The following is a 92,922-nucleotide window of genomic DNA, read 5'->3' as shown; positions in this document are numbered from 1 at the left end:
GGATCAGCGCGAAGTGACGCCATGGGCGGTCAACAAGGCTGTGCCATTCACCCCCAGGATCAGCGCGAAGTGACGCCATGGGCGGTCAACAAGGCTGTGCCATTCACCCCCAGGATCAGCGCGAAGTGACGCCGGTGTGGGCGCTCAGAGCAGCTTGCGCTGCAGCGCCCACGCGGTCAGCTCGTGCCGGTTCGACAGCTGCAGCTTCCGCAGGACCTTCGACACGTGGGTCTCGACGGTCTTCACCGAGATGAACAGCTCCGTCGCGACCTCCTTGTAGGCGTACCCGCGGGCGATGAGCCGCATGACCTCCTGCTCGCGGGCGGACAGGCGGTCCAGCTCGGTGTCGTGCTGCGCCGTCTCGCCGCTGACCGCCCCGAACGCGTCGAGCACGAAGCCGGCCAGGCGCGGCGAGAACACCGCGTCGCCGTCCGCCACACGGGTCACGGCCTCGGCGACCTCGGCACTCGACGAGCTCTTCGTGATGTACCCGCGGGCGCCGGCCCGGATGACCCGGACGACGTCATCGGCGGCGTCCGACACGCTCAGCGCGAGGAACCGGGTGTCCGGGTTCCCCGGTGCGGACCGCGTGATCACCTCGGCACCACCACCCCCGCCGCCACCCGGCAGGTGCACGTCGAGCAGGACGACGCGCGGGCGCGTGGCTGCGACGAGCGTCACGGCCTCGTCGACGGTCGCCGCCTCACCAACGACCTGGAGGCCCGGTGGCAGCCCGGCGCGCACGCCGGCTCGGAAGATGGAGTGGTCGTCGACGATCGCGACCGTCAACGGGGCGGGTTCGGTCATGCGTGCTCCTCGTCGTGACTCGCGGGTGCGAGCGGCAGGGTCAGTCGGACCTCGGTGCCCGTGTGCCCCGGCCCGGGCGCGATCGTCGCGAGGCCGCCGAGGCGCTGCATGCGGCCGATGATCGACTCGCGGACGCCGTACCGGCCCGCCGGCACCTGCTCGACGTCGAAGCCCGGTCCGCGGTCGCGGATGCTGATCTCGACCCGGCCGCGGGCGGTCTCGGCGTACACGCTGACGGTCCCGCCGGCGTGCCGGGCAGCGTTGAGCACCGCTTCGCGAGCGGCGGCGACGAGCCCGTCGGGCAGGTCGGTGCGGGCAGGGCCCACCGCGATGACGTCGATGCGGGCGGGGTACTCGGACTCGATCTCGACGGCGGCGTCGCGCAGCTGCGTGCCGAGGTCGCGCGCCGGTTCCGCCTGCTCCGCGAAGAGCCAGGACCGCAGCTCGCGTTCCTGCGCCCGCGCCAGCCGGGCCGCGTCGGAGCCGGGCTCGGCCTTCTGCTGGATGAGGGCGAGCGTCTGCAACACCGAGTCGTGCAGGTGCGCGGCGAACTCGGCCCGCTCGAGGTCACGGACGCGGGCGGCGCGTTCCTCGGCGAGGTCGCGGACGAGCCGGACCACCCACGGGGCGACCACGACGGCGACCCCGACCAGGACGGCGACCGCGGCGGTGAGGACCGTCCAGACGTTCGGGCGGCTGCTCGTCGTGAAGAACAGCAGGATGCCGAGCACGACGAGCACCAGGGCCCCGAGCGCCCGCACGACCAGGGCGGAGGACCGGGCCGTGCGGACGTTGCGGAGCGCGTCGAACTGTCGCCAGGCGAGTGCGGCGCCGGTGACGACGACGACGCCGGGCACGACGAACTCGAGGGGGACCGCCATGCCCATCCGCGCTGCCACCACCGCGCCGGCGGCGGCGAGCAAGGCCACGCCGAGCAGGATCTCGACGACCGGGGCGCGGAGGGCGGACACGGGGTCGTCGTCTCCGGCCACGCCGACGGCAGGCGTCAGGAAGGACTTGAGTGGTGCGCGGCCCGAGGCGGAACCGGCTGGCGCACTCGGGACGGTCGCCCAGAGCCAGGCGTAGAGCAGCAGGCCGGCGCCACCGCAGACCACCAGGACCGCGGTGACGAGCCGGACGGCCCCGACCGGCAGCCCGGTGTGCGCCGCGAACCCGCTGCAGACGCCGCCGACGACCCTCGGGGTCGGGCGCGTCATCGTCGCGGTGGCCATGGGCCAATCCTGGCACCCGGACGGCGCCCGCAGCAGGGTCCGGGGCCGGGATCAGGGACCGGTCAGGGGGAACCCCGATGGTGCCGACGCACGCCTGCCGGGATGCTGGTGGTCATGACCGATCACCAGCACGACTCCGCTCCCGGCACCGCTGCCGGCAGCGCCGACTCGACGACCCGGTTCTTCGACTGGGTCCGCGGCCTCGGCATCACGCGCACCGACGACCGCTGGCTCGCCGGCGTGTGCGGCGCCGTCGCCCGCCGCACCGGGCTCGACCCGCTCGTGGTCCGCGGCGTGGCGATCGTCGTCGCACTGCTGGGCGGGCCGGTCTTCCTGGCGTACGCCGTCGGCTGGGCGCTGCTGCCCGACTCCGCCGGACGCATCCACGTCGACCGGATGATGCGCGGGGTGCTCGACCCCGCACTCATCGCGATCGGCGCCTTCGTGGCACTGACCTTCGTGCCCGCCGCCCGGGGGCTGTGGTGGCAGGGTGTGCCCGATGCCTGGGGGATGCCCAGCTGGCTCGAGGCGACCCTGGCCACCGCGTGGAGCATCGTGCTGGTCGGCGGGATCGTCTGGCTCATCGTGGTCCTGGCCCGACGCGGAGTGGAGGGCGACCGGACCGCGCACACCGAAGCCGACCCGTCGGCCGCGCCGCGGGGCGACTTCTGGACCAGCCCCGAGGAGCCGCGCCCGGCCCGGACCGCGTGGACCACCGAGGCGACCGGCGCGCCGGAGCCGGGTCGGGCCTCCTGGCAGTGGGACGTGCCGGTGAGCCCCGAGGACCGGCGACTGCAGCACGAGGAGCGGTTGCGCGCGGAACGCGAGCGGGCCGGCGAACGGCGGGCCGAGCGGGAGCAGCGGCGCCCCGGAGCGGCGTACGTCGCCGTGTCCCTCGGACTCGCACTCGTCGCCGGAGCCGGGGTCGCGTTCTGGGCGCAGCAGGCCGGGTGGTCCGTCCCGGTCCTCGGGATCGCCGCCGCGCTCGCGGTGCTGGCGATCGCCACGATCGTCGCCGGGGTCCGCGGCCGCGACGACGACGTGCTCGGACTGTTCTCGACGGTCGCCGCGGTGGCCCTCGTGGTCACCGGGGTCCTGCCCGCCGGCACACAGGTCTCGCTGATCGGCGGCACCACGTGGCAGGTGGAACGGGCCGCGCCGGGGACCGAGCGGAACTTCGCGATGCTGGCCGGTGGGCCCACCCTGGACCTCCGCGGCCTCGAACCGTCGGCCAGCGGGGGCGACGTGACCCTCTGGCTGGGCGCCGGCGGAGCCGACGTGCTGCTGCCGACCGACCTGCCGGTCCGGGTCGAGGTCAGCGGCGTCGGGTACGGCGTGGACACCGGCGGAGGCGACGACGGAGCGGACACCGGCGGGGTGCTCCGGACCACGACGCTGGAGAACCGCGCGGCGCGCACGGCCGATGCGGACGAGACCACGACCGTGCACCTGTGGATCCTCGGCGGCGGCGTCGACGTGCCGCGGGCGATCACGGTCGGCGAGTGAGGAACGGGACCATGACGAACGACGACACCACGAACGACGAGACGACAGCGCCGACGGTTCCGCCGGAGGTTCCCGACGGGCGCGGCCACCGGCCTGCACGCCGCGGTGCACGGTTCGGCACGATCCTGTGGGGCGTGCTGATGCTCGTGTTCGCCGGGGCGATGGCCGTGAGTGCGCTGCCGATGTTCTCAGTGGACACCACGACCCTGCTGCTGGCCGCCTGCATCGCCGCCGGCGTCCTGCTGGTCGTCGCCGGGATCGTGGCGACCCTGTCCCGCACACGGCGGTAGTGGGAGCGCCCCGTGCACAGGGTCGTCCGGGTGTGCGCGGGGGCCACCCGGACGGCTTAGCATCATCCTCGTGACCGCGACAGACGCCGAGCGGGCCGCCCAGCGCGACGCCACCGAGCAGCCCCTCGACCGCAGCACCCGCCTGCGCCGGTGGATGCTGCACGGGGCCGACCAGGGAGCCTCCCACCAGGGCCCGCACCAGGTCGAGGTCGAGAAGACCCACCCGTGGTGGCGGGTCATGTGCCTGACCGGCGTGGACTACTTCTCCACCCTCGGGTACCAGCCCGCCATCGCCGCGCTCGCCGCGGGGCTGCTGTCGCCGATCGCGACGATCGTCCTCGTGCTCGTCACGTTGTTCGGCGCGCTGCCGGTGTACCGCCGGATCGCCCACGACAGCTTCCGGGGCGCCGGGTCGATCATGATGCTCGAGAAGCTCCTGCCATGGTGGGCCGGCAAGCTGCTCGTGCTGGTGCTGCTCGGGTTCGCCGTGACGGACTTCATGATCACGATGACCCTGTCGGCGGCCGACGCCACGGCGCACATCGCCGAGAACCCGTACACGCCGCACTGGTTCACCGAGATCCCGGTGCCGCTCACCCTGGCGCTGCTGCTCCTGCTCGGCATCGTGTTCCTGCGCGGATTCAAGGAAGCCATCGGCATCGCGGTCGGGCTCGTCGCCGTGTTCCTCGCCCTGAACGCCGTCGTCATCATCGTCGCGCTCTGGCACGTGTTCGAGAACCCGATGGTCGCCAGCGACTGGTGGTCCGGGCTGACGGCGCAGCACGGCAACCCGCTCGTCATGGTCGGCATCGCCCTGATCGTGTTCCCGAAGCTCGCGCTCGGGCTCTCCGGCTTCGAGACCGGCGTCGCGGTGATGCCGCAGGTCCGTGGCGACGCCACCGACGGCACCAGCGACCGACCCGAAGGCCGGATCCGTGGCACGAAGCGGCTGCTGACGGTCGCGGCGCTGATCATGAGCTCGTTCCTCATCACCTCGTCGATCGTGACGACGTTCCTCATCCCGCAGCGCGAGTTCCAGCCGGGCGGTGGTGCGAACGGTCGTGCGCTGGCGTACCTGGCGCACGAATACATGGGCGGCGTGTTCGGGTCGATCTACGACTTCTCCACCGTCGCCATCCTGTGGTTCGCCGGCGCGAGCGCGATGGCCGGGCTCCTGAACCTCGTGCCGCGGTTCCTGCCCCGCTACGGCATGGCACCCCAGTGGGCTCGCGCCGTGCGTCCCCTCGTGATCATCTTCACGCTCATCGCGTTCGTGATCACGATCATCTTCCAGGCCGACGTCGACGCCCAGGGCGGCGCCTACGCCACCGGCGTCCTCGTGCTCATCACGAGTGCCGCGGTCGCCGTGACGCTGTCCGCGCGCCGCAAGCAGCAGCGCAAGCGCACTATCGCGTTCGGCGTGATCTCGGTCGTGTTCGTCTACACCACGGTCGCCAACGTGATCGAGCGGCCCGACGGCGTGCGGATCGCGGCGATCTTCATCATCGCGATCGTCGTGGTCTCGCTCATCTCGCGCGTGCGCCGCTCGTTCGAACTCCGGGCGTCGTCGATCGAGCTGGACGCGACGGCCCGCCAGTTCGTCGAGGCCGATGCCGACCAGTTCAGCTCGATCTGCATCATCGCCAACGAGCCCGGTGCCGGCACGGCCGAGGCGTACCGGGCGAAGGGGCGCGAGGAACGTCGTGATTCCGGCATCCCGGCGCGCGTGCCGACGATGTTCCTCGAGGTCCTGCCCGCCGACTCGTCCGACTTCGAAGAGGACCTGGTGGTCGAAGGGCACGTCATCCACGGGTTCCGCGTGCTCAAGGTCCGCTCCGGCAACGTCCCGAACACCATCGCGTCGACCCTCCTCGCCATCCGCGACCTCGCCGGTGTGGTGCCGAGCATCTACTTCGAGTGGAACGAGGGCAGCCCGATCCGGAACGCCCTGCGCTTCGTGTTCACCGGTGCCGGCGACGTCGCCCCCGTGACGCGCGAGGTCCTGCGCGAAGCGGAACCCGAGGTCAACCGACGGCCCAACGTCCACGTCGCGTGAGCCGCGGACCGGGCGCAGGACGTGCCTCCAGGCCCGTCGGCGGCCTGGCGGCGATCGTGGTCGCCGCGGCGGTGTGGGGCACCACCGGGACCGCGACGCACTTCGCGCCCGGTGTGCCGGCGTTCGTGTTCGGCGCGGTGACCTTCGGCCTGGGCGGGCTCGTGCTCGCGGCGACCGCGGGCCGGGGCACCCTGCGAGCCGTGGGCCAGCGCCGGACCCGGGGCTGGGCCCTGCTCGGTGCCGTGTCGCTCGTGGTCTACGCGATCGCGTTCTACGCGGCCCTCGCCGACGCCGGCGTCGCGCTCGGCACGACCCTGGCCATCGGCTCGTCGCCCGTCTTCGCCGGCCTGGTCGAGTGGGTCGTCGACCGCAGGCCCGTCACGCGCCGCTGGCTCGTGGCCACCCTGGTGAGCGTGGTCGGCATGGTCGTCGTCACCCTCGCCCGCTCCGGGCACGGCGACGGCGGGCGATCGCTCGCGGTCGGCGTCGGCAGCGCCCTGGTCGCCGGTCTGACGTACGCGCTGTACTCGTGGGCGGTGGCGCGGGGGATGCACGCGGCGACGAGCCGGATGCCGATCGCCGTCGGTCGCGCCGAGGCCGACACCATGCGGGTCGGCGGCGACGTCGGGGTCGCTGCGGCACGGGCAGCCCGCGGGCCGAACGAGCGCGGACTCGTCGGAGCGGTGTTCGGCATGGCCGCGGTGCCGCTCGTCGTGCTCGCCGTGGTGGCGGGCGGGCCGTTCCTGGCCGAGGCCGACGACTGGCCGGTGTTCCTGTACCTGGCGCTGGTGCCGACGGTCATCGGCCACTCGCTGTACGCGGTCGGACTCCGGTCGGTGACGGCATCGGTCGCGACGCTGCTTTCACTGCTCGAGCCCGTCGTGGCCGCGGTGCTGGCGGTGCTCGTGGTGGGGGAGCACCTGGGACTCGGCGGCTGGACCGGCATCGTGCTCGTGGTGGTCGGGCTGTCCGTGCTTGCGCTGCCCGCGCGACGCCCCAGCTGACGAGCAGCAGCGTCTGCGCGCCGCCGCGCGTCAGCCGTCCAGGATCTGGTCGCGCACCTTCCGCCGCAGCACCTTGCCGATCATCGAGCGCGGCAGGTCCTCGACCACGACGACCCGGCGCGGCACCTTGTACGCCGCCAGGTGTTCGCGTGACCAGGCCCGCAGCGCCGCGGGGTCGAACGTCGACGGGTCCTTCGGCACGACCGCGGCGACGACCTGCTCGTTGCCACCCTGCGTGATGCCGACGACCGCGACCTCTTTGACGCTGGGGTGCTTGAGCAGGGTGTCCTCGACCTCGGACGGCGACACGTTGAAGCCGCCGGTGATGATGAGTTCCTTCAAGCGGTCGACGATCCGGACGTACCCGTCGGCACCGATGGCCACGATGTCGCCGGTGCGGAACCAGCCGTCGGGCGTGAAGACCTCATCGGTGGCCTCCGCCTTGCCCCAGTAGCCGCGGAACACCTGCGGGCCACGGACCTGCAGCTCGCCGGGTTCGTCGACGCCGAGCACCTTGGTGTCGTCGTCCGGGTCGACCACGCGTGCCTCGGTGGAGGACAACGGCAGGCCGATCGACCCGAGGCGGCGCTCCGGGGAGACCGGGTTGGCCATCAGGACGGGGGAGCACTCGGACAGGCCGTAGCCCTCGACCAGGTAGCCGTCGGTCCGGGCCTCCCACGGTTCGACGATGTCCTGCGACAGTGGCATGGCGCCGGAGATGCCGATCTCGATGCCCTTGAGCGACACCTTCGCCGAGTCGGCGGCGTGCTGCAGCCGGGCGTAGATCGGCGGCACGGCCGGCAGGAACGTCGGCGGGTGACGCTTGATGGCGCTCAGGACCAGAGCGGGGTCGAACGCGGGGAAGAGCACGAGCCGCGAGGCCATGCTCATCGCGAAGGTCAGGCAGAGCGTCAGACCGTACGCGTGGAACATCGGCAGCACCGCGTACACGACGTTGTCGCCGCGGCGGATCTGCGGCACCCACGCCCGGGCCTGGGCAGCGTTCGCCAGCAGGTTCCGGTGACTCAGGACCGCACCCTTCGGAGTCCCGGTGGTGCCGGAGGTGTACTGGATCAGCGCGACGTCGTCGTTGGCCGGGCGCGGGTGCCGCTTCGACAGCTTGCGGGTGTCGGCGACGTCGTCCCACTTCACCGTGCCACGGACCTTCGTCGTCAGTTTCGCGCGGGACTCGCGGGCCTTCGCGACCGGCAGTGCCAGGGCGAGCCGGGTGCTCCGGGGCATCGCACGGGTGATGTCGACCGAGACGATCGCGTCGAGGTGCACGTCGGCCGGGAAGTCCTGCAGCGTCGCGACGGACTTGTCCCAGGCGATGGCGACCTTGGCGCCGTGGTCCTCGAACTGGTGGCGGAGCTCCCGCGGCGTGTACAGCGGGTTGTGCTCGACCACGATCGCGCCGAGCCGCAGCACCGCGTAGAACGCCACGATGTGCTGGGGGCAGTTCGGCAGCACGATGGCGACGCGGTCACCCGCCCCCACGCCGAGCTTCCGCAGGCCGTTCGCCGCGCGGAGGATCTGCTCCTCGAGGTCGGCGTAGCTCGTGGTGCGCTTGAAGAACTCGAGGGCGACCTGCCTGGGGAACTTCCGGGCCGACTGCTCGACCAGGTCGTACAGGGAACCGCTCTGTTCCTCGATGTCGTGCGGGACCCCCGGGGCGTACGAGGCAAGCCAGGGACGAGGCGTGTCGATGCTCACTCGACCAACGTAGCGGGCGACCCCCGTGCACCCTGGGAACGGTCGGCCCGCGCGAAGCCGAGTGCGTTCCCAGGGGGCGGACGGACGATGACGCCATGCCCTCCGTCTCCGACGCCCTCCGGTCCCGCCTCAACGACACGTTCACCGGGGGCGCGACGAGCAAGCCGGAGTGGATCGACGAGCTCGAGCAGGGCACCGACGCCGGGTTCTTCGGCCCGGGCTCCGCGACGTGGTCCGTGCACGGCGGCAAGCAGACGATCGTCGCCGGGGTCCGGGCGCTGCTCGTCCAGGCCCTCCACCCCGGGGTCCTCGCCGGCGTGGCCGACCACTCCCGCTACCGCGAGGACCCGTTCGGCCGCCTCGCCGGCACCATCCGCTGGATCTTCACCGTCTCGCACGGTGACACCGCCACCGCCCGCGGGGCCAGCGAGTGGGTGCTGCGCCTGCACGAGCGGGTCCGCGGCGAGTACGTCGACGGACACGGCACCACGCGGGACTACTCCGCCAACGACCCGCTCATGGCGCGCTGGGTCCACCTGGCCTTCACGGACGCGTTCCTCCGCGCCGCGCAGCGGTGGGGCGATCCGATCCCGGGAGGAGCCGACGCCTACGTGCGCGAGTGGGCGACCGCCGGCCGGCTCATGCGCGTCGAGGACCCGCCGGAATCCGAGGCGGAGCTCCGCGCCCAGATGAACGGGTACCTCGACCGTGGCGAACTGGCGGTGACGGCCCGCACCCGTGACGTCGTCAAGTTCATCCGGAACCCACCGCTCGCGCTGATGCTTCGGCCCGGCTACCAGGCCCTGTTCCAGGGCGCCGTGTCGACGCTGGACCCCCGCCACCGCTCGATGCTCGGCCTGCGGGCCCCGATGATCGGTCCTGTCGAGCTGCCCGTCAGCCGCACGGCCGGCCTGGTGCTCGACGGCATCGGGGGCGTGCTCGGCAACCAGACCGGCACGGAGCGCGCAGCGCTCGTGCGCATCGCACGACTCGAGCGCGGCGCGTAGCCGCTTCCAGGGATCGCCCGCGCAGGACGCCGTCGTCTTGTCGAGACGCCGCCCTGTCCGGCGGCGTTGCGCGAGGACGCAGGCGTGGTACCGACACGACGGCGTGTCGCGGGCCGTGGGGGTGACGACGGACGGACGGGAGGAACGGGGCCAAGCCGATCCGCGCCTCCCGTCCGTCTGGTGGTGCGTCAGAAACCCGACGGCACCCGGGGCGTGTACGCGGACTCGAGTCGCGTGACCTCGTCGTCGGTGAGCGTCAGCGACGCTGCGGCCACCGCGTCGTCGATGTGGTGCTCCTTCGTCGCGCCGACGATCGGCGCGGAGACCGCGGGCTTGCCGGCGACCCAGGCCAGGGCGACCTGCGCCATCGGGACGCCGCGCTCGGCGGCGACGGCCTCGACCGTGTCGACGATCGCGCGGTTGGCGTCCTCGTCCTGCTTGTAGAGGGTCTTGCCGAACTCGTCGGTCTGCGCGCGCGAACCCGACCCGGAGGCGTCCCATGGGCGCGTGACGCGGCCGCGGGCCAGGGGGCTCCACGGGATCACGCCGACGCCGGTGTGCTCGCAGAAGGGGAGCATCTCGCGCTCCTCCTCGCGCTCGAGCAGGTTGTACTGGTCCTGCATGCTGACGAACTTCGTCCATCCGTGGCGTTCGGCGGTGTGCTGCATCTCGGCGAACTGCCACGCCCACATGCTGCTCGCGCCGATGTAGCGCGCCTTGCCGGCCTTGACGACGTCGTGCAGGGCCTCCATCGTCTCCTCGACCGGGGTCTCCGGGTCGAAGCGGTGGATCTGGTACAGGTCGACGTAGTCCGTACCCAGGCGGGTCAGGGACGCGTCGATCTCGTGCATGATCGCCGCGCGGGACAGTCCGGCGCCGTTCCGACCAGGGCGCATCCGGTTGAAGACCTTCGTGAAGACCTGGACGTCCTCGCGCGGAGCCAGCTCGGCCAGGAGCGTGCCGGTGATCTCCTCGCTACTGCCGTCGGAGTACACGTTCGCGGTGTCGAAGGTCGTGATGCCGGCCTCGAACGCACGGCGGACGAACGGGCGGGCCTCGTCGATGCCGACGCTCCAGGCGTGCGAGCCCCGGTCCGGGTCGCCGTAGGACATCATGCCGAGGACGACGCTGCTGATCTCGAGCCCCGAGTTGCCGAGGCGCTTCGTGTCGGTGGTCATGCTGCTCGTCTCCGTGGTGGTGCCGCTCGTGTCGGTGGTCATGCCGACACTCTGGCATCGCGGCCTGTGACGGCCAGCAGGCGGACCTGCAGCGGGGTGTCCTCGGTGACGTCGACCGGGGGCGCGTAGAGGCCAGTCGCCGCCAGGTCTTCGATCTGCGGCTCGAAGTACTCCCACACGGCACGGACGAGCTCGTCGGGCAGGGACTCCTCGGTGCCGGTCGCCCGGGCGAGGTCCCACGTGTGGATCGTGATGTCGCTCGTCTGCTCGGTCAGGTACTGCGCGGCGGGCACGACGTCGGTGCTGAGGTGCACGGGGGTGTCCTGCGGGGCGTTCCGCCAGGCGTCGGTGGCTGCGGTGGCGAACCGGTGCCACTCGGCGACCAGGTCATCGCCGATGGGTTCGAGGTCGGCCTGCGCCTGGGCGTAGTCGCACCCGGTCAGGAGCTTCGGGATCCACCGTTGCTCGTCGACGACGTGGGCGACGAGGTCGCGGGTGGACCACTCGGAGTCGGGGGTGGGGGCGTCCCAGTCGGTGACGGCGGCGACGCGGCGGCCGAACTCGGCTGCCGCGAGGGCCTGCATCGCGATCCAGTCGGTGGCCATGGTGGTGCTCCTGTTCGTCGTGCGGGCGGTGCGGGTGGTGGTGGTGGTGCTCGTGGTGCCTTTCGTGCAACTCGGGGTTCGGCGTGCGGATTCCCCGGCGGCCCCTGCGCGCCCCACGGTACGCGGGCTCGCGGCCGCGGCGCGTGCCCCCGCCGGTCTCGCTCCCGCTCGTCCCGCTCCCGCTCGCGGTCCCGCGAGCGGGCGAAATGTCAGGAGCGCCACGGGGATCGGCAGGGTGTTTCGCCCGCTCGTTGGTGGCGCGGCGTGGCGTGGGTGCGCAGGCCGACTAGCGGGCGAAATGTCAGGCTCATGAGGGCGATGGTCCGGGCATTTCGCCCGCTCGTGGTCGGCAAAGAAGCGCGGGAACGACGAACGCCCCGACTCCGTCGGGAGTCGGGGCGTTCGTCTCGGGTTCGGGTGGTGCCGTTCGGTGCCCTCAGTGGGGCGACGAGTACGAGGAGGCTCAGGCCGCCTGGAGGACGAACTGGACGTCGAGGTTGATCGTGACGTCGTTGCCGAGCGTGAATCCACCGGCCTCGAGCGCCGCGTTCCAGTTCACACCGAACTCGGTGCGGTCGATCTTGGTGGTCGCCTCGGCGCCGAACTTGACCTGTCCGTAACCGTCGGTGGTGAATCCGCCGAGCTCAGCCTTGAGGACGACGGGCTTGGTGACGCCGCGCAGGGTCAGGTCGCCCGAGATGTGCAGGTCGTCGCCCTTCGCCTCGATGCTCGTGGAACGGAAGGTGAGCTGCGGGTGCTCCTCAGTGAGGAAGAAGTCGCTCGTCTTGAGGTGCTGGTCGCGCTGCTCCTGACCGGTGTTGATCGACGCGACGTCGATGCTGGCCTCGACGGTCGACTCGAGCGGGTTCTCGGCGGTGACGACGGTGGCGTCGAACGTCTCGAACTTGCCCTTGACCTTGCTGATGGCGAGGTGGCGGACCGAGAAGGTGACCTCCGAGTGGGTCGGGTCGATCTTCCAGGTGCCGGTCTGGTAGCCGGGAACGGTGTCAGCGGTGAGCGTCATGGTGGTCCTTCTTCCGAACGAGAGTCTGCGGTGCGACGCGTTCCATGCGCCTGCATCGAGTTGATACTACGACAGTGTGCACCGTTTTGGTTGAAGCGTCAACCATTGTTCACCCAAGTGTCGCAAACCGCGTGTCGTGGGCTCCTCGGGCACCGACGTCGAGCAGCCGACGGATGCGGTTGACGAAGCGCTCGACTCCGTGCGCAAGGTCGTCCGCCGTCACCCTGACGAGCCACCAATCGACGTCCTTGAGGTGCTCACCGCGCGTGAGGTCCTTGCGGAAGCTGGCTGGATCGGTGCGGTGCAGATCGCTCTCGTACTCGATCGCCACCCTGGCCTCGGGGTACGCGAGATCCACGCACGCGATCCACTCCCCGTCGACGACGACATCGTGGTTGAGCGCGGGTTCCGGGAGTCCGCGGCGGAGCAGCGCCAGTCGTGTCCTGGTCTCTCCCGGCGACCGAGAACCCTGCCGGATCTCTTCGAGCGCGAGGCGGAGCTTCACGATCCCGCGGATGCCACGTCGCCGACGGACAGCCAGAGCGAGTTCGTCGAGCGTTGCCCAGCCGAGCCACCCGACGAGCGCGTCCCCGGCGACGATGAGTTCGTCGAGCGTCAACATCGAGCCGAGCGCGACGAAGGTGTCGGCAGGTGTGGTGAGCGGCACACCTCGGGCGATCGTCGCCCGGACCGACCCGTACCGCGCTCGATGGCCGACCGTGCCACGAACCCGGAGCGCTTGGTCGGTGCCGATCGTCGTGACGTGCAACCGCTGATCACGTTCGAGGCGACGGGGGAGGGGGACGCCGATGACCGCTGCGGCGGTGACGTGACTGAACACCTGATCGGGGCGGAGTCGAGGAGCGAGTGCCCGAGCACGTTCGTCCACGGATTCCGGGGGGAACGCGGACCGGATGCCGTGGAACGGTCGGACGAGGTCGCGTGCGTCGAGGCGACCACGCGAGACCCCGCGGTGCAGCGCGTCCCGCACCCGGAAGGAAGCGTCACGGAGTGCCATCGGGAGCCGGCGTCTGGCGGTCATCTCCACATCGTGGCCGCGAGCTGACGGTGCGGACGGGAGTAGCGCCTCCATTGTGGATCGTGACCGCGCTCGTGCGGTTGTGGAGGGATGGCGACACCGTCGAACGGGCGAAACACCGGGCGCATCCCGCCGTCGCACGCCGGTGTTTCGCCCGTTCGCGGGGTTCGCGGGGCTCGCGGGGTTCGCGGGGCTCGTCGGCGGGGCCGTTGGACGGTTCGGGAACTGGCTCCCGAGGGATCGCCCGAAGCGCTCTCACGGCGAGCGGGCGAGATGTCCCGGTGCGTCGTCGAGGACACCTGGGCATTTCGCCCGCTCGCCGATCCTGCTCGCCGATCCCACCGCCCGGCCGCGCCGCCGCGCCGCACCCGCACCCCCGCCCCGCCCCCGCCCGACAGGCACTCGCGGGACCCCTCACGTGCGCGCTCACTCCAGTAGCGTCGGGACCATGGAATTCAGGTACCTGGGCAACTCCGGACTCAAGATCTCCGAGATCACCTACGGCAACTGGCTGACGCACGGCTCGCAGGTCGAGAACGACGTCGCCACCCAGTGCGTTCGGGCAGCGCTCGACGCCGGCATCACCACGTTCGACACTGCGGACACGTACGCCAACACCGCCGCCGAGACCGTCCTCGGCGAGGCGCTCAAGGGCGAGCGGCGCCAGTCCCTCGAGGTCTTCACGAAGGTCTACTGGCCGACGGGCCCGAAGGGGCACAACGACGTCGGCCTCAGCCGCAAGCACATCATGGAGTCGATCGACGGCTCGCTCGAGCGGCTGCAGACCGACTACGTCGACCTCTACCAGGCGCACCGCTACGACTACGAGACCCCCCTCGAGGAGACGATGCAGGCCTTCGCCGACGTCGTCCGTCAGGGCAAGGCGCTCTACATCGGCGTCAGCGAGTGGACCGCCGAGCAGATCCGCGCCGGCGCCGCACTCGCCAAGGAGCTCGGCTTCCAGCTCATCTCGAACCAGCCGCAGTACTCGATGCTGTGGCGGGTCATCGAGGGCGAGGTCGTCCCGGCCTCGAAGCAGCTCGGCCTGTCGCAGATCGTCTGGTCGCCCATCGCGCAGGGCGTCCTGACCGGCAAGTACAAGCCCGGTCAGCCCCTGCCCGAGGGCTCGCGTGCCACGGACGAGAAGGGCGGCGCCGACATGATCAAGCGGTTCATGCGCGACGAGGTCCTCGAAGCCGTGCAGCGCCTGCAGCCCGTCGCGGACCAGGCCGGCCTCACGCTCGCGCAGCTCGCGATCGCGTGGACCCTGCAGAACGAGAACGTCGCCTCGGCGATCGTCGGCGCCTCGCGTCCGCAGCAGGTCACCGACAACGTCAAGGCCGCCGGCGTCAAGCTCGACGCGGACGCCCTCGCGGCGATCGACGAGGCACTCGGCGACATCCCGGAGCGCGACGCGTCCAAGAACGTGTCCCCGTCGTCGCGCCCCGCGTAGACGCGACCGACCGACGGACGGGAGGCCCGGTGCCAGCTGGCACCGGGCCTCCCGTCCGTCCCGGTGCGGGTGCACCCCGCCGTCACCCAGACGAGGACCGGTCTCGCTGATCAGGTTCGCAGCGCGCTCTTCGGAGGACCGCAGCCGCCGTTCGGTACATTCGGGTGGAGCACGAGGAGCACCATGAGCGAGACCCTGGTCATCATCCCGACCTACGACGAAGCCGAGAACGTCCGGCCCATCGTCGAACGCACGCTGGCCGCGACGGACGACACGGTGCACGTGCTCGTCGTCGACGACAACTCACCCGACGGCACCGGCGACATCGCGGACGCCATCGCGACCGAGACCGACCGTGTGCACGTGCTGCACCGCACCGTCAAGGACGGCCTGGGCGGGGCGTACCTGTCCGGCTTCGCGTGGGGCCTGGAACACGGCTACGCCAAGCTCGTCGAGATGGACGCCGACGGCTCCCACCACCCCGAGTACCTGCCGTGGATGCTCGAGCTCGCGGACTCCAACGACCTGGTGCTCGGCTCCCGCTGGGTCAAGGGCGGCAAGGTCGAGAACTGGCCCTGGTACCGGCTCCTGCTGTCCCGCGGCGGCAACCTGTACACCCGCCTCGCACTCGGCATCGCGGTGCGCGACGCCACCGGCGGCTTCCGGGTGTTCACCTCGAAGGCGTTCGAGCGGATCGACCTCGCCGGCGTCGCGTCGAAGGGGTACTGCTTCCAGGTGGACCTCTGTTGGCGCGCCCTCGAGGCAGGCCTGCGGGTCGTGGAGACCCCGATCACGTTCACCGAGCGGGAGTTCGGTGTCTCGAAGATGAGCGGCAACATCGTCCGCGAGAGCCTCGCGCTCGTGACGAAGTGGGGCATCGACCGTCGCATCCGTGAGACCCGCTCCCTGGTCAAGGACCACCGCAAGCTGCCCTCCGTGCGGAAGAACGCGCACGCGGTGGCCGACCACGCGGCCTGAGGCCACGAACACACGAACACACCAACGCACGAACGGCGACGAAACCAGGGGGTTCGTCGCCGTTCGTGTGTGCGGGACTGCGGCTCGCGCAGCACGCGCACGCGCGTCTAGCGCAGCACGCGCACGCGCACGCGCGTCTAGCGCAGCACGCGCACGCGCGTCTAGCGCAGCACGACCACGCCTCGGCCGCGGAACCGGACGACGCCGGCATCGACCTCGGTCGCCCCGAAGCCGTAGAGCTCCTCGCCCTCGGCCTCAGGGACGGGGACCTCGGCAGCGTCATCGGCGAAGTTCACGACGACGTGCACCGGCGTGACGTCGGGGCCGAGCAGTCCGCGTGTGAGCACGAGCCAGCGATGGTCCTCGCTGAAGCGGACGGCGTTCGCCTCGTACCGGTGGTCGACGAACGCCTGGTCGGTGCGACGCAGGGCGATCAGCACCCGGTACGCGCGCAGGATCGCCGCACCGCGCTCCGAGCTCACGTCGGCCCAGTCGAGCTTCGAGTTCGTGAACGTCGTCGGGTCCTGCGGGTCCGGCACGGCGGACTCGTCCCAGCCGTGCTCGGCGAACTCGGCGATGCGCCCCTCGGCGGTGGCCGTGCCGAGCTCGGGCTCCGGGTGCGAGGTGAAGAACTGCCACGGTGTCGAGGCCGCGAACTCCTCGCCCATGAACAGCATCGGCGTGAACGGCCCGAGGAGCGTCAGGGCTGCGGCGATCACGAGCCCCTCGTCGTCGAGGGTCGCGGCCAGCCGGTCGCCGGCGGCCCGGTTGCCGATCTGGTCGTGGTTCTGGTTCGCGACGACCAGGGCCGTCGCGGGGGAGGTCCCACGGTCGATCGGTCGGCCGTGCCGCTTACCGCGGAACGACGACCAGGTGCCGTCGTGGAAGAAGCCGTCCTGGAGTACCTTCGCCAGCGCCGAGAGCGGAGCGAAGTCGGCGTAGTAGCCGTTCGTCTCACCGGTGAGCGCCACGTGCACGGCGTGGTGGAAGTCGTCGGACCACTGTCCGGCGAGGCCGTACCCGGCGGCCTCGCGCGGCCGGAACATCACCGGGTCGTTGAGGTCGGACTCCGCGATGAGCGACAGCGGACGCCCGATGAACGACGAGTAGGCGTCGGTCTCGTCGGCCATCGACGCCAGCACGTGCGGGCGGGTGGTGTCGCGGATCGCGTGCACGGCGTCGAGCCGGAGCCCGTCGACGTGGTGGTCGCGGAACCACATGCGCACGTTGTCGAGGACGTACCGACGGACCTCGGGGTGCTCGACGTTCACCGAGTCGCCCCAGGTGTTGCCGAGCCCGGCGAGCAGGTAGGGGCCGTACAGCGGCAGGTAGTTCCCGCTCGGGCCGAGGTGGTTGTAGACGACGTCCTGGATGACACCGAGCCCCAGCGCGTGCGCCGTGTCGACGAACCGGTCGTAGGCGTCCGGGCCGCCGTACGGCGCGTGCACCGAGAACCAGCCGACCCCGTCGTAGCCCCAGTTCCACTCGCCGTTCACCGCGTTGACGGGGAGCAGTTCGACGAACTCGACCCCGAGCTCGACCAGGTGGTCCAGCTTCTGGGCGGCGGCGTCGAGGGTGCCCTCGGGCGTGTAGGTGCCGATGTGCATCTCGTAGATCACGGCGCCGCGGGCCGGGCGTCCGGTCCACGACTCGTCGGTCCACGCGAACCGAGCGGGGTCGACGACCTCGGACGGGCCGTGCACGCCCTCGGGCTGGTACCGGCTCCGGGGGTCCGGTCGGACCGCGTCGTCGTCGCCGATGCGGAACCCGTACCGGGCACCGACCACCGGCATCACGGAGTCGGTGGACCACCAGTCGTCGGTGCCCTTGGTGAGCGGGTACTCGACGTCGTCGACGACGAGCCGGACCCGTTCCGGCTCGGGCGCCCAGACGGCGTAACGGTCGGGTGCGGTCATGCGTGACCCTCCAGGATGTCGATCTCGGCCTGCGCGTCGGACTCGGTGGCGTCCGTCGTGCCGGCGGCGGGCCGGGAGGCACCGCTCGCGTCGTACACGGCGGTCACCGCGTCGGCGTGGCCGGCTGCACCGACCGCGTCGGCGGGCACGAGCAGCGCGACCGGGTAGGTGGTGAGCAGGTCGGCCAGCGCGATCCCGCGGTCAGCGGGGACGTGTCGGCCGGTGAGCAGGTCGATGCGCTCGACCGGGACGGCGTGCACCAGGGTGTCGCCCCAGCCGCCGACGCGGTCGAGGCCGATCGGCAGGCGCGTTGCGATCGTCACGGCGCCGCCGCGGTCGAACGCGATGACGTGGTCGGCCGCGCTGCCGGTGGCCTCGAGCTCCAGGTATCGGGTGAACAGCTCCGGGTGGTCCCGTCGGATCCGCAGTGCGCGGTTCGTGACCAGGAGCTTCGCGGCTCCGTCGATGCCGATGGCCGGCAGGTCCTCGGGGCCGTCGTCGTCGGGGCCGTCGAGCTCCGCGAGCACGTGACGCCGCTCGGCGTAGTCGACCGGGCGTCGGTTGTCGGGGTCGACCAGCGAGCGGTCCCAGAACTCGGTGCCCTGGTAGACGTCGGGGACGCCGGGGGCGGTGAGCTGGACGAGCTTCTGGGCGAGACCGTTCGACCACCCGGCAGCGTCGATCTGCTCGTCGAGGGCATCGAGCACCCCGACCACGTCCGGGTTGTCGAACGCGGCGTCGACGATCGCGTGCATCTGCTGCTCGAACGCCTCGTCGGGCTCGGTCCACGTGGTGCTGTCCCCGGCTTCGCGGGAGGCCTTCTCGGCGTAGGCGTGCAGACGTTCGCGGCTGGCGGGCCGCGCGCCGACGATCGCCTGCCAGAGCAGGTCGGCGAACACGCGGTCCCGCAGCGGCACGAGCGACTGCAGCCGTTCGAGCGTGGCGGCCCACTCGTCGCCGAGCTCGGCCAGCACGGCGATGCGGGCGCGGGTGTCCTCGCTGCGCTTCGTGTCGTGCGTGGTGAGCGTCGTCATGGTGTGCGGCCAGCTGCCCAGCCGTTCGCGCTGTGCCTGGTGGAAGTCCGCCACCGAGACCGCGAAGACGCTCGGGTCGCCGCCGACCTCGCTCAGGGACGACAGGCGCGAGGTGCGGTAGAACGCGGTGTCCTCGACGCCCTTCGCCATCACCATGCCGCTGGTCTGCTGCAGTCGGAGGGCCGCGGCGTTCGTCGGGTCGACGAGGGCCGGTGCGATCCGGTCGATGACGTCGTCGAGGTCCGGGCGGGCCGCGGCGGCGCGCTCGAGCGCGGTGATCAGGTGGTGGGCGCCCTCGGGCAGGTACGTGCGGTACACGTCGAACGAGGCAACGACCTCGGCGACCGCGTCGACGATCCGCTCGTGCGTGATCGTCGCCGTGACGGCACTCGGTGCGAGCAGACGAGCGAGCCGCTCGACCTCGCTGCCGAGGATGCCGTCCGCGATGCCCCGTCGGGTGTCGTGCGTGAGCTGCTGCCAGTCGGTCGGTTCGGCGCCCGACGCCGCGGTCAGGGACTGTTCGCCCGCCGGGTCGACGAACACGCGGTCGAGCACCCCGAGGGCGTCGTACCCGGTGGTGCCGTCGACCGGCCACGAGCTCGGCAGCTGCTCGCCGGGCTCGAGGATCTTCTCGACGAGGGTGTAGGCCCCGCCGGTCAGCTCCGCCAGGTCCTGCAGGTAGCCCGCCGGGTCGTACAGCCCGTCCGGGTGGTCGATGCGCAGGCCGTCGACGAGCCCGTCGCGGAACCAGCCGCCGATGACCGCGTGCGACGCCGCGAAGACCTCGGGCTCCTCCACGCGGATCGCCGCGAGGGTGTTCACCGCGAAGAACCGGCGGTAGTTCAGGTCGTGGTCGGCACGCTTCCAGTGCACGAACGCGTAGTGCTGGCGTTCGTGGACGGTCTCGACGGTGTCGCCGTCGTGCACCGTGCCCGGCGCCGTGGGGTAGGCGGTCTCGCCGACGCGGAGCACCGGACGCTCGGCGTCGGACGTGTCCAGCGTGATCGCGTCGAGCAGCCGGTCGTCCAGCACGGGGACCCGGAGCTTGCCGTCGCCGGCTTCCCAGTCCACGTCGAACGCCCAGGCCACGGGCGAGCCCTGGCCGAGTTCGAGCAGGGACCACCACCACGGGTTCGACTCGGGGGTCGCGACACCGACGTGGTTCGGCACCACGTCGACGATGACCCCGAGGCCGACGGCGTGCGCGGCCTCGGCCAGCGCCCGCATCGCCTGGTCGCCACCGCGGTCGGTGTCGACGCGGGTGTGGTCGACCACGTCGTAGCCGTGGTTCGACCCGGACTCGGCCTGCAGCACGGGCGACAGGTACAGCCAGTCGGCGCCGAGGTCGTGCACGTAGCCGACCAGGTCGCGCGCGGCGTCGAGGTCGAAGTCGGCGGAGACCTGCAGGCGGTACGTCGACGCGGGCACGCGGTTCGCGGCGCCGGGCGTTCCGGCGGTCATCGGGCGGTTCCGCTCGGTGCGGTGGACCCGGCCGGGTTGACCGGGGTGACGGCGTCCTGCGGTGCTGCCGGTTCGGTGGCACCGTCCTGTTCGGCGTCGACCGGGGTGCTCGTGACCTCGTGGTCGGGCTCGGCGCGGAGCACGATCATCGACCGTGCGGGGACGTCGAGCGGGGTGCCCGCGTCGAGCACCTCGTCACGGGCGCCGGGGTCCGCGGTGTCGATCCGGACGGTCCAGCCGGGGGAGTACTCCTCGGGCGGCAGCGTGAAGGTCACGACGTCGTCGTGGGCGTTGAAGTACGTGATGAAGCCGACGTCGGTGACGCGCTCACCGCGGGCATCGCGGCCGCGGATGCCCTCGCCGTTCAGGTACATGCCGACGCTCTTGCCGAAGCCGGAGTCCCAGTCCTCGGGGTCCATCGCGTCGCCCGAGGGGGTCAGCCACACCACGTCGGGCAGCGGCTCGCCCTCGCCACGACGGACCGGACGGCCGTTGAAGTACCGGGTCCGGCGGAACGTCGGGTGGTCGTGCCGCAGCTTCACCACGTCGGCGGTGAACTGGATGAGGTCTTCGTCCGCGCTGTCCCAGTCGATCCAGCTGAGCTCGGAGTCCTGCGCGTAGACGTTGTTGTTGCCCGACTGCGACCGACCGAGTTCGTCGCCGTGCGCGAGCATCGGCACACCCTGGCTCAGGAGCAGGGTCGCCAGGAAGTTCCGGCGGCGCTGCAGCCGCAGGGCGTTCACGGCCTCGTCGTCGGTCGGGCCCTCGGCACCGGAGTTCCACGACCGGTTGTGGCTCTCGCCGTCGTTGTTGTCCTCGCCGTTGGCCTCGTTGTGCTTCTCGTTGTAGGCCACCAGGTCGTACAGCGTGAAGCCGTCGTGTGCGGTGATGAAGTTGATGCTCGCCTTGGGCGTGCGACCGTCGTGCTCGTACAGGTCGGCCGAGCCCGAGATCCGAGACGCGAACTCGCCGAGCGTCGACGACTCACCCCGCCAGAAGTCACGGACGGTGTCGCGGTACTTGCCGTTCCACTCGGACCACTGGGGCGGGAAGTTGCCGACCTGGTAACCACCGGGGCCGACGTCCCACGGCTCGGCGATGAGCTTGACCTGCGACACGATCGGGTCCTGCTGGACCAGTTCGAAGAAGGCCGACAGGCGGTCGACCTCGTAGAACTCGCGCGCCAGCGCCGACGCCAGGTCGAAGCGGAACCCGTCGACGTGCATCTCGGTCACCCAGTAGCGGAGCGAGTCGAGGATGAGCTGCAGCGAGTGCGGGTGCCCGACGTTGAGCGAGTTCCCCGTGCCCGTGTAGTCCATGTAGAACTTCTTGTCGTCGTCGACCAGGCGGTAGTAGGCCGCGTTGTCGATGCCGCGGAACGACAGCGTCGGGCCGAGGTGGTTGCCCTCGGCGGTGTGGTTGTAGACGACGTCGAGGACGACCTCGATGCCGGCGCGGTGCAGCTCGCGCACCATCGTCTTGAACTCCTGGACCTGCTGGCCCTGGTCGCCCGACGACGAGTACGCCGAGTGCGGCGCGAAGAAACCGATCGTGTTGTAGCCCCAGTAGTTCGACAGCCCCTTGTCCTGCAGGGTGGAGTCGTTCACGAACTGGTGCACCGGCATGAGCTCGAGCGTGGTGATGCCGAGGCGCTGCAGGTGCTCGATCACCGCAGGGTGGGCGACGCCGGCGTAGGTGCCGCGCTGCTCTTCCGGCACGTCCGGGTGGGTCTCGGTGAGGCCCTTGACGTGTGCTTCGTAGATGACGGTCTCGCCGTACGGCGTGCGTGGCGGACGGTCCCCCTGCCAGTCGAAGAAGGGGTTGATCACGACGCCCTTCATCATGTGCGACGCGGAGTCCTCGTCGTTGGTCGAGTCCGGGTCGCCGAACGTGTACGAGAAGAGCGACTGGTCCCAGTCGATCTCACCGCTGGTCGCCTTGGCGTACGGGTCGAGCAGGAGCTTCGACGGGTTGCAGCGCGCGCCGGAGTCCGGGTCGTACGGGCCGTGCACGCGGAAGCCGTACTCCTGCCCGGGACCGATGTTGGGGAGGTACGCGTGCCAGACGTAGGCGTCCACCTCGAGCAGGCGGACGCATTCTTCGTTGCCGTCGGAATCGAACAGACAGAGTTCGACGCGCTCGGCGACCTCGGAGAACAGCGCGAAGTTCGTGCCGCTCCCGTCGTAGGTCGCCCCGAGCGGGTACGGGTTTCCGGGCCAGGTGTGCAAACGGTCCTCCAGGTGTGGGTGCGGCCAACATATCGGCGGCACTCGTCCGCGTCCGCAGACAAGCCCCAGCTGTGGATGCGTGAGGCGCCCCGCGGCCTGTTGAGGAACGGACGAGTAGCGTCGCGCGCATGGCCAACATCGTCTCGAAGATCGCAGACCAGGTCCGCCCGCTCGGGGTCTCCACGAACTACGGAGAACCCGTCGAGGTCGGCGACCAGACCCTCATCCCCGTGTCCGTCAGCTGGTTCGGCTTCGGTGGCGGCGGGGACGACGAGAACGGTGGCGGCGGTGGCGGCGGCCTGTCGGCCCCCGTCGGCGCCTACGTCCGTCGCCCGGGCAAGGACCTGGTGTTCGAGCCGAACCCGATCTCACTGATCGTCGTGGGCATCCCCTTCGTGTGGGTGGCCGGGCGTGTCCTGCGCAAGCTGGTGCGCGCGCTCAAGAAGTGACCACCTGACGCAACTGGAGGCCCGTGGCGACGCCGCCACGGGCCTCCCGTCCTTCACGCGGTCGCGACCGCGTCTAGACTGCTGGCACACACACGGGAGTCCGGGACCGCCGGGCTGAGAGGGAGCGATCGGCGCTCCGACCGTCGAACCTGATCCGGATCATGCCGGCGCAGGGAGGAGTCAGCAGCATGCCTTCAGGCACGTCAACAACCGTCACCACCGCTCCGCGGCGATCGCTGCGCTGGCGGGTCGTCGACATCGTCGTCGCGAGTGTGCTCGCGGTGGCACTCGGAGTCGTCTTCCGGCTCTGGGAGTTCGGCTACGAACCCATCAGCGCCGTGATGGACCTCGTGCTCCCCGGCACGAAGGCCCTGTTCGGCGGGGTCTGGCTGCTCGCCGGCCCGATCGTCGCGATCGTCGTCCGGAAGCCCGGCGCCGCGCTCTACGGCGAGATGGTGGCCGCGTCGGTCGAGGCGTTGTTCGGCACGCAGTGGGGATGGCTCACCCTCGAGGCCGGGCTGGTCCAGGGCCTCGGCGCCGAGATCGTCCTCGCGCTGTTCCTGTACCGCGTCTACCGCCTGCCGGTCGTCGTCCTCGCCGGTGCCGCTGCCGGGCTCGCGCTCGGCATCAACGACACCGTCCTCTGGTACCCGGGACTCGACGTCGCCTTCAAGGTCGTCTACGTGATCTGTGCCGTCGTCTCCGGTGCCGTGATCGCGGGAGCGGGCTCCTGGCTGATCGTGCGGGCACTCGCCCGCACGGGGGTGCTGTCGTCCTTCGCCGCCGGCCGCGAGCACAGCCGTCGCGAACCCCGCGCCCTGGTGTGACCGTGCCCGCTCCGTCGGTGACGCCCACCTCCGCCGGTGGCGATGCCGGCGTCGGCGTCCGCGGGGCGCGCATCGTGTTCCGTGGCTGGGGCTGGCGGTACGCGGAACGGGACGCCTGGGCCGTCCGCGGAGTCGACCTGGTCGTCGGGCCCGGGGAGCGCGTGGCCGTCGTCGGACCGTCCGGGGCCGGCAAGTCGACGCTCCTGCGAGCCGTCGCCGGCGTGCTGCCCGACGAACCCGACGCCACCGACGACACCGCGGCGTCGGTGCAAGGGACACTCCTGGTCGACGAGTCCGACCCCCGCGCGGTCCGCGGGCGTGTCGGCCTCGTCATGCAGGACCCCGAGGCGCACACCGTGATGTCCCGCGTCGGCGACGACGTGGCCTTCGGCTGCGAGAACGCCGGCGTCCCCCGCGACGAGACCTGGGACCGGGTGCGGTCCGCGCTCGACGTCGTCGGCCTCGACCTGCCGCTCGACCGCTCCACCGCGCAGTTGTCCGGCGGCCAGCGGCAGCGGTTGGCGCTCGCCGGCGTGCTCGCGATGCGGCCCGGTGCGCTCGTGCTCGACGAGCCCTGCGCCAACCTCGACCCCGAGGGTGTGGCGCAGGTGCACGACGCCGTCCGGGCACTGCTCGACGACACCGGGGCGACGCTGCTCGTGGTGGAGCACCGGATCGGCACCTGGCTCGACCTGGTCGACCGGCTCGTGCTGCTCGAACCGGCGGGCGGCGTCGTCGCGGACGGTCCGCCGGCGCAGGTGCTGGCGACCCACGGCGAGGCGCTCACCGCGGCCGGGGTCTGGGTGCCCGGTGCCGAGCCGGAGCGCGGTTCTGCGCGAGGGCAGCGTGCGGCGGGACGAGCGGGCGAAATACCCGGGTCGCCCGGTGGGGTGACTGCGGCATTCCGCCCGCTCGGCGAAGGGGCGCTCGGCGCGGGCGAGGGGGCGCGCGGGGCGGGGACCACGGTGCTGCTCGAGACGCGGGGGCTCGGCACGGCACGGGGGAAGCAGCCGGTCGGGAACGGCATCGACCTCGGGCTCCGAGCCGGGCAGGTCCTCGCGGTCACCGGACCGAACGGTGTCGGCAAGTCGACGCTCGGTCTGACCCTCGCGGGCTTGCTCCCACCGGCAGCCGGTGAGCTCCACGCCACGGACCTCCTGGCCGACGGCATCGGCACGACGCCCCACACCTGGACGAGCCGCGAACTCGCGGCCCGGATCGGCGCGGTGTTCCAGGATCCGGAGCACCAGTTCGTCGCCCGTTCCGTGCGCGAGGAGGTCGAAGCCGGCCCCCGCGTGCTCGGTGCGCCCGATGCCGCCGAACGAGCCTCCGCGCTGCTCGACGAGTTCGGGCTCGCACACCTGGCCGACGCCAACCCGTTCACCCTGTCCGGCGGCGAGCAGCGACGACTCGCGATCGCCTCGGCCATCGCGGCCCGTCCGCCGGTCGTCGTGCTCGACGAACCGACCTCCGGGCAGGACCGTGCCACGTGGCAGGCCGTCGTGGGGCGCCTCGGAGCACTCGCGGACGCCGGTACCGCGGTGGTGGCGGTCACCCACGACCGCGACCTCGTCCGGGCACTCGACGCCGACGAGGTCGTCCTCGGGCCGGACGGCGCGCGGTCCGTCGGGCGCGACCAGGGGTCGGCGGGCGCGGCCATCCCGGAGACGGGACCGACAGCCGGGAACCGCCCCGGGCCTCCAGACCGGACCGCCGGGACGCACCGGACCACCGACACGGACCGGACCGCCGCGACCGACGCGTCGGACCCCACGCGACGACCGCTGGCCGCGCGCGCGACCGGCATCCCCGGCGTCCAGCCCGTTGCCTCCCTGATCGGCGTGCTCGCACTCGGTGTCTGCCTGGTGCTGAGCCTCGACGTCGTCTCGGCCGCCGTCGCCCTGGCGCTCGAACTCGCGCTCCTGCCGCTCCTGCGCCTGCCGGTCCGGACACTGCTCTTCCGACTCGCACCGGTGCTGGTCGCGGTGCCGCTGACGGCGGTGAGCATCGCGCTGTACGGCAGACCCTCGGGTCGGGAGTGGTTCGACCTCGGGTTCGCGCACGTCACCGACGGATCGCTGACGCTCGCGCTGGCGACCGCGCTCCGGGTCCTCGCGGTGGGGGTGCCAGCCATCGCGCTTTTCGTGCGGGTCGACCCGACCGACCTGGCGGACGGGCTCGCGCAGGTGCTGCGGCTGCCCGCGCGTTTCGTGCTCGGGGCCCTCGCCGCCGTCCGGATGATGACGCTGCTCGTCGACGACTGGCGACAGCTCGCGATGGCCCGGCGTGCCCGGGGACTGGCGGACTCCGGGAGGCTGCGCCGCGGAGCGACCATGGCGTTCGCGCTGCTCGTGCTCGCGCTGCGCCGGGCGACGACCCTGGCGGTGGCGATGGAGTCACGCGGGTTCGGCGCTCCCGGACGGCGGACCTGGGCGCGGGTCGCGCGGTTCGCCGGGCCGGAGTGGGCGACGGTGGCGGTGCTGGTCGGCATCGGCGTGGTGTCGATCGCCGTCGCGGTGAGCACGGGGACCTGGCGTGCCTGACGCGGAACGTGCCACGGGCACGACGGGCAGAGCCGGCACGACCGGCACGACCGGCGGGACCGCGGGGACCGGCACGACCGCGGGGGACCTCGCCCCGGGCCTCGCTGCTGCTGCCGCCGGTGTCGCCGCCGCCACGGGCCACCGTGCCATCGTGCTCATCGATGGCCGGTCCGGCACGGGCAAGACGACCCTCGGCGCGCAGGTCGCGGAACAGCTCGGAGCGCAGCTCGTGCACCTGGACGACCTCTACCCGGGCTGGGACGGCCTGCGAGCGGCTTCGGACGCCCTGGTGACCGACGTGCTCGGAGCGCCGAGCGGCTACCGACGATGGGACTGGGACGCCGACGGACCCGCGGAGTGGACGTCGGTGGACCCCGACCTGCCGATCGTGGTGGAGGGCTGCGGGGCGTTGTCGCGGGCGTCGGCACCGCTGGCGTCGCTGCGTGTGTGGCTCGAGGCCGACGACGCCGTGCGCTGGGACCGGGCGATCGGACGCGACGGCGAGGTCTTCGCACGCGAGTGGGACCGCTGGGCCGCGCAGGAGCAGGCCTTCATCGCCGCCGAGGACCCGGCCGCCCTGGCCGACGTGGTCCTGCGGACGTAGCGCCCTGCGGCGGCCGCGAGTCACGCGTCCTCGGACAGTTCTCGGGCTACGGAAGGCGAGAACTGTCCGTCAAGCCGAGACTCGGCCCGCGCCCGCGCCCGCGCCGGCCCCCGCCCGCGCCCGCGTCCGCGCCCGCGCCGCCCTCCCGCCGCGCCCCGCGCGCGGATCCACCGCGAACACCGCCGCCACGATCGTCAGCACCGCGTACACCCCGAGGTACCCGCACAGGATCCACGGCGAGCCACCGCCCAACTGCACGAACACCGCGGCCAGCAGCGGCGTCAGCCCCACCGAGAAGATCGACCCGATCTGGTAGCCGAGCGACATCCCCGAGTACCGCCGCCCGGTCGGGAACTGCTCCGCGAACCACGCCGCCTGCGGGCCGTAGATGCTGTCGTGGAACACGCACATCCCGATCAGCGCCACGAGCGGCAGCAGCACGAGGGGCCCGGCGTCGAGGAACGCGAAGAACGGCCAGATGAGCACCGCGATGCCCACAGCCGACCAGATCGTGAGCACCCGCCGCCCGACCCGGTCGGACAGCCACCCCCAGAACGGCGTCGACACGAGCGACACCGCCGAGATCACGAGCACGGCCTGCAGCCCCGCGTCCGAGCCCGACGGCCCCCGCACGTTGCCGAGGTAGGTCAGTGCGTACGTCGTCAGGATCGAGTACAGCGCCGGTTGTACGAGTCGCAGGCCCGCCGTCACCAGGATCGACCGCGGGTGCTGCCGGATCGCCTGCCACACCGGGAACCGTTCGACCCCACCCGAGGCACGCAGCTCCTGGAACACCGGGGCGTCCTGCACGCCGAGCCGGATGACGAGCCCGACCGCGACGATCACGGCGGAGAACAGGAACGGCAGCCGCCAGCCCCAGGCCAGGAACGCCTCGGTGCCGAGCAGCGACCGCACGAGCGTGAAGACCCCGGTCGCCAGGAGCATCCCACCGGCCGAGCCCATCTGCGTGAACGCCCCGAACAGCCCGCGGTGCCGTTCGGGCGCGTGCTCGACGGACAGCAGCGCCGAGCCGCCCCACTCGGCTCCGGCAGCGACACCCTGCAGCAGCCGCAGGAACACGAGCGCCACGACGGCGCCGACCCCGATGGTCGCGGCGGACGGGATCACCCCGATCAGCGTGGACGCGATGCCCATCAGCACCAGCGATGCGACGAGCAGCTTCTTCCGCCCGATCCGGTCGCCCAGGTGCCCGGCGACCACCCCGCCGAGCGGCCGCGCCACGAACCCGACGCCGTAGGTCGCGAACGACGCGATCACCCCGACCGCGGGTGTGACGGACGGGAAGAACGTCGGTGCGAACACCAGCGCCGAGGCCGTCGCGTAGAGGTAGAAGTCGTAGTACTCGACGGTCGTCCCGATGAACGACGCGAGCGCGACCCGACGACGGGTCGCGCTGGTCGACGGTGCGGCGGGACGGCCGGGAGGCGCGGTGACGGTGGTCTGGCTCGGCATGCCTCAGGAGCATGGTCGCGTCCACTGCGCCGGGGAACACCACGCGTAACGTGAGGTCACGTCGCTGTCGGCGGGCGGTGCCCGCCGACCACGATGGGTCGCATGAGCGATGCACCGAACCGCCCGCTGCGCTTCGCGGCCTTCGTCATGAACACGACGTCGCACATCCAGCACGGCCTGTGGCGGCACCCCGACGCTCGGCAGGCCGACTTCGACGACGTGACGCTCTGGACCGACCTGGCGAGGACCCTCGAGCGCGGCAAGTTCGACGCGATGTTCTTCGCCGACGTCGTCGGCACCTACGGCCCCGGTCGCGGCGACTACTCGACCAACCTGCGCGAGGGGCTGCAGATCCCCTCGAACGACCCCTCGGTGCTGCTCTCCGCGCTCGCCGTGTCGACCGAGCACCTCGGGTTGGCGTTCACCTCGAGCGTCATCCAGGCGCATCCGTTCGACTTCGCCCGCAAGGTCTCCACGCTCGACCACATCACCCGGGGTCGCATCGGCTGGAACGTCGTCACGAGCGCCCTCGACAGCGCCGCCCGGAACTTCGGCGCCGACCGGCTCGAGGAGCACGACGAGCGCTACGTCTGGGCCGAGGAGTACCTCGAGGTCTGCGCGAAGCTCTGGGAGGGATCCTGGGACGACGGCGCCGTCCTGAAGGACCCCGTCCGCGGCTACGCCGACCCCGACAGGGTGCACCGCATCGACCACCACGGCGCCCGCTACGACGTGCAGGGTCCGCACCTGTCGGCACCGTCACCGCAGCGGACGCCGGTGCTGTTCCAGGCGGGGTCCTCGCCCGCCGGCCGAGCCTTCGCGGCCCGGAACGCCGAGGCCCAGTTCATCCTGACCTCGAACCGTGACGCCACCGAACAGCTCATCCGGGAGACCCGCGACCTGGCCGCGGCCGCCGGCCGGCGGCGCGACGACATCGCGTTCTTCCTCGGCCTGACCTTCGTCACCGGCTCGACCGAGGCCGAGGCGAAGGCCAAGGAAGCGGAGATCGACGAGTACCTGGCCGCCGACGGGTTCCTGGTGCACTCGAACCTCGGCTTCGACGCGGACACCGGCGAGCCCCTCGACCCCGACACCCCGCTGTCCGAGGTCCGCACCCACGCCGGGCAGTCGCACCTGCAGTGGCTCCGCGAGGCCGCCGGGGACCGCGAGCCGACCATCGCCGACCTGGCCCGCCTGTCCGCCAAGCTCCGCGCCCGGGTCGTCGGTACGCCGGAGCAGATCGCCGACGAGCTCGCCGACTGGCAGCGGGTGGGCGTCGACGGCGTGAACGTCATCAACTGGACGCTGCCCGGCTCGTACGAAGAGTTCGTCGACCACATCGCACCGACCCTGCAGGAGCGCGGGTTGATGCAGTCCGAGTACCGCGAGGGCACCCTGCGCGAGAAGCTCTTCGACCACGCGCAGCTACCGGACTCGCACCCGGCCCGGCAGTGGCGCGGGGCGTTCTCCGGTGGCGCGAGCGGCGTCGCGGACGCAGCCCGTGCGGTGGAGGTGCCCGCATGACGGACGCGACGACGACCGACGGGCGCACGCCGGGCCTCCCGGCCGACCGTCTGTCGACCCTGCGCGACCGCTTCGCTCCCGTGTTCGCGATGATCCGCGACGGCGCGGTCGAGCGTGAGCTGGCGTCCGGGAAGCCGGGCGACCGGCCGCTGCCGCACGCCGAGGTCCGGGCGCTCGCCGACGCGGGGTTCGGGCGGTTGCGCGTGCCGGAGGACCGCGGTGGCTTCGGCGTGACGCTGGTGGAACTCGCGCACCTGGTGGCGGACCTGGCGGCGGCGGACTCGAACATCGCGCACCTGTGGCGGGGACACTTCGGGTACACCGAACTGGTGCTGTTGCGGCCGCACTCCGCGTCGCGCGACGAGTGGCTCCAGCGCATCGTCGGCGGCGCGATCATCGGGAACGCGACCTCGGAGCGGACCGGGACGACGCTGGCCGACATCTCGACCACGGTGACGCCGGCTGGTGATCTCCTCCGCCTCGAAGGGCGGAAGTTCTACTCGACCGGCACGCTCTACGCGGACTGGATATACCTGGCGGCGGACCGCGACGGGGAGCGCGTGACGTTCGCCGTGGACGCCTCCGCGCCGGGCGTGAAGAGCATCGACGACTGGGACGGGTTCGGGCAGCGGCTGACAGCGTCCGGCACGACCGTGTTCGACGGGGTGTCGGTCGACCCGTCGGTGGTGTCGGCGTACCGGGACGCTCCGCTGTCGCACATCCAGGCCTTCTACCAGCTGTACCTGCTGGCGGTCCTCGCCGGGATCGGGCAGGCGGTGTCCGACGACGCCGTGGCCTTCGTGCGACCACGGACCCGCACGTACATCCACGCCAACGCGGCCGTGCCGGGCCAGGACCCGCAGGTGCTCGCGGTGCTCGGGCGACTGTCGGCCGGCGCGTTCACCGCCCGGTCGCTCGTCGCCGCCGCCGCGGAGCTGCTCGACGGGGTCGTCGCGACGAACGAACCCGGGGTCGGCGTCGACCGCGTGCTGCTCGACGCGGCCGAGAACGCCGTGTACCAGGCGCAGGTCGAGATCGGGCCGCGGGTGCTGCGGTCGGCGTCCGAGCTGTTCGAGGTCGGCGGGGCGTCGGCGGCCGACCGGACGCGTGCGCTCGACCGGCACTGGCGGAACGCGCGGGTGGTGGCGTCGCACAACCCGGCGGCCTACAAGGAGCGGCTCGTGGGGGAGTACGCGCTGCACGGGCGGGGGCCGGTGGGGGCGTGGGAGAAGTACCACGAGGTGGGGCCGACGCGGTTCTGAGGTGCGGGTGCAGGTGCGCGGGTGCGTCCCTGGCCGCTACGCCCAGCCGAGCTCGTGCAGCCGCTCGTCGTCGATGCCGTAGAAGTGCCCGATCTCGTGCACGAGGGTGGTGTGCACCTCGTCCTTGAGCTCCTCGACGGTGTCGCACTCGGCCAGGTGCTGCTTCCGGAACACCACGATGCGGTCGGGCAGCTCGCCGAAGCCGTACTGCCCGCGCTCGGTGGCTGCGATGCCGTCGTAGACACCGAAGAGCTCTTCGCCGTTCTCCGGTTCGTCCTCGACCACGAACACCACGTTGTCGAGCCCGTCGACCATCTCGTCGGGGAGCAGGTCGAGTTCGTCGGTCACGAGTCGCTCGAAGGCCTCGGCGGACATCTCCATCACGGGGTCGATGGTCGCACACCCGGCAGGATGTCCTCCTTCCGGAGCAGGTCGAGCAGCGCCGGCGCCGATGCCTGTGAAGCCTCCGGTGTGACGTGGACCGGATCGAAGCGGGTGAGGACGTTCCCGATGAGCAGCGGGCAGGTGCCGAACGAGCACCAGAGGGGGGTCGTGTCGAGCACCGTGGTCTCGTCGACGTCGTCGAGCAGGGTGGTCAGGGAACGCATCTGGGCGCGGGCTGTCGCATCGCCTTCTCGGCAGTCCTGTGGCCCCCGGGTGCCGGCGACACAGCCGGTCGGCGCGTACCCCGGCGGGGTGGCGGGTACGACGACGACGCGGCCGACGTGCGGTCGGGCAGCCTCGATGATCCCCTTGACGCCGGATTCGTAGGACTCTCGCGTGATCCCTTCGAGGCTCGGGTCTTCCTTGTCCCAGAACCGGTTCGTCACGACCAGGACGTCCGGGGTCGTCCGTTCGAGCTCGGCGAGCACCTCCGCGTTGTGGGCGGCGCAGGTGTCGACGTCCGAGGTGAGCGCCGCCGTGGAGAAGGGGCAGCCGATCTGTGCGCCGTTCCGGACCTGCACATCGGCGTCGGGGTCTTCTGCGAGCGCTCTCCACCCCGGCGCCGAGAACGCACCGGTGGAGTCGCCAGTGAGCATCACGGACGTCCCCGGAGCGGCGCCCCACGTGCACGAGTCCGCGCGCCAATCGGCACCGATCACCGAGCACCCGAGGGTGGGCGCCCAACTCGAGGTCTTCGTCAGGGAGTCTGCGTAGCCAGGGGCACTGATCGCCTCGGCACTCGGCGTCAGGTCGTCTGGCCACGATCGCGCGCCCAGCCCTGCTGCGATGGCGTCGGCGCGGGCTTGCAGCGCCGGGAACGAGTCGTCTGCGGCGAGGTCGGTGTCGTCCCCGGCGGCGGGCGCGGCAGCGGGAACCGGTGGGAGCGGCCGGAGCCGCTCGGCGGTTCCCGAGACGGTGACGAGGGTGAGCACGGTCAGCGCGGCCAGCGCGCCGACCTGCAGCCGCAGACGGTGTTCCTGCAGCGTGGCGCGGAGGCCGCGGTGCCGGAAGGCGGTCTCCACCGTTGCGTAGCTCGCGATCGACGTCAGCAGTGCGAGGACGACCGCGATGCCGACGGGGAGCGATGTGAAGAGGGGCAGCAGGACGATGAACGGCCAGTGCCAGAGGTAGAGCGAGTAGCTCACCGTCCCGAGTCCGACGAGGGGACGCCAGCGCAGCGGTGCCGCTGCCCAGGCCGTGCGGGTGGGTGCGGTACCAGAGCTGGAGCGGGAGCTGGCGCCGGTTCCGGCTTCGGCTCCGGTTCCGGCTCCGGCTCCGGCGACCAGGATGAGCGCGGTACCGAGCGTCGGGACGAGTGCGAGCGGTGCCGGCATGCCGAAGGTCTCCCGCCCGAGCAGGACGGACGCGGCGATCGCGCCGAGTCCGATGACGACCATGCACTCCGCGACCCACGGGCGGACCGACCGGGCACGGTGCACAGCGATCGCGGCGAGGACACCCACGCCGAGCTCCCATGCACGCGTCGCCGTCGAGAAGTACGCGGAGGCAGGGTCGACCGCAGCAGCGACGAAGGCCCAAGCGAGAGAGCACACCGTGAGGCCGCCGATCACGACGGTTGCACGTGCCGAGCGCCCGACGGTTCGATCGTCTCGGCGTGCGCGACGCCCGAGCAGGAGCAGCAGGAGGACCGGGAGCACCAGGTAGAACTGTTCCTCGACCGCGAGGGACCAGAAGTGCTGGAACGGTGAGGCGGCTGCCGTCGCCGCGAAGTAGTCGGTGCCCGCTGCTGCCAACCGCCAGTTCTGCACGGCGAGCACGGAGGCGACGGCATCGGCGGCGACCGAAGCGAACCTGCTCGTCGGCAGGAGGACCCAGGCCGCAGCCGTGGTCACGAGGATCACGAGGAGGGATGCCGGCGCGAGCCTGCGGACGCGTCGGGCGGCGAAGGCCCGGAGGCGGATCCGTCCGGTCCGCCCGTGTTCACGCAGCAGCCCTGCGGTGATGACGAACCCGGAGATCACGAAGAAGACGTCGACGCCGAGGAACCCACCGCTCGGCCAACGGAACGCATGGTCGAGGACGACCACGGCGACGGCGATCCCACGGAGGCCCTGGATGTCTGGTCGGAAGGATCGGGTCTGCACTGATCTACAATATACAGAAGTACATATTTTACACAAGACCCGAACATGTTCGTGGAACGACGAAGGCCCCGGTCCAACGGACCGGGGCCTTCGTCTGTTCTTCAGTACTGGGGTGAATAACGGGTCTCGAACCCGCGACCTCCTAGACCACAACCAGGCGCTCTACCAACTGAGCTATATCCACCATGTTCGAACCGGCGGACCGGCGCGACCACTCAATAGTAGTACATGCGGGACGGGGTGCGGACCACCCGTGTCGCTACTCGGCCGTGGGCTGCGCCAGCCGCGACTCCCACTTCGCCACGACGTCGGCCTGCACGGCGCGCACGTCGTCGGTGCTCGGGCCGGGCTCGGCGACGAAGCTGGCGCGGCGGTAGTACTCGAGCTCGCGGATCGACTCGAGGATGTCCGCGAGGGCACGGTGCCCACCGTGCTTCTCCGGCGCGTTGAAGTACACGCGCGGGAACCAGCGGCGGCAGAGTTCCTTGATGCTGGACACGTCGACGCTGCGGTAGTGCAGGTGTCCGTCGACGCGCGGCATGTACTTCGACAGGAACGCCCGGTCGGTGCCGATCGTGTTGCCGGCCAGGGGCGCGGAGCCCTCGGCGGGGACGTGCTCGAGGATGTACTCGAGCACCTGGTACTCGGCGTCCGCCAGGCTCACGCCGTTCGGGATCTCCTCGATGAGGCCCGAGGTGACGTGCATGTTCGTCACGAACTCGTTCATGTTGTCGAGCGCCGACTGGTCCGGCTTGATGACGATGTCGAACCCGGGGTGCACGGGCTCGAGGTCGAAGTCGGTGATGACCACGGCCACCTCGACGAGTTCGTCGACCTCGAGGTCGAGGCCGGTCATCTCGCAGTCGATCCAGACGAGGCGGTCATTCGCGGTTGCCATGTCCTCGATCCTATTCCCGCCCTGCGTGCCTCCCGTACGGGCCGCGGGCGGGGGGGCGGCCGTGCGTGCCCGCGCGTTCCGCGGGTGCGATCCCCGAGCGGGAGAAATGCCCGGGCGCCCTCCGGACGCACCCGGGTGTTCCGCCCGCTCGTCCGGGACACGAAGCGCAGGCGGTACACGCGACCGGCTGGAGGACCGTCACGACCCCGGCAGGCCGCCCCGCGCCTCCAGTCAGCTCGTTCCACCCGCCTGCCGCGGCGCACGCGCTCGGACTTGCGTCCCCACCGCGAGCGGGCGAAATGCCGGGCCCACTGGGCGGACGCACCCGGATGTTCCGCCCGCTCGGCCGCGGCGTGAGCCGACAGCACTGCCGGCGACCGCCTGGAGGCCCGTGGCGACCCCGACGGGCTGCGTCGCGCCTCCAGGCGGTTCGTTCCACCCCGCCTGCCGCGGCGTTCCCGCCGGCCGCTCGGGGGAAGGAGAAGGAGGAACGGGTACGCGGGTGCACGGGCGAGCGGGCGCGCAGATGCACGAACGGACGAAAGGCCGGAGTGCCCACGGGGGACACTCGGGCATTTCGCCCGTTCGCGGGAGAATCGGGGCGAGCGGGGAGCGTCCGCGTGGCGGTGGACCCGCCCCGCCCCTAGACCATCTCGCCGGCGGTGATTGCCTCGGCCTCGACGCGCTCGGGCTCGGCACCGTCGTCGACGCGGCGCAGGACCTTGGTGGTGCAGAGGATCACGACGAAGGCGACCGCGACGGACGCACCCGCGAAGACGTACGCCGCCGAGGGGGAGTACTCGTCGGCGAGCAGGGTCGCGACGGGCGGGGCGATGGCGCCGCCGATGAAGCGGACGGCGGAGTAGGCGCTCGAGGCGACCGAGCGGGGGAGGTCGGTGGCCTCCATGACGCACTCGGTGAGCACGGTGTTCAGGACACCGAGCACGAGGCCGCCGATGACGACGCAGACGATCAGGCCCACCTGCGACCGGACGACGAGCGCGGCGGCGAACAGGTCGAGTGCGAGCAAGGGCAGCGCGATCTTCAGCACGGTCGTCCTGCGGAGCCGGGCGGTGAGCATCGGGGCGACCCACACCGACGTGATGGCGAGACCGACACCCCAGCCGAAGAACGTGAACCCGATGCCGAGCGCGCCGAAGCCAAGCGGGAACGGCGTGTACGCCAGCAGGACGAAGAAGCCGATGTTGTAGAACAGTGCGGTCGCGGCGAGTGCGGCGAGCGCGGGACGACCGAGAGCGCGGAACGGTGCGGAGAGCTTGGTGGGTGTGGGCTTCTCGAGACTGCCGGTCTTGAGCAGGGCGACGATGGCGATGAACGCGACGGCCATCAAGGTGGTCACGCCGAAGAACGGGCCGCGCCAGCTCACCGAGCCGAGCAGGCCTCCGACGAGAGGGCCGACGGCGATGCCGAGGCCGAGCGCTGCCTCGTACAGGATGATCGCCGAGGCGGTGCCGCCCGACGCTGCCCCGACGATGGTCGCGAGCGCGGTGGAGATGAAGAGCGCGTTGCCGAGACCCCACCCGGCGCGGAAGTCGATGATGCTCCACACGCTGTTCGACGTCGCGGCGAGGACCGAGAAGACCACGATCAGGGCGAGTCCGATGAGCAGGGTGCGCTTCGCGCCGATGCGGCTCGAGACCCAGCTCGTGAAGAACATCGCGACACCGGTGACGGCGAGGTAGCTCGTGAAGAGCAGCTCGGTCTGCGCCGGGGTCGCCTTCAGGGACGCGGCGATCGCGGGGAGGATCGGGTCGACGAGGCCGATGCCCATGAACGCGACGACGCAGGCGAAGGCGATCGCCCAGACCGCTGACGACTGCTTGAGGATGGAGCCGGACCGGCCGGCGGGTGCGTGGGCGTTCACGCGGGGATCTCCGTTCCGTTGGGGGTTGTCCGGGTGCGCTGGGCGATCAGGTCCGCCGCGTGGTGCAGGACGTCCCAGTCGTCGTCGGTCAGGTCGGCGAACAACGGGCCGACCGTACTGGTGAGGGTGGAACGCCAGGCCGCGAGCCGGTCGCGCCCGGCGTCGGTGAGTTCGACGAGCTGCCCGCGGGAGTCGCCGGGGTCGACGCTGCGGCTGACCAGACCGTCGGCGAGCATGCCAGCGACGAGCCGGGTCATCGTGGGCTGCGCCACGCGCGACGCGGTGGCCAGCTCGCCGAGCCGCAGGGGCTCGTCGGTCTCGAGGATGCCGAGTGTGCGCCAGACGGCGGTGGAGGACGTGTTGCCCGTCGACTGGACGGCGCGGCGGATCAGGCGGTTGACGGAGACGAGGAGGGTCTCGATCGTCTGCTCACGCGGTGTTTCCATAGCGGAACTATATAGCGATGCTATGCATCCCGCAACGGCGGCGACCGGAGCGCAACGGGCGAGGACCGCCGTGCAACGTGCGAGGGCCGCCGCGCAACGGGCGAGGACCGCCGCGCAAGGACGGGCTGAACAGACTGCCCCAGCCGCCGCCTGGTAGAAGGGACGCATGAGCGACATCACCATCCACGAAGGCGACGAGTACACCGCGATCTTCCACGGCGGTCCCTTCGACGGCACGACCGACACCCGCACCGCCACGAGCGACGCGCTGGACGACGAGGTCACGGTGTTCGCCGACGTCGAGGGCCTGCAGACGGCCTTCACCTACCGCGCCGCCAAGTCCCGCCAGGTGCTCGACCAGATCTCGGTCGAGTTCACCTACGAGCCGAGCGAGTCCGACCCCGTGGACGACCTGCAGGACCGCGGCGACCGCAGCGGTGAGTTCGACCGGGAGTAGAACCCCCACCCGCCGCGTTGCAGGACCACATGCAGCTCGATCTCTGGACGTCCGCCTTCTGTGCGCCGTGCGCCGCCGCCCGCAGGGTGTCGGCCGAGGCCTCGGCGCTCGTCCCCGGGCTCACCGTGACCGAACACGACGTGGCGGCGCACCCCGACGACGCGGAAGACCTCGGTGTCCGGTCCACGCCCACGATCATCGTGCGGCAGGACGACGGCACCGAGGTCTTCCGTTCACCCGGCGTCCCGACCCGGGACCAGCTCCTGCTCGCGGTGGCCAAGGCGCTCTGACCGAGCCGCCGCCGCGGCGGCCCCCGACGCGGGCGCAGCGGCGCGCCCTCCTGCGCGCTGCGACGTCGGCGCCGACACCACGACGGGCTCCGGCGGATCGATCAGTGCCCGCATGCGCCGCGCCAGGCGCTTCGCACTCCGGATCGGCGCCCCGATGCCCAGAGCGACCAGCCCGAGCGGGCTTCGATCGGCCCCACCGAGGGCGTTCTTCCGCTCCCACGCACGTCGCAGCGCCCCACCACGGCTCCGCCGAGCCGGTGCCCGGTCCACCAGCCTCCCGGCGTCCCGTCGGGCCATGAGGTCCACCAGTCGGCGCTGCCAGTCGTCCTCGGCGGCCGGGTGGAAGTAGTTGTCCCGCATCCACTCCGGCCGGACGGCCCCGAACCGGCCGTCGACCAGGTCGACGGCGTCCCCCTCGAGGCCACTCCCCACGAACACCTCGTTGATCAGGTGCCGCCCGATCCCGAAGTCGGTGAGCGTGAGCGCGGGGACACCCCGGGCCGCAGCCTCGAGGACGGCCGTCGAACTGATCGTCACGAGTGCCACCGCGCGGTCGAGGTGGTCGGCCATCGGGCCGCTCTCCACCACCAGGTTGGCCGGGGCGTCCGCCGGCACCAGGTCCGGGTACGGGTGCTCCTCGCGGTGCGTCTGGTGCTCGCCGGCCGCGGCGCGGGTCTTGATGACGACGCGCCACTCCGGGTGCGCGCGGGCCGTGTCGACGAGCCAGCGCACGACGAGGGCTCGGTCGGCCCGCTCGAGCGGCACACTCGGCTGCGCCGCGAAGACGACGGAGTCGCGGACGGGCGCGCCCGTCGCGCCGGTACCGCCGGTCGCGCCGGCACCCCGGGCGAACGGCAGTGTGGCGAGTGCGAAGTGCGGCTCGACCCCGCCCTCGCGCGCCAGTTCCTCGTACGCGCGCACCTCGCGGTGGCTGTGCAGCACGAACAGGTCGGCCCGGGCGCGGAAGAAGATGCCCTTCCACTTCGCGGGGAACGAGATCCCCGGCAGCCCGGACACCAGCACCGGCCGGTCCGGGATCCGCCGGTGCACCTCGTCGATCACGAGTTCGGCCACGGGCCCGATCAAGGACACCAGGACGGCGTCCGGCGGGTCCTGTCGGAGCTCCTCGACGGCGGCGTCGACGTCCTTCGGTGCGGGCGGTTCGCGGTGCAGGTGGGCGAGTCGTCGGTCCAACCCGCGGAACGCCGAGCGCAGCTGCTTCGGACTGGCCGACCGCGGGGTCGCCACGGTGCGCAGCTCCAGGTCCCAGTCGGCGGGCGCGGTCGCCAGCAGGTGGGCGCCCCACTTCGCGAACGAGTCGGTGTCGACCAGGCCGACCACGCGTCGGACGCGTGGTGACGCGGCGGACGGGAGGCGCGCCTCCCGTCCGCCGGTCGACCCACCGCCGTCAGCCGGCACGTCCAGGGCGCGGGTCCCGTCGACCGGGCCGGTCACGTGCGCGGTGCTCACGTGCGCTCCGCTCACGCGCCGACGCGACGCAGCTTCGCGAGCGGTGCCTGCTCGCCGGCGCCCGGATGGGGACTGCATGCGCTCACGCGCCGACGCGACGCAGCTTCGCGAGCGGTGCCTGCTCGCCGGCGCCCGGATGGCGACTGCATGCGCTCACGCGCCGACACGACGCAGCTTCGCGAGCGGTGCCTGCTCGCCGGGGAAGATGCGCTTGACGCCGTCGCCGAGGGCGGTCTCGATGATGCGGATGTCACGGGCGAGCGTCTTCAGACCGTGCGGCTCGAGGGACGCGGCGTGGTCGGAGCCCCACATCGTGCGGTCCAGCGTGATGTGCCGTTCGACGGCCGTGGCACCGAGGGCGACCGCGGCGATGGAGATCTGCAGGCCGGGCTCGTGGCCGGAGTAGCCGACGGGGACGCCCGCGTACCGGTGGGCGAGCGTGTCGATCATGCGGAGGTTCGCCTCCTCGGCCGGCAGCGGGTAGGTCGACGTCGCGTGCATGAGGACGAGGCGGTCGGTGCCGAGGGTCTCGACGGCGGCGTCGATCTGCTCGAGCGTGGACATGCCGGTCGACAGGATGACGGGCTTGCCGGTCGCGGCGACCGCGGCGAGCATCCCGAGGTCCGTCACCGACGCCGACGCGATCTTGTAGGCGACGACGTTGAGGTCCTCGAGGAAGTCCACCGACGGCTCGTCCCACGGCGACGCGAACCAGTCGAGACCGCGGAGGGTCGCGTGGTCACCGATCTCGATGTACTGGTCGCGGTCGAACTCGACGCGGTAGCGGTACTCCAGGTAGGTCATGTCGCCCCACGGGGTGCTGCGCGGGGTGTTCTTCATGTGCTCCGGCGTCGAGATCGCGGGGGTGCGCTTCTGGAACTTGACGGCCTGCAGGCCGGCGTCGGCAGCGACGTCGATGAGCTGCTTCGCGATGTCGACGTCGCCGTTGTGGTTGAGGCCGATCTCGCCGATGAGGTAGGCGGGGTGGCCCGCGCCGATCGTGGACGTACCGATGGTGACGGTCATGGTGCTCCGTTCGGTGCGGGGGTGGCCCGCGTCGGGGATGGGTCTCGGGTCGTGGTGGGTGCGGGCACTTCGGCGAGTGGTTCGGCGAGGGCTTCGGCGAGGGCTTCGGCGAGGGCCAGGTCGGCTTCGTCGTCGATGTCGATCGCGCGGGCACCGTCGACGACTGCCAGCTCGACGCGGCCGTGGAACCGGTGCCGGTGCTCGAGGAACCCCGACGTCCGCATCACGTAGAACGCGCCGGTCTCGCGGAACTCCGGCTCACGGTCCTGGCGGCGCGGTCTGGTCGCAGCGTCGTGGTTGACCGCGACCGCGGTGCCGTCCGGCGCGGTCCGCCACAGGAACGCGTGCGACGCTGCGGCCGCGAACACCGCGTCGGCGTGCCCGTCGACCACGCGCGCGACGGCGGCGTCGAGGTCGGCCGGGTCGATGAACGGCGAGGTCGCCTGCAGGAAGACGAGGACCTCGGGCAGTGGCGTGCTGATCGCGTCGAGGACGTGCAGCAGCGCGGACTCGGACGATGCCTCGTCACCGGCGAGCTCGGCCGGACGGCGGACCACGGCGGCACCGGAGGCGACCGCCTCAGCGGCGATCGCGTCGCCGTCGGTCGTGACGACCACCTCGTCGATACTCGCGGCCAGCCGAGCCGACTCGACCGCACGACGGACCAGCGAACGACCCCCGACGGTGCGGAGGTTCTTGCCGGGGATCCCCTTCGACCCGGCACGCGCGGGCACGACGGCGAGGACGGAACCGGTGGTGCGCATGCTCCGGACGCTACGAAGCGCGGGTGTCCCGGAGGGGAACGGAGAGCAGACGGCGGCCGACCGTTGGGCAACCGCCGGATCTGGTCACGGCGCTACAATCGACGCTGCTTGCCTCCGTAGCTCAGTGGATAGAGCAGGTGGTTTCTACCCACCGTGCCGCGGGTTCGATTCCTGCCGGGGGCACCGAAGACGAACAGGGCCGCCATCCTGTGCGGATGGCGGCCCTGTTCTCGTCGCTGTGGCGTCGTGGCGGCTGTTACTCGTCGTCGTCCGCGGCGCGGCGCCGGAGTTCGGCGGCGCTGATCGGCTGCGTGTACGGCGCTTCCGATGTCTCGTTCGCGTCGGTCGGTTCGGCGGGGGCCTGGCCCAGACGCGTCGGGACGGACGTGGTGTTCGTCGTTCCGGGGGTCTCGACCCGGGGAGCCGACGCCGGCGGGACGTCGTTCGCCGGTGTGCGGTTGACGTGCGCCTCGGCTGCCGTGGGCGTCGCGACGGCGCGGTCGGCAGAGGACGGGCGGTCGTTCCGCGGTGCGCGGTCGGTGTCGCCGAACGCACGGGTGGCGCTCGCGCCGCCGAAGGCACGGGTGGCGCTGGCGTCGTCCACGGCCTCGGTGTCGTCCGTGCTGCGACCCGGGGTGGAGCGTGCGGGTGAGGTCGGGGTGCCGAGCGCCGGGCGCACCGGCGGCGCAGCCTCGTCGTCGCCGTAGACGCGGGTGGTGTTCTCGCCGAAGGAGCGTGTGGCGTTCGGGTCGGTGCTCCCGCGGTTCTGGTTCGTGCCGGCACCGCGGTTCACCGAGAACGACGGGGTCGTCCCACCGGTGGATCCGGCGGCTGCGGTTCCGGGCGCAGCCGCACCGGCAGCGGGCGAACCAGCAGCGGGTGCGGTGGCTGCCGGGACCGAAGGCGCTGATGCGGGGCGCTGCGCCGGACGCAGCGAGGTCGTCGTCGGGGTGGCGCGCTCGACCGGAGCAGCCGGGGCCGGGCCCTGCGCCTGGGTGCGCGGGGCCTCGCCCTGGTCGGCGTTCCAGTCCTGCTGGCGCTTGATCAGGTCGGCGTCGGGGTCCGGAGACTCGAACTTCCAGCGCTCGAGGTCGGCCTTGAAGAGCTTGCGCGCACGGCTCGGACGTGCCTGCCAGTCGAGCAGGCGGTCACGGAACTCGGCGAGGGACTGGTCCGCCTGGAAGCTGAACGTCGACGAGTTCTTCTTGATGTCGGCGATCTCGTGCTGGGCCCAGTTGGCGGCCAGCGGTGCACCCTGCACGGCGAGCAGGCGCAGCCGGATGTCGGCGTCCTCGGCCAGGTGGTCGGCGTAGGCGCGCTCGTCGTGTCCGAGCGATCCCCACGCGGCAGCCTTGCGCGCAGCCGTCAGGATCGCGGCCACGGCCGCGTTCTTCGATTCCCGCTCCTGCAGCGCCACGACCCGCTTGGTCGCGCTGCGCCCGATGAGCGCCGCGATGACACCAGCCACGACGATCGCGACGAAGGGGATCACAGCGCCCGAGAGCACCCGCCACCCCGTGTCGGACGAAGTCCAGTCGGTCAGGTCGTTCCACCAGTCCATGTGCGCACCATACCCACGGGACGATCAGGCGTCGGGGAGGTCGGACGGCGTTCCGCGCATCCCAGCGCAGATGATTCCAATGTGGAACATCATGACCAGCGCAGGGTGTCCACGGCGTCGTCGGCGGACCAGACGCTCGGCAGCTCGACGAACCGGCGCTCGGTCGCGACGTACCGGCGCGCACGGTAGGCGGTGTCGCCGGCGACGTCGATGCGGTCGACGTAGCCGACGATCTCACCGTTGGCCCGGGTCACGCGGCTCAGGTCGTCGCGGACGTCGAGGATGCGGTAGTCGCCCCGGGCGCGGGCCAGCGGGACGGTGCGGATCCGCAGTGCGGGTTCGGTGATGGTCTGCATCGCTGGCCTCCTGGTCGGTGTGGTGCCGACGCTACGGGGGACCACCGACACGCCGAGGGGTGCCGTCCGATCTGGGGAACAGGGTCTCCGCGCACACTGTTGTGGAGGAACGAGTGGGCCGCACGCGTGGCCCGGAGAGAGGGTGTCGTCATGACCACGTTCGTGCTCGCAGGTGGATGTTTTTGGTGTCTCGACGCCGTGTACCGCACGCTCCAGGGTGTGCAGGACGTGGTGTCGGGCTACATCGGCGGACAGGTCGACGACCCGTCCTACGAACTGGTGTGCACCGGGACGACGGGGCACGCCGAGGCGGTCGCGGTGACGTTCGACGAGTCGGTGATCCCAGCCGAGGTGGTCCTCGACGTCTTCTTCACGCTGCACGACCCCCGTCAGCTGAACCGGCAGGGCGCCGACGTCGGCACGCAGTACCGCTCGGCGATGTTCCCGGCCGACGACGCGCAGCGCGAGCTGTTCGAGCGCGCGATCGAGCGGGCGTCGGACATCTGGGACGGCGGGGTCGTCACCACCATCGAGCCGCTCTCGACGTTCTTCACGGCAGAGGAGTACCACCAGGACTTCTTCGCGAAGAACCCCGGGCAGGGTTACTGCCTCGCGGTCGCGCTGCCCAAGGTGAACAAGGTCCGGAAGGCCTACAGTCAGTACATCCTGGCGTCCTGACCCCGGGGCGGCAGGGCCACGAGGAGGTGGTTCGAACATGACGGACAACACGGGAACCTGGGTCGCCATCGGTCCGGCCGGAGCAGTGGGCAGCATCCACCGCGCGGCGGACGGCTTCGAGGTCGAGCTCTACGGACGCCGACGGGCGGGCGGGCCCTACCCGTCCCTCGAGTCCGCGAAGGGCGCGGTCCACGCCGCGCTCGGACCGTTGGCCGCCCGGCCCGAGTTCCGAGCGCACTGAGCGGGTCCGGACAGGAGGCCCGGGGGACTCGTCCTCCACAGGTCGTCTGATCGGGTCCACACGCCACAGATCCAGCCCGGGGCTGCTGAGGCAGCCCCGGGCTCCGTGACGATCGACCCATGAACGACATCATCACCGTCTGCGGAATCGTCGCCACCGAGCCCCGGCACCTCGTCACCGAGACCGGCATCGCCATCACGAGTCTCCGGCTCGCGTCACCCTCGCGTCGTTGGGACCGGGCCACCTCGGCCTGGGTCAACGGTGCGACCAACTGGTACACCGTCACCGCGTTCCGGTCGCTCGCGTCGAACGTGTTCAAGTCCCTGAAGAAGGGCGACCGGATCGTCGTCGCCGGCCGGGTTCGCATCCGCACGTGGGAACGCGACGGTCGTGGCGGGACCTCGGTCGAGATCGACGCCGACGGCATCGGCCACGACCTGGCGTGGGGGATCAGCAACTGGCTGCGGGTTCCGCGGCAGGTCGGCGACGCCGCATCGGGTCACGGTGGGCTGCGTGGGGTGGACCCCCGCACCGGCGAGGTCCGTGACCCCGCTGTGGGTCACGGCGCCGCGGACGGACCCGACCGCGGGGAGCACACCGCAGAGCCCCACGAACACGCACCGTCGACCGACCCGGGGTCGGACGACGACGCCGATGCGCTGCACGGCGCACCGACCCTCGGGGACGGCACCGAGCCAGCGGGTCCGTCCGAACACGTCCTCGAGCAGGACGCCGCGCCCTGGGACCCTGCGCCGCCCCTCGACGACCACGCCGACCACGCCGACCGCACCGACCACGACGAAGCGGCCTGACCCGGCAGCCGATCGGAGTCGGTGCGCCGGGTCAGGCCGCTTGTTCCGCGTGCGGTTCACCGCCTCGCGTCGGTCACCACTTCTGGGCGATCATCCCGATGCCGGAGACCTGGTCGGTGTCCCAGTTGCCGCCGCGGGGCAGCCCGGTCACACGGCCGTCGATCTTGAAGCTCGCACCCTGCACCCGCGGGCTGTTGGTCTGCGTGGCCTTCAGGCCGTGGAACGAGAAGCCCGTGTTCCACTTGCCGTTCAGCCCGGTGTTCGACTTGCGGTCGCCGACCGTGATGCGGGTGTTCTGCACCGTCGAGTGCACGACGTCACCGTTCAGACGGGCGTTGGCCTCGGCGTTGAAGAACAGCCGTCCGTCCAGGTTGAGCTTCAGGTTGGCGACGGTCTTGTGGTTCACGATCATCGTCGCGACGTCGTTCTTGTACCAGCGCATGCCGATCGGGGTGAGCTTGTTCGTCGCCGGGCCGAGGTAGCCGTACGTGAACTTGCCGTTCTGCACGCGCTCCCAGATGTACCGCGGCTTGCCCTTGCTCACGGTGGAGCCCTTGTCCGACTGGATCCCGAAGGCGTAGGCGTTGTTGTGGGCGTCGTGCACGTTGATGTACGACGAGTAGCCGGTCCCCGAGCCGTTCGCGCTGATGCTCGCGGTGTACAGCAGGTACGGGGCGCCCTTCGGCAGGGCCACGGCGGATGCCGGCGACACCGGTGCGATGAGTCCGACGGTGAGTGCGATCGCTCCGACGAAGGGGAGCGCGAGGCGGCGGAGCCGCGACGGGGTCGTTGTCGTGTGCGTGGTCATGGTCCTCGTCCTGTCCGTGGTCCTGATCCTGGTCCTCGTCGTGGTGGGCGACGGGCCCCAGGTTGCTGGGTGAGGCAAAGCTACGTCGTCCGTGACGCGAACAACAGGCCGGTTCGTACAGGTGCGGGAAGCGGCGATCCGGCGTCGGGCGAGCGCTGCTCCGACGGTGTCACTACACTTGGGGCCGATATGGCTGAGTACATCTACCAGATGGTCCGCGCCCGCAAGGCGGTCGGCGACAAGCTGATCCTCGACGACGTCACGATGTCGTTCCTCCCCGGTGCCAAGATCGGCGTCGTCGGACCGAACGGTGCTGGCAAGTCGACGATCCTGAAGATCATGGCGGGTCTCGACCAGCCGTCCAACGGTGAAGCGAAGCTCACGCCCGGCTTCACGGTCGGCATCCTCATGCAGGAGCCGGAGCTCGACGAGACGAAGACCGTGCTCGAGAACGTGCAGGAGGGCGTGGGCGAGATCCACGGCAAGCTCGCGCGCTTCAACGAGATCTCGGCGCTCATGGCCGAGCCGGACGCCGACTTCGACGCGCTCCTGGCCGAGATGGGCACGCTGCAGGAAGACATCGACGCCGCCGACGCGTGGGACCTCGACTCCCAGCTCGACCAGGCGATGGCCGCGCTGCAGTGCCCCCCGGGGGACGAGCTCGTCACGCACCTGTCCGGTGGTGAGAAGCGCCGCGTCGCGCTCTGCAAGCTCCTGCTCCAGAAGCCCGACCTGCTCCTGCTCGACGAGCCCACCAACCACCTCGACGCCGAGAGCGTGCTCTGGCTCGAGCAGCACCTGCAGCAGTACCACGGTGCCGTCCTCGCCGTGACCCACGACCGGTACTTCCTCGACCACGTCGCCGAGTGGATCGCCGAGGTCGACCGCGGTCGCCTGTACCCGTACGAGGGCAACTACTCGACCTACCTCGAGAAGAAGCGCGCCCGCCTCGAGGTCCAGGGCAAGAAGGACGCCAAGCTCGCGAAGCGCCTGTCCTCGGAACTCGACTGGGTCCGGAGCAACACCAAGGGCCGCCAGGCGAAGTCCAAGGCCCGTCTCGCCCGCTACGAAGAGATGGTCACCGAGGCCGAGCGCACCCGCAAGCTCGACTTCGAGGAGATCGTGATCCCGGTCGGCCCGCGTCTGGGCTCGCAGGTCATCGACGCCGAGCACCTGCGCAAGCAGTTCGGTGAGCGCGTCATCATCGGCGACCTGTCGTTCACGCTGCCCCGCAACGGCATCGTCGGCGTCATCGGCCCGAACGGTGTCGGCAAGACCACGCTCTTCAAGACGATCGTCGGCCTCGAACCGCTCGACGGCGGCACGCTGAAGATCGGCGACACGGTCGACATCTCGTACGTCGACCAGAGCCGTGGTGGCATCGACCCGAACAAGAACCTGTGGGAGGTCGTGTCCGACGGACTCGACTACATCCAGGTCGGCAAGACCGAGATCCCGTCCCGCGCCTACGTGTCGCAGTTCGGCTTCAAGGGGCCGGACCAGCAGAAGCGCGCCGGCATCCTGTCCGGTGGTGAGCGCAACCGTCTGAACCTCGCGCTGACGCTCAAGCAGGGCGGCAACCTGCTTCTGCTCGACGAACCGACCAACGACCTGGACGTCGAGACGCTCGGCAGCCTCGAGAACGCCCTGCTCGAGTACCCCGGTTGCGCCGTGGTCATCACGCACGACCGGTGGTTCCTCGACCGCATCGCCACGCACATCCTGGCGTGGGAAGGCCTGAACGAGGACGGCACGCCGAACTGGTACTGGTTCGAAGGCAACTTCGAGGCGTACGAGGAGAACAAGATCGAGCGCCTCGGCGCCGATGCCGCGAAGCCCGGGCGCGCGACGTACCGCAAGCTCACCCGCGACTGACCCGCGTGGCGAGACTGCACGCTCCCATCCGCATGCGGTGGAGCGACATCGACGCCTACGGCCACGTCAACAACTCCGCGATGCTGCGCCTCCTCGAAGAGGCGCGCATCGTGGGGTTCTGGGGTGCCGACCCCGGTGAGGACCCCGACGGCGCCCTGCCCGAGCCGATCATCGACGGTCGGCCCGGTTCGGGCACCATGACGATCATCGCCGGGCAACGCCTCGAGTACCTGGCATCGATCCCGTACCTCCGTCAGCCGCTCGACATCCAGATGTGGATCGGGCGGGTGGGCGGTGCGAGCATCGACGTCTCGTACGAGGTCTGGTCGCCCGTGGGACAGTCCCCCGCGGTCCTGTACACCCGGGCCACGACCGCACTCGTGATGGTCGACGCGGCGACGAACCGTCCGCGTCGGCTGACCGACCTCGAGCGTGCCGCGTGTGAGCGGTACCTCGAAGACCCGGTGCAGTTCAGCCGCCCGTAGGCACCCGCATCATGCCCTCCTGGGCGACGGTGGCCAGCAGCTGACCGTCGCGGGAGAACATCCGCCCCAACGCGAGTCCCCGTCCGCCCTGCGCGCTCGGGGACTCCTGCGTGTACAGGATCCACTCGTCCGCGCGACCGTCGCGGTGCCACCACATCGCGTGGTCGAGGCTGGCGCTCTTCACACCGGGGGTGCCCCAGGCGACGCCGTGCCGCCGCATGATCGGCTCGAGGATGGACATGTCGCTGGCGTAGCCGAGCACCGCACGGTGCAGCGCCGGGTCCTCGGGCAGGTCGCCCTGCACCCGGAACCAGACCGCCTGGTGCGGCACGTGCTCGCCCTGCACGTCGACGAACACCGGACCCTCGACGTGCCGCAGGTCGATGGACCGTGCGGCCCACGCCCGTGCGACGGGGTGGTCGATGGCGGACAGGATCGACGCGGCCGACGGCAGGGACTCCGGGTCCGGGGTGTCCACCGGGTACGGGTCCTGGTGTTCGAGACCGGTGTCCGGCACCTGGAACGACGCGATCATCGAGAAGATCGGGACGCCGCGCTGGTACGCCTGCACGCGGCGGGTCGCGAACGAGCGACCGTCGTGGATGCGCTCGACGGCGAAGGTGATCGGCACGTCGACGTCGCCCGGCCGCAGGAAGTACCCGTGCATCGAGTGGACGTCGCGACCGTCGATCGTGGTCTGCGCGGCGACGATGCACTGGGCCAGGACCTGCCCGCCGAACACCCGTCCGCCGGGGGACCAGTGGCTGGCGCCGGTCAGGATCGTCTCGCCCGTGCTCGCGCCGGTGTCCTCGAGTCGCAGGGTCCGCAGGAAGTCGGGTTCGCCGTTCACGCTGTGCAGTCTACGAACGGCTGCCCGGCCTCGATGCAGGGTCACCACGCCCAGGCGGTGCGACGTCGACGGCCGGTAGGATCGTGGACGACATGGGCAACTCGTTCACGCTTCCCGACGCCGCCTCACTCGGTGACCTCCGCACGTACCTCGGCCGTGCCGCTCGCATCGAGGACGGCTCGGTCCGGCTCATCGCCGACTCGGGCGTCCTGGCCGTGTACACGGCGATCCTCTACCCGCTCGGGTTGCTCGACGAACTGCCGACGGTGCTCGGTCTCCGCACGTTCTCGCTCACCGAGCCCGCCTCGATCGACACCGTGGTGCCGCTGCAGTCGCTGCTCGAGCGTCTCCGCCTGCTGGCAGAGACGCAGGACGCCGAGCACGCCGAGGGCGCGGACCCGACGCGGGCCACCCCGATCGAGGTCGAGCTGCCGCACGAGGTCCACACGGTCACGTGGGCGGCCATCTCGCCGCCCCGCGGTGGCTGGGTCCCGCTGCCGGACGTCTCGCCCGAACTCCTCCGCCGGGCCACCCGTGACGGCATCGCCGAGGTCGCGGACGCCGTGCCGTCCAACTCGGGCGAGGCCATCGTCCGGCGGATCCGTGCCGAGGTCTGGGGCAGACCGGTCCCCGGCGTCGAGCACCTGCCGGCTGGTGCGGGGTTCGCCGGCGAGAGCCTCGGCTTCCTCGGGCACGACCCGGTGCGCCTGTTCGAGACCGGTCCGTGGAGCCGTCTCACGACCTCGCGCGGCCACGTGCTCGTGAAGCGGCGCGCCTGGACCCTGAGCTCGTAACGACGACGACGAAGAAGACGGCGAGGACGGTGACCGCCGCGGACCACGCCGCCCGGCCGCCGTGGTTGGCTGGCCGCATGCACGTCTCCCTCACCGGTGCGTCCGGCTACATCGGCTCCTCCGTCCTCCGCTCCCTGGTCGCCCACGGCGACGAGGTCACCGCACTCGTCCGGTCCGACGAGAAGGCCCAGCACGTCCGTGACGCCGGTGGCCGAGCCCTGGTCGGTGACGTCACCGACACCGAGGTCGTCGAACGGCTGCTGCACGAGAGCGACGGCGTGGTCCACACGGCATCGGCCCCGGACGTCGACCCGGACTTCATCCGCACCGCGATCGCCGCACTGGCCGGCACCCCCAAGCCGTTCGTGCACACCGGCGGGATCTTCACCTTCGGCGACTCGACGGACATCTCGGAGCAGTCGCCGATCGACCCGCCGGCGCTGACCGCGTGGCGCGGTCCGAACGAGGCCCTGCTGCGCGCGAGCGACGTCCGGAGCACCATCGTCGCGCCCGGCATCGTGTACGGACGCGGCGCGGGCATCCCGGCGATGTTCGTCGGCGACGGCGAGCAGCCGGTGCGGCTGGTCGGGGACGGCTCCCAGCGGTGGACGACGGTGCACGTGGACGACCTCGGCGAGCTCTACGTCCTCGCGCTGCACCACGGCGAACTCGACGGGTACATCGTCGCGGCGACCGGGGACAACCCGACCGTGCGCGAGCTCGCCGAGGCCGGGGCCCACGGTGCACCGGTCATCGCCGAGAGCGTCGACGCGAGCCGCGAACGGCTCGGGCAGGACTTCGCCGACGCGCTGCTGCTGCACCAGGAGGCGTCCGGCGCGCACGCCCGGTCGGCCCACGGCTGGCGGCCGTCACGGCCGTCGCTGGTCGACGACCTCGCCTCCGGCTCGTACGTCCGCTGACCGCGCTGAGACGCACTGCCCGAAGACGCCGGCGTCCCGCGGGCACGCCGCCGATTCCGCGAGACGCCGTCGAATTCGGAGGCGCGGAACGCACGTGGCGGCGTCGGACGGAGACGCCGGCGTCTCGCCAGCACGAGAACGCGGGAACCGCCGGACGGGAGGCCCGTGGCGACGCCGCCACGGGCCTCCCGTCCGGCGCTCGTGACGATCACTGCACGCCGGCGTCCGCGGAAGACACCGCGGGAGCGTCGAGACGCCGCCGGATCCGGAGGCGTCTCGACGACACGACGGCGTCCGCGCCGGACGCGCGTCAGTCGAAGGTGTTCGTCATCGCGTGGGCAGCGCGGTCGAGGTAGCCCCAGAGCTCGGCTTCGTCCAGGGGAGCGAGCTCGAGCGACTCGACCGCCTCGTGCATGTGGTGGAGCCAGCGCTCCCGCGCCTCGGACGTGATGCGGAACGGGTTGTGGCGCATCCGCAGACGGGGGTGCCCGCGCTGCTCGCTGTACGTGCCCGGCCCGCCCCAGTACTGCTGCAGGAAGGCGGAGAGGCGCCAGATCGCACCCTCGAGGTCGTCGGCCGGGTACATCGGCCAGATGACCTCGTCCTGCTGCACGCCCTCGTAGAAGCGCCGGACGAGCCGGTCGAAGGTGGGGGCACCGCCGATCCGCTCGTACAGCGACCCGGTGGCCGAGGTGCCGTGCTCACCGACGCGCAGGGTGATCGGCTGCGCGGGGACGCCGGGCATGCCGAGCGAGCCACGTGCTCCTGGCCCACCCGGGCCGGTCGGGGGTGTGAGGTCGGTCATCGGGGGTCCTTCCCGCTGTCGGGCTCGTCGTCCGTGCGGATCGGCTGCCCGAGGATGTTGCGCTTGGTGCGCCGCGGCTTCGTGGGCGCAGCCATCGGCTGGGTGCGGACGGTGCGCAGCCCGTTGATCGAGGTGGCGTTCTCCCAGCCCTCGGGCATGATCATCGCCATCGCGGGCAGGGTGATGCCGAGTTCGTCGACGGCGTGCTTCAGTCGGGTGCGGAGCTCCCGGCCGACGACGTCGAGCTCAGAGGCGCGGGTCTTCACGACCAGGCGGAAGACCATCCCGGCGTCGGTGATCGACTGCAGGCCCCAGATCTCCGGCTTCTCGACGATCCGCTGGCGCCAGCGCGGCTCCTGCGACATCGTCACGGCGGCCTTGAGCAGGGCGTCCTGCACGGCGTCGATGTCGGTGTCGTACGGCACGGTGATGTCGACGAGCACCCGTGACCAGCCCTGGGACAGGTTGCCGACGCGCAGGATCTGCCCGTTCGGGACGAACCAGAGGATGCCGTTCACGTCGCGGATCTGCATGACGCGCAGCCCGACGTTCTCGACGACGCCGGTGGCCTGCCCGGTGTCGACGACGTCACCGACGCCGGCCTGGTCCTCGAGGATCATGAAGATGCCGGACAACAGGTCCTTCACGATGGACTGGGCGCCGACGGCGAGGCCGGCCGCGACGAGGGACGCACCGCCGACGATGCCGACCGCGGCACCCTTCCACAACGCCGTGGCGATGACCACGAGCGCGATCACGACGACGACCACGGTGGCCAGGTTCTCGAGGACACTGCCGAGCGTCCGGGTCCGTTGCACGACACGCGCGGTCTGCACGGGGGAGGCGATGAGGGCCTGGGTGTCGGCCGCCCCCTGACGCTTCTTGACGCCGTTCACGATCCGGTCGACGACCTGCTTGATCATGCGACGGAGGATCAGCCGGAGGACGATCGCCGCGAGGATCGTGATGACGATCGTGATCGGTGCTTGCCAGGCGTCGACGAACTGGAGGAACGCGTTGGACGCCCACTTCGGGACGTCGGTGGTGTCTGCTGCAGCCAGGTTCATATCCGGTCGATGCTAAGCGGCGGGGCCTCGGCGTCCCTGGAGGAACACCAAGACCCCGCCGGATCAGCGCAGGGTTCAGGCGTCCGCGGCCTGGACCCGGAGCGCCCGCTCGGTGCCCGCGAGGCTCTCGGACACGATGCGGCGCAGCGCCGGCGTCTCCGGGTGCTCCGCGAGCCACGCGGCGGCGGCGTCACGGAGCTCGGCCGACGCGAGCGGCGCCGGGTAGAGGCCCGAGACGATGGTGTCCGCCATGTGGTAGCTGCGCTCGGCCCAGATGCGCGTGAGCACCTCGAAGTACTTCGGCACGAGGCCCTCGAGCAGGACCGGGCTGTTCACGTGCTGGAACCCGACCGTGGTCTGGCGCACGATCGCGTTCGGCAGCTCGGACGAGTCGACCAGCGACGAGAACGCGGCCAGCTTGCCCTCGGCCGTCGGGATCGTCGCCCGGGCGCGGGCCGCAGCCTGCTCGCCGGACGCGGTCTTGTCCGCGGCGAGCTCGGCGTCGATCTCGGTGCTGCCCGCGGCGCCCGCGAGCACGAGGCCCTCGAGCAGCTCCCAGCGCAGGTCGGTGTCGATCTCGAGGCCCTGCAGCGTGACCGAACCGTCGCGAAGGCCCTGCAGGGTCGCGACGTGCTCGGGCGTGGACGGGATCTGCGCGAAGAACTTCACGAACTGGAACTGCGCGTCCGAACCGGCTTCGGCCGAGGACGCGAGCTGCCAGAGCGTGTCGCCGACGGTGCGGACCGTGGCCTCGACCGAGCCCGGCGCCACGTAGTTGCGTGCGGTGAGCAGCAGCTGCGAGAGCGTCGTGCGGATGGTGGTCGACTCGGTCTCGGTCGCGATGTTGCCGAGCGCCAGGCGGACGTAGTCGCTGGCGGGGGACTCCGCGTCGCGCGTGGCGTCCCACACGGAACCCCAGACGATCGAGCGGGCGAGCGGGTTCGCGATGGACGCGAGGTGCTCGATCGCGGTGCGCCGGGAGTGCTCGTCGAGACGGATCTTGGCGTAGGCCAGGTCGTCGTCGTTCAGGAGCACGAGGTCGCCGCGGTGCACGCCGACGAGCTCGGGCACGTCGGTGCGGGCGCCGTCGACGTCGATCTCGACGCGCTGGACCCGCTCGAGCTTGCCGCCGGCGGATGCAGTGTCCGCGCCGAACGGTGCGGACTCGTCGTTCCGGAACGCGTAGACGCCGATGGCCAGACGGTGCGGACGCAGCGTCGGGTAGTCGGCGGGGGCTTCCTGCAGGACCGTGAACGACGTGATGACGCCGGACTCGTCGGTCTCGATCTCGGGGCGCAGGGTGTTGACGCCCGCGGTCTCGAGCCAGAGCTTCGACCACTCGGTGAGTTCGCGGCCGCTCGTCGCCTCGAGCTCGACGAGCAGGTCGCGCAGCTCGGTGTTCGAGTGGTGGTGCTTCTTGAAGTAGGCGGAGACACCGGCGAAGAACGCGTCGATGCCGACCCACGCGACGAGCTGCTTGAGGACCGAGCCGCCCTTCGCGTAGGTGATGCCGTCGAAGTTGACCTGGACGTCTTCGAGGTCGTTGATCGTCGCGACGATCGGGTGCGTCGAGGGGAGCTGGTCCTGGCGGTAGGCCCAGGACTTCTCCATCGCCTGGAATGTGGTCCAGGCCTCGGTCCACTCGGTGGCCTCGGCCGTGGCGATCGTCGACGCCCACTCGGCGAAGGACTCGTTGAGCCACAGGTCGTTCCACCACTTCATGGTGACCAGGTCGCCGAACCACATGTGGGCGAGCTCGTGCAGGATCGTGACGACCCGGCGCTCCTTGATGGCGTCGGTGACCTTCGACCGGAACACGTAGGTCTCGGTGAAGGTGACGGCCCCGGCGTTCTCCATCGCGCCGGCGTTGAACTCCGGCACGAACAGCTGGTCGTACTTGTCGAAGGGGTAGGCGACGTCGAACTTCTCCTCGAAGTACGCGAAGCCCTTCTTCGTGGTCTCGAACACGTACTCGGGGTCGAGGTACGAGGCGAGCGACTTGCGCGCGAACACGCCGAGCGGGATCGTCCGGCCGTCGCGGCTGGTCAGCTCGTCGCGCACGACCTCGTACGGGCCGGCGACGAGCGCGGTGATGTAGCTCGAGATGCGCGCGGTGGGCGGGAACGCCCACGTCGCGACGTCGCCGTCGACGTGCGGCTCCGGCGTGGGGGAGTTCGAGACGACCTGCCACCGTGACGGCGCCGTCACGGTGAAGGAGAACTCGGCCTTCAGGTCGGGCTGCTCGAACACCGCGAACATGCGGCGCGAGTCGGGGACCTCGAACTGGGAGTACAGGTACACCTCGTCGTCCACCGGGTCGACGAAGCGGTGCAGGCCTTCACCGGTGTTCGTGTACAGCGCGTCGCTGACGACCACGAGCTCGTTCTGCTCCTGCAGGTCGTCGAGCTGGATGCGGACGCCGTCGTTCACCGCGGCGACGTCGAGCGCCGTGCCGTTCAGCGTGATCGAGTGCACGGTCTTCGTGATGGCGTCGATGAAGGTCGATGCGCCGGCGGTGGCGGTGAAGCGCACCCGCGTGGTGCTGCCGAAGCTCTCTGCACCGCGGGTCAGGTCGAGCTCGACGTCGTACGTCTGCACGGCGACGACGGCCGCGCGCTCCTGGGCTTCGATTCGGGTGAGGTTCTCTCCGGGCACGCAACGCTCCATCTTCGCTGGGGACGCGGACGATCGGTGTCCGCGTACGGGGCCCCGGACGGCGTCGTGCGCCGGCGGGACGATGGGCTCCAGCCTAGCGACGCCGCGTACGCTCGGATCGTGACCGAGACGACTGTGGACAACCCGACCGACCCCACCACCGAGCGCACCGCCGTGGAGTTCTGGTTCGACCCGAACTGCCCCTGGGCCTGGATGACGAGCCGCTGGGTGGGTGAGGTCGCCGAGCACCGCGACCTCGACGTGACGTGGAAGGTGATGAGCCTGTTCGTCCTCAACGAGGACCAGGACGTGCCGGACAGCTACAAGGAGCGCCTGCACGCCGGCCAGGTCTACCCGCGCATCGTCGCGGCGGCGAAGCTCCGGCTCGGCCAGGACGTCGTGAAGCCGCTGTACGACGCCCTCGGCGAGCACATCCACCACCGCCAGGAGTCCGACCCCGAGCAGGTCGTCCCCGCCGTGCTCGCGGAGCTCGGCCTGGACGCCGACCTGCTCGAGTACGCCTGGACCGACGAGGTCGACGCCGCCGTGCGCGCCAGCCACCAGGACGGCATCGACCGTGTCGGGCAGGACGTCGGCACGCCGGTCATCGCCGTCGAGGGCACCGCGTTCTTCGGACCGGTCATCTCCCCGGCCCCCAAGGGCCAGGAGGCGCTCGACCTGTGGGACGGCGTCGTCGCCGTCGCGAAGGTCCCCGCGTTCTTCGAGCTCAAGCGCTCGCGCACCGTCGGCCCGATCTTCGACACCACCGACTGATCCGGCGCCGACCGGCGAGGGACGGGTGGCCGGGAGGCCCGTGGTGCGCCCGCCCCGCCCGTCGCGTCAGACGAGCGGCAGCCGCATGAGCGTCAGGTCGAGCCAGCGGTCGAACTTGCGTCCGACCTCGGGCACGACCGCGACCGTGGCGAAGCCCAGGCGTTCGTGCAGGGCGATCGACCCCGTGTTGGTGCTGCAGATCCCGGCCATCATCACGTGTCGGCCCTCGGCGGTGGCCCGCGCGACCAACTCGGCCATCAACGTCGTCGCGATGCCCCGGCCGCGGAACGCCTCGACCACGTAGACGCTGTGCTCGACGGTCTGCCGGTACCCGTCCGGCTGCCGCCACTGCGAGTACGTCGCGTAGCCAGCCACGACCCCGTCGACCTCGGCCACGACCACCGGGTACCCGCCGCCCTGCCGCTCGGCGAGCCACCCGTCGAAGTACGGACGCGGGTGCGGGATGTCCTGCCAGATGGCGGTGGAGTGCAGCACGGCATCGACGTGCAGGGTGTGCACGACGTCGAGGTCGGCCGGGGTGCAGTCGCGGATCACGACCCCGTTCGTCGCATATGCTGTCGTCATGTCTCACATCGTAGACGACGCGCATGCCTATCCCGCAACCGGCGCCGACGACACCTCGGTCGCCGAGCAGCGGGCGCTCGGCGAACGGCTCCAGCGCCTCCGCACCGAGCGCAGGTGGAGCCTCACCGAGCTCGCCGAGGAGTCGGGCGTCTCCCGCGCGATGATCAACCGCGTCGAGCGCGGGGTCTCCAGCCCCACCGCGACGATCCTCGGTCGCCTGTCCGGTGCCTTCGGCCTGACGATCTCGCAGCTCCTCGACGATGCCCTGGAGCACGAGGTGCCCAGGGCGACGGACCCCGACGAGGCGCGCGGGGTGCAACGCGGCGCGACCGCCGATTCCTGGACCGATCCCGACACCGGGTACCGCCGCCGCCCGGTCTCGAGCGCCGCGTTCCCCGCCGACGTCACCGAGGTGCGCCTCCCGGCTGGCCGCGAAGTGGCCTACCCGGCGTCCGCCTACGCGTTCCTGCGGCACTGCATCTGGGTCGTCGACGGCGTGCTCGAGGTCGTCGTCGGCGGCGAGCCGACGCGGCTGGCGTCGGGGGACCGGATCGAGCTCGGCGACCCCGCCGACGTCGTGTACCGCAACCCGGGCGAGGACCCCACCCGGTACCTCGTCGTGGTGGTCCGCGCACCGTAGTCCGTGGTGGTCCAGGCCCCGGAGCCGCAGGAATAGGATCGGTTCCATGCGCATCCACCTCGGAACGGACCACGCCGGCCTCGAGTTCAACAAGACCCTCGCAACCCACCTGACCGAAGCCGGGCACGAGGTGGTGGACCACGGTCCGACCGAGTACGACGCGCTCGACGACTACCCCTCGTTCTGCATCAACGCCGCGCACGCCGTGGTGCAGGACCAGCGCGACGGTGTCCAGGCCCTCGGTGTCGTCTTCGGCGGTTCCGGCAACGGCGAGCAGATCGCCGCGAACAAGGTCGAGGGCACCCGGGCCGCGCTCGTCTGGAACGAGTCGACCGCGCTGCTCGCCCGTCAGCACAACGACGCCAACGTCATCTCCATCGGCGCGCGCCAGCACACCGAGGACGAGGCGATCCGGTTCGTCGACCTGTTCATCGCCGAGCCGTTCTCGGGCGAGGAGCGCCACGCCCGCCGCATCGCCCAGCTCGCCGAGTACGAGACCACCGGGCTGATCGCCGGTCGCCAGATCGACGCGTAGGGCTCGGACCCACGGTCCAGCAACACCGAGCAGCACCGAGTAGACAAGACCAATGCCCGAGGGTCACTCCGTCCACCGCATCGCCAACCAGTTCACCCGGCACTTCGTCGGCAAGCGCTGCGAGGTGTCGAGTCCCCAGGGCCGCTTCGCCGCCGGGGCCGCGCAGCTCGACGGCAAGCGCCTGATCGCCGCCCGGGCGGTCGCGAAGCAGATGTTCCTGGAGTTCGAGGACGACCTGTTCCTCCGCGTCCACCTCGGCCTGTACGGCGCGTGGGACTTCGCGGGCGTGATCTCCACCGCCGAGGCGCTGTCCGACGACGACGACCGCGAAGAGTCGCTCAGCTCGATCGGCGCACCGCGGCTCGCCCGCTACCGGATGGCCGAGCAGGAGAAGGCGGAGGACCCGATCGAGTCCTTCCCGCCGGACCCGGTGGGCCAGGTCCGGGTGCGGATCCTCACCGAGGACACCGTCGCCGACCTGCGTGGCCCGACCGCGTGCGTCGTGGAGACCCCGGCCGAGGTGCAGCGCGCGCTCGACAAGCTCGGACCCGATCCGATGAACGACGACGGGCCCGAGGCCGAGAAGACCTTCGTCGACAACGTCCGGAAGCGCAACGTCGCGATCGGGCAGCTGCTCATGGACCAGTCCGTGGTGGCCGGCATCGGCAACATCTACCGCGCCGAACTGCTGTTCCGGCAGCGCATCGACCCGTACAAGCCGGGCAAGAAGATCACCGTCAAGCAGGCCAAGGCGCTCTGGGCGGACTGGTCGAAGCTGCTGCACGACGGCGTCCGCGACGGTCTGATGATGACGATGGACGACCTGTCCGAGGCCGACCACAAGAAGGCCCTGCGCTCCCGCAAGGACCGCCACTGGGTCTACCACCGCCAGGGCGAGCCCTGCCGGGTGTGCGGCACCGAGATCCGGATGGCCGACATGGCCGGCCGGAAGCTCTACTGGTGCCCGAAGGACCAGAAGTAGCCCACGGGACACGGACGCACCCGCCCGTCCTCCTGCTCACAGCTCCCGGTACGTGAACCGCCCGGCGACGGCCGTCCCGAGCACCCGCATGCCGCGCAGAGCGGCGGACGACGCCGCCAGCGGGTCGGACTCGACGAACACCAGGTCCGCCACGTCGCCGACGGACACCCCGACCCGCCCGTCGGTCGACCCCTGCCACGCGACGAGCGACGAGAGCCGTTCGGCCGGGTGCCACGGATCGCGGCCGTCGCGGTCCCGCCCGACGGCCGCCGCCATCGAGACCCACGGGTCGAGCGGCGCCACCGGGGCGTCCGACCCGAGCAGCAGGCGCGCTCCGGCCCGTGCGAGCGAGGCGAAGGCGAACGCCCGGTCGGTGTACCCGGCCCAGTGCCGGTCGGCGATGTCCCGGTCGTCCATGGCGTGTTCGGGCTGCACGGACGCGGCGACCCCGAGCCGGGCGAACCGGTCGACGTCGGTGTCGACGAGCAACTGCGCGTGCTCGATCGTGCCGCGGGTCCCGACGGTCTCGAAGACGTCGAGTGCCAGCGTGTTCGCCCTGTCGCCGATCGCGTGGATCGCGGGGACGAGTCCGGCGTCGACGGCTCGGCGGGTGATCGCGACGAGGTCCTCGAACGGCCAGGCGAGCACGCCGGAGCCGTCGGTCATCGCGGCGGTCCGCGTGCCGAGCGACCCGTCCGTGACCACCTTGAACGGCCCCATCGTGAGCAGCCCACGGGTGCCCTCGACCACGTCGCCGGTGCGCAGCCCCCGGGCGATGACGTCGTCGAGCTCGGCCGGGTACACCCCGGACGCGACCCGGATCGCGTCGGTGCCGGCGTGGATCCGGCGGCGCCAGCGGTCGAGCCCGAAGTGCATCTCGAGGTCGACCACGCCCGTCACCCCGCGGGCCGCCGCTGCTTCGGCAGCGTCCGCCACGGACGCGTCGAGCGCATCGTCCGGCACCTGCGACAACGCACCGGTCACGTCGAACGCGTCCTGCTCGCGCAGGACCCCGTCCTCGCCCGCCTCGAGCGGTCGGCCGACAGCGGCCGAGAAGTGCGCGAGCGCGAGGGCGTTGCACCACACCGCGTGCAGGTCCGCGCTGATGACGACGGTCGGGAGGCCCGGTGCGGCACGGTCGAGCAGCTCGCGTCGCGCAGGGCGCGGCCACATCCCGTCGCGGTAGCCGTGTCCGACCAGGACGCGGTCCGTCACGCCCGCCCGCGCGACGGCGGCGAGCAGGTCGGCGGTCGCCTCGGCGGAGTCGCAGCCGGTGACGTCGACACGGCGGCGGACGATCGCCCACTGGTCGAAGTGCGTGTGGTGGTCGCGCAGGCCCGGACCGAGCCAGGCGCCGCCGGCCTCGACCACGTCGGTGTCGACGCTCGTGGGGTCGAGCGTGCCGGTCGGTGCGATCTCGGTGACCCGGCCGTCGACGACGCGGACGTCGGCAGGGGCCCCGGAGGTGCCCACACGCCGGACGGTGCGCAGCAGGATCTCGCTCATCGAGCCTCCCGGTCGTCAGCGCGCGCAGCGTGCGCTCGTGCCATCTCGTCGGCGAGCGCCGGCGACGCGTAGGGGCCGTCGCCCCGCAGGCCGGCGACGATGCGGTCGATCACCTCGGGGGCCTTGTTCTGCGACAGCTTGGCGCGGGCGTCGAACCGGGTGACGCGGATCCGGATGCCGACGGTGCCCTTCGCGATCCGGCGGGCGGTCTCCTCGTCGACCTGCAACGACACGGGCGAGGGCATGACGTGCTCGAAGTGGTCGACGAGTTCGCCGAGCACCCGGAAGTTCTCGTCGTCGGACAGGATCTCGGGGGTGCCCCAGACGTGGGCGGTGACGTGGTTCCAGGTGGGCACGAACTGTTCCGGCGGGTACCAGGCGGGGGAGACGTAGCCGTGCGGGCCCTGGAACACGACGAGGACCTCGTGCTGTCCGAGTTCGTGCGCGACCTCGTCGGGTCGGCCGACGTGGGACACCAGGACGAGGGCGTCCGGGTCGTCGTCGGGGCCGGGGGTCTCGAGCAGCACCGGGTAGTGCGAGGCGACCAGTCCGTCCGCGGTGTGGGACACGATCGTCGCCCACGGGTTCCCGGTGACGAGGCGTCGGACCTCGTCGACGTCGGTCAGCAGGAAGTGCGGTGTGTGGCGCATCCTCCGAGCGTGGCACAACGAGCCGGGTCGCGCGACGGGTGTCGTTTCGCCAGTGTTTCTGCGCGGTAAAACTCTCAGAGCGCATTGAAAGAAGTCTTGTGGTCGGGATTCGAACCGTCCTACCTTGCCGATCACGACGACCGGGCAGGGATCCGGCCGCACCCGATCGAGGAGAGATCATGCGACGCAGGACGATCGCCGCGCTGGCCGCGGCGGCAACCTTGGCCCTGGTGGCGACCGGCTGCTCGGCGGGCGGCACGGCCGACGACGACGCTCCCTCGAGCCTGGTGTACGCGACCGGCGAGCCCGACCACCTGACCCCGGGCCGGCAGACCGTGGCCTTCGACCAGGTGATGAGCGTCTTCGCACCGCTGACCCAGACCGACGCCGACGGCGACCTGCACGACGTCGCGGCGAAGAGCGTCGAGAGCGACGACGCCACCACGTGGACGATCACGCTGCGGGACGGCTGGACGTTCCAGAACGGCGAGCCCGTCACGCCGGAGAGCTACGTGAAGGCCTGGAACCACGTCGCCTACGGCCCGAACGCATGGGAGAACAGCGGCCAGCTCGCCGGGATCGTCGGGTACTCCGACCTCAACCCAGCGAAGGGCACCCCCAAGACCAAGGAGATGTCGGGGCTCAAGGTCACCGGCAAGGACACCTTCACGGTCACGCTCACCCACGCGGACAGCCAGTTCCCGCTGCAGCTCAGCCAGGCCCAGACCGCGTTCTACCCGATGCCCGAGGCCGCCTACGACGACCTGAAGGCGTACGACGAGAAGCCGATCGGCAACGGCCCGTACGAGATGACGAAGGCATGGAAGGCGGACCAGGAGTTCACCGTCACGGCCTGGAAGGACTACGAGGGCACGAAGCCCGCCACCGACGAGGTGACCTTCCGCAGCTACTCCGACATGAACACCGCGTACACCGACGTCCTTGCCGGCAACGCCGACGTGCTGTTCCTGCCGACCGACAAGATGACGAGCGCGAAGGCCGACTTCGGCGACCGCCTGCACTCCTTCGACGCCCCCGGCATCGACTACCTCGGGTTCCCGCTGTGGGACGACCGGTACTCCGACCCCGACGTGCGCCGCGCGATCTCGATGTCGATCGACCGTGACCAGGTGAACGACGCCATCTACGGCGGTCTGTACGAACCGGCCACCGCACTGACCCCGCCGTCGATGTCCGGCACCGAGGAGGGCATCTGCGGCGACGCCTGCGAGTTCGACCCGGCGGCGGCGAAGAAGCTCCTCGCCGGTGCCGGCGGGTTCGACGGCACCATGACGCTCGTCTACCCGGGCGGTTCCGGCCTCGACTCCCTGTACGAGGCGTACGCCAACCAGATCCGGCAGAACCTGGGCGTCGACGCCGAGGCGAAGGCCACCACCGACTGGGCGTCGTACTACTCGGAGCTCACGGACAAGAAGGTCGCCGGCCCGCACTTCGGGCACTGGGGCGCGCTCTACATCAGCCAGCAGAACACGCTCCGCGCGCTGTTCACCACGGCCGGCGGGTGCTCCCCGTGCACCGGGTACTACCAGTCCGACGACGTCGACTCGCTGCTCGCGAAGGCCGACTCCGCCGGGTCCCAGGACGAGGCGAACGGGTACTACACGAAGACGCAGCAGGCCGTCCTCGAGGACTTCCCGATCGTCCCGACCTTCTTCGACAAGTACTCGTACGTCACGAGCGACAAGATCGCGAAGCTGCCGGCGGTGGCGGGCAGCCCCGTGATCGCGCAGATCGCCGTGAAGTAGGGCGGAGCATGGAGCAGCACACCGTCCTCGACCTGGTCCGCGACGTCCCCGACCACGACGGCTTCCCGCTCGTCGACGACCTGCACGCCCGGTTCGCCGCGCTCGCCGTGGCGCACCCCGACCGGGTCACGGTCACCCGGATCGGCACGAGCCGCCTCGGCGAACCCCTGCACAGCTACCGCATCGGCACCGGGTCGCACGCGGCCGTCGTGGTCGGCGGGGTGCACCCGAACGAGCCGATCGGTTCGTGGACGGCGCTGCACCTCGCCGAGACGGCCCTCGGTGACGAGCGGGTGCAGGCGCTCGACGTCACCTGGTACATCGTCCCGACGATCGACCCGGACGGCATGCGGCTCAACGAGGCGTGGTTCCACGACCCGCACGACCGGGTGTTCTACTCGCGCCACTTCTACCGGCCAGCCCCGGACAGCCAGGTCGAGTGGACGTTCCCGAACAGCTACAGGTCCGTGTACTTCGACCAGGTGCTGCCCGAGACGCTCGCGTTCATGCGGCTCATCGACGACACCGAGCCGGAGCTGCTCGTGAGCCTGCACAACGGCGAGATGGGCGGCGTCTACTACTACCTGTCCGAGGACCTGCCCGACGTCGTCGACACCCTGCACGCGGTGCCGGCCGCCCTCGGGCTGCCGCTCGACACCGGGGAGCCGGAGTCCCCGTACCTGCGGGAGCTCGCACCGGCGGTGTTCGCGATGGATGGCATCGAGACGGCGTACGCCTACCTCGAGGAGCTCGGTGTCGACCCGGGTGAGCACATCCACGGCGGGTCGAGCGCGGCGTGGGCGATGCGGCACGGGGCCCTCTGCATGGTGGCCGAGCTGCCGTACTGGAGCCACCCCGACGCCGACGACCAGACCGCGACCGACGAGTCGTACGCCGACCTGCTGCGCCGGTGCGCGGACGAGCTCGGCGCCTCGGGTGCGGAACTGCAGGCGTTCCTCGACGAGGCGTCGCCGATGCTCTCGATCCCGTCGCCGTTCGTCGAGGCCTCCCGGGCGTTTGTGCCGATGCTCGCCGGGATGGCTGACACCGACCGCCGCCGCGCCGAACGGGAACCGGCGGACCGGACGGCCACCGTCGCCGAGCGCTTCGGCTGCGAGGACCTGGTCCGCTGCTTCCGCCTGCGCTACGGCGGCATGCTCCTGCGCGCCGTCGAGGCGGAGACGACCGCCGGCACGGCGTCCGCGCCGCTCCGGCGGCTCCGCGACCGCCTGGCCGAGCGGTACGCGCACTGGCAGGCGGACGCGTCGACGGGTGCCGAGCCGATCCCGGTGGGGAAGCTCGTGGGCGTGCAGTACGGGGCGATCCTCGCCGGCGCGAGCCACGTGGCGGACCCGACCCGTGCCTCCCGTCCGGTGTCGGCGGCCGTGTCGGGAGGCGCGTGATGCGTCCGACGCTCGCCGTCGGTCGCCGGCTCGGCGGCCTGGTCATCGTGTTCCTCGGGGTGACCTTCCTCATCTACGCGATGACGTTCGCGCTGCCCGGCGACCCGATCAAGGCCCTCGGCGGCGAGCGCCCCCTGACCGACTCGGTCGTGCGGGCGCTGCGGGCGGAGTACCACCTGGACCAGCCGCTGTGGCTGCAGTACGTGCAGTACCTGGGCGGCCTGTTCCGGGGTGACTTCGGCACCGACTTCAACGGGCAGTCCGTCGGCGAGCAGATGGCCTCGCGCTGGCCGGTGACGATCACGCTGGCGCTCAGCGCGTGGGCGCTCGAGATCGTCCTGGGCATCGGACTCGGCGTGGTCTCGGCGCTCAAGCGCGGCACGGTGCTCGACAAGACGGTGCTCGTCGGCACCATCGTCGTCGGAGCCGTCCCCGTGTTCGTGCTCGGCGTGGCCCTGCAGCTGGTGTTCTCGGTGCGGCTGGACTGGTTCCCGGTCGCGGGCGTCACCGCCGGGTGGCCGACCGCGTACGTCCTGCCGGCCTTCGTGATCGCCCTGTTCGGCCTGGCCGCGGTGTCCCGGCTCACCCGGACGTCGATGATCGAGACGCTCGACGCCGACTACGTGCGGACGGCCCGCGCGAAGGGGCTCGCGCCGGGCCGGATCGTCGGTGTGCACGTGCTGCGGAACTCGCTCATCCCCACCGCCACCTACCTGGCGACCGACCTCGGGTACCTGATGGGCGGCACCGTCATCATCGAGGGCATCTTCAACCTGCCGGGCGTCGGGAACCTGCTGTTCCAGGGCATCCGCTCGCACGAGGGTGCCGTCGTCGTCGGCATCTCGACCGCCCTCATCCTGGTGTTCCTCGTCACGAGCGTGCTCGTCGACCTGCTGCACGCCGCCCTCGACCCGCGCGTCCGGACAGGAGCCTCCCGATGACCACCGAAGCCCTCGGCGCCACCGTCGAACCCGTCGTCGGGGTCCGGCGTCGGCCACTGCTCGCCGCCGCACGGACGCCGGGGTTCTGGGTGCCCGCGTCGGTGCTCGTGGTGGTCCTGCTCATCGCGGCGTTCCCGCAGCTGTTCGCCGGACTGTTCGGCCACGGCGACCCGCGGGTGTGCGACCTCGGCCGGAGCGGGGCGTCAGCGACCGCCGGGCACCCGTTCGGCTTCGACCTGCAGGGCTGCGACGTGTACGCGAACGTCATCTGGGGCACCCGGTCGTCGATCGCCGTCGCGGTGCTCACGACCCTGCTCGCCGGGATGGTCGCGGTCGTCGTCGGGACCGTCGCGGGCATGGTCGGCGGGTGGGTCGACGCCGTCCTCGCCCGGCTCACCGACGTGTTCCTCGGGTTCCCGTTCCTGCTCGGCGCGGTCGTCGTGCTGAACAGCGTGGGGGAGCGGTCGGTGCTCACCGTGTCGCTCGTGCTCGCCCTGTTCGGCTGGCCGACGATGGCCCGGCTCGTGCGGTCGAGCGTCCGCAGCGTCCGGGGCGCCGAGTTCGTGCTCGCCGCCCGGACGATGGGGCTGTCGACGTGGCGGATCACCACCCGGTACGTGCTGCCGTCGTCGATCTCGCCGCTGCTCGTGCTCGCCACCATCACCATCGGCGGGGTCATCGTGTCCGAGTCGTCGCTGACCTACCTCGGCATCGGGTTGGAGCGTCCGGCGATCTCGTGGGGGCTGCAGCTGTCCGCGGCGACGTCACAGTTCCTCCGTGCCCCACACATGCTCATCGCCCCGGCGGCGTTCCTCGCCGTGACCGTGCTCGCCGTCATCGCGCTCGGCGACACGCTGCGCGCCGCGCTCGACCCACGTCGGCGCTGACGTGCGTCGCGGCGGACGCCGCAGCGATCGACGCGCCAGACTCGAACCACCGCCCCTCGAAAGGACCACCGTGACCGACACCCTCTCCGCCTACCGGAAGACCCTGCCCTACATCCGTGAGTGGGTGTCGTACAAGGTGTGGCAGCTGCGGGTGCCCGGCGTGCAGGTCGCCGTCGGCTTCGGCGGCGAGGTCCTGTTCGACGAGGCCTGGGGCTACGCCGACGTCGAGGCCGGGCGCCGCCTGACCACCACCGACCTGTTCCGCATCGCCTCGCACTCGAAGACCTTCACCGCGACGGCCCTGCTGCAGCTCGCCGAGCGCGGGTCGCTCCGGCTCGACGACACCGTCGGCACGTACGTCCCGGCACTGGTCGACGGTGGCTCCCCGCTCGCCGACGCCACCCTGCGCGAGCTGATGGAGATGGGGGCCGGCGTCATCCGCGACGGACACGACGGCGACTACTGGTCCCTGCTCCGCCCGTTCCCCGACGAGCAGGAACTCCTGGCGCTCGTGCTCGACCGGGGCCAGAAGGTACCGACCGGCTCGTCGTTCAACTACTCGAACCTCGGCTACTCCCTGCTCGGCCTCGTCATCGCCGCGGTGTCCGGGCAGTCGTACAACGACTTCGTGCGCGAGTCGATCACCGAACCCCTGGGCCTGCGGAACACCGGCCCCGACTGGGACCCCGCACGCGCCGACGACTTCGTTGTCGGGTACACCGGGTTCCACACCGCGCGGCACCGGCAGCGCATCGACCACGTCGACACCCGAGCGATGGCCGCCGCCACCGGGTTCCACGGCACCGCGTCCGACCTGGTCCGCTACTTCTCGCAGCACGTGATCGGGCAGGGCACCCTGCTCGACGACCACTCCAAGCGCCTCGCACAGCGGAAGGCCTGGAGCGCCACCGACGACCCCGCGGCCCGCGGCTACGGCGCCGGGTTCATCGTCGACCGGATCGGCGGACGCGAGATCCGCGGCCACTCCGGTGGGTTCCCCGGCCACATCACCCAGTCGATGTTCGACCCGGCGTCCGGGCTCGTCGTGTCCGTGCTGACCAGCGCCGCCGCCGGACCCGCGACGGTCATCGCCACCGCGGTCATCGCCATGCTCGACGCCGCGGCCGACACCGGCGCCCCGGGGACCCCGGTGCCCGACGACGTCGACACCACCACGTTCACCGGACGCTTCGCGAACCCGTGGGGCGTCACCGACGTCGCCCGGATCGGTGACCGGCTCGTCGAGGTCGACCCGTCCGGCCCCGAGCCGATGGACACCCCCACCCGGCTCGAGGTCGTCGACGCCGACACCCTGCGGATGACCCACGGCAACCGCTTCGGCTCCGTCGACGAGGACATCACCTACACCCGCGACGACGACGGCACCGTGCGGGCGATCCGTGGCGGTGGCGGCATGTCCCAGGAGCCGTGGTCGATCCCGGACGAACGACCCGAGGTGGCCGCCGGACTGGCCTCGTGACCGACGACCGGGGCACCGACGGCACCGACGGTGTCGGCACCGACGCCGACGACGACCGGCTGCTCGGACCGGAGCGCCAGGCGTTCGTCGAGGAGTTCGCCCTGATGCTCAACGACGGTGCGGGCATGCCCCTCACCGACGCCCGGGTGCTCGGCTACCTGATGATGACCCGCGCACCGCACTCGTCGTCGTCCGACCTGCAGGCAGCGCTCGGTGCCAGCTCGGGGTCGGTGTCGATGGCCACCCGACGGCTCGTCGACTCCGGCTTCGTGAAGCGCCACATCGTCCCCGGCGAGCGCAGCCACTACTTCCGTGCCGAGGCCGACGTCTGGGGCTCCTGGCTCGCCAGCGAACGGAAGTACCTCGACCGGCAGCGCGACATCATCGGCCGCGGGCTCGCCGTCGTCGAGGGGGCCGGCCGCACCGGCACGGGCGACGTGGACGCCGAGGTCCGCGAACGTCTGCTCAACGGCCGCGACTACATGCAGTGGCTGCAGGGCTACCACCGCAAGATGCTCGAGGAGTGGGAGGCCTTCAAGGCCGCCCGCGACGACACCGACCCCCCGGAGACCCCATGAGCGGCACCACCGACGTCCTGACCGTCGAGCACCTCACCGTCACCTTCGACGTCGACGGCGAGGTCGTCCGTGCCGTCGACGACGCCTCGTTCACCGTCGCCCGGGGCGAGGTCGTCGCCGTCGTGGGGGAGTCCGGCTCCGGCAAGAGCATGACGGCGATGACCGCGATGGGCATCGCCCCCGACGGCGCCCGTGCCTCGGGGAGCATCCGGCTCGGCGACCTCGAGGTCATCGGCGCCGACGAGCGCACCCTCCGGTCGGTCCGGGGCCGCAGCGTGTCGATGGTCTTCCAGGACCCGTCCGCGGCCCTGAACCCGGTGTTCACCATCGGGTTCCAGCTCGCCGAGGCGGTCCGACGCACCGGCGGCCCGCACGACCGCGCCGCCGTCCGGGAACGCTCGCTCGAGCTGCTCCGCGCCGTGGAGGTCCCCGAACCCGAACGCCGCCTGGGCCAGTACCCGCACGAACTCTCCGGCGGGCAGGCCCAGCGCGTGATGATCGCGATGGCGCTCGCCGCGGGCCCGGACCTGCTCATCGCGGACGAGCCGACGACCGCCCTCGACGTCACCGTGCAGGCCGAGGTGCTCGACGTCCTCCGCGCGCTGCGTGAACGCACCGGCACCGCGATCCTGCTCATCACCCACGACATGGGTGTCGTCGCGGACCTCGCCGACCGCGTGGTCGTGATGCGCCGCGGCCGCGTCGTCGAGACCGGCACCGCCGAGGCGGTCTTCGCCGCACCGTCCGCCGAGTACACGCGGGAACTCCTCGCTGCGGTCCCGCGCATGGGCACCGGGTCCGGTCTGGAGGCCCGGCTCGGCTCCGCCACGGAGCCCCCGGCCGCCGTCCTGGACGTCCGGCACCTCGTGGTCGAGTACGGCGGCGCCCTGCGGGGCCGGTTCCGTGCCGTCGACGACGTGTCGTTCACCGTCGGCCGTGGCGAGATCGTCGGCCTGGTGGGGGAGTCCGGCAGCGGCAAGACCACCATCGGCCGGGCCGCGGTCGGCCTCGCGCCGATCACCTCGGGCTCGGTGGTCATCGAGGGCACCGACGTCGCCGGCGCACGACGAGCCGCCCGACGGCAGATGCGCCAGCACGTCGGCGTGGTGTTCCAGAACCCGCTCCGGTCGCTCAACCCCCGGTACACCGTCGGGCAGACCGTCGCCGAGCCGCTCCGCCAGATCCTCCGGCTGCCGGCGGTGCAGGTCGAGGAACGGGTCGAGCGGCTCCTCGCCGACGTCGGTCTCGACGGCGTGTACGCCGAGCGCTACCCGCACGAACTCTCCGGCGGCCAACGGCAACGCGTCGCGATCGCCCGCGCGGTGGCGCTCGACCCCGCGCTCCTGATCGCCGACGAGCCGACGAGCGCACTCGACGTGTCGGTGCAGGCCCGCGTGCTCGACGTGTTCCGCGAGCTGCAGGAGCGCCTCGGGTTCGCGTGCCTGTTCGTCACCCACGACCTGGCCGTGGTCGACACGCTGTGCGACCGGGTCGTCGTGCTGCACGGGGGCCGGGTCGCCGAACAGGGGACGCGCGACGCCATCCTGCGCTCGCCGCAGGACCCGTACACACGACGGCTCATCCAGGCTGCCCCGGTGCCGGACCCCGGGGAGCAGGCACGACGGCGTTCCGAGCGTCTGGCTGCCCGCGTGGGCTGAGGCGGGCGGGAGTCCGGGTCAGCGCACCTCGGCCGAGGCCCACAGCACGCCGACGCCGCGGCCCACCGGGCGCAGCAGCGGCACGGCGACGAGCACCGCGGCGGCCAGGTACGCGACGGTCTGCAGCAGGCCCGGGACCGCGAAGGCCACGCCGAGGGACTCCTGCGGGAGTGCCGTGAGGAGCACGGTGTTCGACAGCAGTGCGGTGACGAACCACGCCGCGGCCGCCACCGTGACGATCCAGCCGAAGGCCCGCTGCGCACCCGGTTCGCTCCGGACCGTGACGACGCCGAAGGCCACGAGCGCCGCCTGCGCGACGACGAGGAACACGTCGATCAACAGTCCGGGAACCAGCGACACGAGCGCGAACGCGAGCACGGACACCGCGAACGTGAGCGCCCGGCGGTCCCGAGCACGCACCGCGGCGACGAGCACGACGACGCCGGCGATGCCCCCGACGACCGTGGCGCCGAGGAGCAGCCCGCGGGGCAGGTCCCAGGGCGCCAACCAGACCGTCCCGACCAGTCCGGCCGCTCCGAACACCAGCGCCGCCACCACCGCGGCCGCCGACACCACCCGTACCCCCGTGCTGCTCTGCATGCCCGCACCCTATGCCCCGGGGCGGCGCCAGCGGAACACGTTCCCCGCGGTTCGGCGCCCCTGGCGACACGCCCGTCGGGCACCGGGTCGTCGTCCAGACGGCGCGGTCGACTTGACGGCTGTTCGAACACACGTTCGAATACCGTCGTGGGACGGCGTCGCGAGAACCGGTGGCAGCCCCCGGAACACCCGGAGGTCGAGCGTCCGCGCGCCTACTCCCTGTCCGAGGACGCCCGCGGCGACGACGTCTGCCACGCCGTCACCCCGAAGCCGGTCTGGGCGTGGATCCAGTTCCCGACCTTCCACGTTCGGGTGAAGGCCTTCGCGAAGAGCTGGACCCGCGACGCCGTGCTCGTGGAGTGGGCGCAGTTCGGGCAGCAGGCCGAGGCGTGGGTGTGGCGTTCCGCGGTGAAGCACCGCACGCTCCGTGCCGACCGGGACAGCGCGAACCGGAGTCCGCAGAACGCACTGCGTTGACTTCCGCCCACACCCCGAGGATGGTTTAGCGAACACGGGTTCAGCAAGTAACTCACTGATCGAGGCATTCGGTCCGGACCCGTGCTCACGAAGGAGGCACCATGAAGAACGCAGCGGTGCCGTCCTGGGTCGCCCACGTGCTCACCCCGCCCGAGGTCATCAGCGCCTACGTCGAGCGTCGGATCAACGATCCGGCCCTGCTGTCGGGTGAGCAGTCGGAACCCACGTACGCAGACTTCCTGCGCGACGAGTAGACGGACTTCTCAGGAGGCCCGGATCACGCACCGCCGTCGGCGGACGTGATCCGGGCCTCCTCTTCGTTCACCCCACCGGTCCGCCACGTCGGCGACGCGCCGACAGCGTCACGCCGACGCTCGCGGCGGTGACGCACGCCAGGGCGACCGTCTCGAGCACCGACAGCCCCTCGGCCAGCACCACCAGGCCGGCCAGGGCGGCGATCGCCGGGCCGAGGCTCTGCAGCACCCCGAACACCCGTGTCGGCATCCGGCGGAGCGCGAGCATCTCGAGGGCGTACGGCAGCACGCTGGACAGCACGGCGACGGCACCGAAGACGAGCAGGAGCGCCGGTTCGCGCACGACACCGTCGACCGCGGACCGGAGCCCGAACGGCAACGACACGAGCATCGCGACCACCATCGACACGACGAGCCCGTCGACACCGGGGATCGCGGCGCCGACGTGCCGGTTCATCACGATGTAGCCCGCCCAGCAGCCGGCCGCGAGGACCGCCCAGACGACCCCGCCCACCTCGGTCACCGCGGTCGGGCCGACGCCGAGCAGCACGACCCCGGCGAGCGCCAGCACCGCCCACAGGGCATCACGCCAGCGCCGAGTGTGCACGAGCGACAGGGCGAGCGGCCCGAGGAACTCGATCGTCACGGCGACACCGATCGGGATGCTCGCGAACGACAGGTAGATGAAGACGTTCATGCCGCCGAGCGCCAGGCCGAGGCCGACCGCACCGAGCCACTGCGCCCGCGTCCAGTGCCGGACGCGTGGACGGACCACCAGGGCGAGGACGACGGCACCGATGACGAGCCGGAGCGTGGCGGCCCCGACCGCACCGACGTCGTCGAAGTGGGTCTTCGCGATGGCGGCGCCGAGTTGGACGGACACCATCGCGGTGAGGGCCAGCAGGGGCGCGGGGACCCGGTTCATCACAGGGCTCGGCTCATCCGAGGTAGGCGAGGACGGCGAGGACACGGCGGTGGTCCTCTCCGGTGTCCTCGAGCGCGAGCTTGCCGAAGATGCTCGACACGTGCTTCTCGACGGCGCCGGTGCCGATCACCAGGGCGCGGGCGATCGCGGCGTTCGTGCGGCCCTCGGCCATCAGCCCGAGCACGTCACGCTCGCGCGGGGTGAGCGCGGCGAGCGGGTCGCGGCGGCGGCTCATCAGCTGCGTGACGACCTCGGGGTCGAGCACGGTGCCTCCGGCGGCGATGCGGCGGACGGCGTCGTCGATCTCCTCGAGCCGGGTGACACGGTCCTTGAGCAGGTAGCCGATGCCGGTCGCGCCGGCGGCCAGGACGTCCTCGGCGTAGGTGGCCTCGACGTACTGGGAGAGCAGGAGCACGCCCGTCCGTGGAGCGATCCGGCGGGTCTCGACGGCAGCGCGGACCCCTTCGTCGGTGAAGGTCGGCGGCATCCGCACGTCCATCACCACGACGTCCGGCGCACCGTCGGGCAGGGTCGCCAGGAAGGCCCGGGCGTCGGAGTACTGCCCGATGACGTCGATGCCGGCCTCGTCGAGCACGCGGGCCAGGCCCTCGCGCAGCAGGACGGCGTCGTCGACGACGACGGCCCGGATGCGTGCTGCATCCGGGCCGTCTGTCATGCCGACCAGCCTAGTGGGAGCGCGGGCGCCCCCGTGGGGTCACGACCGCTGGTTCGCCGCCGTCGGCACGCCGTTCAGGGCTCCGAGGGGGATCCGGGCGGTGGCCTCGGTCGGGCCGCCCTCGGGGCTCGAGACGACCAGGTCGCCGTCGAGGGCCCGCATGCGGCCGATCAGGCCCTCGATCCCGTGGCCCTGCTGCGGTCGTGCGCCACCCCGGCCGTCGTCGGTGACGCTGACCGTCAGGTACCAGAGACCCGAGGCGTCGACGACCAGGCCGAGGTACACCCCGGCGGTGGTGGCGCCGGCGTGCTTCATCGTGTTCGTCAGGAGTTCGCTCACCGTGAAGTACACGTTGCGCTGGATCTCCGTGGCGAGCTCCAGGCCCTCGGGCAGCCGGACGTCCAGGCCCACCGGGATCGGGGTGCGGGCGACCAGTGCCTCGAGCGCCGCGACGAGTCCGCGGTCGAGCAGGATCGGCGGGGCGAAGCCGCGGGACAGTGCGCGCAGTTCGTCGAGGGCGTCCTGGGCGTGCTCGGATGCCTCACCGATGAGCTGCTTGGCCTTCTCGGGGTCCTTCTCGAAGGCGCGCTCGGCGGCGGACAGGTCCATGCGGAGCCGCACCAGCCGCTGCTGTGGGCCGTCGTGCAGGTCGCGCTCGATCTGGCGGAGCGCCTGCCCCTCGGCGGTGACGGCACCGGCACGGGAGGCCTGCAGGCCGGCGACGCGCTGCTCGAGCTGCTCGGCCCGGAAGCCACCCAGCAGGCCGAAGTCGACCCAGTAGTGCGCGAGGACGGACCCGCGGGCCCAGAGCGGGAAGAGCACGACCGAAGCGGTCATCGACAGCAGGCCGAGGGCACCGACGCCGGTCACGAACCCGACGCTGTCCGTGAAGTAGCCGACCCGGACGTTGTTCGCGAAGTACAGTCCGCCCACGACGATCGGCCAGGCGAAGCCGACGAGCAGCAGTGCACCGGTCCCGACGGTCGCGACCGCGACGAGCGGGTAGACGACCGCGGCGTGCAGCAGGTAGAGCCAGTAGTGCGGGTTGGCCACTGCCGAGCCGGTGCGGGTCCACCAGTTCTGCTGCCAGCGGGGTGTCCAGTCCACCGGGCGGATCGGGCGTCGGTCGGCCCAGCTCATGCGGAGCTTCTCGAACTGTCCGAGCCACCGCGCCACGAACAGCGCGATGAAGAACATGAGCAGGACGAACGGGTTGAACAGGTCGCGGAAGCCGCCGCCGAAGACCGCCGCCGGGAACGCGAAGTACAGCGTGCAGAGCAGTACGGCGGTGAGTGCCATGTAGCCGAAGTCCCGCGGCAGGCGCCTCCACGCGTCACGGTAGAACTGTCCAGCGGTCATGCCGGACCCACGACCCGAGCCGGGGTCGCCGACCGGGCCGGACCCGACGCGCGGGGTGGCGCTCCACGACGCCGGCGGGGACTGCCGGGCACCCTGAGTGTCCCCGGTGTCGTGCTGGTGCTGGTGCTGGCGCGGGTACTGGGGCATCGGCTTGGTGGCTCCAGGGGGCACGGACTCGCCCAGTGGGACGGTCTGGGCCTGGTCGGGCGAAGGCGTGACGTCGTCCAGCGGGACGGTTCGCGCCTGGTCGAGGCGGTCGGTGTCGGTCATGCATCCAGCCTCGCGATCGCGGAGCCGTTCCCCCATCCTGCCCTCTCCCCACCCCGGGTGGGGTTATCCCCCCTCTTCCACAGGTTGCCCGCTCCACGCCCGCGCGTCCTGCCCGTGGATCACGCTCGTCGGATGGGTGATGCGCTCCGAGCACTGATCGACGCCGTCGGGCTCCAGGTCGGGCCGGGCGCCGAGGTCCGCTCCGACGACGAGGCATGGACGCTCGACGTCGAACCGACGGGCACGCACGTCTGGGTGGCGACGCGGTCCCGCTCCGTCTGGATCCGGCGCGGAGACGACATCGCGATCGTCGACGTCGGCACCGCAACGCTCGGCCCGCTCGCCGACGAGGTCCTCGCGCTCCCACTCGTCGCGACGACCGGCCCGCCCGGCGCTCCCTCGCCCGACGTCGGCCTCGCGCTGCGCCACGTCGGGCACCTCGAAGGCGGCAGGTGGCACGGCGCGCAGCAGCAGGCCCTCGCCCGGCTCGTCGTCACGACGGTGCTCCGCGACAACCCGCCCCCGATGCTCGGCGACAACGGTCTCGCGCGGATCCTCGACCGCCTGTTCGATCCGGCCGGTCAACCATCCGTGCGGGCGCTCCTCGCCGACATCGACATGTCGGAGCGCACCCTCGAGCGCCGGTGCGTCGCAGCGACGGGATGCTCGCCCGCGCAGCTCGGCCGCTGGTACCGCAGTCTCGCCGTCCGGAGCGCACTCGCGCGGGGCGACCGCCCGTCCGACGTCGCGACCCGCTTCGGCTTCAGTACGACGTCGTCCATGCGGCGGGCACTCGAGCGGGTCCGACCCCCGACGAACCGCCGGTGACCGTTGCCCGCCGGAGAAGGAGGTTCCGCTCCGCGTCGATGACGGTTCTGGTTCGCGATCCTCGGGTTTCGTGAACCAGAACCGTCACGGCGCGGAGAAGACCACGTCGTCCCGCGTCGGCGCAGTGCAGTGCGGTGCGTGCGCCAGATGCAGGCAGCCGCGCCGCGCTTCGGGAGCGGCGGCGGGCGCGGCGGCGGCGGGAGCGGGTCAGGTGGGGCGCGGCGGCGGGAGCGGGTCGTCGGCGCCGACGTCCGGTGCGGGTCAGGCGGGGGCGCGGCCGGTGGACTCGCGGACGCTCAGGGTGAGCGAGGGACCCGGGCGTGAGGGGAGCGGGGTGCTCGCGTCGATCTGCGCGCGCAGCAGGGTCGCCGCACGCTGTCCGAGCTCGACGGTGTCGCGGGTGAGCGAGGTGATCGCGGGGCGGACGAGCCGGATCATCGCCGAGTCGTCGAAGGACACGATCGAGACGTCCCCGGGCACCGCGACGCCCATCTCGCTCGCCACGCCCGGCGACGGCGAGCACGTCGTTGTCGTAGACGATCGCGGTCGGTCGGATGCTCCGGGACAGCAGGGTCCGGGTGGCGCTCGCGCCGGCCTCGGCGGAGTAGTCGGTCGGTACGGACACCGTGTCGTCGAGCCCTTCGTCTGCGGCGAAGGCGCGCAGCCGGTCCATGCGCATCGCGGTGTGCTCGAACTCGGGCCGCCCGGCGACGTGGGCGATGCGCCGGTGCCCGAGCGCGTGCAGGTACCGCAGGACGGTGTCGGTGGCGTCCGAGTCGTCGATCCAGACCGTGGGGGCGGCGCCGTCGGGGGAAGGGTGCGAGCCGACGACGACGGTGGGCATGCCGAGGTCGGCGAGCAGGGCGAGCCGGGCATCGTCGCGACGGGGGTCGATCACGATCACGCCGTCGACACGGTGGCCTCGCCACCAGTCCCGGTAGGTCTCGAGTTCCTCCTCGGCGTCGCGCGCGACGAGCAGGTTCATGCCGACGTGGGTGCCGGCGAGGCCGAGTTGGATACCGGAGATCAGGTCGCCGAAGAACGACTCGGTGCCCAGGGTCCGGGCCGGGCGGTTCAGCACGAACCCGATGGAACCGGCCTTCGCGCCGCCGAGCGCCCGGGCCGCGGTGTGCGGTTGCCAGTCGAGCTCGCGGGCGATCTCGCGCACGCGGCGACGGGTCTCGTCGGAGACGCCGGGGCGGTCGTTCAACGCGAACGACACCGCGCTGATGGACACGCCGGCCCGCGCGGCGATGTCGGCGATCGTCGTTCGACGCTTGGTGGCCACGGGGTTGACTATAGCGCTTTAGTCATTCACAGTGGCTGCCACACACGAGTTCGGTGACTGCTGCTGAACCGGTTCAGTTATGACGAGGGAGTCAGACGCCATGAGGACCACCACACGCATGACGAGGGGCCGCGCCACCGCGCTGCTCGCGACGGCCGCCGCCACGGCGCTCGTCCTGACCGGCTGCTCGAGCGGCGGGAACGCGGCCGACAACGGCGGCGGCGAGATCAGCGGCACCATCACCCTGCAGACCTGGGCGCTCACGCCCACTTACACGGGGTACCTCAACGGGGTCATCAAGGACTTCGAGGAAGCCCACCCGGACGCCAAGGTCAAGCTGCAGGACCAGCCCGGCGACGGGTACGCCGACAAGGTGCTCAGCCAGGCCTCGTCGAACAGCCTGCCCGACGTGATCAACCTGCCGCCGGACATCGCCCTGCCGCTCGCGAAGCGCGGGTTCCTGCAGGACGTCGCGAAGGACGACTCGAAGCTCGCCAGCACGTACGTCGCCGGCGCGGTGGACTCGTACGAGTACAAGGGAGTGGACGGCACGTTCGGGTACCCCTGGTACCTCAACACCGACGTGAACTACTGGAACTCGACGATGTTCGCCAAGTGCGGCCTCGACGCGAAGAACCCGCCGAAGACCACCGACGAGCTGTTCACGCAGGCGAAGACCATGCACGACAACTGCCCGACCGACTACCTGATGAGCCGGAAGCCCGGCCTCGGCGACTTCACGCTCGCCGGCGTCAAGGTGCTCAACGCCGACGGCACGAAGTTCACCTTCGCCGACTCGTCGAAGGCCGCCGACCTGATCGACCGCTACAAGGACGCGTACCAGGACGGCTACATGCCCTCCAACGTGCTGAACAGCGACTACCTCGGCAACTCCACCCTGTTCACGCAGGCCAAGGTCGCCTGGACGACCGGTGGCGCCACCTCGCTCGCCGACTTCGAGAAGAACAACCCGTCGCTCAAGGGCAAGGTCACCGTCAGCCCCGCACTCGACACCCCGCCGCTCTACGTGCAGGGCCTGTCGGTGTCGAGCAAGTCGAAGCACCTCGCCACCGCCGAGGCCTTCGCGAAGTTCATGACGAACGCGAAGAACCAGGAGGCGTTCGCCCACAAGGTGAACATCTTCCCGTCCACCACGTCGTCGCAGTCCGACCCGTACTTCTCGAAGGACGACGGCACCGTGAACGGCGAGGCCCGGGTCCTGGCGAACGAGGCCCTGAAGTCGGCGAAGGTCATCAACCCGGTCGAGGCGAACTCCGCGATGACGGACTTCCTCGACCAGCAGATCGCGCTCGCGATGAAGGGGCAGGTGGCGCCGAAGCAGGCGCTCGAGACCGCCCAGACCAAGATGAACAGCCTGCTGGCCAACGGCTGATCCGGCCCCGACGAAGGAAGAGGGAGGATCGCCATGCGCGCCAACCGCTGGTACACACCCTGGTTGCTCGTCCTGCCGGCACTGATCTGGCTCGTCGCGTTCAGCCTGTGGCCATCGATCAACACGGTGCGGCTGTCGTTCACGAACGCCAGCCCGCTCGGCGGCGTCAGCCAGTGGGTGGGGGTCAAGAACTTCGAGACCCTGCTCGCCGACCCGCAGGTGTGGGAGGCGCTGCTCAACAGCGTCATCTACATGGCGGTGTGCCTGCCGCTGCTGACGGTCCTCCCGCTCCTCATCGCGGTGCTCGTGCAGCAGAAGCTGCCCGGGATCGCGTTCTTCCGCACCGCGTTCTACACGCCGGTCATCGCGTCCGCGGTGGTCGTCGGGCTCATCTGGACGTGGATCCTCGACGACCGCGGTGTCATCAACGAGATGGCGCAGGCCCTCGGCGTCGTGCAGGGCAGCGTCCCGTTCCTGACCGACCGGTGGCTGCTGCTCCTCAGCGCCATCAGCCTGACGGTGTGGAAGGGGCTCGGCTACTACATGATCATCTTCCTGGCTGCCCTCGGGAACGTCGGCAAGGACCTGCACGAGGCCGCCGCCCTCGACGGCGCCGGCGCGGTCCGACGTTTCTGGTCGGTCACGATGCCCGGGGTCCGCGGCACCATGACGCTCGTCGGGATCCTGGTGTGCGTCTCTGCGCTCCGGGTGTTCAGCGAGCTCTACATCCTCACCAACGGCACCGGCGGGCCCGGCGGGCAGGACAACTCGCTCGTCATGCTCATCCAGCAGTACGCCCGCGGCTTCACCGGCAACCTCGGCTACGCGTCCGCACTGAGCCTCCTGCTCTTCGTCGTGACGCTCGTGCCGATGCTCGCCCTCGCCCGGATGAACAGCAAGGCGGACAAGTGACGAACACGACCAGCACGACCGAACCCGTCATCGGCGGCGCGCAGGGTGCCGCCAGCCCGACGCCGGACGTGACCGGCGCGACGGGCGCTGGACGGGCCTCCAGGCGGAACGGACGGGGCGGACACGACGGACGCAAGCGGCGCCGCGCGGTCTGGGGCGTCATGTCCACCCGCGAGAAGGTGGTCCGCTACGTCCTGCTCATCGTGGTGCTCTTCATCACGATCGGCCCGTTCCTGTGGCAGCTGTCCACGTCGCTCAAGGGCGCCGGTGAGGACATCTACACGGCGAACCCGTCGTTCATCCCGTCCGAACCGACCATCGAGAACTACCTGAAGGTCGCCGCCGCGATCCCGGTGTGGCGGTACATCGGCAACTCGCTGCTCGTCGCCGCGATCGACGTGCTCGGCAACATCGTGTTCGCGACCCTGGCCGGCTTCGCCCTCGCCCGTCTGCAATGGCGGCACCGGAAGCTCGTGCTCGGCCTGTTCCTCGGCACCCTGGTGCTGCCCGGCGAGGCGACGATCATCTCGCAGTTCGTCACCGTGAAGGACCTCGGCCTCGCCGACAACCTGGTCGGCGTCGCCCTGCCCGGCATGATCGCGGCGCTCAACGTCTTGCTCATGTTCAACGCGTTCCGGCAGATCCCCGAGGAGATCGACCAGGCCGCGGTGATGGACGGCGCGAACGCGATGCAACGTCTGCGCTACATCTCGCTGCCCGCTGTGCAGGGGACTATCGCGGTCATCGCGATCTTCTCGTTCATCGGCGCGTGGGACGACTTCCTCTGGCCGCTCATCGTGCTGCAGTCGCCCGAGAACCTCACCCTGACCGTCGGGTTGCAGTACCTGCAGGGCACGTTCGCCACCGACCAGCGGATGATCGCGGCCGGCACCATGATCGCCTTCATCCCGATCGCCGTGATCTTCGCCGTCCTGCAGCGCTTCTTCTTCAAGGGCGTCGAAGAGGGCGGTGTGAAGGGCTGATGCGCTTCGGGGTCAACTACACGCCCTCGGTCGGCTGGTTCCACTCGTGGCTCGACTTCTCGCGGTCGGACACCGCCAGGGACCTCGAGGCCATCGCGTCGATCGGCGCCGACCACGTGCGGATCTTCCCGCTCTGGCCGGTCGTCCAGCCGAACCGGACCCTCATCCGGCAGCAGGCCCTCGACGACGTCGCGACGGTCGTCGACCTCGCCGGCTCGTTCGGGCTCGACGTCAACGTGGACGCGCTGCAGGGGCACCTGTCGAGCTTCGACTTCGTGCCGTCCTGGCTGGACAGCTGGCACCGCCGCAACATGTTCACCGACCCGGACGTGGTCGCGTCGACAGCCGCGTACGTCCGGGCGCTCACCGGAGCGGTCGCCGACAAGCCCAACCTGCTCGGCATCACCATCGGCAACGAGGTCAACCAGTTCGCGCACGCGCCGCACCCCGCCCCGCACGCCGTCACGGCGGAGCAGGGGCACGCGTGGGCGGCGGCGATGGTCGCGGCGGCGCGAGCGGGGCTGGGATCTGGTCTGGAGGCGCGGCTCGGCGCCGCCTCGTCGGTCCCGTCCGCCACCGGGTCGCGTCCCGGGCCCCTGGTCACCGTCGCGCAGTACGACGCGGCCTGGTACGACGACGCCCAGCCCTTCGGCCCCGAGCACGCGGCGGACCACGGCGACGCAACGGTCACGCACTCGTGGGTGTTCAACGGCTCGGCGGCCCTGCACGGCGCCCTCGGGCCCGGGTCGGTGCGGCACGGGGAGTACCTGCTCCAGCTCGCCGCGGCCTGGAACCGCGACGCCGCCCGGCCGAACTGGCTGCAGGAGGTCGGCGCCCCCACCAACGTCGTCGACCCCGCCGACGCCGCCGCGTTCACCGAGCAGACCATCCGGCACGTCCTCGACACGCAGCACGTGCTCGGGGTGACGTGGTGGTGCTCCCACGACGTCGCGCGGTCCCTCGCCGACTTCCCCGAGCTCGAGTACGACCTCGGGCTGTTCACGAACGACGGACGCCTGAAGCCCGTCGGCGAGGCGTTCGCCGCCCTCGCCCGTGCCGAGCACACCCGCGACGCCCCCGCAGCACCGCCGGCCACCGCACTCGTCCTCGACGACGTGCTGACCGACGGCACCGACCACCACGGCACCCGCGCCGACTGCGCCCCCGGCGGGCGGTTCGCCGCCGCCTGGCTCGCGCTGGCCGAGGCCGCGCCGGACGGCCGCGGCCCCCAGGTCGTCCTGCGCTCCCGACTGTCCGACACGGCACTGCTGGCCGACCGTGGCATCGACCGCTGCGTCGACGTGCCGTCCGACCTCGACACCACCACCGTCCGCGTCGCCCACCCCGCGACCACGCCCTGACCCCGGAAGGCCCCATGCACGACGACATCCCCCTCACCACCGGACGCGCCCGACGGGTGCTCGACGAGCGGATCACCTCCGCGGTGCACGCCACGGCGACGCCGCTCGACGTTGCCTGGCACGAGCTCCCCGGTGAGCCGATCGCCCCCGCCGAGGGACTCGCGCTCACGTTCGAGCCCTACGAGGTCGGCACCCCGTGGGGCGCGGCCTGGGGCACGACGTGGTTCCGGCTGACCGGGACCGTGCCGACCGAGTGGGCCGGGCACCGGGTGGAGGCCGTGATCGACCTGGGCTTCGACAAGAACATGCCCGGGTTCCAGTGCGAGGGGCTCGTGTACCTGGCCGACGGCACCCCCGTGAAGTCGATCAACCCGCGCAACCAGTGGGTCCTGGTCACCGAACGGGCCGAGGGTGGCGAGACCGTCGAACTGTTCGTCGAGGCCGCGTCGAACCCCGTCCTGCTCGACTACCACCCCTTCCTGCCGACGCAGGAGGGCGACGTGCAGACCTCGTCCTCGAAGCGCCTCTACGCCACCCGCCGGATCGAGCTCGCCGTCTTCGAGTCCGAGGTGCACGAACTCGCCCTCGACATCGACGTCCTGCTCGAACTGCAGGCCGAGCTGCCCGCCGGACCCCGACGCATGCGGATCCTGCAGGCCCTCGACGACGCCCTCGACGCGCTCGACCTGCAGCACATCCCGGAGACCGCCGGAGACGCCCGTGCGGCGCTCGCCGACGTGCTCGCCGCTCCCGCCGAGGCCTCGGCGCACACGATCTCGGCCGTCGGGCACGCCCACATCGACTCCGCCTGGCTCTGGCCCGTGCGCGAGACCATCCGCAAGGTCGCCCGCACCACGTCGACCATGACCGAGCTCATCGACCAGACCGACGACTTCCTGTACGGCATGTCGAGCGCGCAGCAGTACGCGTGGATCAAGGAGCACCGCCCCGAGGTCTACGCCCGCGTCAAGGCTGCGGTCGAGGCCGGCCGGTTCCTGCCGATCGGCGGCATGTGGGTCGAGTCCGACACCGTGATGCCGACCGGCGAGAGCATCGTCCGGCAGTTCTCGCAGGGCCAGCGGTTCTTCGAGCGCGAGTTCGGCATCCGGCCCAAGGGCGTCTGGCTGCCGGACAGCTTCGGGTACTCGCCGGCGCTGCCGCAGCTCATGCGCCGCGCGGGCTTCGAGTGGTTCTTCACGCAGAAGATCTCGTGGAACCAGGTGAACAAGTTCCCGCACCACACGTTCCTGTGGGAGGGCATCGACGGGTCACGAGTGTTCTCGCACTTCCCGTCGATGGACACCTACAACTCGCGGTTGTCCGGCAGCGAGGTCGCCAAGGCCTCCCGCCAGTTCCGTGAGAACCGGGTCGCCACCGGCTCGATCGCCCCCGTCGGCTGGGGCGACGGCGGCGGTGGTACCACCCGCGAGATGACCGGCACCGCCGCACGGCTGGCCGACCTCGAGGGCAGCGCGAAGGTCCGTTGGGAGCACCCCGACACGTTCTTCGACCGGGCGAAGTCCGAGCTGCCCGACCCGCCCGTGTGGGTGGGGGAGCTGTACCTCGAGCTGCACCGCGCCACTCTGACCAGCCAGCACGGCACGAAGCAGGGCAACCGCCGGTGCGAGCAGCTGCTCATCGAGGCCGAGCTCTGGGCCGCGACCGCCGCCGCCCGCACCGACTTCGCCTACCCGTACGACGAGCTCGACGCCCTGTGGCAGCAGGTCCTGCTCCAGCAATTCCACGACATCCTGCCGGGCACCTCGATCGCATGGGTGCACCGCGAAGCGGTCGAGCGCTACGCCGAGACGGCCGCGGCGCTGACCGCGATCATCGACCGGGCGCTCTCGGCGCTCGCCGGCACCGGGGACGCGGCCGTCGTCGTGAACCCGGCCCCGTTCCTCCAGGCCGGTGCACCCGCGCAGGGTGCCGTCGTGGCGACCGACGTGGCGGCGGCGACCGCCGTGTCCCTGACCGAGCAGGACGGCGGGTACGTGCTGGCGAACGAGCTGGTGCGGGTCGTCGTCGACGCGCAGGGGCTCGTGACGAGCGCCGTGGACCTGGCGAGCGGGCGCGAGGCGATCGCGGCCGGACAGGCGGCGAACCTGCTGCAGCTGCACCAGGACTTCCCGAACATGTGGGACGCGTGGGACGTCGACCGGTACTACCGCAACCGCGTCGAGGACCTCGTGGCGACCACCGGGCTGACCGCGTCGGTCGACGAGTCCGGGGTCGCACGGGTCGTCGTGTCCCGGGCGTTCGGCGACTCGACGGTGACGCAGGAGATCGTCCTGGCGCCCGGGTCCCGCACCCTGGAGTTCGACCAGGTGACCGACTGGCACGAGACCGAGAAGTTCCTCAAGGTGGCGTTCCCGCTCGACGTCCGCGCCGAGCACACCGTCGCCGAGACGCAGTTCGGCGGGCAGAAGCGGGTGACGCACACGAACACCTCGTGGGAGGCCGCCAAGTTCGAGACCTCCATGCACCGCTACGTGCTGGTGTCCGAACCGGGCTTCGGGGTCGCGCTCGTGAACGACTCGATCCACGGCTTCGACACCACGCGCGACGCCGTCGACGGGCACGTCACCACCACCGTGCGGCTGTCGCTGCTGCGGGCACCCCGGTTCCCGGACCCCGAGACCGACCAGGGCGTGCAGACGCACCGCTACGGCATCGTCATCGGCACCGACCAGCTCGGCGCCACGTCGGCCGGCGTGCGGATGAACGCGGGCGCGCGGACGATCACCGGGGCGCACGGCTTCGACCCGCTGGTGCAGGTCTCCGGCGACGTCGTGCTGTCGAGCGTCAAGCTCGCCGACGACCGGTCCGGTGACCTGGTCGTGCGCGTCTACGAGCCGTCCGGGCAGCGGGGGACCGGGGGCATCGCGGTGTCGGCCGACGAGGCGACCTTCGGCGCTGGCGTCGAGGTGACCCTGCTCGAAGAACCGCTCGGTGACGCGTCGTCCGACGCCGATGCGTCCTCGTTCGCCGTCGACGCTTACGAGGTCCGCACCTTCCGGTTCCCGCGCAACTGACCGACCGACTGACCGACTGACCGCCCGCCCGTCCCACCCAAGGAGGAACCACATGAAGCAGTCCACAAAGTTCAGCATCGCGACCGCACTGGTCGCCATGCTCGCGGCGCCACTGGTGCCCGCCGCAGCGTCCGCGGCGCCCTCCTCGTCCGGATCGAGCCACGGGCACGGCCACGGTGCGTCCCACGGCGGCGGCCACGGTCACGGTCACGGGCACCACACTGCGCCCACCAAGTCGGGGCCGACGAGCATCGCCTACGTCGAGGTGAACAACGACGAGCTCGCCAACGTCGGCCGGTACACGCTGGAGAACGGCGCGAACGCGTTCGACGTGGCGATCATCTTCGCCGCGAACATCAACTACGAGGACGGCAAGGCGGTGCTGTACAACAACGAGAACGTGCAGCGGACCCTCGACCAGGCCGCCACGCAGATCCGACCGCTGCAGGCCAAGGGCATCAAGGTGACGCTGTCGGTGCTCGGCAACCACCAGGGCGCCGGCCTGGCGAACTTCCCGACGAAGGCCGCGGCACGGGACTTCGCGGCGCAGGTCTCGGCGACGGTGAAGAAGTACGGACTCGACGGCGTCGACCTGGACGACGAGTACTCGGACTACGGCGTGAACGGCACCCCGCAGCCGAACCAGCAGTCCATCGGCTGGCTCATCAGCGCCCTGCGTGCGGACATGCCGGGCAAGATCATCTCGTTCTACGACATCGGCCCGTCGTCCGACGCCCTGAAGACCGCGAGCCCGTCGATCGGCAAGCAGCTCGACTACGCCTGGAACCCGTACTACGGCACCTACACGGCGCCGACGATCCCGGGCCTGCCGAAGTCGAAGCTGTCCGCCGCCGCGGTCGACATCCAGAACACCCCGCAGGCCACCGCGGTGTCGCTCGCACAGCGCACGAAGGCCGACGGGTACGGCGTCTTCATGACGTACAACCTGCCGGGAGGCGACGAGTCCGCGTACGTCTCCTCCTTCACCAAGGTGCTCTACGGACAGGACGCGTCGTACCGCTGACGCGTCCGTCCTGACGGCGGCTCGCGCCCCGTGTTCCCCGGCTCCGGCCTGGAGGCGCGGGGCGCGTCCGTCGTCCGGGTCCCGCTGTTCCGGGGGAGGCCCCAGTTCGTCCTCGCCCGTGACGGTTCCGGTTCGCTGACGTCGGGGATCGTGAACCGGAACCGTCATCCACCGAGAACGAATCCCATCCCGGCGCACTCGACGCCGCGGCCGTACGATGCTGTTCCCACGATGCCCACCCACGTGATGATCGGTACCCGACGACGGGTACGTTGCGCGCGCTGGCTTGTGGTCTGGCGGGTTCTGGATGGTGGCGAGATGCACGGTGCGCACGTGTCCACACCGTGCGGAGTTGATCGCTCGGTGTGCCGGAACGACATCGCACAGAGCGACCCACCGCGCACGGGCCGAAGAACACCGCACCGTGCGGCGACGGCAGGAAGGGACGAAGAGAGGGGATGACGGGAATCGAACCCGCGTAGCCAGTTTGGAAGACTGGGGCTCTACCATTGAGCTACATCCCCGCGCCTGCGCACCAGGCGCAGCCCGACCATCGTAGCGGACGAACGAGCACCGACATGCCGACGCGCGTCATCCCGAAGCCGGCCGCCGGCGCAGAACGCACGATCCGCTGGTCGCGGGTGGTCTCGTACGTGCTGGTGCTCCTCGCCGCCGCGGTCCTGTCCCTGCGCCCCGACCTGTTCGGCGACCCGCAGTCGCAGCCCGCGCATGCGCTGCTGCACGTCTGGCGGATCGTCGTCGGGCTGCTGCTCGCGGTGGCCGCTCTGGGGGTCCAGGTGGTCGTCGGGATCCGGTGGCGGCGGGGTCTCCGACGCGCCGCGGAGGACGACTGAGCAACCCCCGGGAACAGTGCGCCGTCGGACCGCTAGACTCACCGGGGTCGCATGCGCCCCTCGGTGTGTGCGGCTGATCCCTGGCACGAACCAACGGGGCGTAGCTCAGCTTGGTAGAGCGCCCGCTTTGGGAGCGGGAGGTCGCAGGTTCAAATCCTGTCGCCCCGACCAGGTCCTCCGAGCACCACCGACCACACGAACGTCAACCAACAGGAGAACATCCCTTGGCCACCAGCACCGTCGACAAGGTGAGCGACACCCGCGTCAAGCTCACCGTGAACGTGACGCCGGACGATCTCAAGCCGAGCATCGACCACGCCTACAAGCACATCGCCGAGCAGATCAACATCCCCGGCTTCCGCAAGGGCAAGGTCCCGCCCGCGATCGTCGACCAGCGTGTCGGCCGCGGCGAGGTCCTGAACCACGCCGTCGGTGACGCCATCGACAACTTCTACCGCCAGGCGGTCGAAGAGCAGGAGCTGCGCATCCTCGGCCGTGCCGAGGCCGACGTCGCCGAGCTGCCGAACGTCGCGGACTTCACCGGCGACCTCGTCCTCACCTTCGAGGTCGACGTCCGCCCCGAGTTCGACCTGCCGGACTACTCCTCGTACGAGCTCACCGTCGACGCCGTCGAGGTGTCGGACGACGAGATCGAAGAGGAGCTGCAGAACCTGCGCACCCGCTTCGGCACGCTCGTGACGGTGGACCGTCCGGCGAAGACCGGCGACTTCGCGCAGATCGACCTCACCGCCAGCATCGGCGACGACGAGGTCGACTCGGCCACCGGCGTCTCCTACGAGATCGGCTCCGGCGACCTGCTCGAGGGCATCGACGAGGCGCTCGAGTCCCTGACCGCCGGCGAGTCGACGAACTTCGAGTCGAAGCTCGTCGGTGGCGACCGCGAGGGCGAGACCGCCCAGATCGCCGTCACCGTCACCGCCGTCAAGGAGCGCGAGCTCCCCGAGGCCGACGACGAGTTCGCCCAGATCGCCAGCCAGTTCGACACCATCGACGAGCTCAAGGCGGACCTGAAGGAGCAGATCGCGAAGTCCAAGACCTTCGGTCAGGGCGCCGCGGCTCGCGACAAGCTCGTCGAGAAGCTCACCGAGGACGTCAACATCCCGATCTCGGAGCAGCTCATCGCCGACGAGGTGCACCGTCACCTCGAGCAGGAGAACCGCCTCGAGGACGAGGAGCACCGCAAGGAGGTCTCCGAGTCCAGCGAGACCGCCTTCCGCTCGCAGATCCTCCTCGACGCGATCGCCGAGAAGGAAGAGATCCAGGTCTCGCAGGAGGAACTGACCCAGTACCTCATCCAGGCCGCCGCGCAGTACGGCATGGAGCCGGCCGAGTTCATCAAGGTCATCGACCAGAACGGCCAGATCCCCGGCATGGTCGGCGAGGTCGCCCGCTCGAAGGCGGTCGCGACCGTCCTGTCCAAGGTGACCGTCAAGGACACCAACGGCGACGCCGTCGACCTGTCCGCCTTCACGGCGGGCGTCGCGCAGGAGCCGGCAGGGGACGCCGAGTAACGATCTCGACGCCACCAGTACGACAGACGGGAGGCGCGGTGCCAGCTGGCACCGCGCCTCCCGTCCGTATTTCCGCACCACCGCATTGCTGTCGGCGAACAGACGAGAACTGGTGCGTTGCACCCGATAAGTTCGACAACAAGCGACAACTGAACGGGAGCTTTTCCATGGCCGAAGCAACACTGAACCCCAGTGTTTTTGACCGCCTTCTGAGAGACCGGATCGTGTGGCTCGGCTCCGAGGTCCGCGACGACAACTCGAACGAGATCGCAGCCAAGCTGCTGCTGCTCGCCGCCGAGGACCCTGAGAAGGACATCTACCTCTACATCAACTCGCCCGGTGGTTCGATCACCGCCGGCATGGCGATCTACGACACGATGCAGTTCGTCCCGAACGACATCGTCACCGTGGGCATCGGCCTCGCCGCGTCGATGGGACAGTTCCTGCTGTCCTCCGGCACGCCCGGCAAGCGCTACATCACGCCGAACGCGCGCGTGCTGCTCCACCAGCCCTCCGGCGGCTTCGGCGGCACCGCTGCCGACATCCAGACGCAGGCCAAGGTCATCCTCGACATGAAGCAGCGCATGGCGGAGCTCACGGCCGAGCAGACCGGCAAGTCGGTCGAGCAGATCCTCAAGGACAACGACCGCGACAACTGGTTCACGGCCCAGGAAGCGCTCGAGTACGGCTTCGTCGACCACCTCCGCGCCTCGAGCGCCGAGGTCATCGGCGGTGGTGGCACCGTCGGCGACGGCGAGACGCCCACCAGCGCAGCCGAGCCCGACGCCCAGTCCTGATCACCACCGAAGAAAAGGAAACGAGAATGCATCTCCCCATGCTCGGTGGCGCGCAGAACGTCCCGGCTCCGTCCAATCGGTACATCCTGCCGAGCTTCGAAGAGCGCACGGCCTACGGCTACAAGCGCCAGGACCCGTACGCCAAGCTCTTCGAGGACCGCATCGTGTTCCTCGGCGTGCAGGTCGACGACGCGTCGGCTGACGACGTCATGGCCCAGCTGCTCGTGCTCGAGTCGATGGACCCCGACCGCGACATCGTGATGTACATCAACTCGCCCGGTGGCTCGTTCACCGCGATGACGGCGATCTACGACACGATGCAGTACATCCGTCCGCAGATCCAGACGGTCTGCCTCGGCCAGGCTGCCTCGGCTGCGTCGGTGCTGCTCGCCGGTGGCACCCCCGGCAAGCGCCTCGCGCTGCCGAACGCCCGTGTGCTGATCCACCAGCCCGCGACCCAGCAGGGTGGCGGTCAGGCGTCCGACATCGAGATCCAGGCGGCGGAGATCCTCCGCATGCGCACCTGGCTCGAGGAGACGCTGTCGAAGCACTCCAACAAGACGCCGGCGGAGATCAACCACGACATCGAGCGCGACAAGATCATGTCCGCGCAGGAAGCCGTGGAGTACGGCCTGATCGACCAGGTCCTCACCAGCCGCAAGAACCTGCCGGCGCTCGTCAAGTAGCTCCAGCAGGAACGACGAAGGCCCCGCACCGAACGGTGCGGGGCCTTCGTCGTTGCGTTGTGGCTAGTCGTCGGTGTCGTCGGACTCCGGGGCCGGCTTGCGGCGCAGGAGCAGCAACACCGCGACCACCACGCCGACGAGCACGATGCCACCGGCGCCGATCCAGATCGCGTCGGACGCGGCCGAGTCGCTCGACCCCGAGGCCGTACCGGTCGTGGTGTCCGATCCGCCGTCGTCGGCACCCGCGGTGGCGCAGGTCGGGGGTTTCGCCGCGCCCGATGCCGGGGTGAAGCCCGACGGTGCCTTCCACGTGAAGGGGTACTCGTCGGACACGGTGTGGCCGTCGGCGGAGACGATCTGCCACTCGACGGTGTACTTGCCGGAGTCGCCGAGTGCGGCGGCCGTGGTCATCGACGGCCCCTCGACGTCGACGCAGCCGTCCTCGTAGTACCGGCCGTCGGGCCCGACGATGCGGAACGCGAAGCCCGACCCCGATCCGCCGATGTCGAGCAGCTTGTCGTTCGTCGTGATGTCGAAGTCCTCGGGCAGCTCGGTGAGCGTGCCGCGGACCTCCGGGTCGGACGAGATCAGGTAGTTGTGCGCGCTGGCGGGACCGGCGAGCCCGAGGACCGCACCACCGGCGATCGCGACGGCCGCGGCGGTCCCGGCCACGAGCCTCCGGGCAGAGGACCGCTGGCGGGACCGACGCGGGCCGCGCTGCGTCACTTGGTGGAGCTCCGACGACGCGTGCCGGCGACGGCGACGACCAGGGCGACGGCGCCGAGCACCAGGCCGCCGAGGCCGAGGAAGCGACCGACCAGGTCGGGGTCGCTCGAGGCGGTCGTGCTGGCAGCCTCGGTCGTCGGGGTCGCGGCGATCGGGTCGCCGTCGTCGTCCGTCGGCTCGGCGGCGGTCAGGGTGATCGAGGGCGCCGGGTGCTCGGGCTCGGCTTCGCCGGCCTGCTGCTCCTGGTTCCACTCGACGCTGCCCTTCTCGCAGGTCTGGATCGCGGGGAACTCGACCAGGTCGCCGGCCTTGCCGTCCGGCAGCGAGAACGAGAGCGCGAAGGTGTCGCGCTCGTCGGCGGGCAGCGGGGTCTTCGCGGTGTACGTGACGCTCGTGACGCGCTCGGCGGCCGTCTCGGCGTGGTCCTCGTCGGAGGCCGAAGCCGAGGCCGACGGGTCGGTGTAGGGCTCGGTCGCCTTCGTGATCTTCCAGTTCGGGTTCACGGTGGGCGTGACCTCGATGACGGACTCCGGCACCTGGAACTCGATCTTCGTGGTGGGGGAGCCGTCGCAGCCGTGCGGGACCGAGAAGGTCGCCGTGGTGTACGAGTCCGCGGCGGTCGACGTGGCCGTCGCGGACACGTGCGCGCTGGCCGCCGTGGCACTGCCGAGGACGATGACGGCTGCGACGCCGAGGGTGACGGCGCCGCCGGCGGCGAGACGCTTCTGCATGGGGTTCCTTCCGGGGTGGTTCTGCGCGTGTTGTTCTACAAGTTGTAGAGAAGTCCGGATCACCGTAGCAGGCTCGCACGCCCTGGGCGAACGCGCTGCGCGATTGCGGAGGGGCATCGCGGTCGGTGTCACCGGTTGCGGTTAGGCTCGTGTCCACGACGAGGTGCCCACCAGCAGCGGTGCACCAGCGGTGGTGCGACAGCGCGGCCGGCATGTCCAATCAGGGAGGCACGGGAATGGCACGCATCGGAGAGAGCGGCGATCTCCTCAAGTGCTCGTTCTGCGGCAAGAGCCAGAAGCAGGTCCAGCAGCTCATCGCCGGACCGGGCGTCTACATCTGCGACGAGTGCGTCGAGCTCTGCAACGAGATCATCGAGGAACGTCTGGCCGAAGCCGGCGAGGACACCTCGAGCGGGGACTTCGAACTGCCCAAGCCGCGGGAGATCTTCGACTTCCTGCAGGAGTACGTCATCGGGCAGGACCCGGCGAAGCGCGCCCTCGCCGTGGCCGTCTACAACCACTACAAGCGCATCCGCGCGCAGGGGCAGATCACCGCCGCCGAAGACCGCGACGACATCGAGATCGCCAAGTCGAACATCCTGCTCATCGGCCCGACCGGCTGTGGCAAGACGTACCTGGCGCAGACCCTGGCCAAGCGCCTCAACGTGCCGTTCGCCGTCGCCGACGCCACCGCCCTGACCGAGGCCGGCTACGTCGGTGAAGACGTCGAGAACATCCTCCTCAAGCTGATCCAGGCCGCCGACTACGACGTGAAGCGTGCCGAGACCGGCATCATCTACATCGACGAGGTCGACAAGATCGCCCGCAAGGCCGAGAACCCGTCGATCACCCGCGACGTCTCCGGCGAAGGCGTGCAGCAGGCGCTGCTCAAGATCCTCGAGGGGACGGTCGCCTCGGTCCCGCCGCAGGGCGGTCGCAAGCACCCGCACCAGGAGTTCATCCAGATCGACACGACGAACGTGCTGTTCATCGTGGCCGGTGCCTTCGCCGGGCTCGAGGACATCGTGTCCTCGCGCGTCGGCAAGCGCGGGATCGGCTTCGGAGCGCCCCTGCACAGTGCGACCGACCACCAGGACCTGTACTCCGAGGTCCTGCCGGAAGACCTGCACAAGTTCGGCCTGATCCCCGAGTTCATCGGTCGTCTGCCCGTCGTCACCACGGTGTCGCAGCTCGACCAGGCGGCGCTCATGCAGATCCTGACCGAGCCGAAGAACGCGCTGGTCAAGCAGTACCAGCGGATGTTCCAGATCGACGGCGTCGAGCTCGAGTTCGACCAGGGCGCGCTCGAGGCCATCGCGGACCTCGCGGTGCTGCGCCAGACGGGTGCCCGCGGGCTCCGCGCGATCCTCGAAGAGGTCCTCGGCCCGGTGATGTTCGACGTCCCGTCCGACGACGACGTCGCCCGCGTGGTCATCACCCGCGAGTCCGTGCTCGAGAACGCCGCCCCGACGATCGTGCCGCGGCCCCGGGCCAAGCGCGTCGAGAAGTCGGCGTAGCGCTCCGTTCGCAACGAAGCCCCGCACCGGATCGGTGCGGGGCTTCGTCGTGCTCGGGCGGTCGGCGCGGCCCGCGGATCGACGTCTGGTTCTTCCCATGACGGCTGCGACGGAAAGCGAGATCGGGCGTACCTGGTCGGGAGTTCCGACCGGGTACGCCCGATTCGTCGCGGTACGCCCGGAAGCGCCCGGTCCCGCAGCGCCCTACTCGAGCCCGCGGCGCCGCAGCAGCGGGCCGACCTCGGCGTCGCGGCCGCGGAAGTCCCGGTACGCCTCGAGCGGGTCCTTCGCGCCGCCGACCCCGAGCAGCCGTTCCGCGAAGCGTCGACCGGCCGCACGGTCCAGCCCGCCGTTGTCGCGGAACCACTCCACCGTGTCGGCGTCGAGCACCTCGGACCAGATGTATCCGTAGTAGCCGGCGTCGTACCCACCCGAGAACGTGTGGGCGAAGTACGTCGAGGAGTACCGCGGTGGCACGGCCTCGACGGCGATGCCGGCGGCTGCCAAGGCGTCCCGCTCGAACGCCTCGACGTCCGTCACCGCGGCCGCCTCGGCAGCCGACAGTCGGTGCCACGCCTGGTCGAGCAGTGCGGCGGCCAGGTACTCGGTCGTGCCGAATCCCTCGTTGAACCCCTCGGACTCGCTGAGCCCCAGGACCAGCTCGGGCGGCAGGGGAGCCCCGGTCTCGTGGTGCTTCGCGTAGTTCGCCAGCACCGACGGCCACGACACCCACATCTCGTTCACCTGGCTCGGGAACTCGACGAAGTCCCGCTCGACGTTGGTGCCGGAGAACCGCGGGTAGGTGGTGCGGGCGATGAGGCCGTGCAGGGCGTGCCCGAACTCGTGGAAGAGCGTCTGCACCTCGTCCTGGATGAGCAGCGTGGGGGAGCCGGCAGCGGGCTTCGCGACGTTGAGGTTGTTCACCACGACGGGCAGGGTGCCGAGGAGCTCGGACTGCTCGACGACCGGGTTCATCCACGCGCCGCCGCGCTTGCCGTCGCGTGTGTACAGGTCGAGCAGGTACAGGCCGACGGGCTCGTCGTCGTCGCCGGTGACCTCGAAGACCCGGACCTCGTCGTTGTAGCCGTGCAGGTCCGGGCGCTCCGTGAAGGTCAGGCCGTACAGGGCGCCGGCGGCGTGGAAGACCCCGTCGTGCAGGACCCGGTCCGCCTCGAAGTACGGGCGGAGTGCGGTGCTGTCCGCGGCGAACTGCTCCCCGCGCAGGATCTCGGTCGCGTACGCCCAGTCCCACGACTCGACGTCGAAGCCGACCGTGCGGGAACGGACGGCTCGTTCGTCGTCGGCGTTCCGGGCGGCGGCACCGACGAGCGAGGACAGCAGGCCGTCGACGGCCTCGGGGGTCTTGGCGGTCTCGTCGGCGGTGACGACGGCGGCGTGGTTCGG

The 92,922-nt window shown here is 71.1% G+C and carries 84 protein-coding genes, 4 tRNA genes, 1 pseudogene and 1 riboswitch (1 of these 90 cut by a window edge); of the genes and pseudogenes, 49 read left to right on the top strand and 40 right to left on the bottom strand.

The window, feature by feature from the left end; translation table 11 throughout:
* Nucleotides 1-144: 144 nt before the first annotated feature.
* Together ITJ50_RS07275 and ITJ50_RS07270 are read right to left on the bottom strand one after the other, a co-directional pair.
* On the bottom strand, nt 145-807 hold the full coding sequence (locus ITJ50_RS07275; protein WP_042541384.1) for a LuxR C-terminal-related transcriptional regulator: 663 nt from the start codon (nt 805-807) through the stop codon (nt 145-147).
* Complete coding sequence (locus tag ITJ50_RS07270) at nt 804-2,039, bottom strand: PspC domain-containing protein (RefSeq protein WP_194590221.1); 1,236 nt, start codon at nt 2,037-2,039, stop codon at nt 804-806. The genes ITJ50_RS07275 and ITJ50_RS07270 overlap by 4 nt, the downstream gene beginning before the upstream one ends.
* Before the next feature lie 114 nt (nt 2,040-2,153).
* Between ITJ50_RS07270 and ITJ50_RS07265 the strand changes: the two genes are divergently transcribed.
* From ITJ50_RS07265 to ITJ50_RS07250, 4 genes are all read left to right on the top strand, one after another.
* Nucleotides 2,154-3,545, top strand: coding sequence for a PspC domain-containing protein (locus ITJ50_RS07265; protein ID WP_194590220.1), 1,392 nt, complete (start codon nt 2,154-2,156; stop codon nt 3,543-3,545).
* 11 nt (nt 3,546-3,556) lie between these two features.
* Nucleotides 3,557-3,835 carry a hypothetical protein gene (locus ITJ50_RS07260; RefSeq protein WP_017886984.1) on the top strand — a complete coding sequence of 93 codons (279 nt, stop codon included), beginning with the start codon at nt 3,557-3,559 and terminating at the stop codon, nt 3,833-3,835.
* Between the two features lie 154 nt (nt 3,836-3,989).
* Nucleotides 3,990-5,891, top strand: coding sequence for an amino acid transporter (locus ITJ50_RS07255; RefSeq protein ID WP_228499484.1), 1,902 nt, complete (start codon nt 3,990-3,992; stop codon nt 5,889-5,891).
* Complete coding sequence (locus ITJ50_RS07250; RefSeq protein WP_194590219.1) at nt 5,888-6,895, top strand: DMT family transporter; 1,008 nt, start codon at nt 5,888-5,890, stop codon at nt 6,893-6,895. The genes ITJ50_RS07255 and ITJ50_RS07250 overlap by 4 nt, the downstream gene beginning before the upstream one ends.
* 30 nt (nt 6,896-6,925) lie before the next feature.
* Here the strand turns inward: ITJ50_RS07250 and ITJ50_RS07245 are convergent, their stop codons facing one another.
* A complete protein-coding gene (locus tag ITJ50_RS07245; RefSeq protein WP_194590218.1) occupies nt 6,926-8,608 on the bottom strand; it encodes a long-chain-fatty-acid--CoA ligase in 1,683 nt (560 codons plus the stop codon).
* 95 nt (nt 8,609-8,703) lie between these two features.
* Between ITJ50_RS07245 and ITJ50_RS07240 the strand changes: the two genes are divergently transcribed.
* Nucleotides 8,704-9,615: an oxygenase MpaB family protein gene (locus ITJ50_RS07240; protein WP_017886980.1), complete on the top strand. Its 912-nt coding sequence runs from the start codon at nt 8,704-8,706 to the stop codon at nt 9,613-9,615.
* 188 nt (nt 9,616-9,803) lie between these two features.
* Here the strand turns inward: ITJ50_RS07240 and ITJ50_RS07235 are convergent, their stop codons facing one another.
* The 4 genes from ITJ50_RS07235 to ITJ50_RS07220 all read right to left on the bottom strand — a co-directional run bounded on the left by ITJ50_RS07235 (nt 9,804) and on the right by ITJ50_RS07220 (nt 13,464).
* Nucleotides 9,804-10,835: an aldo/keto reductase gene (locus ITJ50_RS07235; protein WP_082047041.1), complete on the bottom strand. Its 1,032-nt coding sequence runs from the start codon at nt 10,833-10,835 to the stop codon at nt 9,804-9,806.
* Nucleotides 10,832-11,398, bottom strand: a complete 567-nt coding sequence (locus ITJ50_RS07230) for a TIGR03086 family metal-binding protein (RefSeq protein ID WP_056073071.1) — start codon at nt 11,396-11,398, stop codon at nt 10,832-10,834. The genes ITJ50_RS07235 and ITJ50_RS07230 overlap by 4 nt, the downstream gene beginning before the upstream one ends.
* Before the next feature lie 463 nt (nt 11,399-11,861).
* Complete coding sequence (locus ITJ50_RS07225; protein WP_017886977.1) at nt 11,862-12,422, bottom strand: YceI family protein; 561 nt, start codon at nt 12,420-12,422, stop codon at nt 11,862-11,864.
* A 109-nt stretch (nt 12,423-12,531) separates the two neighbouring features.
* Nucleotides 12,532-13,464 carry a hypothetical protein gene (locus ITJ50_RS07220; protein ID WP_071251204.1) on the bottom strand — a complete coding sequence of 311 codons (933 nt, stop codon included), beginning with the start codon at nt 13,462-13,464 and terminating at the stop codon, nt 12,532-12,534.
* A 445-nt stretch (nt 13,465-13,909) separates the two neighbouring features.
* On the opposite strand from ITJ50_RS07220, the gene ITJ50_RS07215 reads away from it, so the two are divergent.
* Together ITJ50_RS07215 and ITJ50_RS07210 are read left to right on the top strand one after the other, a co-directional pair.
* Nucleotides 13,910-14,914, top strand: a complete 1,005-nt coding sequence (locus ITJ50_RS07215) for an aldo/keto reductase family protein (protein ID WP_056073081.1) — start codon at nt 13,910-13,912, stop codon at nt 14,912-14,914.
* 183 nt (nt 14,915-15,097) lie between these two features.
* Complete coding sequence (locus ITJ50_RS07210) at nt 15,098-15,892, top strand: polyprenol monophosphomannose synthase (protein ID WP_042538294.1); 795 nt, start codon at nt 15,098-15,100, stop codon at nt 15,890-15,892.
* Nucleotides 15,893-16,053: 161 nt separating this feature from the next.
* Here the strand turns inward: ITJ50_RS07210 and treZ are convergent, their stop codons facing one another.
* From treZ to glgX, 3 genes are read right to left on the bottom strand one after another with little or no spacing between them, the layout of a single operon-like run.
* On the bottom strand, nt 16,054-17,808 hold the full coding sequence (treZ, locus tag ITJ50_RS07205; RefSeq protein WP_194590217.1) for a malto-oligosyltrehalose trehalohydrolase: 1,755 nt from the start codon (nt 17,806-17,808) through the stop codon (nt 16,054-16,056).
* On the bottom strand, nt 17,805-20,303 hold the full coding sequence (gene treY, locus ITJ50_RS07200) for a malto-oligosyltrehalose synthase (RefSeq protein ID WP_194590216.1): 2,499 nt from the start codon (nt 20,301-20,303) through the stop codon (nt 17,805-17,807). The genes treZ and treY overlap by 4 nt, the downstream gene beginning before the upstream one ends.
* On the bottom strand, nt 20,300-22,531 hold the full coding sequence (glgX, locus tag ITJ50_RS07195) for a glycogen debranching protein GlgX (protein WP_042538299.1): 2,232 nt from the start codon (nt 22,529-22,531) through the stop codon (nt 20,300-20,302). The genes treY and glgX overlap by 4 nt, the downstream gene beginning before the upstream one ends.
* Before the next feature lie 128 nt (nt 22,532-22,659).
* Here glgX and ITJ50_RS07190 point away from each other — a divergent pair, with 128 nt between their 5' ends.
* From ITJ50_RS07190 to ITJ50_RS07180, 4 genes are all read left to right on the top strand, one after another.
* The gene (locus tag ITJ50_RS07190; protein ID WP_027464636.1) at nt 22,660-22,980 is read left to right on the top strand and encodes a hypothetical protein; all 321 of its coding nucleotides are present in this window, start codon (nt 22,660-22,662) and stop codon (nt 22,978-22,980) included.
* An 82-nt stretch (nt 22,981-23,062) separates the two neighbouring features.
* Nucleotides 23,063-23,174, top strand: a riboswitch (TPP riboswitch).
* Nucleotides 23,169-23,807, top strand: coding sequence for an ECF transporter S component (locus ITJ50_RS17335; protein ID WP_056071483.1), 639 nt, complete (start codon nt 23,169-23,171; stop codon nt 23,805-23,807). Its footprint overlaps the riboswitch before it by 6 nt.
* 17 nt (nt 23,808-23,824) lie before the next feature.
* Nucleotides 23,825-26,350: an ATP-binding cassette domain-containing protein gene (locus ITJ50_RS17785; protein WP_323749892.1), complete on the top strand. Its 2,526-nt coding sequence runs from the start codon at nt 23,825-23,827 to the stop codon at nt 26,348-26,350.
* Nucleotides 26,343-26,954, top strand: coding sequence for an ATP-binding protein (locus ITJ50_RS07180; protein ID WP_194590214.1), 612 nt, complete (start codon nt 26,343-26,345; stop codon nt 26,952-26,954). Before ITJ50_RS17785 ends, ITJ50_RS07180 begins: the two co-directional genes overlap by 8 nt.
* Nucleotides 26,955-27,023: 69 nt before the next feature.
* Here ITJ50_RS07180 and ITJ50_RS07175 read toward each other — a convergent pair whose 3' ends face one another.
* Nucleotides 27,024-28,427 (bottom strand): MFS transporter, encoded by a 1,404-nt coding sequence (locus ITJ50_RS07175; protein ID WP_194590213.1) that lies wholly within the window; start codon nt 28,425-28,427, stop codon nt 27,024-27,026.
* A gap of 102 nt (nt 28,428-28,529) precedes the next feature.
* On the opposite strand from ITJ50_RS07175, the gene ITJ50_RS07170 reads away from it, so the two are divergent.
* Nucleotides 28,530-29,951, top strand: a complete 1,422-nt coding sequence (locus ITJ50_RS07170; protein WP_140449344.1) for an LLM class flavin-dependent oxidoreductase — start codon at nt 28,530-28,532, stop codon at nt 29,949-29,951.
* Nucleotides 29,948-31,213, top strand: a complete 1,266-nt coding sequence (locus ITJ50_RS07165; protein WP_194590212.1) for an acyl-CoA dehydrogenase family protein — start codon at nt 29,948-29,950, stop codon at nt 31,211-31,213. The genes ITJ50_RS07170 and ITJ50_RS07165 overlap by 4 nt, the downstream gene beginning before the upstream one ends.
* 36 nt (nt 31,214-31,249) lie before the next feature.
* On the opposite strand, the gene ITJ50_RS07160 is transcribed toward ITJ50_RS07165, so the two are convergent.
* The 6 genes from ITJ50_RS07160 to ITJ50_RS07135 form a co-directional block, all read right to left on the bottom strand.
* Nucleotides 31,250-31,594: a metallopeptidase family protein gene (locus ITJ50_RS07160; protein WP_194590427.1), complete on the bottom strand. Its 345-nt coding sequence runs from the start codon at nt 31,592-31,594 to the stop codon at nt 31,250-31,252.
* Nucleotides 31,594-33,762, bottom strand: a complete 2,169-nt coding sequence (locus ITJ50_RS07155; protein ID WP_194590211.1) for an acyltransferase family protein — start codon at nt 33,760-33,762, stop codon at nt 31,594-31,596. Before ITJ50_RS07155 ends, ITJ50_RS07160 begins: the two co-directional genes overlap by 1 nt.
* A 108-nt stretch (nt 33,763-33,870) precedes the next feature.
* Nucleotides 33,871-33,946 (bottom strand) — tRNA-His (locus ITJ50_RS07150).
* Nucleotides 33,947-34,021: 75 nt separating this feature from the next.
* The gene (gene orn / locus ITJ50_RS07145) at nt 34,022-34,660 is read right to left on the bottom strand and encodes an oligoribonuclease (protein WP_194590210.1); all 639 of its coding nucleotides are present in this window, start codon (nt 34,658-34,660) and stop codon (nt 34,022-34,024) included.
* Between the two features lie 643 nt (nt 34,661-35,303).
* The gene (locus ITJ50_RS07140; RefSeq protein ID WP_194590209.1) at nt 35,304-36,545 is read right to left on the bottom strand and encodes an MFS transporter; all 1,242 of its coding nucleotides are present in this window, start codon (nt 36,543-36,545) and stop codon (nt 35,304-35,306) included.
* Nucleotides 36,542-36,991, bottom strand: a complete 450-nt coding sequence (locus ITJ50_RS07135) for a MarR family winged helix-turn-helix transcriptional regulator (protein WP_017886052.1) — start codon at nt 36,989-36,991, stop codon at nt 36,542-36,544. Before ITJ50_RS07135 ends, ITJ50_RS07140 begins: the two co-directional genes overlap by 4 nt.
* A gap of 166 nt (nt 36,992-37,157) precedes the next feature.
* On the opposite strand from ITJ50_RS07135, the gene ITJ50_RS07130 reads away from it, so the two are divergent.
* Both ITJ50_RS07130 and ITJ50_RS07125 read left to right on the top strand, forming a co-directional pair.
* On the top strand, nt 37,158-37,448 hold the full coding sequence (locus tag ITJ50_RS07130; protein ID WP_194590208.1) for an oligoribonuclease: 291 nt from the start codon (nt 37,158-37,160) through the stop codon (nt 37,446-37,448).
* 29 nt (nt 37,449-37,477) lie between these two features.
* A complete protein-coding gene (locus ITJ50_RS07125) occupies nt 37,478-37,738 on the top strand; it encodes a thioredoxin family protein (RefSeq protein WP_017886050.1) in 261 nt (86 codons plus the stop codon).
* On the opposite strand, the gene ITJ50_RS07120 is transcribed toward ITJ50_RS07125, so the two are convergent.
* The 3 genes from ITJ50_RS07120 to ITJ50_RS07110 all read right to left on the bottom strand — a co-directional run bounded on the left by ITJ50_RS07120 (nt 37,682) and on the right by ITJ50_RS07110 (nt 40,998).
* Complete coding sequence (locus ITJ50_RS07120; RefSeq protein ID WP_194590207.1) at nt 37,682-39,223, bottom strand: DUF6716 putative glycosyltransferase; 1,542 nt, start codon at nt 39,221-39,223, stop codon at nt 37,682-37,684. The genes ITJ50_RS07125 and ITJ50_RS07120 overlap by 57 nt on opposite strands.
* A 138-nt stretch (nt 39,224-39,361) precedes the next feature.
* Nucleotides 39,362-40,234, bottom strand: a complete 873-nt coding sequence (locus ITJ50_RS07115; protein ID WP_017886049.1) for an N-acetylneuraminate synthase family protein — start codon at nt 40,232-40,234, stop codon at nt 39,362-39,364.
* Complete coding sequence (locus ITJ50_RS07110) at nt 40,231-40,998, bottom strand: cytidylyltransferase domain-containing protein (protein WP_194590206.1); 768 nt, start codon at nt 40,996-40,998, stop codon at nt 40,231-40,233. Before ITJ50_RS07110 ends, ITJ50_RS07115 begins: the two co-directional genes overlap by 4 nt.
* Before the next feature lie 110 nt (nt 40,999-41,108).
* Between ITJ50_RS07110 and ITJ50_RS07105 the strand changes: the two genes are divergently transcribed.
* Nucleotides 41,109-41,181, top strand: a tRNA-Arg gene (locus ITJ50_RS07105).
* 73 nt (nt 41,182-41,254) lie between these two features.
* Here the strand turns inward: ITJ50_RS07105 and ITJ50_RS07100 are convergent.
* Together ITJ50_RS07100 and ITJ50_RS07095 are read right to left on the bottom strand one after the other, a co-directional pair.
* A complete protein-coding gene (locus tag ITJ50_RS07100) occupies nt 41,255-42,559 on the bottom strand; it encodes a hypothetical protein (RefSeq protein ID WP_194590205.1) in 1,305 nt (434 codons plus the stop codon).
* 89 nt (nt 42,560-42,648) lie between these two features.
* Nucleotides 42,649-42,915, bottom strand: a complete 267-nt coding sequence (locus ITJ50_RS07095) for a hypothetical protein (RefSeq protein WP_017886047.1) — start codon at nt 42,913-42,915, stop codon at nt 42,649-42,651.
* 150 nt (nt 42,916-43,065) lie between these two features.
* Between ITJ50_RS07095 and msrA the strand changes: the two genes are divergently transcribed.
* From msrA to ITJ50_RS07080, 3 genes are all read left to right on the top strand, one after another.
* The gene (msrA, locus tag ITJ50_RS07090) at nt 43,066-43,593 is read left to right on the top strand and encodes a peptide-methionine (S)-S-oxide reductase MsrA (RefSeq protein WP_031259244.1); all 528 of its coding nucleotides are present in this window, start codon (nt 43,066-43,068) and stop codon (nt 43,591-43,593) included.
* A 37-nt stretch (nt 43,594-43,630) separates the two neighbouring features.
* A complete protein-coding gene (locus tag ITJ50_RS07085) occupies nt 43,631-43,834 on the top strand; it encodes a hypothetical protein (RefSeq protein ID WP_017886045.1) in 204 nt (67 codons plus the stop codon).
* Nucleotides 43,835-43,953: 119 nt separating this feature from the next.
* Nucleotides 43,954-44,646 (top strand): single-stranded DNA-binding protein, encoded by a 693-nt coding sequence (locus ITJ50_RS07080; RefSeq protein WP_052481732.1) that lies wholly within the window; start codon nt 43,954-43,956, stop codon nt 44,644-44,646.
* A 73-nt stretch (nt 44,647-44,719) separates the two neighbouring features.
* On the opposite strand, the gene ITJ50_RS07075 is transcribed toward ITJ50_RS07080, so the two are convergent.
* Nucleotides 44,720-45,454 (bottom strand): hypothetical protein, encoded by a 735-nt coding sequence (locus ITJ50_RS07075; protein WP_017886043.1) that lies wholly within the window; start codon nt 45,452-45,454, stop codon nt 44,720-44,722.
* 189 nt (nt 45,455-45,643) lie between these two features.
* Between ITJ50_RS07075 and ettA the strand changes: the two genes are divergently transcribed.
* Together ettA and ITJ50_RS07065 are read left to right on the top strand one after the other, a co-directional pair.
* Nucleotides 45,644-47,329: an energy-dependent translational throttle protein EttA gene (gene ettA / locus ITJ50_RS07070; protein WP_017886042.1), complete on the top strand. Its 1,686-nt coding sequence runs from the start codon at nt 45,644-45,646 to the stop codon at nt 47,327-47,329.
* A 32-nt stretch (nt 47,330-47,361) separates the two neighbouring features.
* Nucleotides 47,362-47,814 (top strand): acyl-CoA thioesterase, encoded by a 453-nt coding sequence (locus ITJ50_RS07065; protein ID WP_194590204.1) that lies wholly within the window; start codon nt 47,362-47,364, stop codon nt 47,812-47,814.
* Here the strand turns inward: ITJ50_RS07065 and ITJ50_RS07060 are convergent.
* Complete coding sequence (locus ITJ50_RS07060; protein ID WP_042538556.1) at nt 47,801-48,664, bottom strand: acyl-CoA thioesterase; 864 nt, start codon at nt 48,662-48,664, stop codon at nt 47,801-47,803. The two genes, ITJ50_RS07065 and ITJ50_RS07060, sit on opposite strands and share 14 nt — an antisense overlap.
* 92 nt (nt 48,665-48,756) lie before the next feature.
* Between ITJ50_RS07060 and ITJ50_RS07055 the strand changes: the two genes are divergently transcribed.
* Together ITJ50_RS07055 and ITJ50_RS07050 are read left to right on the top strand one after the other, a co-directional pair.
* Nucleotides 48,757-49,458 (top strand): hypothetical protein, encoded by a 702-nt coding sequence (locus ITJ50_RS07055; protein ID WP_031259242.1) that lies wholly within the window; start codon nt 48,757-48,759, stop codon nt 49,456-49,458.
* 77 nt (nt 49,459-49,535) lie between these two features.
* Complete coding sequence (locus ITJ50_RS07050) at nt 49,536-50,378, top strand: NAD(P)H-binding protein (RefSeq protein ID WP_194590203.1); 843 nt, start codon at nt 49,536-49,538, stop codon at nt 50,376-50,378.
* Between the two features lie 310 nt (nt 50,379-50,688).
* Here ITJ50_RS07050 and ITJ50_RS07045 read toward each other — a convergent pair whose 3' ends face one another.
* The 3 genes from ITJ50_RS07045 to pepN all read right to left on the bottom strand — a co-directional run bounded on the left by ITJ50_RS07045 (nt 50,689) and on the right by pepN (nt 54,905).
* Nucleotides 50,689-51,183, bottom strand: coding sequence for a globin (locus ITJ50_RS07045; protein WP_017886037.1), 495 nt, complete (start codon nt 51,181-51,183; stop codon nt 50,689-50,691).
* Nucleotides 51,180-52,250, bottom strand: coding sequence for a mechanosensitive ion channel family protein (locus ITJ50_RS07040; protein ID WP_017886036.1), 1,071 nt, complete (start codon nt 52,248-52,250; stop codon nt 51,180-51,182). The genes ITJ50_RS07045 and ITJ50_RS07040 overlap by 4 nt, the downstream gene beginning before the upstream one ends.
* Nucleotides 52,251-52,325: 75 nt before the next feature.
* Nucleotides 52,326-54,905, bottom strand: coding sequence for an aminopeptidase N (gene pepN / locus ITJ50_RS07035; protein ID WP_194590202.1), 2,580 nt, complete (start codon nt 54,903-54,905; stop codon nt 52,326-52,328).
* A 120-nt stretch (nt 54,906-55,025) separates the two neighbouring features.
* Here pepN and ITJ50_RS07030 point away from each other — a divergent pair, with 120 nt between their 5' ends.
* Entirely contained in the window at nt 55,026-55,679 is a 654-nt protein-coding gene (locus ITJ50_RS07030; RefSeq protein WP_259496435.1) for a DsbA family protein, read from the top strand.
* Nucleotides 55,680-55,745: 66 nt separating this feature from the next.
* Here the strand turns inward: ITJ50_RS07030 and ITJ50_RS07025 are convergent, their stop codons facing one another.
* Nucleotides 55,746-56,264, bottom strand: a complete 519-nt coding sequence (locus ITJ50_RS07025) for a GNAT family N-acetyltransferase (RefSeq protein ID WP_228499396.1) — start codon at nt 56,262-56,264, stop codon at nt 55,746-55,748.
* On the opposite strand from ITJ50_RS07025, the gene ITJ50_RS07020 reads away from it, so the two are divergent.
* The 3 genes from ITJ50_RS07020 to ITJ50_RS07010 are packed head-to-tail and all read left to right on the top strand — an operon-like array spanning nt 56,263 to nt 58,421.
* Nucleotides 56,263-56,904, top strand: coding sequence for a helix-turn-helix domain-containing protein (locus ITJ50_RS07020; protein ID WP_040418901.1), 642 nt, complete (start codon nt 56,263-56,265; stop codon nt 56,902-56,904). The two genes, ITJ50_RS07025 and ITJ50_RS07020, sit on opposite strands and share 2 nt — an antisense overlap.
* Nucleotides 56,905-56,950: 46 nt before the next feature.
* Entirely contained in the window at nt 56,951-57,439 is a 489-nt protein-coding gene (locus tag ITJ50_RS07015; protein WP_194590201.1) for a ribose-5-phosphate isomerase, read from the top strand.
* Between the two features lie 52 nt (nt 57,440-57,491).
* Nucleotides 57,492-58,421, top strand: a complete 930-nt coding sequence (locus ITJ50_RS07010; protein ID WP_017886030.1) for an Fpg/Nei family DNA glycosylase — start codon at nt 57,492-57,494, stop codon at nt 58,419-58,421.
* Between the two features lie 36 nt (nt 58,422-58,457).
* On the opposite strand, the gene ITJ50_RS07005 is transcribed toward ITJ50_RS07010, so the two are convergent.
* Nucleotides 58,458-59,927, bottom strand: a complete 1,470-nt coding sequence (locus ITJ50_RS07005) for an amidohydrolase (protein ID WP_194590200.1) — start codon at nt 59,925-59,927, stop codon at nt 58,458-58,460.
* Nucleotides 59,924-60,577: an FMN-binding negative transcriptional regulator gene (locus ITJ50_RS07000; protein ID WP_194590199.1), complete on the bottom strand. Its 654-nt coding sequence runs from the start codon at nt 60,575-60,577 to the stop codon at nt 59,924-59,926. The genes ITJ50_RS07005 and ITJ50_RS07000 overlap by 4 nt, the downstream gene beginning before the upstream one ends.
* 179 nt (nt 60,578-60,756) lie before the next feature.
* Here ITJ50_RS07000 and ITJ50_RS06995 point away from each other — a divergent pair, with 179 nt between their 5' ends.
* The 7 genes from ITJ50_RS06995 to ITJ50_RS06965 all read left to right on the top strand — a co-directional run bounded on the left by ITJ50_RS06995 (nt 60,757) and on the right by ITJ50_RS06965 (nt 69,290).
* Complete coding sequence (locus ITJ50_RS06995; RefSeq protein ID WP_040418899.1) at nt 60,757-62,343, top strand: peptide ABC transporter substrate-binding protein; 1,587 nt, start codon at nt 60,757-60,759, stop codon at nt 62,341-62,343.
* An 8-nt stretch (nt 62,344-62,351) separates the two neighbouring features.
* The gene (locus ITJ50_RS06990) at nt 62,352-63,746 is read left to right on the top strand and encodes a M14 family zinc carboxypeptidase (protein ID WP_194590198.1); all 1,395 of its coding nucleotides are present in this window, start codon (nt 62,352-62,354) and stop codon (nt 63,744-63,746) included.
* On the top strand, nt 63,746-64,687 hold the full coding sequence (locus ITJ50_RS06985; RefSeq protein WP_056071426.1) for an ABC transporter permease: 942 nt from the start codon (nt 63,746-63,748) through the stop codon (nt 64,685-64,687). The genes ITJ50_RS06990 and ITJ50_RS06985 overlap by 1 nt, the downstream gene beginning before the upstream one ends.
* Nucleotides 64,684-65,574, top strand: coding sequence for an ABC transporter permease (locus ITJ50_RS06980; RefSeq protein WP_194590197.1), 891 nt, complete (start codon nt 64,684-64,686; stop codon nt 65,572-65,574). Before ITJ50_RS06985 ends, ITJ50_RS06980 begins: the two co-directional genes overlap by 4 nt.
* A gap of 70 nt (nt 65,575-65,644) precedes the next feature.
* Nucleotides 65,645-67,054, top strand: coding sequence for a serine hydrolase (locus ITJ50_RS06975; RefSeq protein WP_323749891.1), 1,410 nt, complete (start codon nt 65,645-65,647; stop codon nt 67,052-67,054).
* Nucleotides 67,051-67,632: a GbsR/MarR family transcriptional regulator gene (locus tag ITJ50_RS06970; protein WP_042538535.1), complete on the top strand. Its 582-nt coding sequence runs from the start codon at nt 67,051-67,053 to the stop codon at nt 67,630-67,632. Before ITJ50_RS06975 ends, ITJ50_RS06970 begins: the two co-directional genes overlap by 4 nt.
* A complete protein-coding gene (locus ITJ50_RS06965) occupies nt 67,629-69,290 on the top strand; it encodes a dipeptide ABC transporter ATP-binding protein (RefSeq protein WP_042538533.1) in 1,662 nt (553 codons plus the stop codon). Before ITJ50_RS06970 ends, ITJ50_RS06965 begins: the two co-directional genes overlap by 4 nt.
* Before the next feature lie 18 nt (nt 69,291-69,308).
* Here ITJ50_RS06965 and ITJ50_RS06960 read toward each other — a convergent pair whose 3' ends face one another.
* Entirely contained in the window at nt 69,309-69,890 is a 582-nt protein-coding gene (locus ITJ50_RS06960; RefSeq protein WP_139179879.1) for a hypothetical protein, read from the bottom strand.
* A gap of 147 nt (nt 69,891-70,037) precedes the next feature.
* Between ITJ50_RS06960 and ITJ50_RS06955 the strand changes: the two genes are divergently transcribed.
* Entirely contained in the window at nt 70,038-70,367 is a 330-nt protein-coding gene (locus ITJ50_RS06955; protein WP_017886019.1) for a hypothetical protein, read from the top strand.
* A 101-nt stretch (nt 70,368-70,468) separates the two neighbouring features.
* The gene (locus ITJ50_RS06950; RefSeq protein WP_017886018.1) at nt 70,469-70,621 is read left to right on the top strand and encodes a hypothetical protein; all 153 of its coding nucleotides are present in this window, start codon (nt 70,469-70,471) and stop codon (nt 70,619-70,621) included.
* A gap of 67 nt (nt 70,622-70,688) precedes the next feature.
* Here the strand turns inward: ITJ50_RS06950 and ITJ50_RS06945 are convergent, their stop codons facing one another.
* Genes ITJ50_RS06945 through ITJ50_RS06935 form a run of 3 tightly spaced genes read right to left on the bottom strand, consistent with a single transcriptional unit; the run spans nt 70,689 to nt 73,851 of the window.
* Entirely contained in the window at nt 70,689-71,546 is an 858-nt protein-coding gene (locus tag ITJ50_RS06945; RefSeq protein ID WP_194590196.1) for an EamA family transporter, read from the bottom strand.
* A gap of 13 nt (nt 71,547-71,559) precedes the next feature.
* A complete protein-coding gene (locus ITJ50_RS06940) occupies nt 71,560-72,222 on the bottom strand; it encodes a response regulator transcription factor (protein ID WP_042538529.1) in 663 nt (220 codons plus the stop codon).
* Between the two features lie 39 nt (nt 72,223-72,261).
* A complete protein-coding gene (locus ITJ50_RS06935; protein ID WP_194590195.1) occupies nt 72,262-73,851 on the bottom strand; it encodes a sensor histidine kinase in 1,590 nt (529 codons plus the stop codon).
* A gap of 132 nt (nt 73,852-73,983) precedes the next feature.
* Here ITJ50_RS06935 and ITJ50_RS06930 point away from each other — a divergent pair, with 132 nt between their 5' ends.
* Entirely contained in the window at nt 73,984-74,679 is a 696-nt protein-coding gene (locus tag ITJ50_RS06930; protein WP_194590194.1) for a helix-turn-helix domain-containing protein, read from the top strand.
* 261 nt (nt 74,680-74,940) lie between these two features.
* Here the strand turns inward: ITJ50_RS06930 and ITJ50_RS17615 are convergent, their stop codons facing one another.
* Nucleotides 74,941-75,171, bottom strand: coding sequence for a substrate-binding domain-containing protein (locus ITJ50_RS17615; RefSeq protein WP_267237832.1), 231 nt, complete (start codon nt 75,169-75,171; stop codon nt 74,941-74,943).
* Nucleotides 75,172-75,247: 76 nt separating this feature from the next.
* Nucleotides 75,248-75,901, bottom strand: a pseudogene (locus tag ITJ50_RS06925) (LacI family DNA-binding transcriptional regulator); the annotation flags it as partial.
* A 184-nt stretch (nt 75,902-76,085) separates the two neighbouring features.
* On the opposite strand from ITJ50_RS06925, the gene ITJ50_RS06920 reads away from it, so the two are divergent.
* Genes ITJ50_RS06920 through ITJ50_RS06895 form a run of 6 tightly spaced genes read left to right on the top strand, consistent with a single transcriptional unit; the run spans nt 76,086 to nt 84,675 of the window.
* The gene (locus ITJ50_RS06920; protein ID WP_194590193.1) at nt 76,086-77,360 is read left to right on the top strand and encodes an ABC transporter substrate-binding protein; all 1,275 of its coding nucleotides are present in this window, start codon (nt 76,086-76,088) and stop codon (nt 77,358-77,360) included.
* A 33-nt stretch (nt 77,361-77,393) separates the two neighbouring features.
* Nucleotides 77,394-78,272, top strand: coding sequence for a carbohydrate ABC transporter permease (locus ITJ50_RS06915; RefSeq protein WP_017886011.1), 879 nt, complete (start codon nt 77,394-77,396; stop codon nt 78,270-78,272).
* Nucleotides 78,269-79,255, top strand: a complete 987-nt coding sequence (locus ITJ50_RS06910) for a carbohydrate ABC transporter permease (protein WP_323749890.1) — start codon at nt 78,269-78,271, stop codon at nt 79,253-79,255. The genes ITJ50_RS06915 and ITJ50_RS06910 overlap by 4 nt, the downstream gene beginning before the upstream one ends.
* On the top strand, nt 79,255-80,616 hold the full coding sequence (locus tag ITJ50_RS06905) for a glycoside hydrolase 5 family protein (protein ID WP_194590192.1): 1,362 nt from the start codon (nt 79,255-79,257) through the stop codon (nt 80,614-80,616). The genes ITJ50_RS06910 and ITJ50_RS06905 overlap by 1 nt, the downstream gene beginning before the upstream one ends.
* Before the next feature lie 14 nt (nt 80,617-80,630).
* Nucleotides 80,631-83,651 (top strand): alpha-mannosidase, encoded by a 3,021-nt coding sequence (locus ITJ50_RS06900; RefSeq protein ID WP_194590191.1) that lies wholly within the window; start codon nt 80,631-80,633, stop codon nt 83,649-83,651.
* A 52-nt stretch (nt 83,652-83,703) separates the two neighbouring features.
* Entirely contained in the window at nt 83,704-84,675 is a 972-nt protein-coding gene (locus tag ITJ50_RS06895; protein WP_194590190.1) for an endo-beta-N-acetylglucosaminidase H, read from the top strand.
* Between the two features lie 453 nt (nt 84,676-85,128).
* On the opposite strand, the gene ITJ50_RS06890 is transcribed toward ITJ50_RS06895, so the two are convergent.
* A tRNA-Gly gene (locus ITJ50_RS06890) sits at nt 85,129-85,199 on the bottom strand.
* Nucleotides 85,200-85,253: 54 nt separating this feature from the next.
* Between ITJ50_RS06890 and ITJ50_RS06885 the strand changes: the two genes are divergently transcribed.
* The 5 genes from ITJ50_RS06885 (at nt 85,254) to ITJ50_RS06865 (ending at nt 88,544) form a co-directional block, all read left to right on the top strand.
* Nucleotides 85,254-85,529: a hypothetical protein gene (locus ITJ50_RS06885; protein ID WP_194590189.1), complete on the top strand. Its 276-nt coding sequence runs from the start codon at nt 85,254-85,256 to the stop codon at nt 85,527-85,529.
* A gap of 94 nt (nt 85,530-85,623) precedes the next feature.
* A tRNA-Pro gene (locus ITJ50_RS06880) sits at nt 85,624-85,700 on the top strand.
* A gap of 53 nt (nt 85,701-85,753) precedes the next feature.
* Nucleotides 85,754-87,061 (top strand): trigger factor, encoded by a 1,308-nt coding sequence (tig, locus tag ITJ50_RS06875; RefSeq protein WP_017886005.1) that lies wholly within the window; start codon nt 85,754-85,756, stop codon nt 87,059-87,061.
* A gap of 167 nt (nt 87,062-87,228) precedes the next feature.
* A complete protein-coding gene (locus tag ITJ50_RS06870; RefSeq protein ID WP_035807635.1) occupies nt 87,229-87,858 on the top strand; it encodes an ATP-dependent Clp protease proteolytic subunit in 630 nt (209 codons plus the stop codon).
* Nucleotides 87,859-87,884: 26 nt separating this feature from the next.
* A complete protein-coding gene (locus tag ITJ50_RS06865) occupies nt 87,885-88,544 on the top strand; it encodes an ATP-dependent Clp protease proteolytic subunit (protein WP_031259232.1) in 660 nt (219 codons plus the stop codon).
* A 63-nt stretch (nt 88,545-88,607) separates the two neighbouring features.
* On the opposite strand, the gene ITJ50_RS06860 is transcribed toward ITJ50_RS06865, so the two are convergent.
* Entirely contained in the window at nt 88,608-89,216 is a 609-nt protein-coding gene (locus tag ITJ50_RS06860; RefSeq protein WP_194590188.1) for a copper resistance CopC family protein, read from the bottom strand.
* A 50-nt stretch (nt 89,217-89,266) separates the two neighbouring features.
* Entirely contained in the window at nt 89,267-90,001 is a 735-nt protein-coding gene (locus tag ITJ50_RS06855; protein WP_194590187.1) for a YcnI family protein, read from the bottom strand.
* A 236-nt stretch (nt 90,002-90,237) separates the two neighbouring features.
* Between ITJ50_RS06855 and clpX the strand changes: the two genes are divergently transcribed.
* The gene (clpX, locus tag ITJ50_RS06850) at nt 90,238-91,518 is read left to right on the top strand and encodes an ATP-dependent Clp protease ATP-binding subunit ClpX (RefSeq protein WP_017886000.1); all 1,281 of its coding nucleotides are present in this window, start codon (nt 90,238-90,240) and stop codon (nt 91,516-91,518) included.
* Between the two features lie 204 nt (nt 91,519-91,722).
* On the opposite strand, the gene ITJ50_RS06845 is transcribed toward clpX, so the two are convergent.
* On the bottom strand, nt 91,723-92,922 hold the 3' portion of the coding sequence (locus ITJ50_RS06845) for a M3 family metallopeptidase (RefSeq protein WP_194590186.1). Its footprint extends 825 nt past the window's final position; only the last 1,200 of its 2,025 coding nucleotides appear in the window; its start codon lies beyond the right edge, outside the window — the gene reads right to left on this strand; it ends in the stop codon at nt 91,723-91,725.

Origin of the sequence: Curtobacterium sp. VKM Ac-2889, assembly GCF_015350855.1 — a bacterium.
Taxonomy (GTDB): domain Bacteria; phylum Actinomycetota; class Actinomycetes; order Actinomycetales; family Microbacteriaceae; genus Curtobacterium; species Curtobacterium poinsettiae.
This window is presented reverse-complemented; position numbering and strand designations above follow the sequence as displayed.

Excerpts from the sequence above, each read along its gene's own strand:
- ITJ50_RS07275 (WP_042541384.1), bottom strand. The coding sequence starts at position 807 with ATGACCGAACCCGCCCCGTTGACGGTCGCGATCGTCGACGACCACTCC.
- ITJ50_RS07270 (WP_194590221.1), bottom strand. The coding sequence starts at position 2,039 with ATGGCCACCGCGACGATGACGCGCCCGACCCCGAGGGTCGTCGGCGGC.
- ITJ50_RS07265 (WP_194590220.1), top strand. The coding sequence starts at position 2,154 with ATGACCGATCACCAGCACGACTCCGCTCCCGGCACCGCTGCCGGCAGC.
- ITJ50_RS07260 (WP_017886984.1), top strand. The coding sequence starts at position 3,557 with ATGACGAACGACGACACCACGAACGACGAGACGACAGCGCCGACGGTT.
- ITJ50_RS07255 (WP_228499484.1), top strand. The coding sequence starts at position 3,990 with ATGCTGCACGGGGCCGACCAGGGAGCCTCCCACCAGGGCCCGCACCAG.
- ITJ50_RS07240 (WP_017886980.1), top strand. The coding sequence starts at position 8,704 with ATGCCCTCCGTCTCCGACGCCCTCCGGTCCCGCCTCAACGACACGTTC.
- ITJ50_RS07235 (WP_082047041.1), bottom strand. The coding sequence starts at position 10,835 with ATGACCACCGACACGAGCGGCACCACCACGGAGACGAGCAGCATGACC.
- ITJ50_RS07230 (WP_056073071.1), bottom strand. The coding sequence starts at position 11,398 with ATGGCCACCGACTGGATCGCGATGCAGGCCCTCGCGGCAGCCGAGTTC.
- ITJ50_RS07225 (WP_017886977.1), bottom strand. The coding sequence starts at position 12,422 with ATGACGCTCACCGCTGACACCGTTCCCGGCTACCAGACCGGCACCTGG.
- ITJ50_RS07220 (WP_071251204.1), bottom strand. The coding sequence starts at position 13,464 with ATGACCGCCAGACGCCGGCTCCCGATGGCACTCCGTGACGCTTCCTTC.
- ITJ50_RS07215 (WP_056073081.1), top strand. The coding sequence starts at position 13,910 with ATGGAATTCAGGTACCTGGGCAACTCCGGACTCAAGATCTCCGAGATC.
- ITJ50_RS07210 (WP_042538294.1), top strand. The coding sequence starts at position 15,098 with ATGAGCGAGACCCTGGTCATCATCCCGACCTACGACGAAGCCGAGAAC.
- treZ (WP_194590217.1), bottom strand. The coding sequence starts at position 17,808 with ATGACCGCACCCGACCGTTACGCCGTCTGGGCGCCCGAGCCGGAACGG.
- treY (WP_194590216.1), bottom strand. The coding sequence starts at position 20,303 with ATGACCGCCGGAACGCCCGGCGCCGCGAACCGCGTGCCCGCGTCGACG.
- ITJ50_RS07190 (WP_027464636.1), top strand. The coding sequence starts at position 22,660 with ATGGCCAACATCGTCTCGAAGATCGCAGACCAGGTCCGCCCGCTCGGG.
- ITJ50_RS17335 (WP_056071483.1), top strand. The coding sequence starts at position 23,169 with ATGCCTTCAGGCACGTCAACAACCGTCACCACCGCTCCGCGGCGATCG.
- ITJ50_RS07175 (WP_194590213.1), bottom strand. The coding sequence starts at position 28,427 with ATGCCGAGCCAGACCACCGTCACCGCGCCTCCCGGCCGTCCCGCCGCA.
- ITJ50_RS07170 (WP_140449344.1), top strand. The coding sequence starts at position 28,530 with ATGAGCGATGCACCGAACCGCCCGCTGCGCTTCGCGGCCTTCGTCATG.
- ITJ50_RS07165 (WP_194590212.1), top strand. The coding sequence starts at position 29,948 with ATGACGGACGCGACGACGACCGACGGGCGCACGCCGGGCCTCCCGGCC.
- ITJ50_RS07160 (WP_194590427.1), bottom strand. The coding sequence starts at position 31,594 with ATGGAGATGTCCGCCGAGGCCTTCGAGCGACTCGTGACCGACGAACTC.
- orn (WP_194590210.1), bottom strand. The coding sequence starts at position 34,660 with ATGGCAACCGCGAATGACCGCCTCGTCTGGATCGACTGCGAGATGACC.
- ITJ50_RS07135 (WP_017886052.1), bottom strand. The coding sequence starts at position 36,991 with ATGGAAACACCGCGTGAGCAGACGATCGAGACCCTCCTCGTCTCCGTC.
- ITJ50_RS07130 (WP_194590208.1), top strand. The coding sequence starts at position 37,158 with ATGAGCGACATCACCATCCACGAAGGCGACGAGTACACCGCGATCTTC.
- ITJ50_RS07125 (WP_017886050.1), top strand. The coding sequence starts at position 37,478 with ATGCAGCTCGATCTCTGGACGTCCGCCTTCTGTGCGCCGTGCGCCGCC.
- ITJ50_RS07115 (WP_017886049.1), bottom strand. The coding sequence starts at position 40,234 with ATGACCGTCACCATCGGTACGTCCACGATCGGCGCGGGCCACCCCGCC.
- ITJ50_RS07110 (WP_194590206.1), bottom strand. The coding sequence starts at position 40,998 with ATGCGCACCACCGGTTCCGTCCTCGCCGTCGTGCCCGCGCGTGCCGGG.
- ITJ50_RS07100 (WP_194590205.1), bottom strand. The coding sequence starts at position 42,559 with ATGGACTGGTGGAACGACCTGACCGACTGGACTTCGTCCGACACGGGG.
- ITJ50_RS07095 (WP_017886047.1), bottom strand. The coding sequence starts at position 42,915 with ATGCAGACCATCACCGAACCCGCACTGCGGATCCGCACCGTCCCGCTG.
- msrA (WP_031259244.1), top strand. The coding sequence starts at position 43,066 with ATGACCACGTTCGTGCTCGCAGGTGGATGTTTTTGGTGTCTCGACGCC.
- ITJ50_RS07085 (WP_017886045.1), top strand. The coding sequence starts at position 43,631 with ATGACGGACAACACGGGAACCTGGGTCGCCATCGGTCCGGCCGGAGCA.
- ITJ50_RS07080 (WP_052481732.1), top strand. The coding sequence starts at position 43,954 with ATGAACGACATCATCACCGTCTGCGGAATCGTCGCCACCGAGCCCCGG.
- ITJ50_RS07075 (WP_017886043.1), bottom strand. The coding sequence starts at position 45,454 with ATGACCACGCACACGACAACGACCCCGTCGCGGCTCCGCCGCCTCGCG.
- ettA (WP_017886042.1), top strand. The coding sequence starts at position 45,644 with ATGGCTGAGTACATCTACCAGATGGTCCGCGCCCGCAAGGCGGTCGGC.
- ITJ50_RS07065 (WP_194590204.1), top strand. The coding sequence starts at position 47,362 with ATGCGGTGGAGCGACATCGACGCCTACGGCCACGTCAACAACTCCGCG.
- ITJ50_RS07055 (WP_031259242.1), top strand. The coding sequence starts at position 48,757 with ATGGGCAACTCGTTCACGCTTCCCGACGCCGCCTCACTCGGTGACCTC.
- ITJ50_RS07050 (WP_194590203.1), top strand. The coding sequence starts at position 49,536 with ATGCACGTCTCCCTCACCGGTGCGTCCGGCTACATCGGCTCCTCCGTC.
- ITJ50_RS07045 (WP_017886037.1), bottom strand. The coding sequence starts at position 51,183 with ATGACCGACCTCACACCCCCGACCGGCCCGGGTGGGCCAGGAGCACGT.
- ITJ50_RS07040 (WP_017886036.1), bottom strand. The coding sequence starts at position 52,250 with ATGAACCTGGCTGCAGCAGACACCACCGACGTCCCGAAGTGGGCGTCC.
- ITJ50_RS07020 (WP_040418901.1), top strand. The coding sequence starts at position 56,263 with ATGTCTCACATCGTAGACGACGCGCATGCCTATCCCGCAACCGGCGCC.
- ITJ50_RS07025 (WP_228499396.1), bottom strand. The coding sequence starts at position 56,264 with ATGACGACAGCATATGCGACGAACGGGGTCGTGATCCGCGACTGCACC.
- ITJ50_RS07015 (WP_194590201.1), top strand. The coding sequence starts at position 56,951 with ATGCGCATCCACCTCGGAACGGACCACGCCGGCCTCGAGTTCAACAAG.
- ITJ50_RS07010 (WP_017886030.1), top strand. The coding sequence starts at position 57,492 with ATGCCCGAGGGTCACTCCGTCCACCGCATCGCCAACCAGTTCACCCGG.
- ITJ50_RS07005 (WP_194590200.1), bottom strand. The coding sequence starts at position 59,927 with ATGAGCGAGATCCTGCTGCGCACCGTCCGGCGTGTGGGCACCTCCGGG.
- ITJ50_RS07000 (WP_194590199.1), bottom strand. The coding sequence starts at position 60,577 with ATGCGCCACACACCGCACTTCCTGCTGACCGACGTCGACGAGGTCCGA.
- ITJ50_RS06995 (WP_040418899.1), top strand. The coding sequence starts at position 60,757 with ATGCGACGCAGGACGATCGCCGCGCTGGCCGCGGCGGCAACCTTGGCC.
- ITJ50_RS06990 (WP_194590198.1), top strand. The coding sequence starts at position 62,352 with ATGGAGCAGCACACCGTCCTCGACCTGGTCCGCGACGTCCCCGACCAC.
- ITJ50_RS06985 (WP_056071426.1), top strand. The coding sequence starts at position 63,746 with ATGCGTCCGACGCTCGCCGTCGGTCGCCGGCTCGGCGGCCTGGTCATC.
- ITJ50_RS06980 (WP_194590197.1), top strand. The coding sequence starts at position 64,684 with ATGACCACCGAAGCCCTCGGCGCCACCGTCGAACCCGTCGTCGGGGTC.
- ITJ50_RS06965 (WP_042538533.1), top strand. The coding sequence starts at position 67,629 with ATGAGCGGCACCACCGACGTCCTGACCGTCGAGCACCTCACCGTCACC.
- ITJ50_RS06960 (WP_139179879.1), bottom strand. The coding sequence starts at position 69,890 with ATGCAGAGCAGCACGGGGGTACGGGTGGTGTCGGCGGCCGCGGTGGTG.
- ITJ50_RS06950 (WP_017886018.1), top strand. The coding sequence starts at position 70,469 with ATGAAGAACGCAGCGGTGCCGTCCTGGGTCGCCCACGTGCTCACCCCG.
- ITJ50_RS06945 (WP_194590196.1), bottom strand. The coding sequence starts at position 71,546 with ATGAACCGGGTCCCCGCGCCCCTGCTGGCCCTCACCGCGATGGTGTCC.
- ITJ50_RS06940 (WP_042538529.1), bottom strand. The coding sequence starts at position 72,222 with ATGACAGACGGCCCGGATGCAGCACGCATCCGGGCCGTCGTCGTCGAC.
- ITJ50_RS06935 (WP_194590195.1), bottom strand. The coding sequence starts at position 73,851 with ATGACCGACACCGACCGCCTCGACCAGGCGCGAACCGTCCCGCTGGAC.
- ITJ50_RS06930 (WP_194590194.1), top strand. The coding sequence starts at position 73,984 with ATGGGTGATGCGCTCCGAGCACTGATCGACGCCGTCGGGCTCCAGGTC.
- ITJ50_RS17615 (WP_267237832.1), bottom strand. The coding sequence starts at position 75,171 with ATGGGCGTCGCGGTGCCCGGGGACGTCTCGATCGTGTCCTTCGACGAC.
- ITJ50_RS06920 (WP_194590193.1), top strand. The coding sequence starts at position 76,086 with ATGACGAGGGGCCGCGCCACCGCGCTGCTCGCGACGGCCGCCGCCACG.
- ITJ50_RS06915 (WP_017886011.1), top strand. The coding sequence starts at position 77,394 with ATGCGCGCCAACCGCTGGTACACACCCTGGTTGCTCGTCCTGCCGGCA.
- ITJ50_RS06905 (WP_194590192.1), top strand. The coding sequence starts at position 79,255 with ATGCGCTTCGGGGTCAACTACACGCCCTCGGTCGGCTGGTTCCACTCG.
- ITJ50_RS06900 (WP_194590191.1), top strand. The coding sequence starts at position 80,631 with ATGCACGACGACATCCCCCTCACCACCGGACGCGCCCGACGGGTGCTC.
- ITJ50_RS06895 (WP_194590190.1), top strand. The coding sequence starts at position 83,704 with ATGAAGCAGTCCACAAAGTTCAGCATCGCGACCGCACTGGTCGCCATG.
- ITJ50_RS06885 (WP_194590189.1), top strand. The coding sequence starts at position 85,254 with ATGCCGACGCGCGTCATCCCGAAGCCGGCCGCCGGCGCAGAACGCACG.
- ITJ50_RS06870 (WP_035807635.1), top strand. The coding sequence starts at position 87,229 with ATGGCCGAAGCAACACTGAACCCCAGTGTTTTTGACCGCCTTCTGAGA.
- ITJ50_RS06865 (WP_031259232.1), top strand. The coding sequence starts at position 87,885 with ATGCATCTCCCCATGCTCGGTGGCGCGCAGAACGTCCCGGCTCCGTCC.
- ITJ50_RS06855 (WP_194590187.1), bottom strand. The coding sequence starts at position 90,001 with ATGCAGAAGCGTCTCGCCGCCGGCGGCGCCGTCACCCTCGGCGTCGCA.
- clpX (WP_017886000.1), top strand. The coding sequence starts at position 90,238 with ATGGCACGCATCGGAGAGAGCGGCGATCTCCTCAAGTGCTCGTTCTGC.